Origin of the sequence: Brenneria populi (assembly GCF_036016195.1) — a bacterium.
Lineage (GTDB): Bacteria > Pseudomonadota > Gammaproteobacteria > Enterobacterales > Enterobacteriaceae > Brenneria > Brenneria populi.
The window spans coordinates 115344-206358 of sequence record NZ_JAYWTM010000015.1 but is presented as its reverse complement, the minus strand read 5'-3'; the positions used below and the strand labels follow the sequence as shown (position 1 = coordinate 206358).

At 55.3% G+C, this 91015-nt stretch carries 76 protein-coding genes, 1 tRNA gene, 1 pseudogene and 1 other annotated feature (1 of these 79 running past the window's edge); of the genes and pseudogenes, 49 read left to right on the top strand and 29 right to left on the bottom strand.

From position 1 onward, the window contains the following. Positions 1–351: 351 nt before the first annotated feature. The 3 genes and pseudogenes from VSX58_RS15745 to VSX58_RS15735 form a co-directional block, all read right to left on the bottom strand. Complete coding sequence (locus VSX58_RS15745; protein ID WP_327618908.1) at positions 352–666, bottom strand: type II toxin-antitoxin system RelE/ParE family toxin; 315 nt, start codon at positions 664–666, stop codon at positions 352–354. Positions 667–670: 4 nt separating this feature from the next. Beyond that, on the bottom strand, positions 671–925 hold the full coding sequence (locus VSX58_RS15740) for a ribbon-helix-helix domain-containing protein (RefSeq protein ID WP_048637357.1): 255 nt from the start codon (positions 923–925) through the stop codon (positions 671–673). Positions 926–1648: 723 nt separating this feature from the next. Continuing rightward, positions 1649–1810, bottom strand: a pseudogene (locus VSX58_RS15735) (aldehyde dehydrogenase family protein); the annotation flags it as partial. A 179-nt stretch (positions 1811–1989) separates the two neighbouring features. On the opposite strand from VSX58_RS15735, the gene VSX58_RS15730 reads away from it, so the two are divergent. Both VSX58_RS15730 and VSX58_RS15725 read left to right on the top strand, forming a co-directional pair. Continuing rightward, positions 1990–2358 (top strand): tautomerase family protein, encoded by a 369-nt coding sequence (locus tag VSX58_RS15730; protein ID WP_327618907.1) that lies wholly within the window; start codon positions 1990–1992, stop codon positions 2356–2358. Between the two features lie 396 nt (positions 2359–2754). After that, the gene (locus VSX58_RS15725) at positions 2755–4686 is read left to right on the top strand and encodes an oxidoreductase (protein ID WP_327618906.1); all 1932 of its coding nucleotides are present in this window, start codon (positions 2755–2757) and stop codon (positions 4684–4686) included. Positions 4687–4954: 268 nt separating this feature from the next. Here VSX58_RS15725 and VSX58_RS15720 read toward each other — a convergent pair whose 3' ends face one another. Both VSX58_RS15720 and VSX58_RS15715 read right to left on the bottom strand, forming a co-directional pair. Further along, positions 4955–8356, bottom strand: coding sequence for a TIM-barrel domain-containing protein (locus VSX58_RS15720; protein WP_327618905.1), 3402 nt, complete (start codon positions 8354–8356; stop codon positions 4955–4957). 24 nt (positions 8357–8380) lie between these two features. Beyond that, positions 8381–9604 (bottom strand): hypothetical protein, encoded by a 1224-nt coding sequence (locus tag VSX58_RS15715; RefSeq protein WP_327618904.1) that lies wholly within the window; start codon positions 9602–9604, stop codon positions 8381–8383. A gap of 758 nt (positions 9605–10362) precedes the next feature. On the opposite strand from VSX58_RS15715, the gene VSX58_RS15710 reads away from it, so the two are divergent. The 4 genes from VSX58_RS15710 (at position 10363) to VSX58_RS15695 (ending at position 14937) form a co-directional block, all read left to right on the top strand. Continuing rightward, positions 10363–12105, top strand: coding sequence for a glycoside hydrolase family 13 protein (locus VSX58_RS15710; protein WP_327618903.1), 1743 nt, complete (start codon positions 10363–10365; stop codon positions 12103–12105). A 325-nt stretch (positions 12106–12430) separates the two neighbouring features. Next, positions 12431–13357 (top strand): D-2-hydroxyacid dehydrogenase, encoded by a 927-nt coding sequence (locus VSX58_RS15705; protein WP_327618902.1) that lies wholly within the window; start codon positions 12431–12433, stop codon positions 13355–13357. Positions 13358–13692: 335 nt separating this feature from the next. Beyond that, positions 13693–13768: transfer RNA gene (locus VSX58_RS15700), tRNA-Gly, on the top strand. A gap of 224 nt (positions 13769–13992) precedes the next feature. Then, positions 13993–14937 (top strand): integrase arm-type DNA-binding domain-containing protein, encoded by a 945-nt coding sequence (locus VSX58_RS15695; RefSeq protein WP_433913812.1) that lies wholly within the window; start codon positions 13993–13995, stop codon positions 14935–14937. Positions 14938–15809: 872 nt separating this feature from the next. On the opposite strand, the gene VSX58_RS15690 is transcribed toward VSX58_RS15695, so the two are convergent. From VSX58_RS15690 to VSX58_RS15670, 5 genes are all read right to left on the bottom strand, one after another. Beyond that, positions 15810–16256 carry a GNAT family N-acetyltransferase gene (locus VSX58_RS15690; RefSeq protein ID WP_327618901.1) on the bottom strand — a complete coding sequence of 149 codons (447 nt, stop codon included), beginning with the start codon at positions 16254–16256 and terminating at the stop codon, positions 15810–15812. 340 nt (positions 16257–16596) lie between these two features. Then, positions 16597–17409: a DsbA family oxidoreductase gene (locus VSX58_RS15685; RefSeq protein ID WP_327618900.1), complete on the bottom strand. Its 813-nt coding sequence runs from the start codon at positions 17407–17409 to the stop codon at positions 16597–16599. 56 nt (positions 17410–17465) lie between these two features. Further along, positions 17466–18203, bottom strand: coding sequence for an SDR family NAD(P)-dependent oxidoreductase (locus VSX58_RS15680; protein WP_327618899.1), 738 nt, complete (start codon positions 18201–18203; stop codon positions 17466–17468). 65 nt (positions 18204–18268) lie between these two features. Continuing rightward, positions 18269–18607, bottom strand: coding sequence for a VOC family protein (locus tag VSX58_RS15675; protein WP_327618898.1), 339 nt, complete (start codon positions 18605–18607; stop codon positions 18269–18271). Positions 18608–18723: 116 nt separating this feature from the next. Further along, positions 18724–19119 (bottom strand): DoxX family protein, encoded by a 396-nt coding sequence (locus tag VSX58_RS15670; protein ID WP_327618897.1) that lies wholly within the window; start codon positions 19117–19119, stop codon positions 18724–18726. A 95-nt stretch (positions 19120–19214) separates the two neighbouring features. Here VSX58_RS15670 and VSX58_RS15665 point away from each other — a divergent pair, with 95 nt between their 5' ends. Together VSX58_RS15665 and VSX58_RS15660 are read left to right on the top strand one after the other, a co-directional pair. Then, positions 19215–19595 (top strand): winged helix-turn-helix transcriptional regulator, encoded by a 381-nt coding sequence (locus VSX58_RS15665; RefSeq protein WP_327618896.1) that lies wholly within the window; start codon positions 19215–19217, stop codon positions 19593–19595. 329 nt (positions 19596–19924) lie between these two features. After that, the gene (locus VSX58_RS15660; RefSeq protein WP_327618895.1) at positions 19925–20494 is read left to right on the top strand and encodes a hypothetical protein; all 570 of its coding nucleotides are present in this window, start codon (positions 19925–19927) and stop codon (positions 20492–20494) included. Between the two features lie 283 nt (positions 20495–20777). On the opposite strand, the gene VSX58_RS15655 is transcribed toward VSX58_RS15660, so the two are convergent. Then, a complete protein-coding gene (locus VSX58_RS15655; protein WP_327618894.1) occupies positions 20778–21617 on the bottom strand; it encodes a helix-turn-helix domain-containing protein in 840 nt (279 codons plus the stop codon). A gap of 200 nt (positions 21618–21817) precedes the next feature. Between VSX58_RS15655 and VSX58_RS15650 the strand changes: the two genes are divergently transcribed. Next, a complete protein-coding gene (locus tag VSX58_RS15650; protein WP_327618893.1) occupies positions 21818–23212 on the top strand; it encodes an MFS transporter in 1395 nt (464 codons plus the stop codon). A 139-nt stretch (positions 23213–23351) separates the two neighbouring features. Here the strand turns inward: VSX58_RS15650 and VSX58_RS15645 are convergent, their stop codons facing one another. Beyond that, a complete protein-coding gene (locus tag VSX58_RS15645; protein ID WP_327618892.1) occupies positions 23352–24275 on the bottom strand; it encodes a LysR family transcriptional regulator in 924 nt (307 codons plus the stop codon). A gap of 361 nt (positions 24276–24636) precedes the next feature. On the opposite strand from VSX58_RS15645, the gene VSX58_RS15640 reads away from it, so the two are divergent. The 3 genes from VSX58_RS15640 to ahpF all read left to right on the top strand — a co-directional run bounded on the left by VSX58_RS15640 (position 24637) and on the right by ahpF (position 27944). Further along, positions 24637–25533, top strand: coding sequence for a DMT family transporter (locus VSX58_RS15640; RefSeq protein WP_327618891.1), 897 nt, complete (start codon positions 24637–24639; stop codon positions 25531–25533). A 209-nt stretch (positions 25534–25742) separates the two neighbouring features. Beyond that, positions 25743–26306, top strand: coding sequence for an alkyl hydroperoxide reductase subunit C (gene ahpC / locus VSX58_RS15635; RefSeq protein ID WP_327612254.1), 564 nt, complete (start codon positions 25743–25745; stop codon positions 26304–26306). 69 nt (positions 26307–26375) lie between these two features. Further along, positions 26376–27944 (top strand): alkyl hydroperoxide reductase subunit F, encoded by a 1569-nt coding sequence (ahpF, locus tag VSX58_RS15630; protein WP_327618890.1) that lies wholly within the window; start codon positions 26376–26378, stop codon positions 27942–27944. Between the two features lie 623 nt (positions 27945–28567). Here the strand turns inward: ahpF and queG are convergent. Next, a complete protein-coding gene (queG, locus tag VSX58_RS15625; protein WP_327618889.1) occupies positions 28568–29707 on the bottom strand; it encodes a tRNA epoxyqueuosine(34) reductase QueG in 1140 nt (379 codons plus the stop codon). Between the two features lie 144 nt (positions 29708–29851). On the opposite strand from queG, the gene nnr reads away from it, so the two are divergent. The 11 genes from nnr to VSX58_RS15570 all read left to right on the top strand — a co-directional run bounded on the left by nnr (position 29852) and on the right by VSX58_RS15570 (position 42412). Continuing rightward, on the top strand, positions 29852–31381 hold the full coding sequence (nnr, locus tag VSX58_RS15620; RefSeq protein WP_407654878.1) for a bifunctional ADP-dependent NAD(P)H-hydrate dehydratase/NAD(P)H-hydrate epimerase: 1530 nt from the start codon (positions 29852–29854) through the stop codon (positions 31379–31381). Beyond that, positions 31378–31860 (top strand): tRNA (adenosine(37)-N6)-threonylcarbamoyltransferase complex ATPase subunit type 1 TsaE, encoded by a 483-nt coding sequence (gene tsaE, locus VSX58_RS15615; RefSeq protein ID WP_327618887.1) that lies wholly within the window; start codon positions 31378–31380, stop codon positions 31858–31860. Before nnr ends, tsaE begins: the two co-directional genes overlap by 4 nt. Then, positions 31857–33533 (top strand): N-acetylmuramoyl-L-alanine amidase AmiB, encoded by a 1677-nt coding sequence (amiB, locus tag VSX58_RS15610; protein WP_327618886.1) that lies wholly within the window; start codon positions 31857–31859, stop codon positions 33531–33533. Before tsaE ends, amiB begins: the two co-directional genes overlap by 4 nt. Positions 33534–33707: 174 nt before the next feature. Then, a complete protein-coding gene (gene mutL, locus VSX58_RS15605; RefSeq protein WP_327618885.1) occupies positions 33708–35624 on the top strand; it encodes a DNA mismatch repair endonuclease MutL in 1917 nt (638 codons plus the stop codon). Continuing rightward, positions 35617–36558 carry a tRNA (adenosine(37)-N6)-dimethylallyltransferase MiaA gene (gene miaA, locus VSX58_RS15600; protein WP_327618884.1) on the top strand — a complete coding sequence of 314 codons (942 nt, stop codon included), beginning with the start codon at positions 35617–35619 and terminating at the stop codon, positions 36556–36558. Before mutL ends, miaA begins: the two co-directional genes overlap by 8 nt. Positions 36559–36671: 113 nt before the next feature. After that, positions 36672–36968: an RNA chaperone Hfq gene (gene hfq / locus VSX58_RS15595; RefSeq protein WP_327612246.1), complete on the top strand. Its 297-nt coding sequence runs from the start codon at positions 36672–36674 to the stop codon at positions 36966–36968. Between the two features lie 92 nt (positions 36969–37060). Beyond that, positions 37061–38341, top strand: coding sequence for a ribosome rescue GTPase HflX (gene hflX, locus VSX58_RS15590; protein ID WP_327612245.1), 1281 nt, complete (start codon positions 37061–37063; stop codon positions 38339–38341). A 91-nt stretch (positions 38342–38432) separates the two neighbouring features. Then, a complete protein-coding gene (hflK, locus tag VSX58_RS15585; protein ID WP_327618883.1) occupies positions 38433–39686 on the top strand; it encodes an FtsH protease activity modulator HflK in 1254 nt (417 codons plus the stop codon). Positions 39687–39689: 3 nt separating this feature from the next. After that, the gene (gene hflC / locus VSX58_RS15580; protein ID WP_327618882.1) at positions 39690–40679 is read left to right on the top strand and encodes a protease modulator HflC; all 990 of its coding nucleotides are present in this window, start codon (positions 39690–39692) and stop codon (positions 40677–40679) included. Positions 40680–40812: 133 nt separating this feature from the next. Next, positions 40813–41013 carry a DUF2065 domain-containing protein gene (locus tag VSX58_RS15575; protein WP_327618881.1) on the top strand — a complete coding sequence of 67 codons (201 nt, stop codon included), beginning with the start codon at positions 40813–40815 and terminating at the stop codon, positions 41011–41013. A gap of 100 nt (positions 41014–41113) precedes the next feature. Continuing rightward, complete coding sequence (locus VSX58_RS15570; protein WP_327612241.1) at positions 41114–42412, top strand: adenylosuccinate synthase; 1299 nt, start codon at positions 41114–41116, stop codon at positions 42410–42412. A gap of 253 nt (positions 42413–42665) precedes the next feature. Here the strand turns inward: VSX58_RS15570 and mpl are convergent, their stop codons facing one another. Beyond that, positions 42666–44042, bottom strand: coding sequence for a UDP-N-acetylmuramate:L-alanyl-gamma-D-glutamyl-meso-diaminopimelate ligase (mpl, locus tag VSX58_RS15565; protein WP_327618880.1), 1377 nt, complete (start codon positions 44040–44042; stop codon positions 42666–42668). A gap of 169 nt (positions 44043–44211) precedes the next feature. Between mpl and fbp the strand changes: the two genes are divergently transcribed. Next, entirely contained in the window at positions 44212–45216 is a 1005-nt protein-coding gene (gene fbp / locus VSX58_RS15560) for a class 1 fructose-bisphosphatase (protein ID WP_327612239.1), read from the top strand. 57 nt (positions 45217–45273) lie between these two features. Here fbp and ruvX read toward each other — a convergent pair whose 3' ends face one another. The 7 genes from ruvX to metK all read right to left on the bottom strand — a co-directional run bounded on the left by ruvX (position 45274) and on the right by metK (position 50825). Further along, a complete protein-coding gene (gene ruvX / locus VSX58_RS15555; RefSeq protein ID WP_327612238.1) occupies positions 45274–45708 on the bottom strand; it encodes a Holliday junction resolvase RuvX in 435 nt (144 codons plus the stop codon). Beyond that, complete coding sequence (locus tag VSX58_RS15550) at positions 45708–46271, bottom strand: YqgE/AlgH family protein (RefSeq protein ID WP_327618879.1); 564 nt, start codon at positions 46269–46271, stop codon at positions 45708–45710. Before VSX58_RS15550 ends, ruvX begins: the two co-directional genes overlap by 1 nt. A gap of 102 nt (positions 46272–46373) precedes the next feature. Further along, positions 46374–47333 carry a glutathione synthase gene (gshB, locus tag VSX58_RS15545; RefSeq protein WP_327612236.1) on the bottom strand — a complete coding sequence of 320 codons (960 nt, stop codon included), beginning with the start codon at positions 47331–47333 and terminating at the stop codon, positions 46374–46376. A gap of 11 nt (positions 47334–47344) precedes the next feature. Continuing rightward, a complete protein-coding gene (gene rsmE / locus VSX58_RS15540) occupies positions 47345–48079 on the bottom strand; it encodes a 16S rRNA (uracil(1498)-N(3))-methyltransferase (protein WP_327618878.1) in 735 nt (244 codons plus the stop codon). A gap of 177 nt (positions 48080–48256) precedes the next feature. Next, positions 48257–48955, bottom strand: coding sequence for a deoxyribonuclease I (gene endA, locus VSX58_RS15535; protein ID WP_327612234.1), 699 nt, complete (start codon positions 48953–48955; stop codon positions 48257–48259). A gap of 98 nt (positions 48956–49053) precedes the next feature. Next, a complete protein-coding gene (locus tag VSX58_RS15530; protein ID WP_327612233.1) occupies positions 49054–49566 on the bottom strand; it encodes a SprT family zinc-dependent metalloprotease in 513 nt (170 codons plus the stop codon). A gap of 107 nt (positions 49567–49673) precedes the next feature. Then, positions 49674–50825 (bottom strand): methionine adenosyltransferase, encoded by a 1152-nt coding sequence (gene metK, locus VSX58_RS15525; protein WP_327612232.1) that lies wholly within the window; start codon positions 50823–50825, stop codon positions 49674–49676. Positions 50826–51539: 714 nt separating this feature from the next. On the opposite strand from metK, the gene speA reads away from it, so the two are divergent. Beyond that, a complete protein-coding gene (speA, locus tag VSX58_RS15520) occupies positions 51540–53519 on the top strand; it encodes a biosynthetic arginine decarboxylase (RefSeq protein WP_327618877.1) in 1980 nt (659 codons plus the stop codon). Between the two features lie 233 nt (positions 53520–53752). Here speA and loiP read toward each other — a convergent pair whose 3' ends face one another. Beyond that, a complete protein-coding gene (gene loiP / locus VSX58_RS15515) occupies positions 53753–54511 on the bottom strand; it encodes a metalloprotease LoiP (protein WP_327618876.1) in 759 nt (252 codons plus the stop codon). Between the two features lie 330 nt (positions 54512–54841). On the opposite strand from loiP, the gene tkt reads away from it, so the two are divergent. The 11 genes from tkt to VSX58_RS15460 all read left to right on the top strand — a co-directional run bounded on the left by tkt (position 54842) and on the right by VSX58_RS15460 (position 68582). Continuing rightward, a complete protein-coding gene (gene tkt / locus VSX58_RS15510) occupies positions 54842–56836 on the top strand; it encodes a transketolase (RefSeq protein ID WP_327618875.1) in 1995 nt (664 codons plus the stop codon). A 327-nt stretch (positions 56837–57163) separates the two neighbouring features. Beyond that, positions 57164–58243, top strand: a complete 1080-nt coding sequence (locus tag VSX58_RS15505) for an ABC transporter substrate-binding protein (protein ID WP_327618874.1) — start codon at positions 57164–57166, stop codon at positions 58241–58243. A gap of 44 nt (positions 58244–58287) precedes the next feature. Next, complete coding sequence (locus VSX58_RS15500; protein ID WP_327618873.1) at positions 58288–60057, top strand: ABC transporter permease; 1770 nt, start codon at positions 58288–58290, stop codon at positions 60055–60057. Further along, entirely contained in the window at positions 60050–61129 is a 1080-nt protein-coding gene (locus VSX58_RS15495) for an ABC transporter ATP-binding protein (RefSeq protein WP_327618872.1), read from the top strand. Before VSX58_RS15500 ends, VSX58_RS15495 begins: the two co-directional genes overlap by 8 nt. A 403-nt stretch (positions 61130–61532) precedes the next feature. Next, a complete protein-coding gene (gene epd / locus VSX58_RS15490; RefSeq protein WP_327612223.1) occupies positions 61533–62549 on the top strand; it encodes an erythrose-4-phosphate dehydrogenase in 1017 nt (338 codons plus the stop codon). Positions 62550–62621: 72 nt separating this feature from the next. Continuing rightward, positions 62622–63785 (top strand): phosphoglycerate kinase, encoded by a 1164-nt coding sequence (gene pgk / locus VSX58_RS15485; RefSeq protein WP_327612222.1) that lies wholly within the window; start codon positions 62622–62624, stop codon positions 63783–63785. Between the two features lie 119 nt (positions 63786–63904). Beyond that, positions 63905–64984, top strand: a complete 1080-nt coding sequence (gene fbaA, locus VSX58_RS15480) for a class II fructose-bisphosphate aldolase (protein ID WP_327612221.1) — start codon at positions 63905–63907, stop codon at positions 64982–64984. A 193-nt stretch (positions 64985–65177) separates the two neighbouring features. Then, positions 65178–66032: a small-conductance mechanosensitive channel MscS gene (gene mscS / locus VSX58_RS15475; protein ID WP_327618871.1), complete on the top strand. Its 855-nt coding sequence runs from the start codon at positions 65178–65180 to the stop codon at positions 66030–66032. Positions 66033–66196: 164 nt separating this feature from the next. Then, the gene (locus VSX58_RS15470; protein ID WP_327618870.1) at positions 66197–66817 is read left to right on the top strand and encodes a hypothetical protein; all 621 of its coding nucleotides are present in this window, start codon (positions 66197–66199) and stop codon (positions 66815–66817) included. A gap of 258 nt (positions 66818–67075) precedes the next feature. Then, the gene (gene argO, locus VSX58_RS15465) at positions 67076–67690 is read left to right on the top strand and encodes an arginine exporter ArgO (protein WP_327618869.1); all 615 of its coding nucleotides are present in this window, start codon (positions 67076–67078) and stop codon (positions 67688–67690) included. Positions 67691–67856: 166 nt separating this feature from the next. Next, complete coding sequence (locus tag VSX58_RS15460; RefSeq protein ID WP_327618868.1) at positions 67857–68582, top strand: oxidative stress defense protein; 726 nt, start codon at positions 67857–67859, stop codon at positions 68580–68582. Between the two features lie 10 nt (positions 68583–68592). Here VSX58_RS15460 and VSX58_RS15455 read toward each other — a convergent pair whose 3' ends face one another. Then, the gene (locus VSX58_RS15455; RefSeq protein ID WP_327618867.1) at positions 68593–69486 is read right to left on the bottom strand and encodes a LysR family transcriptional regulator ArgP; all 894 of its coding nucleotides are present in this window, start codon (positions 69484–69486) and stop codon (positions 68593–68595) included. Between the two features lie 361 nt (positions 69487–69847). Here VSX58_RS15455 and rpiA point away from each other — a divergent pair, with 361 nt between their 5' ends. Beyond that, a complete protein-coding gene (gene rpiA, locus VSX58_RS15450) occupies positions 69848–70504 on the top strand; it encodes a ribose-5-phosphate isomerase RpiA (RefSeq protein ID WP_327618866.1) in 657 nt (218 codons plus the stop codon). Positions 70505–70801: 297 nt separating this feature from the next. Next, entirely contained in the window at positions 70802–72034 is a 1233-nt protein-coding gene (gene serA, locus VSX58_RS15445; protein ID WP_327612215.1) for a phosphoglycerate dehydrogenase, read from the top strand. 70 nt (positions 72035–72104) lie between these two features. Here the strand turns inward: serA and ettA are convergent, their stop codons facing one another. Beyond that, positions 72105–73772, bottom strand: a complete 1668-nt coding sequence (ettA, locus tag VSX58_RS15440; RefSeq protein WP_327618865.1) for an energy-dependent translational throttle protein EttA — start codon at positions 73770–73772, stop codon at positions 72105–72107. 488 nt (positions 73773–74260) lie between these two features. Between ettA and sltY the strand changes: the two genes are divergently transcribed. Continuing rightward, positions 74261–76189 (top strand): murein transglycosylase, encoded by a 1929-nt coding sequence (sltY, locus tag VSX58_RS15435; protein ID WP_327618864.1) that lies wholly within the window; start codon positions 74261–74263, stop codon positions 76187–76189. A 69-nt stretch (positions 76190–76258) separates the two neighbouring features. Beyond that, positions 76259–76606: a trp operon repressor gene (gene trpR / locus VSX58_RS15430; RefSeq protein ID WP_327618863.1), complete on the top strand. Its 348-nt coding sequence runs from the start codon at positions 76259–76261 to the stop codon at positions 76604–76606. 4 nt (positions 76607–76610) lie between these two features. Here the strand turns inward: trpR and yjjX are convergent, their stop codons facing one another. Continuing rightward, a complete protein-coding gene (gene yjjX / locus VSX58_RS15425) occupies positions 76611–77138 on the bottom strand; it encodes an inosine/xanthosine triphosphatase (protein WP_327618862.1) in 528 nt (175 codons plus the stop codon). A 52-nt stretch (positions 77139–77190) separates the two neighbouring features. On the opposite strand from yjjX, the gene gpmB reads away from it, so the two are divergent. Then, positions 77191–77841: a 2,3-diphosphoglycerate-dependent phosphoglycerate mutase GpmB gene (gpmB, locus tag VSX58_RS15420; protein ID WP_327618861.1), complete on the top strand. Its 651-nt coding sequence runs from the start codon at positions 77191–77193 to the stop codon at positions 77839–77841. On the opposite strand, the gene robA is transcribed toward gpmB, so the two are convergent. Continuing rightward, positions 77838–78719 (bottom strand): MDR efflux pump AcrAB transcriptional activator RobA, encoded by an 882-nt coding sequence (robA, locus tag VSX58_RS15415; protein WP_327618860.1) that lies wholly within the window; start codon positions 78717–78719, stop codon positions 77838–77840. The genes gpmB and robA overlap by 4 nt on opposite strands. 555 nt (positions 78720–79274) lie before the next feature. On the opposite strand from robA, the gene creA reads away from it, so the two are divergent. Further along, entirely contained in the window at positions 79275–79745 is a 471-nt protein-coding gene (creA, locus tag VSX58_RS15410; protein WP_327618859.1) for a protein CreA, read from the top strand. Positions 79746–79836: 91 nt separating this feature from the next. On the opposite strand, the gene arcA is transcribed toward creA, so the two are convergent. Then, the gene (arcA, locus tag VSX58_RS15405) at positions 79837–80553 is read right to left on the bottom strand and encodes a two-component system response regulator ArcA (protein ID WP_048637421.1); all 717 of its coding nucleotides are present in this window, start codon (positions 80551–80553) and stop codon (positions 79837–79839) included. A gap of 718 nt (positions 80554–81271) precedes the next feature. Here arcA and VSX58_RS15400 point away from each other — a divergent pair. From VSX58_RS15400 to thrC, 5 genes are all read left to right on the top strand, one after another. Continuing rightward, entirely contained in the window at positions 81272–81958 is a 687-nt protein-coding gene (locus VSX58_RS15400) for a tRNA/rRNA methyltransferase (RefSeq protein WP_327618858.1), read from the top strand. 210 nt (positions 81959–82168) lie between these two features. Next, the gene (gene thrL / locus VSX58_RS22530; protein WP_349825810.1) at positions 82169–82240 is read left to right on the top strand and encodes a thr operon leader peptide; all 72 of its coding nucleotides are present in this window, start codon (positions 82169–82171) and stop codon (positions 82238–82240) included. Continuing rightward, positions 82176–82294 (top strand) — a sequence feature (Thr leader region). (Overlaps the previous gene by 65 nt.) Positions 82295–82351: 57 nt before the next feature. Continuing rightward, a complete protein-coding gene (thrA, locus tag VSX58_RS15395) occupies positions 82352–84811 on the top strand; it encodes a bifunctional aspartate kinase/homoserine dehydrogenase I (RefSeq protein WP_327618857.1) in 2460 nt (819 codons plus the stop codon). A 2-nt stretch (positions 84812–84813) separates the two neighbouring features. Next, positions 84814–85743, top strand: a complete 930-nt coding sequence (gene thrB / locus VSX58_RS15390) for a homoserine kinase (protein WP_327618856.1) — start codon at positions 84814–84816, stop codon at positions 85741–85743. Positions 85744–85746: 3 nt separating this feature from the next. Further along, a complete protein-coding gene (thrC, locus tag VSX58_RS15385) occupies positions 85747–87036 on the top strand; it encodes a threonine synthase (protein ID WP_327618855.1) in 1290 nt (429 codons plus the stop codon). A 140-nt stretch (positions 87037–87176) separates the two neighbouring features. Here thrC and yaaA read toward each other — a convergent pair whose 3' ends face one another. Beyond that, entirely contained in the window at positions 87177–87950 is a 774-nt protein-coding gene (yaaA, locus tag VSX58_RS15380) for a peroxide stress protein YaaA (protein ID WP_327618854.1), read from the bottom strand. Between the two features lie 367 nt (positions 87951–88317). On the opposite strand from yaaA, the gene tal reads away from it, so the two are divergent. Further along, positions 88318–89271, top strand: coding sequence for a transaldolase (gene tal, locus VSX58_RS15375; protein ID WP_327612203.1), 954 nt, complete (start codon positions 88318–88320; stop codon positions 89269–89271). Positions 89272–89354: 83 nt separating this feature from the next. On the opposite strand, the gene VSX58_RS15370 is transcribed toward tal, so the two are convergent. After that, positions 89355–90116 (bottom strand): GGDEF domain-containing protein, encoded by a 762-nt coding sequence (locus tag VSX58_RS15370; protein ID WP_327618853.1) that lies wholly within the window; start codon positions 90114–90116, stop codon positions 89355–89357. 717 nt (positions 90117–90833) lie between these two features. On the opposite strand from VSX58_RS15370, the gene mog reads away from it, so the two are divergent. Continuing rightward, positions 90834–91015, top strand: partial view of a molybdopterin adenylyltransferase gene (gene mog / locus VSX58_RS15365; protein WP_327618852.1) — the start only. It continues 406 nt past the right edge of the window; only the first 182 of its 588 coding nucleotides appear in the window; its start codon is at positions 90834–90836; its stop codon lies off the right edge, out of view.

Sequence of the window (91015 nt, the reverse complement as noted above, 5' to 3'; positions counted from 1 at the left end):
CTTGTTAAATCAGCCGATTGAGCGAGAAATATTTATCTCGTTTCCCGCTCCAATTCTTGTTCTATAGACAGCCACTAACGTCTGTAGCTCTCTGATTCAACAGGCTAATCGCTCTGTTGAGCATCCAGCGAAATCCACTGAAAACCACCGTCAACCACGCCGAAGTAGTACACAAATTAGTACACGAAAATCGGGTGCGTTACGGATGCGGATTGTTTGCTGAGTCGCTTTCCTGTGCGCGGTACACCCCCGTCTCTGGAAATTGCCTGAAACCTACAGACGCAATAAAAAAGCCGTCGCCAGCCTGTCTGCACCTTAACTCATGTAAAAAAAACCACGCTTAAGCCGCCATCAAATTCCAAAGTCTTCTCGAAACCGATCACTCTGATGCATCCGCTCATGCAGGACCGTCACGATACCTATATCGCCGTTTGATAGTCTGCGCCAGTAGACAACATGTCGCTCGTAGCGAAAGAAAAAACCTTCTACCTCAAATTCAGCAGGTACCGGCCGCGATACGACTTCATGGGTGTCTATCTTGCTAAATGCCTGAAACATGCCGGTAATGTAGCGATCCGCTTGCTCTGTACCCCATCGCTCGCGGGTGTAGCGGTAGATCTCGTCAAGACGATAAGAGGCGGCTTCCTGGATGCGAACATTAGCCATACGGTCAGGCCTTGTTGCGTGCAATGATATCGGCGGCAGTCAGGGATACGTATGAAGACTCTGGTGCAGCAAAGGCATTAGTCAGTTCGGCCTTGAGCCGTGCGAACGCTTCCGCTTCTACCCGCTCTTTGTCCCGGCGGATCAGGTCCCGGACGTACTCGCTGACGTTGTCGTAAGCGCCGTTTTCGCCTACGTTGGCGGCCACGAAGTCGCTCAGCGGCCCTTTGAGGCGAACGGTCATTGTCGTGGTTCGGGACATGGTGTGTTCCTCATTGATGTATCTCGTATTGAATATAACCAAAAAATAATACAGAAACAATGTCGACCATATACCCTAATGCATAGTTAAGATAAATAAAAATATTTATTTTCAATTGGTTATATGGCATTGACGCATTGTATCTGGCGTGGGGATAATATTAACCGAGAAGGGCGATTGAGCCTTAGTGGCTGGCTAAAGGCGCCGTTAATTCGTTTGCTTGGCGAACCCTCAAAAACAAGGCTAATTCAAGGCTCAACTGATACAGATAGTATCGAACTAACATTCATAAACTCAGAATTAGCAACTCGGCGCTTGTCTCGTTTTCCGCTCCAATTCTTGTTCTATAGACAGCCACCAAAGTCTGTAGCCTCTTGATTCAACGGGTAATATCCAGCGACATCCACTGACAACCATCGTCAACCACGCCGAAGTAGTACACAAATTAGTACACGAAAATCGGGTGCGTTACGGGTGCGGATTGTTTGCTGAGTCGCTTCCCTGTGCGCGGTACACCTCTCTTCAACCTTGAAGGAGGCATACCCTATGGCGTTAACCGATGCCGTCGCCCTCATGGCCGAGCACGATGGGAAAGGGCGCCGGCAGTTGTCCGTCGCGGGCGACGGCGGTAAGGATGTCGAACATGAGGCGTCTCCTCGGTGGGTAATCAGAACGGGTACGGCGGGATCTGATTCCTGATCGTCTGGGTGTGCAGGCGCTCGCTCAGCGCCAGCGATCGTCCGCTCCCCCTGGCAGCATGTGCAGCACCCCTTTGGGGAGGCCGGCCTGCTTCAGAGCCGCCGCTATCACGACGCCGCCGCTGAACGGCGTGCGCGGATCCGGCTTGAGAATCACCGCGTTGCCCGGCGGCCACGCTGGGGCTGACGATCGCCCCGATGCGCGATCTGGCGCGCAGCGCGTTGGCGGGTGGCGGGCGCGAACCTTGCCCGGGCGCTATCGGGGCCGCAGCGTCCCGCGCGGGCGGAAGATGCGGCACCGGCTTGCTCCAGACGCTAAGACGCACTGGGCATTCCCGACGTTTACGCGAAGCGCGAACGCAGCCAGTGGGTAAAGGCCGTTGCGCATCAGAATTGCGTACTTTGCTGGATGTCGCGCACCGCGTGGTGTTGGAGGCGTTTCAGGTTCCGGAAAGAGATCGCTACCAGATTGTTCAAGAAAACAAAAAATATCAAATGGTGTTTCTCGATACCGGATTGGGCTTCACGCGCTCCGATAAGCTGGTGATGGTGCGGGTTTTCACCAGTCCGCGCAGCAGTGAACAAAAGCAGCTTTTCATGAAACGCCTGGCCGAAGAGTTTAGCCGGCATTGCGGGATTGAGGGGCATGACCTGATGATTACTTTTATCAATAACGACCAGAGCGACTGGAGCTTTGGCTATGGCGAGGCCCAGTATGTGACCGGGAAGCTGTAGCGCCGTTAGCGCGTCACCTTCGGCGTTCGCGACCGTGATGCGTGCCGCCAGTGACGGATATATATTACGGTTATATATGCTTAATCCGTCATTATGTGGTTTTATTTTTTTTAGGGTAAATTATTTTTTAGGTAAGTAATGTTTTTCTGACTGTGAAATAGAATATCTATATGTGATCGCATTGTTATAATAAAATATACCGCTACGGCCGTTTACTCTATATATGTTGCGGATAGTTTATGAGAGATCATTGATTGGTGTATTTTCTTTTATAGGTGTTCGCCATGAATCTTGGCAATCACTATAATTCCCGTTGAGGATGGTATATCTGGAAGTATCACTAATATTTTATTCGGATGATATATTTTACATTCGTTATTAGGAAGCATGAAAAATATGTTTAAAAAATTATTTCAACCCGGAAAAATTAATCAATGCATTATTCCCAACCGGCTGGTCGTCCCCGCCATGGTTTCCGATCTGTGCAATGTCGACGGCACCGCGACCGACCGCTACATCGCTTATCACGAAGAGAAGGCAAAGGGCGGTTGGGGTCTGATTATTACGGAAAATTATGCGGTTAATGAACACGGCATGGGCTGTGAGCATATTGGCGGCCTTTGGCGGGATGAGCAAATCGCTGGCCATAAGAAATTAACCGATACCATTCATCAATACGACAGTAAAATTTTCGCGCAGATTTACCATGCGGGTCGGCAGACGTCCCATTTGGTGAATGGCGGCGTGCAGCCCGTTGCGCCTTCGGCCATTCCCTGTCCGGCATTACAGGAAATGCCCAAAGAGTTAACGGATGCGGAAATTCAACAACTGGTAAAAGATTTTGGCGATTGCGCCCGCCGGGTAAAACAAGCGGGTTTTGATGGCGTGGAAATACATGCCGGGCACGGTTATTTGATCGCGGAGTTCTTATCGCCTTACGCAAATAAAAGAACGGATAAATATGGCGGTAGCCTGGATGGGCGAATTCAGTTTTTAAAAGAAATTTATCAAACCGTTCGCCGCGAAGTGGGCGATGATTATCCCGTTACTATACGTATTTCCGCGGACGAAGGGTTTGTCGGCGGGCGAGATATCTCCGAAACCCGCGTACTGGCGCAAATTTTCGAAGATTGGGGCATCGATGCGCTGCACGTCACGATGGGCGTTTACGGCGAACACAATAAATCCTGCACCGTACCGCCCATGTATGTCGGCCACGCCTGGGCCGTGACGTTCTGCGAAGAGCTGAAAAAAATGGTGGATATTCCGGTTATCGCGGTCAATAGAATTAACGATCCGCGCATGGCGGACAATGTCCTGGCGATGGGAAAAGCGGATTTCATCGCGATGGGCCGCGGCTCGCTGGCCGATCCCCATCTTCCCAACAAAGCGAAAGAGGGAGATACGGCGTCGATCCGTTACTGCCTGGGCTGCATGCAGGGCTGTCTCGCCAGCCTGCCTCTCGGCGTTCCCTTCACCTGCCTGGTCAACCCCTCTCTGGGGCGCGAGGCTGAGCTGGACTATAGCAAAGTGGACGATCCCAAACGCGTCTACATCGCCGGCGGCGGTCCGGCTGGGCTGGAAGCGGCGCGGGTGGCCGCGCTGCGCGGCCATAAGGTCACGCTGTTTGAAAAAACCGGTCATTTGGGCGGGCAATTCCGTTCCGCCGCGTTTCCGCCGGGTAAAGGCGAACTGGCGACCTATACCGCCTGGCTGACCCGCGAGTTGGATAAACTTAACGTCGAGATTCGCTATAACACCGAACTGACGAAAGCGCTTGTGGAGAAAGACCGCCCGGACAGCGTGATTATCGCCACCGGCGGGACGCCGTCCGTACCGCCGATTAAAGGGATTAAGCAGTCCCATGTGGTGCTGGCCGAGGATGTTCTGCTGGGCAACGTGACGACCGGTAAGCGCGTCGTTATCGCCGGCGGCGGCGAGGTCGGCGGCGAAACGGCGGCGCACCTGGCTATGCAGCAAAAAGAGGTTGCCGTTATTGAAATGCGCGACCGTTTGCTTCAGGAGCTGGACGGCGTCAGCAAGCTGCACCTGAACGCCATCCTAGAGGAGTACGGGGTTAAACAATACGTTAATACCAAGCTGTGCGAGATCCGCGAAGATCGGGTGGATCTGGAAAACGCGCAGGGGCATTTCTCGCTGGATGCCGATACCGTGGTGATTGCGCTGGGTTATCGGCCGGTTAACGATCTGGTCGGTCAGTTGGATGACGTTATCGACAATACTGTTGTTATCGGCGGCGCGGTGAAAACCAGTAATGCGCTGGTTGCGGCCAGAGAGGGTTTTGACGCCGGAATGAGCATTGTTTAAAGAAATAAGCCGCTCTCGTGCGTCGGGCGGTTAAAGAAAAAACGCCCGCTTGTTAGCTAACACCGTTCACTTAAGCCGGCTTTTAGGGGAAACACCGGGGGAGGTTCCCGTAGGGACGCCTCACCCCGGTGGTCGCCCCGTGTATCTCGATGCTTAAACGATCGGCGTTAGCTTGTTAGCGGGCGTTTTTTTATTGCGCGGGGAAGGGCGGATCGCGCTTTTCCCTCCTACTTGTCTCTCTGCCGCTTCCCGCTCGGCGATTAATTGCTCACGCCGTAATGCTCACGATCAGCGGCTTATCAACAGATAACCGGTTGGTTCGGGCTTTTACCCAGATACTGCCGCGGTTATCAATATGCGCCGCCTCGCCCTGATGCAAAAACAGCTTATCCGTCGATGCCAGCCGCTCGGCGACGTTTGACGAGCCGATGACGATACGGCGCGCGGACGCGCGGCTCGATCTGATGCGCAAATAGATAAACTCATGCAGCGGATAGTCATATTTTCGCGGGACGAGGCTGATGACCCGAACGTCTTCGGCGCCGGCGGAACCGGTATGCTCCTGATGGATATCGATAACGGAAAAGACGCCGCCGCGCTCCGCCGAACGCGTTACGCCTCCGTCATCCCAATACAGCTGATAGTCAGACTCCGTCGCGTTTTCCAGCGGGTAGAGCGAGAGAACGAGCGGCTGCTGAAACTTATCCAGCACCTGAATATTTTTGAAGGGCGCTTGCAGATCCGACTGCGTATGCCGTTCGGGAATAATGGCGCCCTCGCGGATAAACAGCGGCAGCTCGGTAATATCGGCGGTTATTTTGACCTGCTTGCCGCCTGCGACGGGATGTTCGATATCCGCCGTATCTTCCAGCACGTTATACCGGAACCAGTGGGTCGTGCGACCCCGTCCGGCGGCGGGAAGGTAGATCGCTTTTTCGACGGTATAGGCGGCGGAAGCGCCGGCCATGCTGCGCGTCAGGATCGGCGCCACGATAACCGAGTTATCGATAAAGAACTGGGTGGCGAGAATCGCGCGATTGTCTTCGCTGAATACCGCTTCATCCCCCTCCCATAGGCTCATGGCTTTAACGACCGGCGCGCCGCTCTGGGTATTCTGATACATCGCGTCATAGAGCAGATGATGCCAGCGCACCCGAAAACGGATAAAGGCGGCCATGATATCGCTGAAGGTGCGCTCTCCTTGCGCCGTCGCCGTGTAGCGATAAATCTCCTGATACGGCTTCATCGCATCGTAGTGGTTGCGCATCCACGGCAGCAAGCACGCCGCCTGAACCCAGCGCGCCATTAACTCCTGTTCGCAAATCGCGCCGATATCGATGTCGTCCGCGCCCAGCACTAGCCTGTCGTAGACCATCGGGTTGTGATTCCGATTCCGGTCGCCGTTGAATAGCACGCTGCCGGGATCTTCCGGCGCCTCTCCGGGGGCGAAGCCGCCGACATCGGTTCCGGCGATGGGCAGCCCGGACATGCCGAGATTAAGCAGCATCGGCAGCGTCGCTTGCAGGTGGTGCCAGGTCGAGGCGTTGTCGCCGACCCAGTGTCCCGCATAGTGTTGCAGGCCGGGGTATCCGCTGCGGCAGATGATATAGCTGCGTTTATAGCCTTTTAGCAGATCCTCATGGGCCGCCAGCCCGTACTCATAGCTGGATTTCGCCAGCATATAGGCGTGAAAATTGCGCAACGCCACGAAGGGCGTTTTACGCCCGTCGCCGAAACGGGGATCGGTCAGGTGCAATTGTCCATGGTAGCCGCGCCAGTTGAAGGTATTGGTGCGCCTTCTATCGTCGTCCGGCGCTTTGCCGGTCAGCGACCAGCCGAACTGATTGCGCGGCGCCTCCGTATCGGCGAAGTTTTCGCCGTCTTCCACATGGGGCATCGCGTCGGGAACCGTCATGTCCTGCCAGACGAACCCAAGGCCGTTTTTCAGCAGATAGGCGTACTGATCGCCCCAAAAACGGGCGGCGTCCGGGTTACCGTAGTCCGTCACCACCGCGCCGATCATATCCCGCTCCGCCGTTTGCGCGTTGATGCCGTAGTCGAGAACCAGCACGTTTTGATCGGGATAGTTGATCTCGCCGATCCGGGTGTAGGTGAGGCCCGGATAGTCGCTTTCATTGCGCGGGCCGCGGAATTTGGGGATGTTGGCTTCCCCTTCGTTCTGAACGCAGTAACCGTTTTGGATAAGACCTTGCGCGGTTTCATACTGCTTTTTCGTCTTGTCGTCGGGGTGGTAGGCCACTTTATCCGCGCGGATAAACGGCGTGATATTGGTCTGGCACTGCAGGTTGAACTGCGCCGCCCAGTCGAAAACCGATATCCCGGCGCCGACTTTCCCGCCGGACCAAAAGCTATCCTTGATGGTAAAGACCTTTTTATCTTCCTGAATATCGATATCAATCCCCAATCCTTCTATCGGGATAGCCGCCTGGCGATGGCCCGCGACGATATCCTCGACATAGACTTTTAGCGGGTCGTTTTCCCCCTGCGGCCGCAGCAGGCCGGGAAAACCGTATTTAGCCTGAAAATAGCCGAAAATGTATTTGGGCGGCATGATCGCGCGGTCGTTAAGCGTCTGTCCGTGCGGCGATTCCGCATCGAGATCGCCGCGTCCCATCAGGTAGGTAAAAGCGTCCAGCACCCCGGCCGCCTGGTGCGCGAACATATAGTGGCAATCGAATTCTCCCTGCTGCACGCCGGCCTCAACGGCCGATTTGTCGCGGGCGGCGTTCTTGAAGGAGAAATAGCTCTGTCCGGTATTGTCGAGAAACACCCCCAGAAACTGCTGGCGTCCGTTAATGGCGGCCCGTTCGATATAAAACGGCGCGTTAAGGTATTGCGGGACGCCGGACGAGGCTTTGAACGCCTGCTGATAAGGGATGCTGCGCGGGAACACTTCGGGCTGGTTGTACCAAAGGTTATCGTAGTTGTAGCAGGTGACCTGCTCGCCGCTATGGTCGAGCCGCGAATAGCCGCGGTAGCCGTAGCACGTCTCTTTAGCCGCGCCGGTTTCGGGGTGGTGTCGGCCGGTCAGATTGTAATTAAGGAGTTCCCCCAGGCCGAAGTAGTGCGTCGCCGATTCCGCCTGGCGTTTCATGTTCGCCACGGTCCCGACGCCGGGCGCGGCGTGGAACAACGGGCCGGAAGAGATGTCGGTGATCGCGCCGTCCGACAGGCGCTTGACGCGTATCGAGAGCAGGCCGTCTTCGGCCCTGACGAACTGAATTTGTATCGCGCGTAATTGAATATTTACGCCGTTGCGGTTCCAGCGCAGGATAGGCCGGTAGCCCGCAGCCTGCTCGTGCCGACGGATATGGCTGAGGCGATCGGCCACGATCGGGCCGTAAACCTTATCCGGATAATCCGTTACCGCGGCGGAGGAAGGGGAAAAACGCACCCGGAAGGCGTCTTTCTCGCAGGAGGTCACCTGGAGAAGGAGGCAAACATCGCGCTCGGCGTTTGTGCCGCCGCAGCGGGCCTTGGCGTTGATGTAGATAGTCCAGTCCGTATCGAATCCGCTGGCGGAATGGGGCGTGCCGTCCCAGTGGATCGAAAACAGTTCGATATCGTCGCCGACGGACCACTCTTCAACCGGTACATAATCGTAGGTGTTATACGCCCGCCAGGCGTTCGGAAGTTTTCTGTCATTCATAACTACGCTGTCCTTGGTTGTCGATTAGCTTTTGTCCGCTGAGCGGTGAAATTCGAAGGCAATCCATACGCTATCGGTATCGGCGTAGTATTGATGCGGCGGGTAGTGAAAGCAGGGATCGTCCATACTGGCGTTTTTACAGATCGCGGACTCGCCTTTCCAGGCGTCATAGTCTTTGACCAGCGGCATCGGCAGGTGGGTATTGCCGGGAGCCAGTCTGAACTCTTCATACAGCTCCGGAAAGGCCTTTCCGCTATCAAAAGGCGAGAACATGCCGCCTTCCGGCTGGATAACGCGCTTATCGGCGACGGCCTCGCGGGCTTTGGCCATATCGGTGAATTTCTGCATGCGGCCAAGGCCGATCAGCTGCGTATGCACTTCCAGAAAATTACTGCCGTGCGCGGCATGGATCCCCGCATCCGAACCGGCCGGCAGCCACCACAGATTGGCGTAGAGTTCATAGGGCAAGGCTTTACTGCCCGCGGGGGCCGGCAGACCGACCAAACGCCATGGGTTGACCTCGATTGGATGCGCCAGATGGAGCTGGTTGGATATCCAGAGCGGCAGCGCGGGCGTGCCCGCCGGGAAGGCGTATTTGGCCCAGGTTGTCTCCTGGGAAAAAATATCCGTCTCAACATTGCGGGTTTGGCGTACCTGAATCAATGAGATCAGGCCGTTGGCCGAAGCGTCGGCGGCGGCAATCACCGCGCCGGTTCTGATAATAACGCTCTGCAGCGGCGCAATGGGGCGCCGTAGCGGGGTATCGTTCTGGAGGTCGCGGTCGATCTCGGCGTTGGCCGAGACGAAAACCGGCTGCGGGCCCAGATTGGTCAATATGACATCGGCGTTATCCTGATGCGCGAACAGCGTGCCGGTATCAAATTCATGCAGGTTGCTTACCATCGCCCCATGCAGCATGCCGCCGTTAAACGGGTATTCCGAAACGATGTTTTCTCCTTTGTCCGGCCTGATGGTAAAGGTCGCCGGCGCAGCCGGGTTCGCGCCCGGCGCCAGGGTTTTATCGACCGCGCCGCAGGATGCGCCGACAACGCCCGGCGGGCAAGCGGTCGGCGCCGGCTTATTCACGCCGCCGCCGGCCGCGGCCTGGCGCGCGCCGGTCAGCGCCACGGCGCCCGCGACGCATCCGCCGTAAAGAATGAATTTACGCCGGGACAGTGAGGATGGAACATCCTCTTTTTCCGCTAAAATAAGCGAATGTGCCTTTGGGTTTTTTAACCGATTTTTCATATTGGCCTCTAATTATTTCTTAGTTAACAATTCTTTTTATTTGCGCGGGAAATGACGGATGCCGAATTTTGTCGTCATGTTATTTATTCATTTTGCGTTTATCGGCACGGCAGATAACGGGACCGGTCAATTCTCATCAGGCGCGATTTATCCCGTAAACAATAATTACGTAATTTATTTACTGGCTAATTGTTTTATTGCGCCATTATTAATGGCGTCACGGAGCATTCATTCGCCAGGCGAGGTAACCCTGTGGAGACAGGTCAGGCGGCGGATAAAATGGATTCATATGATGGTGAGTAATCGACTTATTGATTGACCTGTTTCGGCGGTTTTTACTGCGCAACGACATTACTATTTTTGCATTGGGCTATTTTTGATTCTGTTCGGTATTTTTAGCTTTTAGACCGCATAATTCCCTGTCCTTGGTCAAAAACTTTTTGGATAACATTAAAAATTTTCTTTAGTTGAAAAAATATGATCTTATTTTTATCACTTATGTGCTATCTGCTTTTCGATAAACTCTTTTTAATCCTCCGTGAGGTGTTTATTTTTTTAAGGATTATCACCGATGGTAAAAAATATAATAAATAAGGTTACCTAATATAAACTATTATCATGCTAATCAAATAAAAAAACCTATCCTATCAGCTGTTAACTCGCTCACAGTTTTGCGCGTTTAATTTCCCTTAGAATGAGCTGGAACCATTCAGCTTAAACTTTACTGCACGAAACACTTTTACACACGAGGAACCAAGATGGCCAAATTGCACATCCGTAAGCTGGCGGCGATGGTATCATTAGCCAGCATCGCGCTGTCCGCCCAGGCAACTCCGACGGAAAATGACGCGAAATGGTGGAAGGAGGCGGTCGTTTATCAAATTTATCCGCGCTCTTTTAACGACAGCAATGGGGATGGTATTGGCGATCTCAACGGCATTACCGCGAAATTGGATTATCTGAAAAATCTTGGCGTCAATGTTATTTGGCTGAGCCCGCACTTTGATTCGCCCAATGCGGATAACGGCTACGACATCCGTGATTATCGTAAGGTAATGAATGAATTCGGTACGATGGACGATTTCGATCATATGCTGAGCGAAATTAAACATCGTAATATGCGCTTAATTATCGACCTGGTAGTGAATCATACCAGCGACGAGCATCAATGGTTTAAGGAAAGCAAAAAATCGAAGGACAATCCGTATCGCGATTACTATATTTGGCGCGACGGACATGATGGCAAAGCGCCGAATAATTATCCCTCTTTCTTCGGCGGCTCAGCCTGGAAAAAAGATGATGCGACGGGACAATATTACCTGCACTATTTCGCAGAGAAACAGCCGGATCTGAATTGGGAAAATAAGAAAGTACGGAATGAAGTGTACGACATCATGCGCTTCTGGCTGGATAAGGGCGTGTCGGGCTTCCGCATGGATGTGATCCCCTTTATCTCTAAACAGGACGGTCTGCCGGATTTGCGCCCTAGCGAAATGGAGCACCCGGAATTCGTCTTTGCCAACGGGCCGCGCATTCATGAGTATCTGCAGGAAATGAACCGGGAAGTGCTGTCGCGCTACGATACCATGACGGTGGGCGAAGCCTTCGGCGTGACGTTCGAGGATACGGCGAAATTTATCAACACCGACCGCAATGAACTTAATATGCTGTTCCATTTCGATGTCGTGCGTCTCGACCGCGACAACTGGCGTAAGACGCCGTGGACGCTGCCGGCGTTGAAAGAGACCTACCGGAAAATAGATCAATCCGGGGCGGCGGGGTGGAATACCAGTTTCCTGAGCAACCACGACAATCCGCGCGCGGTGTCGCACTTCGGCGACGACAGCGACCAGTGGCGCGTGGTGTCCGCCAAGGCGTTGGCGACCATGATGCTGACCCAGCGCGCGACGCCTTTCTTGTACCAGGGGGATGAATTAGGGATGACCAACTATCCTTTTAAAACGGTGAAGGATTTCGAAGATGTCGAAGTTCGGGGGCTGTGGAAGGTGCTGGTGGAAGGCGGGAAAGTGACGGCGGATGAGTTTTTGCAGCATATACGCCAGACCAGCCGCGATAACGCCAGAACCCCGATGCAATGGAGCGCGGCGAACAACGGCGGTTTTTCCACAGGTAAGCCGTGGCTGGCCGTTAATCCGAACTACGTTAAGATTAACGCCGCTTCTCAGGTTAACGAACAGGATTCGGTATACGGCTATCACCGCGAGCTGATTGCGTTAAGACACCAGACGCCCGCGTTGATCTATGGCGAATATAACGATCTTGATCCGCAAAATACGAAACTCTTTGCCTATACCCGCACGTTAGGGGATCGCCAGTATCTGGTGGTGATTAACTTCACCCATGATAATGTCGAATGGGATATACCTAATGGCAAAAAGGTGGTCAAAACGTTAATCAGCAACCGCGCCGAACAGGCGGCTGCGCCGGGCGAAAGTCATCTGAAGATGAGGCCCTGGCAGGCGGCTATTTTCCAAATGTAGTCGGTCGCAGTTTTGATAGAATCGCGTGCCGCCATTCTATCAGGCTGGTCAGATATTACTCGCCCTGCGGGCCGCCGCCAGCGGCGTTCAAAAACGCCCGCGTTTTTGTCGGGGAAACACGGGGGGAGGTTCCCGCAGGGATGCTTCCTCCCCGTGGTCGCCCCGAGTCTCTCGATCCGACGGACGGGTTTGTCAGTAAACGCATTCTCTTTCCGTCGCTCCTAACATAAAAGACGCGCTTCGCCATTCTCCATTGACCTTTTCTTCCTGCCGGTTACGCTGTTGTTTTTTCTCCTGTCTTGAATTGTGCGTAAGGAATAGGCGTATGACCTCCGTTCTTCTGCTGGATGCCCGGGCCGATGAGATAAGCGCGCTGTTGCGTGATGCAGCCCCGTCGATTGAGCTGGCGCCGTCGGACGGCACCGCGGAACAGGCGAATGCTTGTTCCATCTGGCTTGGCGAGCCTGATGCCGCCGCTGGGCTGCTGGCCCGGGGCGCCAAACCCGAGTGGCTGCAATCCACCTGGGCGGGATTTAAGCCGCTATTGGCCGCATCGCTGCCGCGGGACTACCGGCTAAGCCGGGCGGTCGGCGTATTTGGCCAGCCCATCGCCGAGTATATTATCGCTTACCTGCTCAGGCATGAATTACAGCTTGACGAGCGGCAGCATAGTCAGAGCGAGCGGCGCTGGAACCACCGTTTACCGGGGTCGCTTGCCGGTAAAAAAGCGCTGATTGTCGGCGCGGGCGAGATCGGCTGCCAGGTGGCGGAGTTCCTGCGCCCTTTCGGCGTAGAGCTTTACGGCATTGTGAATACGCCGCGGACGTTGTCTTGCTTTAAGCGCGTGGCGGGGATGGACGGGCTGCAAAGCGCGGCGCGGGAGGCCGACTACGTGATAAACCTCTTGCCCGATACCGCCGCAACGACGGATATCTACAATGCCGCGCTGTTTGCCGCGATGAAAACATCCGCTCTGTTCATTAACGTCGGGCGGGGAACCGCGGTGGTTGACGAGGACTTACTCGCGGCGCTGCGCGGCCGGCGGATTGCCGGGGCGGTGCTGGATGTTTTCCGACAGGAACCGCTGCCTGCGGCCCATCCGTTCTGGCGCGAACCCAATCTAACCATCACCGCGCATATCGCCGGTCCGATGGTTCCGGCGCTGTTGGTCCGCCTGTTTTTGGATAACCTGGCCCGCTTCCGCCGGGGCGGGGAATTACGCGGGGAGGTGGATTTTGCGCAAGGATACTGAGTCTCTTCCGGTTATCAGAACGGCTATTTCGCCGGGACGGCGATAAAGCGCATTGAGGCTTAAAAGGGCCTGTCAGCCCGCGGCGATATGGGACACCGTGTGGGTAGATACCCGTCATACTTCAAGCTGCCAATGCGCTGGCTTTGTTGCTCGCCCGTTGGAGCCAGCGCAAGCGAGGTGCGAAAACGCTTTTGGCGTTTCTATCCCGCAGCTCGGCTTATTTAGGATATGGTTATGATATTCATCACATTATGTCCATTTCTTGCACCATGTATCACTCTTGGCCCGGCAAGTTTGCTTTTCGGCGCAACTGAGAGATAATATGGCGCGTTAGTGCGGGAATAGCTCAGTTGGTAGAGCGCAACCTTGCCAAGGTTGAGGTCGCGAGTTCGAGCCTCGTTTCCCGCTCCAAATTATGATCTACAGACTTCCACTGTCGTCTGTAAGTATATGAAAAGAGGAGCTTTTGCTCCTTTTTTCATTCCAGCAAAAGCCACTGGAATCCATCGACAGCCAGCGTTTTTGAGGCCAAAAACAAGGACAAAGAATGTGGAGGATGCCGGTTCCGGATTGTTGCTGGGGTTGGATCGGAATGAGTAGCAGCATCGGGCCTAAGTCCAAGACTTAGGAGTTCAATGATGGCACTCTCTGATCTGACTGTGCGGCAAGCTAAAGTTGCTGACAAAACCTACAGCATCCCCGATACCGACGGCCTCGGACTGGTCGTTGCCCCAACTGGCGGCAAATCTTGGCACCTGCGCTATTACTGGCTCGGCAAGCAAAAACGCATGTCTCTGGGCAACTACCCCGAGATTGGCCTGCGCGAAGCTCGCCCCTTGCGTGACGAGGCCCGGGTACTTTTGGCCCAAGGCATCAATCCCCACACCGACCGGAAGCAGAAACTGCACGCGGTCAAACTGGCGTCGGACTTTACGTTCAAGGTTGTCTTCAATGCCTGGATCGAGCATCGTGCCAAGGAACTCAAGGAACTCAAGGAACTCAAGGAACTCAAGGAACTCAAGGAACTCAAGGAGGGCAGGAATAGCACGTTGTCGCAGATCAAACGGATCTTCGACAAGGACGTGCTCCCCAGCCTTGGAAAGATGCCAATCTACGACATTCGCCGTCCGCAGCTGCTAGGTGTCTTGGCTAGGATTGAAGCGCGCAAGTCCTTTACCATCGCGGAAAAAGTCCGTACATGGCTGGGACAGCTGTTCCGTTACGGCCTCGTCATCGTGGAGGGGCTGGAAACAAATCCTGCTTCTGATCTGGACGTGGTAGCCGAGCCTAAGCCTCCTGTGACCCACAACCCATATCTGCATCTGCCTAAGCTTCCTGAATTTCTCCATAAGCTTCGACTCTGTAGCCCCCGTGGCTGGCAGACCCAACTCGGCATACGGTTGCTACTCCTGACCGGGGTACGAACTGGCGAACTGCGATTGGCGATCCGAGACCAATTCGATTTGGATCGAGGCCTTTGGATCATCCCGCCACAAATCGTCAAGCAGCTTCAGGACGAAATGCGTAAGGCCGGCAAGCGCCCACAGGACGTGCCGCCCTGCCCCGGGCGGTTGAGATGATCTTCCAACCGTGCGTTGTTTGGCTTTTTTGAGGGTAGGTCATACATGTCAAACAGTGAAGGCCGGCGTTAGTGTGTGATTGAGGCAGTGGTTCGGTTAAGCCCAGCGCGACAAAACGGGTTTCGGTTCGCGCAGAAAGTCCCGTACCGATCTCCGCTCAGCGAGTGCTTTATGCGAAGCTTCTGTTCTTGACGATATCGGGGAACCAAAACTCTTCATGCATCGAACGCATTGATGTGGTGGACTGGCCTGAACATCGTATTTACCAGGCCGAAGCATTCCTGACGAACCGGAAGCCGTCAGCCTGCACCGCTCCGACCTGAGCCACCCCCGCAGGCAGTCCTTATGGAAGTGGTTATCGACCTTCTCCATACACGGGAAAGCGGCGGCACAACGCGACGACTTTCTCCGGCACCGCCAACGTGGTCTGGCCTGCACCTTGGATACATGGTGCTGCCGCCTCAACTTGCGGCACCAATGACCATGCTCTGCAAATTGCAGGACGGCTACAGCGCCTCCATCCCGCAATTGACTCTGGCCCGCTCTATGGAAGGGAGCGCTTTGGCTCGCATATGCGAACTATGCGTAGTGTCTATGTCTATGCTGAGCGGCGCTACGTACTGGAAGCTCGGGGTGTTACGTCGACCCCAAGGCGCCCAGAGGCGGTATGCAGATGCCCTGTGTGGTCATCCGGGATGCCGTTGAGAAAACCTGTCGTGCCGGTATCGATTTGCTGGGACTCACTGCACTCTCTGGACGAGCCTAAAGCTGGCTTTCTTATGGAGTTCGCTGCCGATTTTCCGAAAGAAATGGAAGACTCGGTGAAGAGGCATGCAAATATCCTTCGCGCCCTGGATGACTGAAACTGTCCTTCAGAATTGCAAACGATAGCGAACAAACCCATCCGCCATGGCAAATTCGTCGTAAAGTTTACGAGCCGGGTTGTCCTCCCTTGTGTGCCAGTAAAGCCGGGTCCAGTTGTTTTGCCTGGCCAGAGAAACCAGATCATCAATTAGCAAACGCCCGATACCTTGCCCCCGGCAAGAAGGATCCACGAACAGGTCTTCCAGGTAGCAACCCGGAGATGCCGTCCAGGTGCTGTCGTGCAGGATCCCGGTGCTGAAGCCAACTACCTTGTCTTTCTGTTCGGCGATGCGGCAAAACATTGTTGAGTTTGGGTCAAGTATGCGCTGCCAGGTCAGGGCCGTAATGTCGGAAGGTACTTCGCTCTCGTAAAATACGTTGTAACCAGCCCACAGCTTGAGCCAGTCATTCAGATCAGTTTCCAGTGCATAGCGTATTACTGTTTTTTCGGTCATCGGGTATCTCCTTGGCTCGTTAAATCATCGCTGCATAAACTGCAATCGCACTCTACCTATTACTAAAACGCTCCTGACCACAGGTGGCAATGCTCCCGCTCCGAGACCAGGACGGGTAGCTAAACTGCCCCAATCTATTCCCCGGTAAGGGTGTGGAGAGTGGCTCGTAACGCGTGTTTAAGGGTTCGGCCACTTCTTGAGTCTTATTTCGATCGGACCAGTCGGTTAATGGTAGAGCACTCGCGGCTTTCAAAAATCATTTCAGACGCGGCAGGGAGGGGCGTATCCCGGAGCCAACGTTGAGTGTATCGTTGCCTGGCGGCGACATAGCTGTATCAGTTCACTCTGCCGGCACATTAGCCAGCGCGGTAGTGATGGCCGACGCTATTTCAATCTCACTGCGCCCGCCGTTGATTTCCACTTTGTTGCCGAAGACAAAGTGCGGTACTGATCTTATTCCGGCCTCTGCAGAGGCGGCAGCGGCCTGCGTTGCCCGCGCGTGCCAGTGTTTATTGTCAGCAATGGCCAATGCCTCATCACGCGAGAAGCCGTTGGCTGCAGCCAGGGTAGCCAGTACTTTCGCATCGGCAATGTTCTTGCCTTCTAGAAAGTAAGCTTGGCTGAACGCCACAGCAAGTGAATGCTGTGTTCCTCGCTCCCGCGCCGCCATTATTAGGGCGTGAGCAGCCTGGGTTGGGTACGCATACGGTTGGCGTCTGAGATCCAAATCCAGTCCAGAAGCGCGCGCTTCCGCTTCGGGGCGTGCGAACGCTGATTTCGGGTCGGTGATTCCATACCGTTGCCTGAGCAAATCCGGAATATAAAGGCCGGAGGCTGGTGCGTTGGGCATCAGTAACACGGGATGATGTTCGATACGTACAGCCAGATCGGGGAATCGCTCGCGCAATAGTTTGTCGAGGCGGTGCTGGCCAATCAGACACCAGGGGCAGGTGATTTCGGTGTAGAGGTCGATTTGGAGCATGGTACTCACCTTCTGAAGTTTGCGATGCGGCGGCACACAGTTTGTGAATAGGGGATGAACAATCGTTTCTGTGTTCAGCGCTATGAGCGTGTTCCTTTCCCCATCCAGTTGTGCGGCTGCGCACGGATCAGGTGTTGCCGACGCCACTTCGTCCGGCATAATTATCTGCATGAAGCGCGCGCTTCAGCAAGTGACGTCGACACGTATTTCTCGTGTACCGTTGCGAATCAACGGGCGCTGTCGATGATCATGCCGCCGTCCGGCGTGAGGCTGTAGCCGGTAATGAACTGGGAATCCCTGCTGGCCAGGAACAGCGCCACCGGCGCGATGTCCTCTTCCGGCGAGCCGTTGCGGTCGAACACATTGGGTAGTGGCGGCCGATCGCTGCCGAAGGTGTCGGCGATAGGCATGATATTGTTGACGGTGATCCCGTCGGCACCCCATTCGCGCGCTGCCACGCGCGTGAGCGCACGCACCGCTTCTTTGGCCATGCCATAGGGGGCATAACCGACCATGCCTAGCAGGCCACCCGCCGAGCCGAAGTTAATGATTCTTCCAGCGCCGCTGGCCTTCAGGTAGGGGTAGGCGGCCTGCATGATGCGCAGATAAGCGACCGGCCCCATGTCGAAGTTGCGTTGCAGTTTCTCGACAGACAGTTCAAGCACTGAAGACTGGACTGCAGAGGGATCAAAAGCGTTGTTGACAAGGATGTCGATGCCACCCCAGGCAGCGACCACCTGATCGACAGCCGACTGGATCTGGGCGGCGTCGCTGACGTCGCAGCGCACGCCAAGGGCAGTGCCGCCTGCGGACTGGATGTCCGCGACAACGGCGTCGATGTTCTTCTGAGTCAGTGACAGGACAGCCACCTTTGCGCCTTCGGCAGCAAACAGCCTGGCTGTGGCGCGACCGATGCCCCGGCCAGCGCCGGTGACGATGGCGATTTTTTCTTCAAGACGATTCATATGTATTTCTCCTTTCGGGAGTTACGGTGGCCCGGAGCCCTCATGCGAGGGCACGCACGGGCGGATTATTCCTGGATGAGATCGAAGTTGTTACCATCGGGATCCGCCAAAGTTGTGAAGCGGATTTGCGGCAGTTCAACCTTTTTGATAACGCTTGCCCCCAGCGCGACCAGGCGCTCGGTTTCACCGTCAAGGTCGGGCGTCCTGAAATCGGGATGTACGCGATTCTGCCCCCTGGTGGTCGCGTCTGCTTTGAAGAACTGTAGAGGCAGCAGGTGAGGTGGCGTCGCCAGCGTGACGAGAACGCCATGATCGATGTCGATCGCAACGCCGAGAGCTTCGGCCCACCATGCCGCCAGGGCTTGCGGGTTGGTCGTGTCGATGGTGAGGGCATGAGTCTTCATGGTTCAGAGTCCTTCTTCAAAGGTTACAGGCGGATGGAGGGCGGTATGCATTTGTTTGCCCTAGGCTGAGTGAATCGCGCTGCAGTAGAGAGATGATCGTTTCATTAGGGCACTTCTTACTGCACGGTCGCCATTGGCGCATACGGTGACGGCACCTCTCGCGCCATGTTCTGGGTCAGGAACGAGCCAGCCAGCAACATCACTCCCATCGCCGCAGGAATGGCGCCCCTCGGCTTGCGGACGCCCAGGTGGGCGAGTCCTGAAAGGATCAGGTGGTAGAAGATGCCAGCGTAGGCCAGGTCGCTGAGTCCGGGATTGAAACGCGACAGGATCGCGATAGGCCCCAACACCTTAACTATGATCATGAACGGCACGAGATGAGAGGCTGAATACCCCATCTCTGATTGGGCTTTACGCACATCAGCGCTTCTGGTGATGTACAGCATGGCCGACGCGAAGTAGAGCAGCGACAGCAGCACGGTGCTGGTCCAATAGACATAATTTACGATCACGGGTAGCTCCTGTATGGGGATGTAAAATTCGACATATCGTTATCATGTAAGCTAATATTGATTATCGCAAGAAGGATGATTTACTGTTGGTAAGTATGAAAAAGAATACTATTGAGATGGACATAACGACAATGCAAGAGGAAATGCGGCGTGCATTCAATCTGCTGACGGGCAAATGGAAGCTGGAGATCATGTGGTTGCTCAACCAGCGGATATATCGTTTCGGCGAGTTGCGTAAGGCAATCCCGGGTATCACCCAGCATATGCTGACGGCGCAGCTGCGCGAGCTCGAGGCGGATGGGCTGATCTCACGCACTGTTTACGCTGAAGTGCCGCCGCGCGTCGAATATGCGATGACCGACAAGGCGCGCGGTCTTGGTCCCACGATGGAGGCGCTGGCTGCCTGGTGGAAGAAGTACGGCCGGACCGTATCAGTCAAAGCAAGCACGCGCGGTCGTAAACCCAAAGAGAGTTGAGTGCCCTCACCCTACATGGCACTGCCCGACTTGCCGACGGCAGAAAACCGGGGAAGAAGCCCCTAAGGGATCCCCAGAAAATTTAGTTGTATCATCGGAGTGTACACACCGGAATGTACCGACTCATACTCGATCCGACACTTTCGCCGATCTGAGCGCAATCTGATTTGGCAATAGGTTATGTGCCGCCAGCGGGCGTTAGCACGTTGCGCTTCAGTAAAGATGCGCCGGACAGATGCTATGGTAAATAGGGGGTGGATATTGTATGAGTCACGTCTTAAAGGAAAACTCCAGGTGCTACAGAGAAAATTGCGAAAAGGAAAGGTTGAATGTTGAAATACTTATCGCTGCTGGCAATGATGATGCTGGCAGGGTGTACAAGTGCGCCAAATTTGCCGCCCACCGATACGATTGTTGCCGTCAAGCCTATTGAGTCCGGCATTATCGCCAGCTCTGCTAAATACAGTTACCGCTTTTACCGCAACGGTGTGCCGCAGGAGTATCAGCGTTATAAGACATTTTATGAGCGCTTTCATCAACAGGCCTCCGGGGTGCGGGTTAACTTTGTGGTGGAAAAACATGACGTGACGGCGGAGTACCTGGTGGTGATTGATAAGCGTAAACTGGATGCCGGACAGCTTACCGCGCTGATCAATGATTATAAGGCGGTTCAAATCGATAATGATCGCCTCGGAGTTCTGTTTAAAGCCGCAGGATTTTGGTCCTCATCGTACGCGCCGGAGCTTGCCGCCCCTTACCAGTTGGAGCGGCCTGTGGTGGTATCAATCAATGATAAGACCAAAACCGTGAGCACCGTTGGAGCCATCGCTCTGATCCCCTTAGTACCATTGTTTCCGCTATTCATGATGTACGGATGCGCCACGGGACCCTGCGTATGAAACACTGATGTACTCATCAATGAGGGGCGGGGCGGAGATATCTTGCCAACGTCCCAGCTTAGTACGCAATATAGCCAGTCAACCGTTTCCGGCTTCGTGTCGGCCTGGGCGGGCTGGTTCTTCACTGGCTGTATGACGCCGAACGAAAAAGGCGATGGTTCTGATAAACAAGCGCTTGATCGGTTAACCGACGATAAGGCTGATGTCGATCTGCGTGCAACGCTGACGGAAGCGAAAAGCGTTTTATCATCGCCATCGTCCTTTTATTTTTTAATTCTGTACTCTATTGCGTTATTTTCAACAAACGTAGGCGATCGGCTTCGTTTTGAGGATGGTAAATATTTAATCTGCTACTGGAGTCGCCGCCAAAGTTCCACCACAGCTGTTTATCTAACGATATTTCTCCCAATTTCGCATGTTTATATATATATAGCAACTCCTCCGGCTGTAGTACGGTATTATCCGCCCAGGCCCGATCAAAAGTAGGCGATAAATCCCTAAAACCATCAATCTTTTGTCGCAGCATTTCGTCGTCGGGATGTTTAGCTAATGTCTTTCTAAGAAAACCCGCCATTCTCGCTATCTGCAGTTCTAATTTTTCGTCAGTATCGATACATAAGAACTTTTGCCAGGCGGGGTTTTTAATGGTTAGATAAAGGTAATTCTTTTCGGTAAAGGGAATATCATCAATATTGAAACCCACCATAAGACTAAATGCATAATTACATGTGATGATATCTAAATAATCGTTTTGTAATAATGAAGGGAGTGGATTGAGTTGTAGCAGCAGTTGAGCCGTGTGTTCGGAAATTGTACAGCAAGGATCTTTATAGGTTTTTGCCTGTGGAAAAAGTAAATTGTATAGATATTCATATTCCGCTTTGGTCAGCCGTAAGGTCTTTGAAATAGATATAAGAACTTGCGGCGAGATCCCTGTTGCCTGGCCGCGCTCGATTTTACTGTACCAAATCGTACTAATGCCCGAAGAGTCGGCCACATCATCTCTTCTCAATCCACGGGTTCTGGTTCGAATTGGCTTGGTCAATCCCAGCGTTTCAGGAGATATACTCTCTCTTTTAGCGCGTAAGAAATCGCCCGCCAGCTTTAGCTTATCTTGATTCATGAATTACCCTATACAAATTATACGTGTCTAACCTGTTTCTTGTTCGGTATAAAACCAAGGTCATAATATCCATGTCTAATTAAACATGAACGAGAGATGGCGTTCGAGAAACTGAGGATAATCAGCAGGACGCTGTTCTGGAATCTATACGCCAAATTTTACCATGGTTCATTTAAAATAACCAACATGGATATCACGTAATGTTAAGCAAGAATAAAACTAAAGAGCTCTCTGCGTTGGGAATACTGCTGCTTGTCGCGGGGCAGGTATTACCCCAGTTAGATTTTTCAATAGTTAACGTTGCACTTGACGTAATCGGTAAGACATTAAATACCGACGAGACCGGACTTGTTTTAATTGTCGCGCTCTATGGGTTAATTTTCGCCGCTTTAATTGCTACCGGAAGCCGGCTGGGAGATAAGTACGGAAGAAAACGTCTGTTTATGATCGGTATTGTCGGATTCTGTATTGCTTCGACGATTTGCGGATTCGCCGCTGATATTATCTTTATGCTTGTCGGGCGTGTACTTCAAGGTTTTTTTGCCGCGCTCCTGATGCCGCAAATTCTCGCGACGATACATACCACATTAGAAGGGGAGCGCCACCGCAACGCGGTAGGTATTTACACATCAATTGCGGGCCTCTCCGTCGTTATCGGCCAAGTGGCCGGCGGCTGGTTGGTTTCAGCGAACTTATGGGATTTAGGATGGCGCATCGCTTTTTTTATGAACGTGCCTGTTTGCATCGTTATATTTATATTCGGTTATTTTGTCATCCCTGAAACTAAGTCGCATGAATCCCGGCAGCATATGGACGTGGAGGGGATCGTTTTATTTATTCTGTGCCTGTTATTTGTAATGATACCGGTGTCTTTAGGCAAGCACTGGCCTAATCTCTGGTGGCTATTGTTAGGCTCGGCGCCTTGCGGAGCTCTATTGTGGAAGGCGGAAAGGTCCCATGAACTCGCCGGCCGCAGGCCGATCTTGCCTCCGTCTTTATTCAAAACACCGATGGTTATCAATGGATTTGTCAGTGAAATGACGGTGACATTTACTTATCCAGGATACCTGTTTGTCACGGCTTTATGTTTGCAAAGTGAAATAGGATTAACGCCGTTTGAATCAGGAAACTCATTTATTGCGCTAGGAATAATGTTTTTTATCGGTTCATTGATAAGTAAACCATTAGGCCAACGGATTGGGGATGCGAAATCTTTTGCTCTAGGATCGACGTTTTCGGTTATCGGATTTTTAGCAACCGTGTTTCTATTTTATAAATTCAATCATGACCTGCAGTTTTATGACCTATGGATAGCCACGGGCGCTGTAGGGTTAGGCGACGCGATAAGATTAACGTCCGCTTACAGGATTGCGTTATCGCGAGTGGGGAAACACCTTGCCAGTGAAGCAAGCAGCGCGCTGGCAACGGTACAGCAGGGGTGCGCTGCGTTAGGCACCGCATTTACTGGCGCAATCTATTCATTTGCGTTAGTTCAGGGGTATTTAACCGCGATGACGGTATCAATCAGCGCCGTGTCTTTGCTGGTGCTATTAGTCGGCCTTCCTGTTTATATAAAAACCGCTCGCGAGCAATAAGAAAGCTTGAGCGAATCATAATTAAATAATAAGCGATCCTATGAGGATGACGTATTCTATATATTATCGATTATGATGATTATCCGATTAGGCGTATTTTAGGTGCGGCGGTTTTATTTTTATTACAGCCGCGCTATTACTATTTTTTTACGCCGACGCGATTGTTGTTAAGGAGCACGGTACGTTCAAGAAATTGGGAAAACTGAAGAAAAAGATGATTTTCGTCATTCGCGGCTAAGATGAGTTCGACCTCCGGGAGGCTCGGGAAACCGAAAGCGTGATCCAGGATGATATGGTCGTCAGCAATAGCGCTTGCCGGAAGCACCGTAATTCCAAGACCGGCGGAAACAGCCTTTCGAATATTCTCGTCGGACGCGCTGGTATATACGATATCGACTGCTTTGCCGCTGTTTTCAAGCGTGCGCAGCGCTACTCTTCTATATGTGCAGCCTTCGGGAAACGTCACAAGCGACAGCCTCGTAATATCATTATAATGTACGGACGCGTTAGCGACCCAATGGAGCGGCTCACTACGCAGGGCGCGACAAAGCGCCAGGTGATTTGGCAATGGTTCGCCGCGCGCCATTTCCAATATGGCTACATCGAGAGCGTCTGAGAGCAACGATTTTAGAATATGTGCCGATAGGTCCGATGTTATTTGAATAGCAAGATGTTGATTGTTTCCCAAACACCGCGATAGCGCGCCATGAATATCGACAATATTGAAGTCGTCCGGCACGCCCAGGCGCACGCGGCCCGACATTGATAGCTGCTGTAAAGCGCTCGTGGCATCAGTGAGCCGCATTAAAATATCTTTGGCCGGAGCTAAAAATCGTTTTCCTTCCCGCGTAAGGCCGATCGCATGCCCTTTGCTTCGTTCTACGAGTTTACACCCAAGGATCTCTTCAAGCTTTTGTAAACTTTGCGTAATAGCTGACTGAGAACGGTTAAGAATAAAACTGGCGTCTACAAAGCCGTTTACTTCCGCAATCGATACAAAAGCGCGTAAATGTTCCAGAGTGATGCGTCGATCGCCCAGCCCCGTCGCTAAATTATACGTCATTTCAATGGGTTCTCTATTGGAATCAGCTCAGCTTATTATAATCATCAAAGAATTAATTTTTCAACCAATCGCGCCTTTGAGACTCTTTCCTTAGCCGCTCTGGAGAGATGACGCTGCTATGGCGGATGTATCCGAGGGAAGGTTGTCAGGCATAATTTTCTGAAACGTAAATATACGTGAATTAGTTTTTCTGTTTGGTTGTCGGTTATTAAAAGGGTTGTTTTTTGTGGCGCGAGTCTAAGTAAAAATATAGCGATAAGGCGATTTTACGTATTCATTAGGACGGATTAAGCACCGCCAACGCACATGAACTTTAAAGTATAACGGCTATATAAACTCTATTGTCTCTTTTGAGGTAATAATGACTAAATTTGCAAGCGTGTCTTGGGATCATCGTCGTTCTCATATTTTGGCGATTTTATTGGCCGTTATATCGAGTCTTTTATACGTTATTGGCTACTCGCTTTCTAAGACATTGGTAACTTCGTATGGGCTTTCAGCCATGCAAGTCACTTTTTTGCGCTGCGGGCTCGTTCTGGCTGGCGGCATCGCGCTGACCTGCATATCTTCTACGGACGTCACCTGGCGGCGTATCTGGCTTCCCGTTCGTCCGTTAGAACAAAGAGCGACAGCCGCCGCGCTAGTCGCATCGAATATTTTATCGATAGTCTCCTATAGCTTGATTCAGGTAACCGATGCGTCTGCTATCGGGTTTACGGCGCCCATACTGATTACGATTATGGGGGGCGCGTTTTTAGGCGAGCGTGTGCCGCTAATCGGCTGGTTGGGTATTGCGATGGGATTTGCCGGTATGCTGCTGATCGTAAAGCCGGGAGGCGCCGATGCTCTTTCGTTTGCCGGGGTCGTCGCCGGCGGCTGCGCCGCGTTGATGTATGCGCTTTATCAAATCATGATCCGCAGGCTGCGGAATGACGCAACGAGCGTTGATACGGCCCTGCAGGTCTCCGTTGTTGGGTTTTTTGTGCTTATCTTCACGTTACCCTGGATGTGGCATGCCTTATCTCCCGCAGGCTTATTGGTTGCGGCGGTTTTCACGATTGTACAGACTGCGGCGATGGTGAGCATAGCCGCCGCTCTCCGGTTGGGAGAGGCATCCCGCCTCGCGCCGTGGCAGTTTTGCGGGTTGGTGTGGGCGATGATTCTTGACACCTTAGTGTTCAATGCCATGCCCGCAATGACGTCGATAATCGGCGGGATCCTGATCCTGGGCGGCGGATTATTGGGGCAACGCCGCTAAAGCGCGCGTTAAAAGGTTGCTGAGCCGTTTACGATAACCGCGTTCCGCGGCGTGCCGTCTAAGGCGCGCCTTGCTGTCGCGCGGTAACGGAAGTTATGTCTATCGCTAAGTAAGGTATTACTTATTGATTCGATAATGACAATGGATTGGTGACGCCGATCACGTTTCTGTATCTTACCTCCCAAGCAAACACACATGAGGATACAGTGATGTCAGTAATTAATACTCAAGTTAAACCGTTTAAAAACATGGCCTTCAAAGACGGCAAGTTTATCGAAGTGACTGAAAAGGATATCGAAGGCAAATGGAGCGTGTTCTTCTTCTATCCTGCCGACTTTACTTTCGTCTGCCCGACCGAATTAGGCGACGTGGCCGATCACTATGACGAATTCCAGCAGCGCGGCGTGGAAATCTACTCCGTTTCCACCGACACCCACTTTACGCACAAAGCGTGGCACAGCAGCTCCGAAACCATCGGCAAGATCAAATACACCATGATCGGCGACCCGACCGGCCAGCTGTCGCGCAACTTTGAAAACCTGCGTGAAGCTGAAGGCCTGGCCGATCGCGGTACCTTCATCGTTGACCCTCAGGGCATCATCCAGGCTGTGGAGATCACCGCCGAAGGCATCGGCCGCGATGCGTCGGATCTGCTGCGCAAAGTGAAAGCCGCTCAGTATGTCGCTTCTCACCCGGGCGAAGTTTGCCCTGCTAAATGGAAAGAGGGCGAAGCGACGCTGGCTCCGTCTCTGGACCTGGTCGGTAAAATCTAAGCCACACCCCGCTGAGATCTGTTTTTTATCGGGTGCCTGGCACCCGATTTTTTGCACGGAGGATAACCAATGCTCGACAATACAATGAAAGTCCAGTTGAAAGCCTATCTGGAAAAATTAACCAAACCTGTTGAGTTAATTGCGACTCTGGATGACTCGGCGAAATCTTCTGAAGTAAGAGAGCTGCTGACTGAAATCGCCGGCTTATCCGAGCAGGTCAGTTTCTCTGAGAACAACGCTCTTCCCGCACGTAAACCCTCTTTTCTGATTACCAATCCGGGATCGCAGAGCGGCCCGCGTTTCGCCGGCGCGCCGATGGGGCATGAGTTTACCTCTCTGGTTCTGGCTCTGTTGCAGGTTGGCGGACATCCGTCAAAAGAAGCGAAAGAATTACTCGACCAAATCCGCAATCTTGACGGTAAGTTCCAGTTCGAAACCTACTATTCGCTCTCCTGCCACAACTGCCCGGACGTGGTGCAGGCGCTGAATTTAATGGCCGTTCTGAATCCGAATATTACCCATACCGCCATTGACGGCGGTGTGTTTCAGGATGAGATTCAAAGTCGTAACGTCATGGGCGTGCCGACCGTGTTCCTTAACGGCGAACACTTTAGCCAGGGCCGCATGACCCTGAACGAAATCGTCACCAAAATCGATACCGGCGCAGGCGCTAAGCAGGTTGAAAAGCTGAACCAGCGCGAAGTGTACGACGTGCTGATTATCGGCAGCGGCCCGGCAGGGGCGGCGGCGGCGGTTTACTCCGCGCGTAAGGGGATCCGCACCGGCCTGATGGGTGAACGCTTCGGCGGTCAGATCCTGGACACCGTGGACATTGAAAACTACATTTCCGTGCCGAAAACGGAAGGGGCCAAGCTGGCGACCGCGCTGAAGAGCCACGTTGACGACTATGATGTCGACGTGATCGACGCGCAGAGCGCCGAAGCGTTAATCCCGGGCGACAAACCGGGCGCGCCGCACCAGGTGATCACCGTTTCCGGCGCGGTGCTGAAATCCCGCAGCGTCATCATCGCCACCGGCGCGCGTTGGAGAAACATGAACGTGCCCGGCGAAGATCTGTACCGCACCCGCGGCGTGACTTACTGTCCGCACTGCGACGGCCCGCTGTTTAAAGGCAAACATGTCGCGGTGATCGGCGGCGGTAACTCCGGCGTGGAGGCGGCAATCGATCTGGCCGGGGTGGTAAAACACGTGACATTGCTGGAATTCGCGCCGGAACTGAAAGCCGACTCCGTATTGCAGGATAAAGTACGCAGCCTGCCGAATGTCGACATCATTCTTAACGCGCAGACCACGGAAGTGAAGGGCGACGGCCAGAAAGTCACCGGCCTGAGCTATAAAGATCGCGTTAGCGATACGCAGCACGAACTGCCGTTGGAAGGGATTTTCGTCCAGATCGGCCTGTTGCCCAACACCCACTGGCTGGAAGGCACCGTCGCCCGTAACCGCATCGGCGAAATCGAGATTGACGCCAAGTGTGAAACCAGCGTTAAAGGCGTATTTGCCGCCGGCGATTGCACGACGGTGCCCTATAAGCAGATTATTATCGCCACCGGCGAGGGGGCCAAAGCCTCTCTGAGCGCCTTTGATTATCTGATCAGAACGGACTCGGCCGTCTGATTAGCGACCGCGCCGCATCGCAGGTCAAAGCCGCCTCGGGCGCGATAACCCGTAAATTGATGTTCCTGTGTCTGGCCCATCAAGCAATGCTTGATGGGTTTTTTTTTGCGGCCATAATCCCCGGCTGCTATCCTTCGGGCCGCTGCAAGCGGCGTAAAAAGCGCTGCGGGAAGTTTTTTTTCCGCGCCGGACAAAAATAGCAGAATTGGGGGTTGCCAAAGGCGCGCAACCACTCCATAATGCCGGCCTTTCTTTGCTCGGACGCAAGGAAAACAATGTTGGCTAAGGCGTTAAATCTTCCATGCGCTGATGGCCCAACTCACCCCGTTTCGGCGTTTTCAGGGCGTTTTCCCATCCTGTTATTACGCATTTTTTTGATTAATCCATACAAAACATCATAATGTTTTAAACAGACTTATCCACAGAACGCCTGTTGATGTTTTTCTCTCCGCCTTATCTTGCTGATGCGACTCTGTTTTTTATTTCATTGATATATATAAATAAAAATTACTTATAAAACGTTATCGTAATCACTTGTACTTTTTGTGACAGTTGATTGCCAAAGACTTTTTATATTTATGCACAGGCTGGAGGGCGCTATTGATAACGCCGAATGCCATCATTCAGGCATCGCGCGGCAATCCTTTCTCTACCGCACGAATCAACCTTTTTTTTCGCGACGGCTGCACGTCGATCTGCTGCGCGGAACGGCGCGTCATCTGCTGCTCAATGGCCCACTGGATGTGTTCGTCCAGAAGTGCGCTTTCGCCCAGCCGGGTTTGCAGCGCCAGCACGATCTGGTCCTGATAGGGGGCGTTTCCCAGCGCCACCGCGATATTGCGCAGCCAGCGCTCATGGCCGATGCGGCGAATGGCGGAGCCTTCCGTAATCCGGAGAAACTTTTCTTCGCTCCAACGGAAAAGATCGAGCAATTCCGGGGTATGCAGCGCCGCGCGCGGGCTAAAATCGCTTTCATCCGTTAATTGAGAGAAACGGTTCCAGGGGCAAATGAGCTGGCAGTCATCGCAGCCGTAGATGCGATTCCCCATCAGGGGGCGGAACTCTTCGGGGATCGGGCCTTCAAGCTCTATCGTTAGATATGAAATACAGCGCCGGGCATCGACCGTATAGGGTTCGACGATGGCGCCGGTGGGGCAGGTCGTCATGCAGGCCACGCAACGGCCGCACTGCTCTTCCTGAGGCTTGTCGACCGGCAGCGGCAAATCGATCAGCAACTCGCCGAGAAAGAACCATGAGCCGGCTTCCCTATTTAATAGAAGTGAGTGCTTGCCAACCCATCCAAGCCCGGCTTTTGCGGCAAGCGGACGTTCCAGTATCGGCGCCGAGTCGACGAACGGGCGAAAATTCAGTTCGCCGCAGTATTCCTGGATGCGGTCGCCGAGCTTTTTCAAACGCTGGCGCAGCAGCTTGTGATAATCGCGTCCCAGCGCATAGCGGCTGACGTAGCCTTGCAAGGGATTTTTCAACGTACTGGCGAACGCCGCCTTCGCCGGCAGATAGTTCATCCGTACGCTGATGACGCGCAGTGTGCCGGGCAGCAGCTCATGCGGACGCGCGCGCAGCATGCCGTGGCGCGCCATCCAGGCCATTTCGCCGTGATATTGCTTGTCCAGCCAGGCCTGCAGTCGGGGCTCTTCGGCGGATAAATCCGTGTCGCAGATACCGACCTGCTGGAAGCCCAGTGCTAGCCCCCACTGCTTGATAAGTTGTGTTAATTCACTGAGATCGTAGGGGTATGCCATGACAAACCGTAAAGGGAATAGCGACCGGATTATTTTACCACATTACGCTTTACAGGCCGATAGCGCGGGAAATAGCGCCAACTCTGGCGGTTCCCCCCATTGCTTGCTAATTTGGAATCCTCTGCTGAACCATAAGGAGGCATGATGACTGACGGCATAAGCGGTGAAGCGGATTTTTCCCTTCCGCATACGGTATTTCAGGCCAGGTGGGTGCGTTGCGAAGAGGCCAACGCCGCCCGCGAGAGCGGGGTTTCCTTGTATGAGCTGATGCGGCGGGCGGGTCAGGCGACTTTTCAGATTGCCCGGCGCTATTATCCGTCCGCCCGACGCTGGCTGATACTGGCGGGGCACGGCAACAACGGCGGCGACGCCTATGTGGTCGCGGGGCTGGCGCAGGACGCGGGCATTACCCCTTATGTCGCCGCCTGCGCGGGAAACCGCGACTTGCCCGATGAAGCGCGCGCCGCGCGCCAGGCCTGGCTGGATCGGGGCGCAACGATCCAGCCCGCCGAGGCGCCCTGGCCTGAGGATATCGACCTGATTATTGACGGTTTGCTGGGAACCGGCTTGTCCGACGCGCCGCGCTCGCCCTATGCCGAGCTGATTGCCCGGGTGAATGCGCATCCCGCCGCCGTGGTCGCTATCGATGTGCCTTCCGGATTGAACGCTGAAACCGGGACGTGCGCGGGCGAGGCCATTAACGCCGATCGCACGGTTACGTTTATCGCCCTTAAGCCGGGATTGTTAACGGGCAGGGCGCGCGATTGCGTCGGCCGGTTGCACTATGACGATCTGGGGCTGTCCGCATGGCTGGCCGAAAAGGCCGCGCCGATACGGCGGCTATCGGCCGACTCGCTGACGGAATGGCTAAAGCCGCGGCGTCCGGGGGTACACAAAGGCGATAATGGACGCCTGCTGATCGTGGGCGGCGATTACGGCACGGGCGGCGCGGTGTTTATGGCGGGAGAGGCCGCGCTGCGCAGCGGCGCCGGTCTGGTGCGAGTGCTTACTCACAAGCACTATTTATCGGCGCTATTGGCCGTTCGTCCGGAGCTGATGGCGCAGGAACTGACGTCTGAAAGTATGCGCCAGGGATTGGCGTGGGCCGATGTCGTGGTGATTGGCCCCGGTCTGGGGCAGGATGAGTGGGGAAAAAATGCGCTGCGGCTGGCGGAAAATTGTAACAAACCGATGTTATGGGATGCAGACGCGCTTAACCTGCTGGCAATCGATCCGCATAAACGGCAGAATCGCGTGCTGACGCCGCACCCTGGCGAGGCGGCCCGCTTGTTGAACTGTCGGGTGTCTGATATTGAAAGCGATCGCTTACTTACGGCGCAAAAGCTGGTAAAACGTTATGGCGGCGTTATTGTATTAAAAGGCGCGGGTACGGTGATTGCCGATGAGCAGGGTCGATCGGCCATTGCCGACGTGGGCAATCCCGGCATGGCGACGGGCGGCATGGGCGATGTGCTGTCCGGGATTATCGGCGCGCTGCTGGCGCAAAAGCTGTCGCTGTATGACGCCGCCTGCGCGGGATGCGTTGTACACGGCGCATCGGCCGACCGGCTGGCCGCGCGGCGAGGAACCCGAGGTATGCTGGCGACCGATTTGATGCCCGTGTTGTCGCGCTATGTCAATCCCGAATCGATACCCTTAGAAAAGAGAGAATGAAAAAAATTGTGTTACCTCTGCCGGATGAGGCAGCAACCATCGCGTTAGGCGCGGCGCTGGCTAAAGCCTGTGAAAGCGCCTGTGTGGTGCATTTATATGGCGATCTTGGGGCAGGGAAGACTACCTTTAGCCGCGGCTTTTTACAGGCGTTGGGGCATCAGGGCAATGTGAAAAGCCCGACATACACCCTGGTTGAGCCTTATGCCCTGTCCCCGCTGGCGGTATACCATTTCGACCTTTACCGTCTGGCCGATCCTGAGGAGCTTGAGTTCATGGGGATCCGTGATTATCTGGATCAGGATGCCGTTTGCCTGATCGAATGGCCCCAGCAAGGCGCCGGCATCTTGCCGGCGGCCGATCTGGAATTGCATTTGCATTATCAGGAGCCGGGCAGGCAAGCCGAGCTGTCGGCGCTTTCCCCTCAGGGCGAAGCCATTCTGCAACGGGCGGCGAAGCGGTTGGGGATAACTGCACCATGATGAGCCGTATGATCAAACCGTTCGTCTGGATGTGGCTGATGTTGCTCGCCCATGCCGCGTGGGGCGCCAACTTGTCCGATATCAAAGTGGATAACGCTTCCGGCCAGGCGACCGTGAGCCTGAGCTTTAGCGGCCAGCCGGTCTACGCCTTCTTTCCGCTGAACAATCCTGCGAGAGTGGTGATCGATATTCGTCAGTCGGTGCTGATTCAGGGATTGCCGCTGGAGTTCAGCGGGCAAAATCTGATTAAGCGGGTGCGCACCAGCAATGCGCAGGACGCGCAAAGCATACGTTTGGTGCTGGATCTGACGCAATCCGCCAAAACCAGGGCGACGACGCGGAAGACGGCTAATGGATACGCCGTGGTTTTTACCCTGACCGGCAACAAACTCAAATCCGCGCAAAGCGCGCCGGCGGCGCGGCGGGAGCAGCCGGCGAAGTCCCAGCCGGCTAAAAACCCGTTCAATAACCAGCCCACTCTGGTGGTGAATAGCAATGCCTCGGCGAGGAAGCCCGCGCGTTCCGCCGCTAACGAACAGGTGGTGGTCGCCATCGACGCCGGACATGGCGGGCAGGATCCCGGCGCCATCGGCCTGAATGGCCTGCGCGAAAAGGATGTCACCATCGCCATTGCCCGTAAGCTGAAAGGTTTACTGGATAACGATCCCGCTTTCAAACCGGTACTGACGCGCAGCGGCGACTATTTCGTATCGGTGATGGGGCGTTCCGATGTGGCCCGTAAGCAGAACGCCAATATTCTGGTGTCGATTCATGCGGATGCCGCGCCGAATCGCAGAGCGACCGGGGCTTCGGTATGGGTGCTATCCAATCGCCGGGCGAACAGCGAAATGGCCGGCTGGCTGGAACAGCATGAGAAGCAGTCCGAACTGTTGGGCGGCGCCGGCGACCTGCTGGCCAATAACAGCGCCGATCCTTACCTCAGCCAGGCGGTGCTGGATCTGCAGTTCGGCCATTCCCAGCGCGTCGGTTATGACGTGGCCGCCAAAGTGTTGCGTGAACTGCAGCGCGTCGGGGGGCTGCATAAATCGCGGCCGGAACACGCCAGTCTCGGGGTGTTGCGTTCGCCGGATATTCCTTCCCTGCTGGTTGAAACCGGGTTTATCAGCAATGTGGCGGAAGAGCGTCTACTGGGCAGCAATGATTATCAGGAAAAAATCGCCGGCGCGATCTATCGGGGGGTGAAAAGCTACTTTCAGTCGCACCCTTTGCAATCCGCCCCAAAGCAGGAAAGTCGCGCGGCTCCGCCGGCGACAAATAGGGCGTCAGCCGCCGTTCCGGCCGCAGCGCCGGCGGGAAGCGCCGGCGGCAACGGCGTTACGCGCCATACGGTGGTCCGCGGCGAGACGCTGTCGGCTATCGCCGCGCGTTATGGCGTGAGTATGCCGGCGATCCGCGATCTGAATAAGCTGAATAAAGACGTCGTGTGGATAGGACAGCGTTTAAAAATTCCGGCGGGCGCGGTACAACCGAAGGGCGCGGCGGCCGGCGCCGAAAAAGCCGCTTCCGTCGTCAGACACAAGGTAGTGCGCGGCGATACGCTGAGCGCCATCGCCGACCGCTACGGCGTCAGCATGAAAGAGATTCAGCGGGCAAACGATATGCGTTCAGGAAACGTACAACTGGGTCAGACGTTGGTCATCCCTGCTGCCTGACGAATGCTGGTCACTTAAGCTGGATTTTAGGGGAAACACCGGGGGAGATTCCCGTAGGGACGCCTCACTCCGGTGGTCGCCCCGGGTATCTCGATGCTTAAACGATTGACATTATGCTGGCTGACGGCGTTTTTATCCTGAATGTTACATTCAGTTAATGTAAGAGGGGGTGCCATGTCGATCCAGATCCTGCCGCCGCAGTTGGCTAACCAGATCGCCGCCGGCGAAGTGGTGGAGCGGCCGGCCTCGGTGGTAAAAGAGCTGGTGGAAAACAGTCTGGACGCCGGCGCGACCCGTATTGATATCGACATTGAGCGCGGCGGCGCCAAGCTGATTCGCATCCGCGACAACGGCGCCGGCATCAGCAAGGAGGATTTGACGCTGGCGCTGGCGCGGCATGCCACCAGTAAAATTTCGACGCTCGACGATCTGGAGGCGATTGTCAGCATGGGCTTTCGCGGCGAAGCGCTGGCCAGTATCAGCTCGGTTTCCCGTTTGACGCTGACGTCGCGCACCGCGCAGCAGTCCGAAGCCTGGCAGGCCTATGCCGAAGGGCGGGATATGGCGGTGACGGTCAAGCCTGCCGCGCATCCCGTCGGCACCACGCTGGAAGTCCTCGATCTGTTTTACAACACGCCCGCCCGGCGTAAATTCATGCGCACGGAAAAAACCGAATTCACCCATATCGATGAGGTGGTGCGGCGCATCGCGCTGGCGCGTTTTGACATCGCCATTACGCTGCGCCACAACGGCAAGACGATCCGGCAATACCGGCCGGCGAGCGACGCCTCTCAGCATGAGCGCCGCCTGGGCAGCATCTGCGGCAGCGCGTTTTTACAGCATGCGCTGGCGGTGGCGTGGCGTCATGACGACCTGGTGATTCACGGCTGGGTGGCCGATCCTTGCGCGGCGCAGCAACTGCCCGAAATGCAATATTGCTACGTTAACCAGCGTATGATGCGCGACCGCTTGATCAACCATGCGATCCGCCAGGCCTATCAGGATCGGATCAAAGACGATCGGCAGCCGGCCTATGTCCTCTATCTGGAGGTCGATCCGCGCCAGGTTGACGTGAATGTGCACCCCGCCAAGCATGAAGTGCGTTTCCATCAGGCGCGTCTGGTGCATGATTTTATTTATCAGGCGGTCATGACGGTATTGCAGCAGGCGTCGGCGCCGGGGTTGGCGATGCCGGAGCCGGGCGCCGACCGGCCGATGGCGTGGCAGCAGGAGAACCGTATCGCGGCCGGGGAAAACCATTTTGCTCGGCCGGCCGCCTCTTCGACGGCGCAACGCGCCGGACAGCGATCGGGCGGCGCGCGCGAGACGCCGCATCCGGGCTACCCCGCCGGCGCAAGCTATGTGAAAAAACAGGGCGAGCTGTACCAAAAGCTGCTGCGACCGGACGAAGCGGCGGAAGAGGTCTCCCGGCCGGCGGAAACGGCCGCGGCTCCCGCGTCGGCGGACGCGCCGCGCCGCGGCGCCGACGCGTCTGCCGAAACCTCCGCCGCGCGGGAGTCGCCGCTGGAGAGCAATGTCAACGGGTTTGGCCGCGTGTTAACCGTCTATCCGCCCTGTTATGCCCTGCTGGAGTTCCGCAAGGGGCTGGCGTTGCTTTCATTGCCCGTCGCGGAGCGTTATCTGAAGCAGGCGCAGCTGACGCCTCCTGAAACCGGATTACGGCCGCAGCCGCTGCTGATCCCCCAGCGTCTGACGCTGAGTCAATCCGAACTCGCCGTGGTGGCGAGATTTCAGCCGCTGCTGGCGCTTTTTGGCATTGATATTCATGCCGAGCCGCAGCGTGCAACGTTACGAGCGGTACCTTTACCATTGCGACAACAAAATTTACAAAACTTGATCTCTGAACTGTTAGGCTATCTGGCCGATCGTAATTCGGTGGAGCCAGACGTTCTGGCCGCATGGATGGCGACCCGCCTGAGCGGCGAGCATGAAAACTGGAGCCATTCCCAGGCGATACAATTACTCACCGACGTGGAGCGGCTGTGCCCGCAGGTGGTAAAGGCGCCTCCGGTCGAACTTTTATATACGATGGATATCAATACCGCCATCAAGGCGCTGAAGCATGAGTGACTTTGACAAAACGCCGCATCCGCCCGCGATTTTTATCATGGGGCCGACGGCGTCGGGGAAAACGGCGCTGGCGATGGCGCTGCGTCGATATTTACCGGTGGAGTTGATTAGCGTTGACTCCGCCCTTATCTATAAGGGTATGGATATCGGCACCGCCAAGCCGAGCGCGGATGAATTGGCCCAGGCGCCGCATCGCCTGATCGATATTCTCGACCCGGCGGAGTCCTATTCCGCGGCCGATTTCCGCCGGGACGCATTGGCGGAGATGGCGCAAATCAGCGCCGCCGGACGTATCCCCCTGCTGGTGGGGGGGACGATGCTTTACTTCAAGGCTCTGCTTGAAGGGCTATCGCCGCTGCCGTCCGCCGATGAGGCGGTGCGGCGGCGTATAGAAGCGCAGGCGCGGGAAGTCGGCTGGGAGGCTATGCACCGGCGGCTGTGCGAGATAGATCCGGTCGCCGCGGCTCGGATTCATCCAAATGATCCGCAGAGACTCTCGCGGGCACTGGAAGTTTTTTTCGTTTCAGGTAACACTTTAACTGAACTGACAAAAACGGCTGGAGAGGCGCTGCCTTATAACGTTCATCAGTTTGCTATTGCTCCGGCAACGCGCGAATTGCTGCATCAGCGCATTGCGCTGCGTTTCCAGCAGATGTTGACGGCGGGTTTTGAGGCGGAAGCGCGGGTTCTTTTCGCCCGCGGCGATTTACATAACGAGCTGCCCTCTATTCGTTGCGTCGGTTATCGCCAGATGTGGTCATATTTATCAGGCGAAATTGATTACGATGAAATGGTTTATCGCGGGATTTGCGCTACGCGTCAGTTGGCCAAACGGCAAATGACCTGGTTGCGGGGTTGGAACGATGTCTGCTGGCTGGACAGTGAGAAGCCGCAGGAAGCGTTAGACAAGGTAATACAGGTTGTTAGTGCATAGGTTGGGTGATTGTGTACAATTGGTGAGTCTCAGCGCATAGATTTTTTACATCGTTATTTTAGGGCCTTCGGGGTTCTTGGTTACAAACAACAAACAAATAAGGAAAATATAGAATGGCTAAGGGGCAATCTTTGCAAGATCCGTTCCTGAACGCACTGCGTCGCGAACGTGTTCCGGTTTCGATTTACTTGGTGAATGGTATTAAGTTGCAGGGCCAGATCGAATCTTTCGATCAGTTTGTCATTTTGTTAAAAAATACGGTTAGCCAAATGGTGTACAAGCACGCCATTTCTACGGTAGTTCCATCTCGGCCGGTGTCTCATCACAGCAACAATCCAGGCGCCGGCAGCTATCACGGCAGTAATCCGGCTGGACAGCCGCAGCCCCAGGAAAGTGATGACGCTGAGTAAGGCGCGTCGTCAATTCACCATGGCGGGGGGGAAGAAAAAATCATACCCATCCCCCGCCCTGGTGTTTTTTGATCGTTTGAGAGGTTACTCGCTTGTTTGACCGTTATGAAGCCGGTGAACGGGCCATACTTGTTCATATTTACTTCTCGCAAGATAAAGATACAGAAGATCTGCTGGAGTTCGAGTCTCTGGTCTCTTCTGCCGGAATTGAATCGTTGCAGGTAATTACCGGCAGCCGTAAGGCACCTCATCCCAAATATTTTGTTGGCGAAGGCAAAGCCGAAGAAATTGCCCAGGCGGTAAAAGAAACCGATGCTTTCGTGGTGCTGTTCGATCACGCGCTGACCCCTGCCCAGGAACGCAATCTGGAGCGCCTGTGCGAATGCCGGGTGATTGACCGTACCGGGTTGATCCTGGATATTTTTGCGCAGCGCGCGCGCACCCATGAAGGTAAATTACAGGTAGAGCTGGCGCAGCTGCGCCACCTTGCCACCCGGTTAGTCCGCGGCTGGACTCACCTTGAGCGGCAAAAAGGGGGGATCGGTTTGCGCGGCCCGGGAGAAACCCAGCTGGAAACCGACCGCCGTTTGCTGCGTAATCGCATCAGCCAGATCCTGTCCCGTCTAGAACGGGTGGAGAAACAGCGGGAGCAGGGGCGCAGGTCGCGCGTGCGCGCGGATGTGCCGACGGTTTCCCTGGTGGGGTATACCAACGCCGGGAAATCCACGCTGTTTAATAAGATAACGTCGGCGGACGTGTACGCCGCCGACCAACTATTTGCCACATTGGATCCAACATTACGCCGGATTGAGGTTGATGATGTCGGTGATACGGTGTTGGCGGATACCGTAGGTTTTATCCGGCAGCTACCGCACGATCTGGTGGCTGCGTTTAAGGCTACATTACAGGAAACGCGTCAGGCTTCCCTGCTATTGCACGTCGTGGACGCCGCGGATCCTCGTCTTGACGAGAATATCGAGGCGGTAGACAGCGTGCTGGCGGAAATTGAAGCCGATGAAGTTCCCGTGCTGTTAGTAATGAACAAAATCGATATGCTGGAGGGGTTCACGCCGCGTATCGATCGCAACGAAGAAAATTTACCGGTCAGAGTATGGGTTTCTGCACAAACCGGTGAAGGCATTCCGTTGTTATTTCAAGCGCTTACCGAACGGCTTTCCGGGGAAATCGCCCAATACTCATTGAGCCTTCCCCCTCAGGCAGGACGTCTGCGCAGCCGTTTTTACCAGCTTCAGGCAATAGAAAAAGAATGGATTGAAGATGACGGACATATCGGTTTGACGGTGCGCTTGCCGATTGCCGATTGGCGCCGTCTCTGTAAACAAGAGCAGGAACTGACGGACTATATTGTCTGACTGGCGGAAACTGTCCGAACGGCGAAATAGTCTGATGGACTCTGGGATATTGAACCTGAAGAACACCTATCATAAAGAATGGAGCTAAAACATGGCGTGGAATCAGCCCGGTAATAACGGACAGGACCGCGACCCGTGGGGGAGCAGCAATAACAATAGCGGCAACTCTGGCGGAAATAGCAATAAAGGTGGCCGAGATCAGGGGCCGCCTGATTTGGATGATATTTTCCGGAAGCTGAGTAAAAAACTCAGCGATCTGGGAGGAGGAAAAGGCTCGGGCTCCAGCAGCGGCGGAACCTCCGGCGGTTCCGGCCTGGGCGGCCGGGTTGTCGGTATCGTCGCGGTCGCGGCCGTCGTCATCTGGGCCGCCAGCGGCTTCTATACCATCAAAGAAGCGGAGCGTGGCGTGGTGACGCGTTTCGGCAAGTTCAGCCATCAGGTTGAGCCCGGTCTGAACTGGAAGCCGACGTTTATCGATTCCGTCAGAGCCGTGAACGTGGAGTCGGTGCGCGAACTGGCGACGTCCGGCGTTATGCTGACCTCGGACGAGAACGTGGTGCGCGTCGAGATGAACGTCCAGTACCGCGTGACGGAGCCGGAGCGTTATTTGTTCAGCGTAACCAACGCGGATGACAGCCTGCGCCAGGCGACGGACAGCGCGCTGCGCGGCGTGATCGGCAAATACACGATGGATAAGATCCTGACGGAAGGCCGCACCATAGTGCGTACCGATACCCAGCGCGTACTGGAGGAAACGGTGCGTCCGTACAACATGGGGATAACCCTGCTGGACGTAAACTTCCAGACGGCGCGTCCGCCGGAAGAGGTGAAGGCGGCGTTTGATGACGCCATCGCCGCCCGTGAAAACGAGCAGCAGTACATTCGTGAAGCCGAAGCCTATACGAACGAAGTCCAGCCGCGCGCCAATGGCCAGGCTCAGCGTATTCTGGAAGAGTCGCGCGCGTATAAAACGCGTACCGTCCTGGAAGCGCAGGGTGAAGTCGCGCGTTTCGCCAGAGTGCTGCCGGAATATAAGGCCGCGCCGGAGATCACCCGCGAGCGTCTGTATATCGAGACGATGGAGCGCGTACTCAGCCATACCCGTAAAGTGCTGGTTAACGACAAGGGCGGCAACCTGATGGTGCTGCCGTTGGATCAGATGCTGCGCGGACAAGGGGCCGAGAATACGTCGGGCAACGGCGGCGCCAATACGCTGCGTTTGCCGGCGACCCAGAGCAGCGGCGCGAACGCCAATCAGACGCGAAGCGGCAATAACGGAAATATCATGGATCAGCGCAGAGCGAATGCGCAGCGTGACGACATCACTCGAGTAGGGAGAGAATAATCGATGCGTAAACCCTTACTAATTATCCTGATCCTGGTGCTGATGGCGATCTACGCGTCGCTGTTTGTGGTGCAGGAAGGCCAGCGCGGCATTGTGATGCGCTTCGGCAAGGTATTGCGTGATGATGAGAACAAGCCGCTGATCTATGCGCCGGGATTGCAGTTTAAGATTCCGTTCATTGATTCAGTGAAGATGCTGGATGCGCGTATCCAAACCATGGAAAATCAGGCCGATCGCTTTATTACCAAAGAGCAGAAAGACCTGATTATTGACTCCTACATCAAATGGCGCATCAGCGATTTCAGCCGCTACTATCTGGCGACGGGCGGCGGAGACGTCTCTCAGGCTGAAGTCTTGCTTAAACGTAAATTCAGCGACCGACTGCGTTCGGAGATAGGCCGTCTGGACTTGAAAGGCATCGTTACCGACTCTCGGGGTCAACTGATGACGGACGTGCGCGACGCATTGAATACCGGGACGGGCGAGACCACCGAAGCGGATAACGCCATCGCATCGGCCGCGGCTCGCGTCGAGCAGGAGACGAGCGGCATTCAACCGCATGTCAACCCGAACAGTATGGCGGCGTTGGGTATCGAAGTCATTGACGTGCGGATTAAGCAGATTAACCTGCCGACCGAAGTGTCTGACGCGATCTATCAGCGTATGCGCGCGGAACGTGAAGCGGTAGCGCGTCGCCATCGCTCCCAGGGGCAGGAAGAGGCTGAAAAGCTAAAAGCGGCGGCGGATTATGAAGTTACCCGCACTCTGGCCGAAGCGGAGCGTCAGGGACGGATTACCCGCGGTGAAGGCGATGCGGAAGCGGCGAAGCTGTTTGCCAACGCGTTCAGCGAAGATCCTGACTTCTACTCTTTCATCCGTAGCCTTCGCGCCTATGAAAGCAGCTTCGGCTCTAATCAGGATGTGATGGTGTTGAGCCCGGACAGCGATTTCTTCCGCTATATGAAATCGCCGGATACCACGCTCCGCCGTTAAGCCTCTGCTGAGTTAAATCCCTTAAGCCCGTGAATACGGGCTTTTTTATGACGGGATATCCTGCCCGTCACCCTTCGGGCCGTCGTAAGCGACGTTTAAAATCGCTCCCGGCGATTTTTTATTTGGAGTCTGTATGAATGCAACCGTTTGGATGGCTTTGGGCCTGGTGTTGATTATTGAAGGGCTGGGTCCCTTGCTGTTTCCCCGGATGTGGCGGCGTATGATTTTGGCGATGGCGCAGTTGCCGGATAATACATTGCGCCGCTTCGGCGGTGGAATAGTGGTTGCCGGATGCGTGGTCTACTATATGTTGCGTAGCCGTACGGGCGGCTAGTATTGATGTTAAAAATGTGCGCAGACCGGTGCTAAAAAGTACTGAAAGCGAGCAAATGAGATGTTAGAATCTTTTTTTAAGCAACCTGGTGATTCTTGAGATGGGTAAGAACGTCGTCGTACTGGGCACCCAATGGGGTGACGAAGGTAAAGGCAAGGTCGTCGACTTGCTGACTGAACGGGCTAAATACGTTGTGCGCTACCAAGGTGGCCACAATGCCGGTCATACTCTGGTTATTAACGGTGAAAAAACCGTTCTTCATTTAATTCCCTCGGGTATTTTGCGTGAGAATGTCGTTAGCATCATCGGCAACGGCGTGGTGCTGGCGCCTGATGCCTTGATGAAGGAAATGACGGATCTTGAAGCGCGCGGCGTCCCGGTACGCGAACGTCTGCTGTTGTCCGAAGCTTGTCCACTGATTCTTCCTTATCATGTCGCGTTGGACAACGCGCGCGAAAAAGCGCGCGGCGCCAAAGCGATCGGCACGACGGGGCGCGGCATCGGCCCGGCTTACGAAGATAAAGTCGCCCGTCGCGGGCTGCGTGTCGGCGATCTGTTCGATAAACAAGCGTTTGCCGTTAAGTTGCAAGAGATCGTCGAGTACCATAACTTCCAGCTGGTTAACTACTACAAGGTCGAAGCGGTTGACTATCAGAAAGTGTTGGACGAAGTATTGGCGATCGCCGATGTCCTGACCAGCATGGTGGTCGACGTATCCGATCTGCTGTACAAGGCCCATCAGCGCGGCGAGTTCGTCATGTTTGAAGGCGCCCAGGGGACGCTGCTGGACATTGACCACGGCACCTATCCCTACGTGACCTCGTCGAATACCACCGCCGGCGGCGTGGCGACGGGTTCCGGCCTGGGTCCCCGCTATGTGGATTATGTCCTGGGTATTGTCAAAGCCTACTCTACCCGCGTCGGCGCCGGCCCGTTCCCGACGGAGCTGTTTGACGATGTCGGCGATTACCTTACCGAAAAAGGCAACGAATTCGGCGCGACTACCGGCCGCCGCCGCCGCACCGGCTGGCTTGACGCCGTTGCGGTTCGCCGCGCGGTGCAGATTAACTCCCTGTCCGGTTTCTGTATGACCAAGCTGGACGTGCTGGATGGTCTGAAAGAAGTCAAGATTTGCGTCGGCTACCGCATGCCCGATGGCAGCGAAGTGGATACCACTCCGCTGGCCGCCGACGGCTGGGAAGGCATCGAACCGATTTATGAAACCCTGCCGGGCTGGTCTGAAAGCACCTTCGGCGTGAAAGATCACAGTAAACTGCCGCAGGCGGCGCTGAACTACATTAAACGTGTGGAAGAAGTGACCGGCGTTCCGGTGGATATTATTTCCACTGGCCCGGATCGCGATGAAACGATGATCCTGCGCGATCCGTTTGATGCGTGATTTTCCGGCGAAAGGCCTATTCGATATCCCCGCGAAAGCGTAACACCGTTCACTTAAGCCGGTTTTTAGGGGAAACACCGGGGGAGGTTCCCGTAGGGACGCCTCACCCCGGTGGTCGCCCCGTGTATCTCGATGCTTAAACGATCGGCGTTAGCGAAAGCGGGGATTTTTTTGCTAAAAAACAGATTCTGGCTCCGTCTGGAAAAGCGGATTCCCGCCTTCGCGGGAATGACGGGGTATTGAATAATCGGCGTCAGGCGGATTGCGCCCGCGCTTTTTTATTCAATGCATCCAGTAGCTTATTATGGATATTGCTGAACCCGCCGTTGCTCATCACCAGTATGTGATCGCCCGGCTGCGCGGCTTTTACGATCATCTCGACCAGCGTATCAATGTCAGCGCTCCAGTGCGCGGGCTGCACGCAGGATTCGGCGACTTCGGAAACCTGCCAGGGAATATGCTGCGGCTGGAATAGAAACACTTCGTCGGCGCGACCGAGCGACGGCGCCAGTTCATTTTTACATACGCCCATCTTCATGGTATTGGAACGCGGTTCAAGCACCGCCAGAATTCGGGCCGTGCCGCCCACCTTGCCGCGCAGCGCGGCCAATGTCGCCAGTATCGCCGTAGGGTGGTGGGCGAAATCGTCATAAATACTCACGCCCTGCGCCGTACCGCGCAGCTCAAGACGGCGGCGGGCATTAATAAAGCCGCCCAGTGCGCGGCAGGCGTCGGCAGGCAGTACGCCGACGTGATGCGCCGCGGCGATCGCCATCACTCCGTTATGCATATTGTGTTCGCCCACCAGGTTCCAACGCACGTCGCCAACGACTTCGCCGTTCAGGTAAACCTGATATTCGCTGGCGTCTGTCGAGATTTTCTTCGCGCTCCAGACCCCCTCTTCGCCAACCAGTTCCTGTTCGCTCCAGCATCCCATCGCCATCGTCTGCTTGAGATGAATATCATTGGCGGGCAGGATGATTTTTCCGCTTCCGGGAACCAGGCGAACGAGGTGATGGAACTGTTTCTGGATAGCTTTCAGGTCGTCAAAGATATCGGCGTGATCGAATTCAAGATTGTTGAGAATCAGCGTGCGCGGGCAATAGTGAACGAATTTCGAACGCTTATCAAAAAAGGCGCAGTCGTATTCATCGGCTTCAATCACCATAAACGGGCTATCGCCCAACCGCGCCGAGACGGTAAAGTTGCCCGGTACGCCGCCGATCACGAACCCGGGCTGGTAGCCGCAATCCTCCAGGATCCAGGCGACCATGCCCGACGTCGTGGTTTTGCCGTGGGTGCCGGCGACGGCAATAACCCAGCGGTCGCGCAACACATAATCGTGCAGCCATTGCGGACCGGAGACATAGGGAAGCCCTTGTTCCAGCATGGCCTCAACGCAAGGATTGCCGCGCGTCATCGCGTTGCCCACGATGACCAAATCGGGAGCAGGCGCCAACTGAGCGGGATCGTACCCCTGAATCAGCGTAATTCCTTGTTCTTCCAGTAAGGTACTCATGGGAGGGTAAACGTTTGCATCCGAACCGGTGACCTGATGCCCCAATGAACGAGCCAGCAACGCCAGCCCCCCCATAAAGGTACCGCAGATGCCTAAAATGTGAATACGCATACAGTTTCCATCTATACAGTGAGTCTGCGCACATTCTAACCCTATGAAACCATCATAAGAAATGGATTTGACTAGGTACTCACTTTCTCTTTGGGCTACACTGCATGCGCAAACGTTGGCGGTGAATAAAACAAAACCGCTTTTCATCCGTAGACTCTGGAATAGTGTTATGAAAACGTTAGGCGAATTTATCGTCGAAAAACAGCACGATTTCTCTCATGCCACCGGCGAACTTACCGCGCTGTTATCTGCGATTAAACTGGGTGCTAAAATTATCCATCGCGATATTAACAAGGCGGGCCTGGTTGATATTTTAGGTACCAGCGGTATTTCCAATATTCAGGGCGAAGTGCAGATGAAGCTCGATCTGTACGCCAATGAAAAATTGAAAGCCGCGTTAAAAGCGCGTGGCGAAGTTGCCGGGATTGCCTCTGAAGAAGAGGATGAAATAGTTATTTTTGACGGCGAACGGGGCGAAAACGCGAAATATGTGGTGTTGATGGATCCGCTGGACGGCTCTTCCAACATTGACGTGAACGTCTCCGTCGGCACGATATTCTCCATTTACCGACGTATTACGCCGCTGGGAATCCCGGTAACGGAAGAGGATTTTCTGCAGCCGGGCAACAAGCAGGTTGCCGCCGGCTATATTGTGTATGGCTCCTCCACCATGCTGGTTTATACCACGGGCCACGGCGTACACGCCTTTACCTACGATCCGTCCCTCGGCGTATTCTGTCTGTCCCATGAACGGGTGCACTTCCCGGAAAAAGGGAATATGTATTCCATCAACGAAGGAAACTACATCAAGTTTCCTCTGGGGGTGAAGAAATACATTAAGTACTGTCAGGAGCAGGACGAAGCGACGCAGCGTCCTTATACCTCGCGCTACATCGGTTCGCTGGTGGCGGATTTTCACCGCAACCTGTTGAAAGGCGGTATTTATCTCTACCCGAGCACGGCCAGTTATCCGCAGGGAAAACTGCGTCTGCTGTATGAATGCAACCCGATGGCGTTTTTGGCGGAGCAGGCGGGCGGGAAAGCCAGCGATGGTAAAAACCGCATTCTGGATATTCCCCCGGAGAAACTGCACCAGCGTTCGCCCTTTTTTGTCGGGACGGAATCGATGGTCAACGACGTTGAGCGTTTTATCCGCGAATACCCGGATGAGTAACCGTTAATCCGACCGCCCGGCAATACCGCAGCGCGCCCTAAGCGGAGGCGCGCTGCTTTAGGCGTTTTCTCCGCGGCTTTGTCCCGCAAACCAGCTTTCCAGAATAATCACCGCCGACGCCGCGTCGACGCTGCCTTTATCCAGCGCCCGAAAGCCGCCGCGCTCAAAGAGATCTGCGCGGGCTTCCACGGTGCTCAGACGTTCGTCATGCAGCGCGATCGGCACGCCAAAGCGGCCGTGCAGGCGATTGGCGAATTTCCGCGCCCTGGCGGTGAGCGGCTGTTCCGTGCCGTCCATATTCAGCGGCAGCCCCACCACGACCAGCGACGGCTGCCACTCGCGGAGCACCTTCTCCACTTTTTGCCAGTCGGGAATGCCGTCTTGCGCCTTGAATGACGTCAGCGGACGCGCCGTACGGGTGATTTCCTGGCCGATAGCGACGCCGATGCTTTTGGTTCCGAAATCAAAGGCCAGAATGGTTCGGTTGCTCATTAGGCGTGGCCCGCCTCTGCGGCGATATTATGGATATCCACGCCCAGTTTTTTGGCCGCCGCCCGCCAGCGCTCGGCGATCGGCGTGTGAAACAGAATCTCTTTGTCCGCCGGCGAAGTCAGCCAGGCGTTCTCCAGCAGTTCGTTTTCGAGCTGGCCCTCTTCCCAAGCGGAATAGCCCAGCGCCACCAGCATGTTTTGCGGTTGATCCGCGGTGCCCAACGTCTCCAGCACGTCTTTCGACGTGGTGATCATGGTGTCCTCCGAAATGCTGATGCTGGATCCGAAGCCGGCGCGCGGGGTATGCAGGATAAATCCGCGATCGTCGGCCAGCGGGCCGCCGGAAAAAACCGGTTTATCCAGACTGATTGCAGGGTCGCGCGGCGTTGGATGTATCTTTAGCTTCTTCAACACATTTTCCACCGTAAACTGTTCCATGGGCTTATTGACGATCAGCCCCATAGCGCCTTCTTCATTATGTTCGCAGATATAGACCACCGAGCGCTTAAATACCGGATCCTGGAGTGCGGGCATGGCGATGAGAAAGTGATGCTGTAAATTCATTATGTGTTCTATCGATCTTTGTCGGCGTTTGATGATCGGCCCGTGACAAAAGTACGGGCCGGGCGTTCATGCGTTCCGGCTGAAAGTATCGCCTGGAACGCATTAGCTGTTGCGCGCAGCCAGACGTTTTTTAATCGCATCCATCAGCATGCCGGTGATGGAGATATCCGGATAAGCCGCTTCAATTTCACGTACGCAGGTTGGGCTGGTAACGTTAATTTCGGTCAAACGATCGCCGATGATATCCAGGCCGACAAAAATCAGCCCCTTCTGCTTCAGCGTAGGCGCGACTTCATTGGCGATCTGCCAGTCGCTATCGCTCAGCGGACGGGCTTCTCCGCGTCCGCCCGCCGCTAGGTTTCCGCGCGTTTCCCCGCTTTTGGGAATCCGGGCCAGGCAGTAGGGAACGGGTTCGCCGTCAATCACCAGTACGCGTTTATCCCCTTCCTTAATCGCCGGCAGATAGTTTTGCGCCATGCAGTAGCGGCTGGCATGCTCGGTCAGCGTTTCAATGATAACCGAGACATTGGCGTCATCCTGTTTCAGGCGGAAAATCGAGGCGCCCCCCATGCCGTCCAGCGGTTTCAGGATGACATCGCCATGCTTCTGGTGGAACTGGCGCAGCTTATCCGCGCTGCGCGTGACCAGGGTATCCGGCGTCAGGTGCGCGAACCAGGCGGTGAAGAGTTTTTCGTTGCAATCGCGCAGGCTCTGCGGCTTATTGACGATCAGTACGCCTTTCTCTTCCGCGCGCTCCAGGATGTATGTGGCATAAATGAATTCCGTATCGAACGGCGGATCCTTACGCATCAAAATGACATCCAGCTCGTCCAGCGCGATATCCTGTTCGCCGGAGAAATCATACCAGCCGTCATAGTCATACTGCACGTTCAGGCGGCGGGTGGTGGCGCGAGCCTCGCCCGCATGAAGATAGAGATCGTTCATCTCCATATAATGCAGTTCCCAACCGCGGCGCTGCGCTTCCAGCAGCATGGCAAAGCTGGTGTCTTTCTTGATATTGATGGCGTCGATCGGATCCATCACGATACCGAGTTTGATCATTATTTTCTCCTTTACCCCAGATCGCCGAAACGTACCTGCAAGGCGGTAATAGCGGTGAGCGCTGTGGTTTCTGTACGCAATACGCGCGGCCCCAGGAGGATATCGGTGAATCCGTACTCTGAGGTCATCGAAATTTCACTGGAGGAGAGCCCTCCCTCCGGACCAATCAACAATCGAACCTGTTTTACCGGCAGCGGCAGGGTATTAATGCTCTGCGCGGCCCGCGGATGCAAATTGAGTTTTAACGCCGCATCCTGTTCGGCGCACCAGCTTTCCAGCGTCATGGCCGGACGCACCTGCGGCAGACGGTTGCGGCCGCACTGTTCGCAGGCGGCTATGGCGATTTTTCGCCACTGCCCGATCTTCTTTTCCAGACGTTCCGCGTCCAGCTTTACGCCGCAGCGCTCGGAAAACAGGGGCGTGATGATATTCACGCCCAGCTCAATGGACTTCTGAATGGTGAACTCCATTTTTTCGCCGCGCGACATCACTTGCCCAAGGTGCAGATGCAGCGGCGATTCTTTGTCTTCCAGCGTGCCCGCGGTAAAATGGACCCGCACGCTTTTTTTACCCGACTGCACAATTTCGGCGGCGAATACATGATTGCTGCCGTCGAATAATTGCAGCGGCTGGCCGTTGCTCATACGCAAAACGCGCCCGACATGGTTGGCTGCCTCTTCGCTCAATTCAACTTCGCCACCGGCGAGCGGCAGGGTTTCGGGATGAAAAATGCGCGGTATTCGCATACTGATGTTCTGACCTTAATCGTGTGTGTAACCTGAACCGGGCCCGTTGCGTCCAATCAAGGTCGACCGCCGTCCGGCGGCTTAACGGGCGGCCATCCCTTCGTTTTTTTCAGACTACGGGCATTGAAAACTGAAAGCCGCCGGGCGCGGCGATACTCGCTATAGTAGGTAGACTGGCTATGGCTGGCAAGCCTGTTGAATATAAGGGTTGTGATTCCCCTGCTTCTCGGCGATGCGACGGTCGCGGGTGCATTCCCATTGCGTCACCGGGAATTGCTTGTCCCAGGCTTCAAACAGCTGGGTTTGCTGTTTGGACAGACGCAACTGGTAGCGGTCCCGCATGTAAAAATAGGTGCGGGCGATGGCGCCGCGGGCGCGCGCCGGCGGCTCCGCCAGCTTGTTTTTAAAGTCGATTTTCATGTCGCACCGGCCGTATTCGGATTGGCCGCCGTTCCATTGGCCATACATGAAATTACCGCGATCGCCGTTTACTTCGCCGACGGCGGGCTGCAGGTTATGCAAGTCGGTTTCCATTTCTCGGTACACCGGATCTTTGCTGCAGTTCTTTCTTCCGCCGTTTTGCCAGCACTGGCGCTGATGGCCGAACTGCCAGGCGGGGACGACGTGCTCCCATTCGATGCGGTTGGCGCGCAGTTCGCTTTTTCTTACCTGATAGCCGCAGGAGGCGAGGTCGGGAATCCCTTTTTTCCCCTGCCAGCTGATTTTGCAGCCGCAATAAAAGGTTCCCGGCGCGTCCTGGTTGACCTGCGCCGCGGCGGCTTTCGCCTGGGTGAAGTTATTAATGTTTTGACTAAAGGCGGCGGCGGAAACCAGACCAAGACCAACGGATGCGATGGCGAGCGTTTTGCGTAGCATATTCCAAAAAATTCCACGAGCGATAAATCAGGCAGACTACCGGATGTTACTGCGGCAGGCAAAGCTAAAAGTTGGTTTTTTTAACTGATAATTTTCTTTTAAATAGAATTTGTTACAAGGAAACGTAATATTCCGCCGCAATGTCGACAGCGATATTCTGTTTCGCCGCGCAGTACGCGATTATGGCGCCGCACGGTTAACTGGTGCAGCCGGCAGCCGCACTGGTAGGGGAACGTTTTCCCCTGAACGGACGCCACTTCGAAACGGTGCGTGCGTCTGGCCGGCGTCTGTAGCACGCTCTCCATCATCCAACGCCACTCTTTGCCGTGCGGCGCCACTTTGCCGAAACGCGCGAAAACCAGCAGGTGAGCCAACTCGTGGGGGACGACCTCATCGATAAAGGCCTGCCGATTTTCCTGCAATAGCACCGGGTTTAGCCGGATTTCCCAGTGCTGTAGCCAGGCTGTGCCGGCCGTCGACCCGCGCAGTTGATAGCTAACGGTGGGTTCGGAGTAGTCGCTGTTCAGAGTCAGGTTGGCCTGACGCAGCTTTTCTCTCAGGCAACGCATGACCGCCTGATGGTGGGCGATGGGGATTCTCGGCGTATTCATGCGAGGAAGCATAAAGCGGGGCGCAATGGCGCGCAAGAGGCGGAAGATACGGGATTAAAAGACGGCGAACCTGGGTTCGCCGTTGCAGACTCTCTTGAACGTGGTGATTATAACCCGGCGGCCTCACGCAGCAGCGCGGCTTTATCGGTTTTTTCCCACGGGAAGTGTTCGCGGCCGAAGTGGCCGTAAGCCGCGGTATCCTGATAGATCGGATGTAGCAGATCCAGCATCTGGATCAGGCCGTACGGGCGCAGATCGAAGAACTCGCGCGCCAGCAGGATCAGTTTTTCGGTCGGCACTTTTTCCGTGCCGAAGGTCTCGATCATAATAGAGGTCGGTTCCGCGACGCCGATAGCGTAAGAAACCTGGATCTCGCAGCGATCCGCCAGACCCGCGGCGACGATGTTTTTCGCCACATAGCGGGCGGCGTAAGCGGCGGAGCGGTCCACTTTTGACGGATCTTTGCCGGAGAATGCGCCGCCGCCGTGACGGGCGGCGCCGCCGTAGGTATCGACGATAATTTTACGTCCGGTCAGGCCGCAGTCGCCCATCGGGCCGCCGATAACGAAACGTCCGGTCGGGTTGATGAAGAATTTGCTGCTGGCGGAGAGCCATTCGGCAGGCAACACCGGCTTGATGATCTCTTCCATCACCGCCTCATGCAGATCTTTCTGGGCGATATCTTCCGCGTGTTGGGTCGACAGCACCACGGTATCGATGCCGGCGACTTTGCCGTCGTCATACAGGAACGTCACCTGACTTTTCGCATCGGGACGCAGCCATGGCAGCGTGCCGTTTTTACGTACTTCCGCCTGACGCTGAACCAGGCGATGCGCGTAGGTGATCGGCGCCGGCATCAGCACGTCGGTTTCGTTGGTGGCATAGCCGAACATCAGCCCCTGGTCGCCCGCGCCTTGCTCCAGCGGATCGCTGCGGTCCACGCCCTGGTTGATGTCGGGAGATTGTTTGCCGATGGCGCTCAATACGGCGCAGGAGTTGGCATCAAAACCCATTTCGGAATTAACGTAACCAATGTCGCGCACGGTGCGGCGGGTGACTTCTTCGATATCTACCCAGGCGCTGGTCGTGATTTCACCACCGACTAACACCATTCCGGTTTTTACGTAAGTCTCACAGGCGACGCGCGCCTTAGGATCTTGCTCCAGAATAGCGTCAAGGACGGCATCGGAGATCTGGTCCGCAATTTTATCCGGGTGTCCCTCAGAGACAGACTCGGACGTAAAAAGGTGTTTAGCCATGAGTTTTTTTTACCTTCAAATCAAAGCCGTTAAGCAGTTTACCCGTTAATCGGTATAGATGGATTAACATCTGGACGTCTATTTTAGGTCACATTTTATTCTCATTACCAGCAGTTTTTGGTTTTTAACCGAACCTCGCTTTTTGTTCTCCGCCATTTTTTTCGGCGCGGTGGCCGGCGGCGGCGCTATTTTCATTTTGCTTTTCCGGCATCATACCGGTATAAACGCGCAAGCGGTTTGCCGATCGTGATTAGGTATATCGACCGTTTTTATTGATAGCTTAACCGTATGCTCTGCTGCATGCGTGGAGGTGATAGGATTAATGACCCGTTGTTTACTGAGTGCGTTGCGTTCACAACGCTTTTCTTTTGACGCCATCGCGTCATGCGCTCGCCCCTTCCCTTTGTTTGCCCGAAGTTGCCTCTCTATGAATTCGACGCAGGATTCCAGGGCCGGCTAATCCGCCGCTGTTTCCTGGGCCGGAAACGGGCCGCGCGCCTCCGGCAATGGTGTCCTGTTTTTTTCGCCATGAGTTTTCACTGACCCGCACCACGGAGTCTGACAACGTGTTTTACACTAACAAGAGTAATAAAACGGCGACATACTGTATTCAGTCTGATTTTTTACTGTCGATGCAGAGTGTTGCCAGCCTACTTACGCAGGCTGTTTATTTAGCCCCCGGGGCGATCGGCAGTATGGAAGAAGGGGGTCGTTATGTCTGACGACATGATCTATCAGGGCTCGTCAGCGACGGGTAAACGTGAAAATTTGCGCTCCATGCAGGAGGTTGCCATGAATGACCAAAATGCCAGCGAAATGCTTCGTACCTACAATATTGCCTGGTGGGGTAATAACTATTACGACGTCAACGAGTTAGGGCATATCAGCGTTTGTCCCGATCCCGATGTGCCGGAAGCGCGCGTCGATCTGGCTAAATTGGTCAAAGAGCTGCAGGAAGAGAATCACCAGCGCTTGCCGGCGCTGTTCTGTTTTCCACAGATTCTCCAGCACCGTCTGCGCTCCATTAATGCGGCGTTTAAACGGGCGCGCGACTCTTTCGGCTATCAGGGAGGCTACTTTCTGGTTTATCCGATCAAAGTCAACCAGCATCGCCGGGTTATCGAATCGCTGGTTAATTCCGGCGAGCCGATGGGTCTGGAGGCCGGATCGAAGGCGGAGCTGATGGCGGTGCTGGGCCACGCCGGCATGACGCGTACGGTGATCGTCTGCAACGGCTATAAAGACCGCGAGTACATTCGGCTGGCGCTGGTGGGCGAAAAGCTGGGACACAAGGTGTATCTGGTCATCGAGAAAATGTCCGAGATTAAGCTGGTGCTGGAGGAAGCGGAGCGGCTGAACGTGGTGCCTCGTCTCGGCGTCCGCGCCCGGCTGGCTTCCCAGGGCTCCGGCAAGTGGCAATCCAGCGGCGGCGAAAAATCCAAATTCGGCCTGGCGGCGGCGCAGGTACTGCAACTGGTTGAAATGCTGCGCGACGCGGGGCGGTTGGATAGTCTGCAACTGCTGCATTTCCATCTGGGCTCCCAACTGGCGAATATCCGCGATATCGCCACCGGGGTGCGCGAGTCCGCCCGCTTTTACGTCGAATTGCATAAGCTTGGCGTCAACATCCAGTGTTTCGACGTCGGCGGCGGTTTAGGGGTGGATTATGAGGGGACGCGTTCCCAGTCGGATTGTTCGGTAAACTACGGTTTGAACGAATATGCCAATAATGTGATTTGGGGCATCGGCGACGCCTGCAACGAATATGGGTTGCCGCACCCGACGGTAATCACCGAATCGGGACGGGCGGTGACGGCGCATCACACCGTATTGGTTTCCAATATCATCGGGGTGGAACGCAACGAGTTCAGCGAACCTGCGGTGCCGGAAGAGGATGCGCCGCGCGCGTTGGAAAGCCTGTGGTCGACCTGGCAGGAGATCAAACAGCCGGGAAATCGGCGTTCGCTGCGCGAATGGCTGCACGACAGCCAGATGGATCTGCACGATGTGCATACGCAATACACGCACGGCATACTGGATCTAACCCAGCGGGCGAAAGCGGAGCAGCTTTATCTGAGCATCTGTCAGAAAATTCAGCAGCAGCTGGATCCCAGCAACCGCGCGCACCGGCCGATTATCGACGAGCTGCAGGAGCGCATGGCCGATAAGCTGTACGTCAACTTTTCGCTGTTCCAGTCGATGCCGGACGCATGGGGAATCGATCAGCTGTTTCCGGTGATGCCGCTGGAAGGGTTGAATAAGCAGCCCGATCGCCGCGCGGTATTGCTGGATATTACCTGTGACTCCGATGGATCCATCGATCACTACATTGACGGCGACGGTATCGCGACAACGATGCCGATGCCGCCGTATGATCCCGAGAATCCGCCGCTGCTGGGCTTTTTCATGGTAGGGGCCTATCAGGAAATTCTGGGGAATATGCATAACCTGTTTGGCGACACCGCGACCGTCGACGTCTTCGTTTTCCAGGATGGTTCTATTGAGATCGACGAATCGGACGAGGGGAATACCGTTGCGGACATGCTGGAGTACGTTCAGCTCGATCCCGAGGTGTTGATGGCGCGTTTCCGCGATCAGGTAAAAGGCGCCGATCTGGATACGGCGCTTCAGGATCAATTCCTGGAAGAGTTTGAAAGCGGTCTTTACGGGTACACGTATTTAGAGGACGAATAACATCCTGATACCCAAAGAGAAATTGCAGCAGAGGGATGTGCCGGCGCACATCCCTGGCCTGATGATAAGGGTTTACGCATCTTTATTTAATGGCCTTATACGCCTTTTGCAGCGCGGGTATGGCGAGAGGCGGAATGATGCCCATATTTTATGGCGACTCATAAGGGCGGGGGAGAATGGGTCGCGGCACCTGACGGTATCAGGCGCCGGATGGATATCAAACGTCTAAACGATTACTTGCCGGCGGCAATACGTTCGCGGATATGTTTGGCCCGTTCCTCGGATGAGGGGTGGGAATCAAACATGCTGCTTTCACGTCCGGCATCCAGCTTGGCCAGTTTCTCAAAGCTGGTCGCCAGGCCTTCAGTCTTGATGCCGCGTTTTTTCAGCAGATCAAACGAGTAATCATCAGCCTGCGACTCTTGCGACTGGGAGAACTGGGCGTTAACCAGTTTTTCCCCCAGATCGGCAAGCTGGGACTGCGATAGAGAAGCGGCGACGCCGCCCGCGGAAGCCGCGGCGGAGCGCGCCGCGGTGGCGGCGTAAGCGACCTGCATGGCCTTGCGGGTGTGGCCCAGCGCAACGTGGCCCATTTCATGACCCAGAACGCCTTCGATCTCATTATCCGTCATCATGTCCATCAAACCGCTGTAAACCCGGATGCAGCCATTCGCCATCGCCCAGGCGTTGACATCTTTGGTCAGATAAACCTTATAGTTGGCCGGCGTGCCGTTAATATCATGGCCCAAAGCATTCGAAATTTTATTCAGACGTTTTGTGTACACACTGTTGGCGGGAGCTATTTGGGCTTCTTTATCCATCTGTTCGCAGGATTGGTTGCTCAGCGTTTTCACCTGGTCGTCACTGAGGGTGGCGGCCTGAAAAGCCTGGGCGCCGGATTGCATCAACGCGCTGGAATCAAGGTTTTGGCAGCCGCTGAGTAAAGCGCCGATACTCAGCGCCAGCAGAGGTAAAGAATTTCGCAATGTCATCGCATTATCTCCTTACGATAAGTGATGTGTAAAAATAAAAGCGTGGGAAAGATAACGGAAAATATTGTCAGTGAGTAGAAAATAATTCTGATTTATATCCGATAGTTATTTATTTATAAGCGATGAGCCGGCGATGCTCTGCGATCCGGAAAAATCGCGCGGGGTAAATCAGCGATCGAATCCTCCGTTTTTGCTCGCTGTTCCATGTGCATTCGCCCTGATTTTCATGTACATTTGTAAACATCTTTTCTGTGCCTTTCTTGGCTAACGTGTTGATTAATATATCCTATGTCTGATAAGACATCTGTTCAATCCGATCTGGAGTAAAGCATGTCCTCTCGTAAAGAACTTGCCAATGCTATTCGTGCGCTGAGTATGGATGGTGTGCAAAAAGCCAAATCCGGTCACCCGGGCGCCCCGATGGGGATGGCGGATATCGCCGAAGTTCTGTGGCGTGATTACCTGAACCATAACCCCGCCAACCCGCACTGGGCCAACCGCGACCGTTTCGTGCTGTCCAACGGCCACGCTTCAATGTTGATATATAGCCTGCTTCACCTTACCGGCTATGACCTGCCTATCGAAGAGCTGAAAAATTTCCGCCAGCTGCACTCCAAGACTCCCGGCCATCCCGAGTACGGCTATACGCCCGGCGTGGAAACCACGACGGGACCGCTGGGGCAGGGTATCGCCAATGCGGTGGGGATGGCGATTGCGGAGCGTACGCTGGCCGCGCAGTTTAACCGTCCGGGCCATGAGATCGTCGACCATTACACCTATGCTTTCCTGGGCGACGGCTGCATGATGGAAGGCATTTCTCATGAGGTCTGCTCGCTGGCCGGCACCATGAAACTTGGCAAGCTGACGGCGTTTTATGATGACAACGGCATCTCCATCGACGGCCACGTAGAAGGCTGGTTCACCGATGACACCGCCGCCCGTTTTGAAGCTTACGGTTGGCACGTGGTGCGCGGCGTGGACGGTCACGATGCGGATGCGATTAAGCGCGCCATCAACGAAGCCAAGCTGGTGGCCGACAAGCCTTCGTTGCTGATGTGTAAAACGGTGATCGGCTTCGGTTCGCCGAACAAAGCCGGCACGCACGACTCCCACGGCGCGCCGCTGGGCGATAGCGAAGTGGCGGCATCCCGCGAACAGCTGGGCTGGAAATATCCGCCGTTTGAGATCCCGGCGGAAATTTACGCCGAGTGGGATGCGAAAGCAGCCGGCAAACGTAAAGAAGCCGCCTGGGATGAAGCCTTTGCCGCTTACGCCAGCGCCTATCCCGATCTGGCAGCCGAATTTAAACGCCGTACCAACGGTGAATTGCCGGCCGACTGGCAGGCCGACGCGCAGAAGTTCATTGAGCAACTGCAGGCCAATCCGGCGAAAATCGCCAGCCGTAAAGCCTCGCAGAATGCGCTGGAAGCCTACGGCAAGCTGCTGCCGGAATTCCTGGGCGGTTCCGCCGATCTGGCGCCAAGCAACCTGACGATGTGGTCCGGCTCGACGTCGCTGGATAAGGATGCCGGCGGGAACTATATCCACTACGGCGTGCGCGAATTCGGTATGACGGCGATTGCCAACGGCATCTCGCTGCACGGCGGCTTTATCCCTTATACCGCCACGTTCCTGATGTTCGTGGAATACGCCCGCAATGCGGTGCGCATGGCGGCGCTGATGAAAATTCGCAGCATTTACGTCTATACCCACGACTCCATCGGCCTGGGCGAAGACGGCCCGACCCACCAACCGGTTGAGCAACTGGCCAGCCTGCGCGTTACGCCGAATATGAGCACCTGGCGCCCGGCCGATCAGGTGGAAACCGCGGTGGCGTGGAAATATGCCATTGAGCGTCAGGACGGACCGACGGCGTTGATTCTGTCGCGCCAGAACCTGGCTCAGCAGGAGCGCAGCGCGCAGCAATTGGCCGATGTGGCGAAAGGCGCGTATGTGCTGAAAGATAGCAAGGGTCAACCGGAGGTGATCCTGATCGCCACCGGTTCTGAAGTCGAACTGGCCGTGGGCGCCTATGACAAGCTGACGGCGCAAGGGCATAAGGTTCGCGTGGTGTCGATGCCCTCAACCGATGCGTTCGATAAACAGGATGCGGCCTATCGCGAGGCGGTATTGCCGCCGGCGGTATCGGCGCGCGTGGCGATTGAAGCGGGTATCGCGGACTACTGGTACAAGTATGTCGGCCTGAACGGCGCGATCGTCGGAATGGAAACCTTCGGTGAATCCGCGCCGGCAGAGCTGCTGTTTGAAGAGTTCGGCTTCACGGTCGATAACGTGGTGGCGAAGGCCAAAGCGTTGTTGAAGTAAGGCCCATCCCCTCAGTGGCCGCGGGCGGACGTTGCCCGCCCGCGGCCATCGTCCGCCACTCCTCTCTTCGCGAGACGGCGCCTCCATGACGCCCGCATTCAAACATTGTTCGCTATCGTGACGCGTTGACGAAATCGTTCCCTTCCGACGCGGCGTCGCCCCAACCAACCCGCCTTAATCTGACGCCGCCGTCGTATCGCGCCGCGTTTTTTGGTTAAAAAACGCCCAGCTTCACAAAACCGAAAAATAACAAAGCGGCCGCATTGATTAAAAACGGTTATTAACTATACGTTAATTTTGTTCTAATTATGTAATCAGGGGGTTGGTATGCTGATAAAAATCGGCGCGACGCTCGCCATACTGGGCTCGGTTACCGCCTATGCGGCACTGCCGGCGGGATACCCGTCCGAGTATCAGTCCATCGTTGAGGGCGCCAGGAAAGAAGGCAAGGTGGTGGTGTACTCCACTACCGATACCAAAGCGGCCGGCCCGCTGATTCAGGGGTTTGAGGCGCAGTATCCGGGCGTGAAGGTCGAATACAACGACATGAACAGCACGGAGTTATATAACCGTTTTATTAGTGAACAGGCGGCGGGCGGCGCCAGCGGCGATGTGTTGTGGAGCTCGTCCATGGATACCGTACTGAAGCTGGCGACCGATTATGCGCTGGAATACGTTTCTCCGGAGCTGAACCAACTGCCTAAGTGGGCCGTTTGGCAAGAGAAAGCCTACGGCACCACCTATGAGCCGGTGGTCTTTATCTATAACAAGCGCCTGATTCCGCAGGGCGACGTGCCGGGTTCGCACGCCGAACTGGCGAAACTTATCGCCGGGCAGAGCGAAAAATTCAGCAAGAAGGTCACCACCTACGATATTGAAAAGTCTGGGCTGGGCTTTATGTTGTCGGTACAGGACGCCAAGGCGGATCCGCACTATTTCACCACGCTGGCTGATGTCGCCAAGGGCGGTCTGGCGGTGCAGTCTTCCACCGGCACCATGATGGAAAGGGTGTCGTCAGGCGAAAATCTGATTGGCTTCAATATCCTGGGGTCTTATGCCGAAGCGCGCGCCAAAACGGATCCGTCGTTGGGCATCGCCTATCCGCAGGATTACACCCTGGTATTGTCGCGCGTCTCCTTTATCAGCAGAGAGGCGCCCCATCCCAACGCGGCAAAGCTGTGGTTTAACTATGTGCTGTCCGAAAAGGGGCAGAGCATTCTTGCCAATCAGGCCGATATTCCTTCCATCCGCAACGATATCGCAGGCAAGAATGATATTGACGGCATGACGCAAATGCTGGGCCGCGCCTTAAAGCCGATTCCGGTGGATGAAAGCCTGCTGGAGTATCTGCAACCGGCGAAGCGTCTGAATTACATTAAACAGTGGCGCGCCGCGGTGGCGAAATAAGCGCCGGACCGGGCTATCGTGGCTTATCATCATCGGGATTTTCTATGAAAGCATGGCGCGGAAAGCGGCAGAGCCTGCCGCGCGGCGTAGTGGTGCTGATAACCGCGCTGGTTATCTATGCGCCGCTGTCGTTTATCATCATTCAGAGTTTTCTCTCCGCGCCGTTTTTCTCCCCGGTCAAAACGCTCAGCCTGGAGGCGTTCCAGTTTATTTTTACCGATGAGGATTTTTACAAGGCGCTGAAAAGCGGCTTTATTTTGGCTTTTGGCCTGATCGCCATCGCCATACCGCTGGGGGGCATTCTGGCCTTTCTGATGGTCAGAACCGATTTGCCCGGCCGCAGACTGATTGAACCGCTGATTTTGGTGCCTATTTTTGTTTCGCCGATGGTGCTGGGCTTTGGTTATGTGGTGGCGGCCGGGCCGGCGGGGTTCTTTTCCCTGTGGGCGCAAGGGGTGCTGGGCTTTGTGCCGTGGAATATCTACTCAATGGCGAGCATCGTGGCGATCGCCGGGCTGACCCATGTGCCCCATGCCTATCTTTATATTTCTTCGGCGCTGCGCAGCGTGGGCTCCGACGTGGAGGAAGCGGCGCGCACCGCGGGCGCGTCTCCGCTGCAGATCATGACCGCCGTCAGTTTGCCGATGGTGCGTCCGTCGATTCTATACGCCGGCGTGCTGCTGTTTTTTCTCGGGCTGGAGGTGTTCGGCCTGATGCTGGTGCTGGGCGACCCCGAGGGCAATCTGGTGCTGGCGACCTACCTTTACCAGCTCACCAACAAACTGGGCACCCCCTCTTATCATTTGATGGCGGCGGTGGCGGTGGTGCTTATCTGCATTACCATCCCGCTGGTTATGCTGCAGCGCCGCCTGATGCGCACCGCCAATCGTTTCGTCACCGTCAAGGGCAAGGCGGCGCAGGCCCATGCGCTGCCGTTGGGAAAGTGGCGTTGGGTCGCCGGCGCCGTTGTGGTGCTCTGGCTGACCGTGACGATAGGCGTGCCGCTGCTGGGGGTGATGCTGCGCGCCTTCATCGCCAACTGGGGCGTCGGCGTTTCTCTTTGGGACGGGCTGTCGCTGAATGCCTTTCGGACGATTTGGCAGCAGCCCAACCTGATGCGGGCCATCGTCAATTCGATGGCGATAGGGACGATCGGCGGGGCGCTGGCCGTGATCTGCTACCTGTTTATCGGCATCGCCATGCACCGCAAGCCCGACGGCGTGACCCGTTTTCTCGACTATAGCGTACTGGTGCCGCGCGCCGTACCGGGGCTGCTGGCGGGGCTGGCGTTCCTGTGGGTATTTCTGTTTTTGCCCATGTGGCTGGATAACGCGCTGAAAGAGGGCTGGCTGTCGGGGTTGCCGATGGCGGAATGGCTGAGGGCGCACTGGATAGTCTGGCTGCGCTCATTGCGCAGCACGATTTTCAGCGTCTGGCTGGCCTATACCGTGGTATGGATGGCATACGGGCTGCGGCTGATCTCCTCGACGCTGCTGCAGGTCGGCCCGGAGCTGGAAGAGGCGGCGCGCAGCGCCGGCGCCAGCCGCGGCCAGATAACCCGCCACGTCACCATTCCGCTGTCGCGTTACGGCCTGATCGGCTCATGGCTGCTGATGTTCCTGATTTTCGAGCGTGAATACTCCACCGGAGTTTATTTGCTGTCTCCAGGAACCGAAACCATCGGTTCCATGCTGGTCTCTCTGTGGGCGGCCGGCGCGATTGATATCGTCGCCGCGCTCTCCTTTATCAATATTCTGTTGGTCGTGCTGGGTCTGGGCGTCGCCCTGCGTTTCGGAGTGAAATTACATGATTGAGCTTTCCGTCGAGAACCTCCATTTGACCTATGGCGATAACCCGGTGTTAAAAGGGGTATCCATGCAGCTGACGCGGGGAGAGGTGGTTTCGCTGCTGGGCCCTTCGGGCAGCGGGAAAACCACTCTGCTGCGCGCGGTGGCCGGTTTGGAAAAACCCACGCGCGGCCGCATTATCATCGGCCGCAATACGGTTTTCGACGGCGGCGCGCGCGGTGAAATTATTCCCGCCGAAGAGCGCAACCTGGGGCTGGTGTTCCAGTCTTACGCGCTGTGGCCGCATAAAACCGTGTTTGAGAATGTCGCCTACTCGCTGAGATTGCGCAAGGTAGCGGCGGCGGAGATCGTCCGGCGCGTGCAAACCGCGCTTGACCAGCTTGGGCTAGGGCATTTAAGCAAACGCCATCCGCATCAGCTTTCCGGCGGCCAGCAGCAGCGCGTGGCGATCGGCCGCGCGCTGGTGTACAACCCGCCGGTGATCCTGCTGGATGAGCCGTTGTCGAACCTTGATGCCAAGCTGCGCGAAGAGGCGCGGGTATTTCTGCGCGAACTGATCGTCAAACTGGGCCTGTCGGCGCTGCTGGTTACGCACGATCAGAATGAGGCGATGGCGATCTCCGATCGTATCCTGCTGCTCAATAATGGGGTCATTGAACAGCAAGGCTCGCCGCAGGCCATGTACGGCTCGCCGACGACCCTGTTTAGCGCCGAATTTATGGGCAGCAACAACCGCCTGCATGGCAAAATCAGCGAAATACGCGACGGCAGGGCGAAAATTGAAGGTAAGGATTGGGCGCTCTGGGGGCTGGCGGGAGAGGGCGTGGCGATCGGCCGGCAGGCGACGGCGGTGATTCGCGTAGAGCGCGTCCGCCTGGACGAGGCGCCCGCCGGGAACCAACTGACGCTGCCGCTGTTGACCTGCATGTATCTCGGCGATCGCTGGGAGTATCTATTCCGCACGGTAGCCGAAGATTTCGCCGTGCGAGCCTATGGCGCCGAGGCGCGGGAACCCGCGTCGTACCGGCTCTCTTTGCCGCAGGCGCATCTGTGGATTTTCCCTGCGGCAGAGCAATAAGGGCGGCGGTCGGGTTTAAAACGCCCGACGTCACGGCGGATCGCCGACGGCGAAGGGCGGCGCGCCGCTGACGCAGACGCCTCACCCCGTGGTCGCCCCGGGTATCTCAATCTGACAGACAGGTTTGTCAGCAAGCGCAAACGATCTCGGTGTTTTTTATGACGTGGGTCACTCTTCTGGCGAGAGTCGAGTGAGAATATTTCTTTTGCAGGTTAATTCGTTTATGCTAGCTGAAGCGTTTCAGTTGTGATGTTGGCGGCATTTATTCCGCAATCCGGCTTGCCGGAGACGGTTTTTCGCAGAAATGGCCGAGCGATGGGAAAAATGCCGACACCACTGCCGCTTCGAGCAAGAAGCATATATTCTATGAGGGTGGTTTTATCATCGTTACACAGGGAATTGCATGACAATCCGTATTGCGATAAACGGTTTTGGCCGCATTGGCCGCAATGTCTTACGCTCGCTGTATGAGTCGGGCCGTCGGGCCGAGATCGCGGTAGTGGCGATCAACGAACTGGCAAGCGCCGAAGGCATGGCCCATTTGCTGAAGTACGACTCCAGTCACGGCCGTTTCCCCTGGGATGTGCGTCAAGAGTGCGATCGGCTGTATGTCGGGGATGATTGTATCCGGTTGTTGCATGAGACGGCGATCCCGCCGTTGCCCTGGCGCGAGCTGGGCATTGACGTGGTGCTGGACTGTAGCGGCGTTTACGGCAGCCGGGAAGATGGCGAAGCGCACCTGGCGGCCGGCGCCAAAAAAGTGCTTTTTTCGCATCCGGGAACGCCCGATCTGGACGCCACCGTGGTGTTTGGCGTCAACCATCAAAATTTAATCGCCGAACACCGCATCGTGTCTAACGCCTCCTGCACCACCAACTGCATTATTCCGATCATTAAACTGTTGGATGACGCGTTCAGCATCGAAAACGGCACGGTGACGACGATCCACTCATCGATGAACGATCAGCCGGTGATCGACGCCTATCACCGCGACCTGCGCCGTACCCGCGCGGCCGGTCAGTCCATCATTCCGGTGGATACGAAATTGGCGGTCGGCATCACCCGGATCTTCCCGCAGTTTCTCGACCGTTTCGAAGCGATATCGGTTCGGGTGCCTACCATCAACGTGACGGCGATCGATCTGAGCGTCAGCGTGAGGAACGCGGTAAACGTCAATGAAATTAATGCGCTTTTTCAAAAATCAGCGCATGGGGCATTTCGTGGTATAGTTGATTACACCGAATTGCCGTTGGTTTCGGCCGATTTTAACCACGATCCGCATAGTGCTATTGTTGATGGCACGCAAACCCGGGTTAGCGGTCAGCATCTGATTAAAACACTGGTCTGGTGCGATAATGAATGGGGGTTCGCCAACCGAATGTTGGATACCACTCGGGCGATGGCGGCCTGCGGTTTCTAGTACGACGGTATTGATCGCGGATCAATATCTCGCTCAAGCAACTTTAAAAGAGAATCAACAAGAGGATTCACCATGTCTGTAATTAAGATGACCGATCTGGATCTGGCTGGCAAACGTGTATTGATCCGTTCGGATCTGAACGTGCCGGTAAAAGAAGGTAAAGTGACGTCTGATGCGCGTATCCGCGCTTCTCTGCCGACCATCGAAGCCGCCCTGAAACAGGGGGCGCGCGTGATGGTGACTTCCCACCTGGGCCGTCCGACCGAAGGAGAATACAACGAAGAGTTTTCTCTGCTGCCGGTTGTCAATTACCTGAAAGATAAGCTCTCTTCTCCGGTGCGTCTGGCAAAAGATTATCTGGACGGCGTGGACGTTGCCGAAGGCGAACTGGTTGTGCTGGAAAACGTGCGCTTCAACAAAGGCGAGAAGAAAGACGACGAAGTGCTGGCTAAAAAATATGCCGCGCTGTGCGACGTCTATGTCATGGACGCATTCGGTACCGCTCACCGCGCCCAGGCTTCGACTCACGGCGTAGGTAAATTCGCGCCTATCGCCTGCGCCGGCCCGCTGCTGTCCGCCGAACTGGAAGCCTTGGGCAAAGCGCTGGGCAACCCGGCTCGTCCGATGGTCGCCATCGTCGGCGGCTCCAAAGTTTCAACCAAGCTGACCGTACTTGATTCGCTGTCCAAAATCGCCGATCAACTGATCGTCGGCGGCGGCATCGCCAATACTTTCGTCGCGGCTCAAGGCCATAACGTCGGTAAATCGCTGTACGAAGCGGACCTGATCCCCGAAGCGAAAAAACTGCTGGAAACCTGCGATATTCCGGTTCCGACCGATGTGCGCGTCGCGACCGAATTCTCCGAAACCGCCGCTGCCACCCTGAAATCCGTCACCGAGATTAAAGATGACGAGCAGATTCTGGATCTGGGCGACGTTTCCGCGGAACGTCTGGCGGACATTCTGAAAAACGCCAAAACCATCCTGTGGAATGGTCCGGTCGGCGTATTTGAATTCCCGAACTTCCGTAAAGGCACTGAAATCGTCGCCAACGCGATTGCCGACAGCGCCGCGTTCTCCATCGCCGGCGGCGGCGACACGCTGGCGGCGATCGACCTGTTTGGTATCGCTGATAAAATTTCCTATATTTCTACCGGCGGCGGCGCTTTCCTTGAGTTCGTCGAAGGGAAAAAGCTGCCGGCGGTCGTTATGCTGGAAGAGCGCGCCAAGCAGTAATGTTTTAAGCGGGGCGTCATGAGCGCCCCCGCGTTGGTTGTTCCGGCCGGGCGCCGGAGCAGCCGCTGATGAAAAAACAGATTTTTTAACCCCACGGCCAACGAAACAGGACACGTAACATGTCTAAAATTTTTGATTTCGTAAAACCTGGTGTCATCACCGGTGATGATGTTCAGAAAGTTTTTGCAGTAGCAAAAGAAAACAAATTCGCTTTGCCGGCAGTAAACTGCGTCGGTACCGATTCTATTAACTCCGTACTGGAAGCCGCGGCTAAAGTACGTTCGCCGGTGATTGTACAGTTCTCTAACGGCGGCGCCGCATTTATCGCCGGCAAAGGTTTGAAATCCGACGTGCCGCAACAGGCCGCAATCCAGGGCGCTATTTCCGGCGCGCATCACGTTCACCAGATGGCCGAACTCTATGGCGTTCCGGTTATCCTGCATACCGACCACTGCGCCAAGAAACTGCTGCCGTGGCTGGACGGGCTGCTGGATGCGGGCGAAAAATATTTCGCCGCGCATGGTAAACCGCTGTTCTCTTCCCACATGATCGATCTTTCTGAAGAGTCTCTGGAAGAAAACATTGAAATTTGTAGCAAATACCTGACTCGCATGGCGAAACTGGGTATGACGCTGGAGATTGAACTGGGCTGCACCGGCGGCGAAGAAGACGGCGTGGACAACAGCCACCTGGACAACTCCGCGCTGTACACTCAGCCGGAAGACGTGGCTTACGCCTACGAAAAACTGAATGCCATCAGCCCGCGTTTCACCATCGCGGCTTCTTTCGGTAACGTTCACGGCGTTTACAAACCGGGCAACGTACAGCTGACGCCGAAAATCCTGCGCAACTCTCAGGATTACGTCTCTGAAAAATACAACCTGCCGCACAATAGCCTGAACTTCGTATTCCACGGCGGTTCCGGTTCCACCGCCGCTGAAATTGAAGAAGCGGTCGGCTACGGCGTTATCAAGATGAACATCGATACCGATACCCAATGGGCGACCTGGGAAGGTATTCTGCAGTACTACAAGAAAAACGAAGGGTATCTGCAGGCTCAGCTGGGCAACCCGGAAGGCGCCGACAAGCCGAACAAGAAATACTACGATCCGCGCGCATGGCTGCGTGCCGCTCAGGGCACCATGATCGCACGTTTGGAAAAAGCCTTTAAAGAACTGAACGCGGTCGACGTTCTTTAACTAAGATTCTTAAAGGTTTATTCCCTAAATAATTCGAGTTGCAGAAAAGCCGACGCGCATGCAGCTTGAAGTATGGCGGAAATATCGTAAGGCTCCCTCGGGAGCCTTAGTTTTATATTGATTTCGCCGCAGATTGCGGTTTTTGGTGTGAAGGTTATGCTCTGACAAAGGGCATAAAAATCAGGAGTGTTATATGGAAGAACTGAATGTTGGTGTAGAACAGGCGACAGGCTGGTTTGTCAGCCATCAGGATATCTTGTTGCAGTACGCGGTGAATATCGTCGCCGCGCTGGTGATTCTGGTCGTCGGGCTGCTTGTCGCCCGCGTGGTGGCGGGAACGCTGAATAAAGTTTTGGTGAGCCGCGCCATTGATTCGACGGTGGCGGATTTCCTCTCCGCCCTGGTGCGCTACGGCATTATCGCTTTTACGCTGATTGCGGTATTGAGCCGGGTCGGCGTGCAAACGGCGTCGGTAATCGCGGTTTTGGGGGCTGCGGGTTTGGCTGTCGGTTTGGCTCTGCAAGGCTCGCTGGCGAACTTTGCGGCCGGCGTGCTGCTGGTAACCTTCCGGCCTTTCCGCATCGGCGAATCGGTGGATTTGGGCGGAATTGCCGGCACGGTCACGCAGGTGCAGATTTTTTCTACCACGCTGCTGACGACCGACGGCAAGGTTATCGTGGTGCCGAATGGTAAAATCATCGCGGGAAATATCATCAATAGCTCGCGTGAGCCCAATCGTCGCACCGAAATTATCGTCGGCGTGGCGTACGATGCGGATATCGATGTGGTTAAAAAGCTGCTGGGCGATATCGTGGCGGCCGATAAGCGTATTCAGCATGATAAAGGCGTGACTATCCGCTTGAATGAAATGGCGGCGTCGTCCCTGAACTTTGTGGTATGGGTCTGGACCACCAACGGCGATGCCCAGGCGGTCTACTGGGATCTGATGGAAAGCTTTAAACGGGCGCTGGACGAAAACCGTATCGGTATCCCTTACCCGCAGATGGACGTGCACCTGTACAATACCGAACGACAGGAAGCGCGCTGATTCTATTCTGACTTATCCGGGGACGCGCGATTCCCGGATAAGGCGCGATGCTCTGGCTCCCTATCATCACGGAAATCGCCGGCCGCCGCCTGAAAGGTAAAATTTTTCCTCTCCGTTTGTTCTATCTTGCTCCCTACCTTATTTTCTTTTTTCCGATCGTGACAATGAAACCAGATCGCACGCTGTATCCGCATACGGTGGTTATTTTTATTTTTGCGTTTTTCTTGCCTTACGCCGGGCCGCATTTCTTGACATTCAGCCAGCATACGGTGGATATCGTCGAGTCGTTTCAATCTTTTTTTCTGCTGTTCGGCGCCATTTTCACCTGGCTCTATATCAAACCGTTCTGCTGCGAGAGGGAGCGGTGCATATTTTGGCTATGGAGCATCAGCTGGTGGATATTGCTCTTCGGGCGCGGAATTAGCTGGGGACGCAACTATCTGCCGGAGGCGCCGAGGGGCTATTTCCGCGCGATATCCGTCGTGTTGATAGGTATCACCCTACTGATGCCGCTGCTTCCGTCCCTCCGGCGCGACATTGTCCGGCGCTTTAGAACGGAGAGGTTTCCCGTTTGGGATATGGGGCTGACGGCGGCCTATTTTCTGATTTCCGACGCCATCGAACATCATCGCCTGCTGGGGTTTCTGTTTGTCTATGACGTGCGATATAAGGATTTGATGGAAGAGCTCTATGAGCTGCCGTTTATGTTTTCGCTGTTTTTTATCGCTTTCTATCTCCAGCAACAGGAGAAGCGGGTCTCCTCCGTCTGCTATTCCCGATCGTAACGCCGGCCCTTGCGATGACGCTGGTTGGTATTAGCGCGGCTAATATACAATTAGAAACTTCAATTTCCATTAATGAAGCCGTCTCCCTACACTGCCGTTCATTTCAACGGAATGCTGGTCGCTTAAGCCGATTTTTAGGGGACACGCCGGGGGAGGCTCCCGCTTACGACGCCTCACCCCGGCGGCCGCCCCGCGAATCTCGATGCTTAAACGATCGGCATTAGCGCATTTCAACAGCGGTTATCCCGGGGGACGGTTATGCTGGCGGTGTATTTACAGGGCTTTATTCTTGGCGCGGCGTTAATTTTGCCCTTGGGGCCGCAAAATGCGTTTGTGATGAATCAGGGCATTCGGCGTCAGTATCACCTGAGCGTCGCGCTGCTGTGTTCGCTGAGCGACGTGGCGCTGATTTGCGCCGGGATCTTCGGCGGCAGTACGCTGCTTAGTCAGTCTTCATTGCTGCTGGAGGTGGTGACCTGGGGCGGCGTCGCTTTTCTGCTGTGGTACGGCTGGGGGGCATTCAGAATGGCGTTCAGTAAAGATGCGCCCATGACCGACGCCGCGGTAATGCAACAGAGCCGTTGGCGTATTATTGCGACTCTGCTGGCCGTGACCTGGCTTAATCCGCATGTCTATCTGGATACCTTCGTCGTGTTAGGCAGCCTGGGGAGCCAGTTTGCCGATCGCGGCCGCGGCTGGTTTGCGCTGGGTTCGATCACCGCATCGTTTTTATGGTTCTTCGCTCTGGCTCTGCTGGCGTCCTGGCTGTCGCCGTGGCTGACCAGGCCGCGCGCGCAGCGGGCGATTAACCTGTTTGTCGGCCTGGTGATGTGGAGTATCGCAATCCAGCTGGCTCGTCATGGCTGGCAATAAATGACGCCGTTCTACACGGGTTTCGGAAATTCACCTATATTTTGTTGTATTGGCAATACGTTATGTTATCCGGCAGAGGAAAACCTACCGTCATACGGGTAACGAAGCGGCTGTAGGGCGGCCTGGCGGCCGTCCCGGCGGCAAAAACATAAATAGGGGAGTTATTGTGAAGCTAAGAGTCCTGACATTAGCGGCTATGGTCGGTTTTAGCGCTTTACCGACGCTCGGACAGGCGGCGGAATTACCGGACGGCCCGCATATCGTGACCTCGGGAACGGCCAGCGTTGATGCGACGCCTGATATCGCGCGGTTGGCGATTGAAGTCAGCGTGTCGTCCAAAGACGCGGCCGATGCGAAAAAACAGGTTGATGCCAGAGTAGCCCAATATTTTGATTTTCTGGGTAAAAATGGGATTGAGAAAAAAGATATCAATGCGGCTAACCTACGCACCCAGCCAGAATATGACTATCTGAAAACCGGCGGGTCGGTATTGAAAGGGTACCGCGCCGTGCGTCAGGTGGAAGTTACGCTCCGCCAGTTGGACAAACTGAACGAGCTGCTGGACGGGGCGCTGAAGTCAGGGCTGAATGAGATTCGCACCGTCGATCTGGGCGTCGCCAATCCTGAGGTTTACCGCGAGAAGGTGCGCCAAAAAGCGATTGAGCAGGCGACCAGTCAGGCTCAATCTCTGGCCAAGGGGTTCAACTCCACGCTGGGCGCGGTTTACAGCATTCGCTATCACGTTACCAATTACCAGCCGGTGCCTATGGCGCGGATGTTTAAAACGGCCGATGTGGCGGTGCAAAGCGAAGCCGCCCAGACCTACGAGCAGCAAACCATTCATTTCGACGACCAGGTCGACGTGGTGTTTGAACTTCAGCGCAATCCTTGAAAAACGGCGCTTAGGACTGCCGCAGCACCTGATGCCCGTAAGCTAACAGGGCATCAGTCACTTTTCTCATCATCCTGCTTTCCGGCGCGAAGCGGTGCCAGTAGAGCATCCGGCGCTGAAGCAGCCCCGGCGTCAGATCGATCAGCTCGTTGTCGGCCAACTCCCTTTCGATTTGCAAATGCGGGATCATGCAACAGGTCGTTCCCTGCCGGGCGAGCTGCACGAAGGCTTCCGACGAGTTCACTATATGGCACGGCACGCTGCCGGGCGATAAATCGAAGTTCTGCTGCAGAAAAGCCTGATGCATATCGTCAAGGTGATCGAACGCCACGGCGGGCGCGCGCAGCAGCGCGGAACGCGTCACGCCGTTGGGGAAATAGCGGTCCGCAAAACTCGGCGAGGCGACGAACAGATAGTCCAGCGCGCCCAGCTTATCGACCAGACAGCTCGGCAGCGGCTGCGGCTGGATACTTACGGCCCCCACGACTTCGCCGCGGCGTAATCTTTCCTGCGTGCGGGTTTCATCTTCCACCTGCAGATTCAGACGGATGGGGGAATCCGCCAGAACGGGTTGCAGAGCCGGCAGCAGCCAGGTCGCCAGGCTGTCGGCGTTAACCGCTAATGAGAGCAGCAGCGGAATGTCGCTGTTGCTTTCATTGCCCAGCCACTCCTCTTCCAGCAGCTCAACCTGGTGCAACAGCGCCAGGAGTTTTTGCCCCTGCTCGGTAGGCCGGGGCGGAATCGTTCTGACTAATAACGGCTGACCGAACAGGTTCTCCAACTGCTTAATACGCTGGGATACGGCTGATTGAGTAATGCATAATTTTTGAGCTGCGCGTTCAAAGCCCCGCTCGCGAATTACGGCATCCAGAGCCTGAAGCGTTCGATAGTCCGGGCGTTTCATGAAAGTAAAAATCCCCTGAATGAAGTTAATGCCGATCGTTTAAGCATCGAGTTACACGGGGAGTGAGGCGTCCCTACGGGAACCTCACCCGGCGTTTCCCTCAAAAACCGGCTTAAGTGAACGGCATTACTGAATGAAGTCGGTTTTTTTCACTATGCCACATTTTGTTGTTTTACCATGCAGAAATCTTATCCCGCCGTTTTTTGTTTACGGCATGGATCCGCAGCCGGCCGCCGGCAAATCTCTCCGCGCGCCGGGCGAAACGCGCGGGGGGGAGCAGTCCGGCTGCATCTTGACGGCTATTGGGTATATAATGCCCCCACGTTTTCGTACTTTCGTATTTACGGGCCTGAAACAGACTATGACACAAGATGAACTGAAGAAAGCAGTTGGCTGGGCGGCGCTTGATTATGTTCGCCCTGATACCATTGTTGGCGTTGGGACGGGCTCGACGGCCGCGCATTTTATCGATGCGCTGGGGTCGATCAAACATCAGATTCAGGGCGCGGTCTCCAGCTCCGACGCCTCGACGGCGAAATTAAAAAGCCTGGGCATCCCGGTTTTCGACTGCAACGAAGTGGATTCTCTAGATGTTTACGTCGACGGCGCCGATGAAATAAACGGGCAGATGCAAATGATAAAAGGCGGCGGCGCCGCGCTGACCCGTGAGAAAATCGTCGCGGCCATCGCCCGTCGCTTCATCTGTATTGTCGATGAGTCAAAACAGGTCGATATCCTGGGGCGGTTTCCCTTGCCGGTTGAGGTCATCCCCATGGCCAGATCTTACGTCGCCCGCGAGCTGGCGAAAATGGGGGGGCAACCGGAGTATCGTCAGGGCGTGGTGACGGATAACGGCAACATTATTCTTGACGTTCACAACCTGAATATTATGGATGCGATAGCGATGGAGAATACCATCAATGGTATCGCCGGCGTCGTGACCGTGGGCCTGTTCGCCAATCGCGGGGCGGATGTCGCGCTGGTCGGCACGTCGCAAGGCGTGAAGACGATTAAGTAATCTTGTACTATTGTCCGGCGCGGCCCGGTTGCCGCGTCGGAAAAATTTTTATATAAAAAAGCTTTCGCCGTTAACGGCTGGTTTTTGGCACTTAATATCATTTTTTCTTATTTTATTCGTCGCCGATATGGCGATGATTCTCTTTAGCAAAATTTTTCGCCAGAAATGTTAAGCGCAGCGCCGATATGCGATGTAGACGAAGCAATCGTTTGTATTGCCGACTGCGTAATTTTTGTTATGTTGACAGAGGCCGTTTAACAAACTGCCGCATCTGAAGTCTGAAAATAAGGTCGGGAAATGGCAAAGGTATCATTAGAAAAAGATAAAATTAAGTTTCTGTTGGTCGAGGGTGTGCATCAGCGCGCGCTGGATAGTCTGCGCGCCGCCGGGTACACCAATATCGAATACCATAAAGGGGCGTTGGATCCGGAAGCGTTAAAAGAATCCATCCGCGACGCGCACTTCGTCGGCATTCGTTCTCGCACTCACCTGACGGAAGAGGTTTTTGCCGCCGCGGAAAAATTGATTGCGGTCGGCTGTTTTTGTATCGGTACGAATCAGGTTGAATTGCCGTCCGCGACGAAACGCGGTATTCCGGTATTCAATGCGCCGTTTTCCAATACTCGCTCCGTAGCCGAAATGGTGCTCGGTGAAATGCTGCTTATGCTGCGCGGTATTCCGGCTGCGAATGCCAAAGCGCACCGCGGCGTCTGGAACAAACTGGCGGTCGGCTCCTTTGAAGCCCGCGGCAAAAAGCTGGGCATCATCGGGTATGGTCATATCGGCACCCAGTTGGGGATCCTGGCTGAAAGCGTGGGCATGCATGTTTATTTCTACGATATCGAAAGTAAGCTTCCGCTGGGCAACGCGCAGCAGGTTCGCCATCTTTCCGAACTGTTGAATATGAGCGACGTGGTCAGCCTGCATGTGCCGGAAACCGACAGCACCCAGAATATGATGGGCGCCGAGGAGATCGCGCTGATGAAGCCGGGCTCGATTCTGATTAATGCCTCGCGCGGTACGGTGGTCGATATTCCCGCGCTGTGCGACGCGCTGTCCAGCAAGCATATCGTCGGCGCGGCGATTGACGTTTTCCCCAAAGAACCGGCATCCAACAGCGAGCCTTTCCAGTCGCCGCTGTGCGAATTCGATAATGTGCTGTTGACGCCGCATATCGGCGGTTCGACGCAGGAAGCGCAGGAAAATATCGGCGATGAAGTCGCCGGGAAACTGGCTAAATACTCGGATAACGGCTCTACGCTGTCGGCGGTCAACTTCCCTGAAGTTTCTCTGCCAACGCACAGCGAACGCGCCAGCCGCCTGCTGCACATTCACGAAAACCGTCCGGGCGTTATCACCAAGATTAACCAGATCTTTGCCGAGCAGGGAATTAACATCGCCGCGCAGTATCTGCAAACGACGCCTGAAATCGGCTATGTGGTGATCGACGTTGAAACCGATGGCGCGCAAACCGCGCTACAGCTGATGAAGGCGATCCCCGGCACGATCCGCGCCCGTCTGCTGTACTAAGTCCGCTGTTGACCGGTTCCTTTTTTCGGCGCCGGATGAAAAAAGGCCCGCATCTGCGGGCCTTTCTGCATTACTTGGACATCTTCTTGTATTTGATGCGATGCGGTTCGAGGGCGTCAGCGCCGAGCGTGCGTTTTTTGTACTCTTCGTATTCGCTGAAGTTCCCCTCGAAGAACTCCACTTTGCCCTCATCCTGGTAGTCCAGAATATGGGTGGCGATACGGTCCAGGAACCAGCGGTCGTGGGAAATGACCATGGCGCAGCCGGGGAACTCCAGCAGGGCGTTTTCCAGCGCGCGCAGCGTTTCGATATCCAGGTCGTTGGTCGGTTCGTCGAGCAGCAGGACGTTGCCGCCGACCTGCAGCAGCTTGGCCAGATGCAGACGGCCGCGCTCGCCGCCGGACAACTCGCCCACGCGTTTGCCCTGATCGACCCCCTTAAAGTTAAAGCGTCCCACGTAGGCGCGGCTCGGCATCTCGGTGTTGCCGACGCGCATGATATCCAGTCCGCCGGACACCTCTTCCCATACCGTCTTGCTGTTGTCCATGGCGTCGCGGAACTGGTCGACGGAGGCCAGCTTCACGGTATCCCCCAGCGTGATGGTGCCGGCATCCGGCTGTTCCTGCCCGGACATCATGCGGAACAGGGTTGATTTGCCCGCGCCGTTCGGGCCGATGATCCCGACAATCGCGCCTTTCGGTACCGAGAAGGAGAGATTGTCGATCAGCTGGCGATCGCCATAGGATTTGCTCAGACCGGCGACCTCAACCACTTTATCGCCAAGGCGCGGACCGGGCGGAATAAACAGTTCGTTGGTTTCGTTGCGTTTCTGGTATTCCGTGTTGTTAAGCTCTTCAAAGCGCGCCAGACGCGCCTTGCCTTTGGACTGGCGTCCTTTGGTGCCTTGGCGCACCCATTCCAGCTCTTTCTCAATGGATTTGCGGCGCGCGGCTTCGGCGGAGGCTTCCTGCGCCAGACGCTGATCTTTCTGCTCCAGCCAGGAAGAGTAGTTTCCTTCCCAGGGAATGCCTTCGCCGCGGTCCAGCTCCAGAATCCAGCCCGCGACATTGTCCAGGAAGTAACGGTCGTGGGTAATGGCGACCACCGTGCCCTCGAAGTCGTGCAGGAAGCGTTCCAGCCAGGCAACGGACTCCGCATCCAGGTGGTTGGTCGGTTCATCCAGCAGCAGCATGTCCGGTTTTTCCAGCAGCAGGCGGCACAGCGCGACGCGGCGGCGTTCGCCGCCGGAGAGATTGGCGATTTTGGCGTCCCACTCCGGCAGGCGCAGGGCATCCGCCGCGCGCTCCAGCTGGTTGTTCAGATTGTGGCCGTCGTGGGCCTGAATGATCTCTTCCAGTCTGCCCTGTTCGGCGGCCAGCTTATCGAAATCGGCGTCCGGATCGGCATAGAGCGCGTACACTTCGTCGAGCCGTTTCAGCGCGCCGACCACTTCGGCAACGGCTTCTTCCACCGATTCGCGCACGGTGTGATCCGGATTTAACTGCGGCTCCTGCGGGAGATAGCCGATCTTGATGTCCGGCTGCGGCCGGGCTTCGCCTTCAATATCTTTGTCTATGCCGGCCATAATGCGCAGCAGGGTGGATTTACCGGCTCCGTTCAGGCCCAGTACGCCGATTTTAGCGCCGGGAAAAAAACTGAGGGAGATGTTTTTCAGAATATGACGCTTCGGCGGAACGATTTTGCCGACGCGATGCATGGTATAAACATATTGAGCCACGTTGCGACTTCGCCTCTTTCAGTCTGGGTTGTTGTCGATATAGGGTATATGCGCCACGCGGGGGTAGGCACGCTGGGCTTTTTGCCGCGCAGGATAACGCATCCTTTCGCGGATCGATCATTCTGACCCCGGAGTGTAACCGGTTTCCGCGTTCGATCCCAGCTATCCGGCGATGCGCAACCCTCGGTAATAACGACGATATCGCCCAATTGGCGTGTCGCACTCTCGCGTGATGTGCCACACTAAACGAATGCGAACGGGCTCGTGATGAGCTTATATACTTGTCATACTTCAAGTTGCATGCGCGTTGGTCTTGTTATTCGCCCCGGCGGGGCCGGCGCAGGCGCGTTTAAACATGCGTCCGGCGTTTTTGTCCGGCAGCTCGAATTATTTAGGATATCGCATGTGTGGCATGAACGTTTTTTGGCGATCGATATTGTAGATCGCGTCGATATCAGCATTGATAACGGATGAGGTTAACGTAGGTTATGGTCAAAGCGGGTCATTGGCGGTACGTTATTGCGGCAGTCTGTTTGGCGGGGGCGTCCTGCCATGTATGGGCGGATTCTCTGGATGAGCAGCGCCAGCGCTATCAGCAGGTGAAACAGGCATGGGACGGTAATCGGTTGGACGCCGTGGCGCAGATTATGCCGACGCTGCGCGACTACCCGCTTTACCCTTACCTTGAGTACCGCTCACTGACGCAGGATCTGAGTCGGGTCAGCGTTTCACATGTTAAACAGTTTATTGCTACGCATCCCACGCTGCCGCCGGCGCAAAATCTGAATAGCAGTTTTGTTAACGAGCTGGCGCGCCGTCAGGACTGGCCGGGGCTCCTGGCTTTTAGCCCGCAGCCGCCGAAACCGGTCGCGGCGCGCTGTAATTTTTATTACGCGCAGTGGGCCACCGGGCAGCGTCAAGGCGTCTGGGACGCGACGCGGAATATTTGGCTGACCGGGCGTTCGCTGCCGGCGGCCTGCGACAAGCTCTTCGCCGTTTGGCAGCAGGCGGGCGAACAGACGCCGTTGACGACGTTGGAACGCATCCGCCTGGCGATAAACGAAGGCAATAGCGGATTGGTGGCTTATCTGGCCAAACAGCTGCCCGACGATTATCAAACCATCAGCGATGCGTTGGTTAAGCTGCAAAGCGATCCTGAAACCCTTGAAAGCTTCGCCCGCTCCATCGGGCCGACCGATTTTACCCGCAAAGTGACGCTGTCGGCATTTAGCCGGGTGGCGCGTCAGGATGTCGATAACGCCCGCTCCATGCTGCCGGTGATCGCGCGTCTGCAAAAAATGAGCGCGGCGGAACGCCAGTCGATGGAAGAAGTCGTCGCCTGGCGCCTGATGGGCAATGACGCCACGCCGGAACAGGCGGTCTGGCGCGATAGCGTGACGCAGCGCAGCGCCGCCACGACGCTGTTGGAGCGTCGGGTGAGAATGGCGCTGGGCAACGGGAACCGGCAAGAGCTGTCGACCTGGATGGCGCGATTGCCGGCGGACGTTCAGCAGAAAGATGAGTGGCGCTATTGGCGCGCCGTTTTGCTGCAGGAACAGGGAAAACGGCAGGAAGGGGAGGCGTTGCTGCGCGAACTGATGACCGCGCGCGGTTTTTATCCGATGGTGGCGGCGCAAAAGCTGAATGAAGCCTACCCGATAATGATCCAGAGCGCCGTCAGGCCGGATCGCGCATTATCGCAACTGCCTGAAATCGCGCGCATTCGGGAACTGATGTTCTGGCAGATGGACAATTTGGCGCTTAAGGAGTGGGTCGGCCTGGTGGCCGGCAGCAGCGCGCCGCGCCAGGAGGCCCTCGCCCGCTATGCGTTTGAACAGCGCTGGCCGGACCTGAGCGTTCAGGCGACCATTGTCGCCAAGCTGTGGGATCACCTGGAGGAGCGCTTCCCGCTGGCCTGGAACGACGAATTCCTGCGCGTCACGCAGGACAAAGGGATTAGTCAGAGCTATGCGATGGCGATAGCCCGGCAGGAAAGCGCCTGGAATCCGCTGGCGCGCTCCCCGGTCGGCGCTTCGGGGCTGATGCAGATCATGCCGGCGACGGCGCAGCATACCGCACGGATGAGCAATATCCCGGGTTACAGCAACAGCAGCCAGCTTTTTGATCCGCAAACCAATATTCTGCTGGGCACCAGCTATCTGGAGTACGTTTATCAGACGTTCGGCCGTAACCGTATTTTGGCCTCCGCGGCGTATAATGCCGGCCCGGCCCGGGTCAATACCTGGCTGAGAAACAGCGCCGGACGTATTGACGCGGTTGCGTTTATCGAGAGCATTCCCTTTTCCGAAACGCGCGGGTATGTGAAGAATGTTCTGGCTTATGACGTTTTTTATCGTCACTTTTTGCGTCAGCCCGGCAAGGTGCTGAGCGATGAGGAGTGGCAGCGGCGCTATTAAGCGTCGGAGCGATCATTGGCGTAACTTGTGCTATGCTGCCGTACTAGTTCAATAGTATGGCAGCCCGTTATGAATCCGTTATCCCTTACCGATCCCGCGCTCTCCGAGCAGGAAGATAATGACTGGTTACGCTTTGTGGCTTTGCTGCGGCAGTCAATGAATGAAGGCCTTCACCAACCGTTGCTGCAACTGTTGTTGACTGCGGATGAGCGTGCCGCATTAGGCACGCGGGTGCGCATTATTCAGGAACTGCTGCGCGGCGAAATGAGCCAGCGTGAATTGAAAAATGAGCTGGGCGTGGGGATAGCAACCATCACTCGCGGCTCCAACAGCCTGAAGTCCGCGCCTCCCGCGCTGAATAAATGGCTGGAAACGCAGCTATTGTCCGCAGAGAATATCCGCGGAGAAGACGATTGAGCCATCACTGCTCCGGCGTCTGATAGATGGCATTATGGAAAGGGACGAGCGCCAATAGCAGCGCCTGATGATAAACGCTGGCGCGCGACAATTTGCCATTGGTGAAAATGCCTATCGCGCCGCCCTGATGTTTAATATTCTGAATTCCGGTTAATCGAGCCATCTCATCGCCCAATTCTCTTCCTTCACGGATGCCTTGTAATATACTTTCCGGCAGAATCAGACTGGCGGAACGCGACTCTCCGCGCTGGTGAGGGTTTTCAATCACCATCCAGGCGAAGGTCATCTGTTCTTCTATTCCTGCTTCAACGCCGACCCAGAAATCGGCCTCCGGGCGCACCTGGCGCGCCATCATTACCCGGTTTCTGGCTCCGGTTCGGGTTTGCTGCGAACCGAGCGGCTGGCGCGGAACGCCGCTGTCGACATCAACGCCCTCGATGCGGCAATTGTCCGCGCCAAAGACATCGGTGAAGGCTAACGTTATCGCTTCAATTTTGGCCGGGTTGGTGGTTGCAGCTACAACGTAATACATAACGGTTTTATACTCTTTTAGTTAATTTGACGCAGTATAACGGAAAATAACCATGTTACAGGTATATCTTGTTCGCCACGGCGAAACAGAGTGGAATGTGGCGCGGCGTATTCAGGGGCACTCCGACAGCGCCCTGACGCCGATGGGTGAACACCAGGCGCATCAGGTTGCGCGGCGCATGAAAGCATCGGGTATTACGCATATCTTTACCAGCGATTTGGGACGGACGCGCCAAACCGCCGATATCATCGCCCAGGCGTGCGACGGCTGTCAGGTCATCATTGAGCCGGGTTTGCGCGAGTTGAACATGGGCGTGCTGGAAACGCGTTACATTGATTCGCTGAGCGCGGAAGAAGAGGGGTGGCGCAAACAAATGGTGGACGGTACGCCGGACGGACGGATCCCGCAGGGCGAGTCGATGGCGGAAATGGCCAGACGCATGCATGCGGTGCTGGAGCGCTGCCTGGCGCTGCCCGAAGGCAGCCGTCCGCTGTTGGTCAGTCACGGCATGGCGCTGGGATGCCTGCTCGGCACGATACTGGGGTTGCCCGCCTCGGCCGAGCGCCGGCTGCGGCTGCGCAACTGTTCCCTGTCGCGCATCGATTATCAGCAGAGCCCTTGGCTGGCTTCCGGATGGGTGGTGGAAACCGCCGGGGATGTGTCGCATCTGGATGCCGTGGCGCTGGATGAGTTGCAGCGTTAACTCTCCGCCCCGCGTTGGATAGGGATAAGATATTCACAGCGGATCGTTTCAGGCAGGTTTTCTTTGTCCCGGGTTCTATCCGGTTCAAAACGCTCCGCGTCGCATCCCTTGCGGCGAATGAGCCGCAGTTTGGGCAGGCAGGTGTCATACAGCGTGATGATGAAATCCTGCAGTCCGTCCGGCGGTCCGCTGTAAATAAACAGCGCGTAGTCGCCGCCCTGCAGGGTGAGCGGCTCCCCCGGATAGATTCCCGCGGGAACATGCCGTGGCTCCAGCGCGGTGGTATACAGGACGTGGTGCTCATCATCCTTGTCTTTGCTGGGTTGCGCGTGATGCAGGCCGTACAATAGCGGCGGAATGTCGTCGATGTCGCCAAGGTATTGACGCCAGTAGTGAACGCGGATTTCCATGCGGAAATTACCAATCTGCTCCAGGCTGCATGTGTACTCTTGCGTCACGCCGACCAGCGGCGTATCGGGCAGGGTGATAAATTGCGGCTGCGGCAGCGTAAATTCACCCAGACGGATCGGCGGGTGGATGCCGAAGGTGTTCCAGTTATCCGAGCGACGATAGGATGCCGGCGTTTGCGCAAACTGTTTTTTAAACGCTCGGGTGAAGGTTTGCTGAGAATCGAATCGATATTGCAAGGCGATATCCAGGATAGGTCTGCCGGTCAGACAGAGCGCCACTGCGGCCTTGGTCAACCGGCGGGCGCGAATGTATGATCCGATGGCATGTCCGGTGACCTCTTTGAACATCCGCTGTAAATGCCATTTTGAATAGCCTGCTTTTGCCGCTACGTTATCAAGTGATAAAGGCTGGTCGAGATGACTTTCCAGCCAGTTAAGCAAGTCACGAATTATACTGGCTTGATCCATAGATCTTCCTTATAAAACACACTGAGCGCCAAGCGTAAAAGAGATGTACTGCATCATAGCAATTTTTTTACATTGGCACTGCCTAAGATTTTTGCCGCTCCTGGTTTGCTCGCCGGATAATACAATACCGTCGATTGCGGCGCGCAACGCGCGCTGATTCTGCTGGTTACAAACTCTTACGACTCTATGGCGTTGCGCCCTGCCGCAGCCTTGCCGTATCTTAAAATCCATCGAGTATATCCGTCATACTTCAAGTTGCATGTGCGTTGGCTTTATTACTCGCCCCATCCGTGGGGCTCGCCCCGTTGGGGCCGCCGCAAGCGGCGTTCAAATCTGCTCCCGGCAGATTTGTCAGTCACCCGAATCACTTACTTGAGTAAGCTCATCGGGATTAAATGAGAGACATCCTGTCTCTCACCGCAGGCCAGCCGTTGGCTGGTCAAATTCGTTCCCGACGAATTTGTCCTTCGCTTGCCGCCTTCCTGCAACTCGAATTATTTAGGGTATATAATGGATGGCGGTAATGGGATGATGAACAATCTGAGAAGCGGAAATATGAATAAAAAGTGCGTAGTAATAGGCGCCGGTTTGCTGATGTTGTCCTGGGGGACCGCCCAGGCTGAACAGGTGGGATCCGTCGATACCACGTTTAAACTGTTGGGCCCGGACCACAAGATCGTGGTGGAAGCGTTTGACGACCCGGATGTCAATAACGTGACCTGTTACCTCAGCCGGGCGAAAACCGGCGGCATCAAAGGGGGATTGGGGCTGGCTGAAGATACGGCGGATGCGGCGATTTCCTGCCAGCAGGTCGGACCGATAGCGCTGACCGATAAAATAAAGAATGCCGGCGATAAAGGAGAGGTCGTCTTCCAGAAACGGACATCGCTGGTGTTTAAAAAGCTGCAGGTGGTGCGCTTTTACGACAGCAAACGCAATGCGCTGATCTACTTGACCTATTCCGATCGGCTGGTCGAGGGATCGCCGAAAAACGCGCTAAGCGCGGTTCCCGTGATGCCATGGTAGGGAACTAGGGCGGAAAGTGAGGAAAGCGCGCCGGCGGCAGGCGTGAAAGATGAGCGGCCGAGGCGGAGATTTTCGCTTCGGCCGGGGAGAATCACTCTTCCAGATCGCCGCAGAAACGGTAGCCTTCGCCATGGATGGTGGCGATGATTTCAGGGGTGTCCGCCGTGGATTCAAAGTGTTTACGGATACGACGAATGGTGACGTCAACCGTACGGTCATGAGGCTTCAGCTCGCGTCCGGTCATTTTTTTCAATAGCTCCGCGCGGGATTGAATCTTGCCCGGGTTTTCGCAGAAATGCAGCATGGCGCGGAATTCGCTGCGCGGCAGCTTGTACTGCTCGCCGGCGGGGCTGATCAGCGAACGGCTGTTGATATCCAGCTCCCAACCATTAAACCGATAGCTCTCGACCAGACGGCGCTCTTCGGTGCCGCCGCCAAGATTCATGGTGCGGGACAGCAGGTTGCGGGCGCGGATAGTCAATTCACGGGGATTGAACGGCTTGGTGATGTAGTCGTCGGCGCCGATCTCCAGACCGAGAATTTTATCGACTTCGTTGTCGCGGCCGGTGAGGAACATCAGGGCGACGCTGGCTTGTTCACGCAATTCGCGCGCCAGCAGCAACCCGTTTTTGCCCGGCAGGTTAATGTCCATGATCACCAGGTTAATGTCGTTCTCAGACAAAATATGGTGCATTTCTGCGCCGTCGGTGGCTTCGTGAACGATGTATCCTTCAGCCTCAAAAATACTTTTAAGGGTATTGCGAGTTACCAACTCGTCTTCAACAATAAGAATGTGCGGCGTCTGCATGTTTGCTACCTAAAATTGCCAACTGAAATTATAAATATCGGAAGTACAGAAGTCGCTGTTATCATTGGAGTTCTAGAGGCAATCATCGCCATCTTACTCAACATAGGACTAAAGTACGTAAATGCGTTCCTGATGCACGTTTCACCTGCCGGAAGATACGGCGAACAGATGATAGTGGCGCCGGTCTAAGCTGCGCTCAAAGTGGCGTACAGTTTAACCTTATTAACAGCAACATAACAGCAAGCACTGATTTTGCTCACTGATAAATATACAGTTATGTTGACATATATCAAATTTCATTGTAGCACGTTAACTCTTTTGTGAAAAAGACTTACGGGATTGCCAGTTTGCGTCACAATTTAGCATTTTTTGTGAACGATTCAGCATAGTAAATGCTGATAGCAACGGCGAAACGCCCGGTATAAAATATTTTTATTTAATTCATTGAAATTAAAGTGATTTAATGACTGTTGTCGGTGATTATCGGCGCCTGCCGGCGATCCTGGCGCCAAGCCGTTTTTCTTTTCGGAGACGGCGTTTTATTTAATTCTTTGTTGTTTTATTGTTAATTCTTAGCGGGATTGATGATGGTTTTTTCTACTGCCGGGCATTCCGCACGTCGCTCTCCGGGCCGCGGTAAGCGGCGTTAAAAACGGAACCCGACAACTTTGACAACGGGGCGCTCGCCGCGTGACGCGGACCGCCGCCGAGGAGAGATATGCGCTTTCATATTATTTTGGTTGAGCCGGCGCGGGCTGAAAATGTCGGCGCCGCCGCGCGGGCCATGAAGACCATGGGGTTTTGCGGGTTAAGAATCGTCGGCAGCCGCGTTCATCAAGAGCCGCCCGCGCGCTGGGTCGCGCATGGCTCCGGGGATATCCTGGACGGGGCGGAAACCTTCTCGACGCTGGCGGAAGCGTTGGCGGATATCGATTTTACCATTGCGACCACGGCGCGCAGCCGCGCCAGGTTTCGTTATTATTGCTCTCCCGCCGAATTGCTCGGGGTGATGCGGGAAAAACAGCGCTGGATAGCGTCCGCCGCATTGGTTTTCGGGCGTGAGGATTCCGGCTTGACGAACGAAGAGCTTGCATTGGCGGATGTGCTGACCGGCGTACCGATGAAGGCGGACTATCCGTCGCTGAATCTTGGCCAGGCGGTGATGGTGTATTGCTATCAACTGGCGGAATTAATGCAGATAACCCCCGATGCCGCAGTTTTGCCGGCGTCAGGACAGCTATCGGCGTTACGTCAGCGGGCGGAGCGGCTGCTGAACAATCTGGCGGTGGAAGAAGATGAAAAGCTACGGGATTGGATCCATCAACGGCTGGGTCGCCTGGAGCAACGGGATACCGCGATGCTGCATATGCTGTTGCATGATATCGAAAAAGCGATATCGAAATAAAAAGTTTATAAACGATTCTATTTTAGATGAATAAATGGATTTTTTATTTTTTATAAAAAAAAATTTTACGGTTATGTTGGGTTGTGGGGTATTCTCCTGTTCCCTCGCCCCGTTCGATAGCGGAAAAAAACAGAAATCCGTTGACTTCAAGGCGTAATTGCCCTAACTAATAGGGCCGTTGAAACTAAATTTATTAAGATAAATTTTACAATGCGCCATATCAGCCCGATCGCCACCATTATTATTACCATCACCGGTACGACCAGTAACGGTGCGGGCTGACGCATACAGAAGAATCGAAAAAAGCCCGCACTTGATAGTGCGGGCTTTTTTTATGGCGGACAGAGACTGTCCGCCGCCTTTGTCGGCAGAAATTCAGGAGAAAAGATAAAAATGCGAGTGTTGAAATTTGGCGGGACTTCAGTGGCAAATGCGCAACGTTTTATGCACGTTGCCGATATTATGGAAAACAATACGCGCCAGGGACAGGTTGCCGCCGTCCTGTCGGCTCCGGCAAAAATTACTAACCATTTGGTTGCAATGATTGAAAAAACCGTTGCCGGACAGGATATTCTGCCTCACCTTAACGACGCGGAAGCTATCTTCTCCTCTCTGCTCAAGGGTCTTGAACAGACTCAGCCCGGTTTTGACGGCGTTCGTCTTAAAGCGCTGGTGGATCAGGAGTTCGCGCAGTTAAAACAGGTATTGCACGGCATCTCTTTGCTGGGCCAATGCCCCGACAGCGTGAATGCGTCCATCATCTGCCGCGGCGAAAAACTGTCGATCGCCATAATGGAAGCGGTCTTTCAGGCTCGCGGCTACTCCGTTACCGTTATTAACCCGGTGGAAAAACTGCTGGCTCAGGGGCATTACCTTGAATCGACCGTAGATATCGCCGAGTCTACCCGCCGTATTGCCGAAAGCGCGATCCCCGCCGATCATGTGATCCTGATGGCAGGCTTCACGGCGGGCAACGATAAAGGCGAACTGGTGGTCTTGGGCCGTAATGGTTCGGATTACTCGGCCGCCGTGCTGGCCGCCTGTTTGCGTGCGGATTGTTGCGAGATCTGGACGGATGTCGACGGGGTTTATACCTGCGATCCGCGTCAGGTTCCGGATGCGAGGTTGCTTAAATCGATGTCCTATCAGGAGGCGATGGAGCTATCCTACTTCGGCGCCAAAGTCCTCCACCCTCGCACCATCGCTCCCATCGCCCAGTTCCAGATTCCCTGCCTTATCAAAAACACCGAAAATCCCCAGGCTCCCGGCACGCTTATCGGAATGGATAGCACCGATACCCAATATCCGGTTAAGGGCATCACCAACCTGAATAATATGGCGATGTTCAATATTTCCGGTCCGGGAATGAAAGGGATGGTCGGCATGGCGGCCCGCGTGTTTGCGGCCATGTCGCGGGCGGGAATCTCTGTCGTTCTGATTACGCAGTCATCGTCCGAATACAGCATCAGCTTCTGCGTTTCGCAGAGCGAGCTGGCCCGCGCTAAAAAGACGCTGGAAGATGAATTCTACCTGGAATTGAAAGAGGGCGTGCTGGATCCGCTGGACGTGATGCAGCGCCTGGCCATCATTTCCGTGGTGGGCGACGGGATGCGCACGCTGCGCGGCCTCTCCGCCCGCCTGTTTACGGCGCTGGCCAGCGCCAATATCAATATCGTGGCCATTGCCCAGGGCTCGTCCGAACGCTCGATTTCGGTTGTGGTGAATAACGATATGGCGACGACCGGCGTGCGCGTCGCGCATCAGATGCTGTTCAACACCGATCAGGTCATCGATGTTTTCGTCATCGGCGTCGGCGGGGTAGGCGGCGCGCTGCTGGAGCAGATCCACCGTCAGCAGCCGTGGCTTCGCCAGAAGCACATCGACCTGCGGGTGTGCGGCATCGCCAACTCCAAGGCGCTATTGACTAATATTAACGGCATCCCGATGGATAACTGGCGCGAAGAGCTGGGGAAAGCGCGCGAGCCCTTTAATCTGGGGCTCTTGATCCGTTTGGTCAAAGAGTATCATTTGCTGAACCCGGTGATCGTGGACTGTACCTCAAGCCAGGCGGTGGCCGACCAGTACGCCGATTTCCTGGCGGATGGTTTCCATGTCGTTACGCCGAACAAGAAAGCCAACACCGGATCGATGAATTATTACCAGCAGATACGTAACGCGGCCGCCAAGTCCCGCCGCCGGTTCCTGTATGACACCAACGTCGGCGCCGGTCTGCCGGTTATCGAGAACCTGCAGAATCTCTTGAACGCGGGCGATGAACTGATCCGTTTTACTGGTATCCTATCCGGCTCGCTGTCCTTTATTTTCGGTAAGCTGGACGAAGGCATGTCGCTGTCTGAAGCCACGCGGCAGGCGAAGGAGAAAGGCTATACCGAACCCGATCCGCGCGACGATCTGTCGGGGATGGATGTGGCGCGCAAGCTGCTGATTCTGGCCCGTGAAGCCGGCTATCAGCTGGAGCTGGAGGATATTGAGGTCGAATCCGTGCTGCCGGCCGGTTTTGACGCTTCCGGCGACGTGGCCGCCTTTATGAGCCGTTTGCCGTCGGTGGATGATGTCTTCGCCAGCCGTATCGCGCAGGCGCGCGATGAAGATAAGGTGCTGCGTTATGTCGGCGTGATCGAAGAGGGGCGCTGTAAAGTTCACATCAGCGCGGTGGGAAGCAACGACCCGCTGTTCAAAGTCAAAGATGGCGAGAATGCGCTGGCTTTCTATAGCCGCTACTATCAGCCATTGCCGTTGGTATTAAGAGGGTACGGAGCGGGGAACGACGTCACCGCCGCCGGTGTGTTTGCAGATTTACTGCGTACCCTGTCATGGAAGTTGGGAGTTTAATTATGGTTAAGGTGTATGCACCCGCGTCGATCGGCAATGTCAGCGTCGGATTCGACGTGCTCGGCGCCGCCGTTTCGCCGCTGGACGGCTCGCTGCTGGGCGACTGCGTCTCCGTCGTTGCGGCGGATCGCTTCAGTCTGCGCTGCGAAGGGCGTTTTGTCGGCAAGCTGCCGGACGATCCGCAGCAAAACATTGTGTATCAATGCTGGGAGCGTTTCTGTCAGGAGATCGGTAAAACCATTCCGGTCGCCATGACGCTTGAAAAAAACATGCCGATAGGCTCGGGGTTAGGGTCCAGCGCCTGTTCCGTGGTGGCGGGGCTGATGGCGATGAATGAATTCAGCGGCAAGCCGCTGGACGATACCCGGCTGCTGACGTTAATGGGCGAGCTGGAAGGGCGGATTTCAGGCAGCGTGCATTATGATAATGTGGCGCCCTGTTTCCTCGGCGGCATCCAACTGATGCTGGAAGAAGAAGGGATTATCAGCCAGCCGGTCCCCGCCTTCGATGATTGGCTGTGGGTCATGGCCTACCCGGGGATAAAAGTTTCGACGGCCGAAGCGCGGGCCATTTTGCCGGCGCAGTACCGCCGTCAGGATTGCATCAGCCACGGCCGCTATCTGGCCGGTTTTATTCACGCCTGCCATACCGGCCAGGCGGCGCTGGCCGCCAAGCTGATGAAGGATGTCATCGCCGAGCCTTACCGGACGAAACTGCTGCCCGGCTTCGCCGAAGCGCGCAAAGCCGCACAGGATATCGGGGCGCTGGCCTGCGGCATCTCCGGATCAGGGCCGACGCTATTTTCCGTATGCAATGAAATGGATAGCGCGCAGCGCCTGGCTGATTGGCTGCGGGATAACTATTTGCAGAACGATGAAGGTTTTGTTCATATTTGCCGCCTGGATACGGCCGGCGCAAGACAACTGGGATAATGCATGAAACTCTATAACCTTAAAGATCATAACGAGCAGGTCAGCTTCGCTCAGGCTATCAAGCAAGGGCTGGGCAGTCGGCAGGGCCTGTTCTTTCCTCTGGATTTGCCCGAATTCAGCCTGGAGCAGATCGACGAACTGCTGCAAATGGATTTTGTTACCCGCAGCAGCCGCATTTTGTCCGCCTATATCGGGGATGAAATGTCCGAGGAGACGGTATATCAACGCGTTAAGGCGGCCTTCGCCTTTCCCGCGCCGGTTGCTTCCGTTACGGAGGATATTGCCTCGCTGGAGCTATTCCATGGGCCGACGCTGGCTTTCAAGGATTTCGGCGGCCGTTTTATGGCGCAGATGCTGACGGAAGTCGCGGGCGATAACAAGATCACCATTCTTACCGCGACGTCCGGCGATACCGGCGCGGCGGTCGCGCACGCGTTTTACGGCCTGGAGAATATCCGAGTGGTGATCCTCTACCCGCGCGGGAAAATCAGTCCGTTACAGGAAAAATTGTTCTGTACGCTGGGCGGCAATATTCACACTATCGCGGTAGACAGCGATTTTGACGCCTGCCAGTCGCTGGTGAAACAGGCGTTTGACGACCAGGCGCTGAAGCAAGCCATCGGCCTGAACTCGGCCAACTCGATTAATATCAGCCGGCTGTTGGCGCAAATCTGTTACTACTTCGAGGCGGTGTCCCAGCTGTCGCAGGAAGCGCGCGATCAACTGGTGGTTTCTGTTCCGAGCGGCAACTTCGGCGATCTGACCGCCGGTCTGCTGGCCAAATCCCTCGGCCTGCCGATTAAGCGTTTTATCGCCGCGACCAACGCCAACGACACCGTGCCGCGTTTCCTGAGCGACGGCGTATGGGCGCCGCATAAGACCGTCGCCACTTTGTCCAATGCGATGGACGTGAGCCAGCCGAACAACTGGCCGCGGGTGGAAGAGCTGTTCCGCCGTAAAAACTGGCAGTTGAATACTCTGGGCTTTGGCGCGGTAAGCGATGAAACCACCAAAGCGGCGATGCATGAGCTCGACTCGCTGGGCTACACCTCGGAGCCGCATGCGGCGATCGCCTACCGTTTGCTGCGCGACCAGCTACAGCCCGGCGAGTTCGGTCTATTCCTAGGCACCGCGCACCCGGCGAAATTTAAGGAAAGCGTGGAAGAAATTCTGGGTAAAAAGCTGGAACTGCCCGAAGCGCTGGCGCAGCGCGCCGATCTGGATTTGCTGTCGCACAACTTTCCGGACGACTTCGCTAAGCTGCGCCAGTTCCTGATGACGCTGCCGCAATAATCCGGCATCTACATCAGTGGCCGCCGGCGTCGCCGCCGCTAATCACCCCTTATCCCCGCGTCGGTAGGCGGGGAGCCGCGGCTGACGTTATGCGCGGTGGGTGAGGGGGGCGGAAAGGTTGCGCCGACGGCGTCGAGGCATCATTGCTCGCGGCGTTTGAATACCAGCTCGTCGACGGAGGATTCCGCTTCAGAGAAGCGATAGCCCTCCAGATTGAAGTCTTTCAGCTGCTCGGGCTGCGTGAGTCGATGTTGAATAATAAAACGGCTCATCAGCCCGCGCGCTTTTTTGGCGTAAAAGCTGATGACTTTAAACCTGCCGTTTTTCTCGTCGAGAAATACCGGTTTGATGATGCGCGCGTTTAATTTCTGCGGATGAACCGATTTAAAGTATTCGTCGGAGGCCAGGTTGATCAGAATATCGTCGCCCTGCTGGCTCAGCGCCTGATTCAGTTTATCGGTGATGATATCTCCCCAGAAACTATAGAGATCCTTGCCCGCCTTGTTGCCGAGCTTGATCCCCATTTCCAACCGGTAGGGCTGCATTAAATCCAGCGGTCTCAGCACGCCGTATAAACCGGACAGCATGCGCAGGTGTTGCTGCGCGAAATCAAAGTCGTCTTCGCTGAAATCTTCCGCGGCCAGGCCCGTATAGACATCGCCTTTAAAGGCCAGCAACGCCTGGCGCGCATTATCCGGGGTAAAGTCGGGATGCCAGTCGTTAAAGCGGCCGGCATTCAGGCTGCCCAGCTTGTCGCTGATCCCCATCAGCGATGAAATCTGCGCCGGCGTCAGTTTCTTACAGATGGCAATCAACCGGCCGGCGTAATCCAGCAGCTCCGGCCGGGTATAGCGGGTTGTCGCTAAAGGACTGGTGTAATCAAGGGTTTTCGCGGGTGAAAGGGTTATTAACATGCGCCATGTCCTATCGGGCTGATTTCAATGTTTTTACTGTAGCAAAAATCCCGCAAGAAAGCGGCTATGGCTATAACAGGATGCGGTAATCATACGGCGGAAATTCTATAGCGGCGGAATAATTAACTGGCGACAGGGTCTCGGGCGGGCCTTTTATCGTCCGCCCGCCATAGCGGCGGGAAAAACGGCGATATATACGTTTCCCCGCGCCGCAATTCGGACGAAAAGGCTGTCTTGCGCCGTCTTGAGCGCGTGTTATTATCAGATTCAGGCGACAACGTAATGTCATCAGTTCATGTACTAATCATGCATGCTCGAGTAATCCACGCATAAACTAGTCCACATATAAACAATGAGAAATGCCAACATGACGGATAAACTGACTTCCCTACGCCAATTTACAACGGTTGTGGCTGATACCGGTGATATTGCGGCAATGAAATTGTATCAACCGCAAGACGCCACCACCAACCCCTCGCTGATTCTTAATGCCGCCCAGATACCCGAATATCGTAAGCTGATCGACGAGGCGATTGTTTGGGCGCGCGCCCAGAGCGACAGCCATGAGCAGCAGATTATTGACGCGACCGACAAGCTGGCCGTTAACATCGGCCTTGAGATCCTGAAACTGATCCCCGGACGCATCTCTACGGAAGTCGACGCCCGCCTGTCTTATGATACCGAAGCCAGCGTCGCCAAGGCCAAACGCCTGATTAAGCTTTATAACGACGCCGGTATCGGCAACGATCGTATTTTGATCAAGCTGGCCTCCACCTGGCAGGGCATTCGCGCCGCGGAGCGTCTGGAAAAAGAGGGCATCAACTGTAACCTGACGCTGCTGTTCTCCTTTGCGCAGGCTCGCGCATGCGCCGAAGCCGGCGTATTCCTGATTTCGCCGTTCGTCGGCCGCATTCTGGACTGGTACAAAGCCAACGGCGATAAGAAAGAGTTCGCCCCTAGCGAAGATCCGGGCGTGGTATCCGTCAGCGAGATCTACAATTACTACAAAGAGCACGGCTATGAAACGGTCGTTATGGGCGCCAGCTTCCGTAATCTGGGAGAAATTCTCGAGCTGGCGGGATGCGACCGTCTTACTATCGCGCCGGCTCTGCTGAAAGAGCTGTCCGAAAGCGCAGGCGAAGTGGCCCGTAAACTTTCTTATACCGGCGAGATTAAGGCGCGCCCGGATAAAATGACCGAAGCGCAGTTCTACTGGCAGCATAATCAGGATCCGATGGCCGTAGATAAGCTGGCCGAGGGGATTCGTAAGTTTGCCGTCGATCAGGAAAAACTGGAAAAAATGATTTCTGAATCGCTGTAAAAACGGCACGGGAGCATAGCCGGGTTGGTGCCCGGCTGTTTTCTATCGTGATACGCCTTTGCTGACATCAGTTCGAGGCGTCGCTATTTGGCCACGGTATTGCGCATTTCTTTGGCGACATAAAGTTTTTCATCCGCCCGGTTCATCACCTCTGTTAAGTCTTCTGATTCGATATGGTATTCAACCAGCCCGATGCTGACCGTTAGGCTGACATCCTTTCCCAACATGTCGCTGCGCGCTTCGCCGATCCGCAATCTGGCGCGTTCCGCGACCATATAGGCCTCATTCAGGGAGATGTTAGGTAAAACAATGGAAAATTCATCGCCGCCGATCCGGCCGAAAATATCTTCCCGCCGGAATGATTTTTTAAAGATATCCGCCACCATCCTTAGCGCGTCGTCCCCGGCGCCGTGGCCGAAGGTATCATTTACGCTCTTAAAGTGATCGATATCGATAAGAATGACGCAGAGAGGGCGCTTGGAAAAATTGGCGATGCTCAGCGCCTTGTTTGCGGCCATAAAAAACGCGTCCCGCCGCAGGCATCCGGTCAAATCGTCATATTTTGCCGTTAAAGGCAGCTCTATCAGGTATTTTCTGGCGAGGATGGAAAGCAGGCTGCCCAGTATGGCGGTAAGCAGTACGATACTGACGATGGCAATAACGGAGGGGGCGGCCGATAGCGTGTCAAATAGCGAAGGATGAGGATCGTATGACGTTGTTCTGATGCGAATGCCCAGCAGGTCGTCCTGCGCCGACAGAATAGGAAAAATGACGGTGAGGGTACCTCGTCCCGCGAAATCTCCGATTGAAGGCAGTTTATTCTGACACACGCGAATAATTGTCATGTCATTAAATTTAAGCTCCGAGACGGATAATCTATTGATGCATTCGCTGCGAACGTCGCGGGTATTAAATGCAAGCGTCCTCATCCGCGCGGAAAGATAGCGCCCTGTTCTTTCCGTTATATCTGTATCGGTTACTTCGCCCGAATTATATGATGCATAAGTTTTAATTATTGAATCCAGGTCATGTTTCTCTACTCTCCAGGTTCTTTTGTTTGATTCATGCATGGCGATGACAGAGACGGAAAAAGAAATAAAACCAAAAATAATAAAAGCGGATATTGGATGGGAAAAAAGTTCTAATATCTTATACTTGGCGCTGTTCATGAATATTTCCTTGGTGTGACTTTTTTACTTATTATCTTTTATATGAAAATACGTGCTAACTTTACCATATTATCCAAACGCTGGTGAGTTTAATGATGATAGCTACCTTCTTTTTATCTGCTTAAAATACGCGATGTTTGAGAAAAATCTGATGCGTGTTTGATTAGCCATGCTAATTACTGCGGCGCTATTGCGTTTTTAGCTTCGGCATAGGTGAAAAACTGATTAAAATGAAGCTGTTTCATTTTAAAAACGGTATTTAATAATTATTATCATAAGCCGCTGCGGCCGATATTCCATGTTTTGACGCTGGCGGATAACATTTCTCATTATTGGTGCTCAAATCGGACAATATCCTGATAAAATTGGTTTTTATTTTATTAGAGGGCGGTTATGAACGTATTGCATGTTGGTTTGGTCTCCATTTCCGATCGGGCGTCCAGCGGTGTTTATCAGGATAAGGGCATTCCCGCGCTGGAAGCCTGGCTGACGTCCGCCTTGACGACGCCTTTTGAGGTTGAAACCCGTCTGGTTCCCGATGAACAGCTGCTGATTGAACAGACATTGTGTGAGCT

Coding starts and splice junctions, on each gene's coding strand:
- VSX58_RS15745 (WP_327618908.1), bottom strand. CDS start 666: ATGGCTAATGTTCGCATCCAGGAAGCCGCCTCTTATCGTCTTGACGAG.
- VSX58_RS15740 (WP_048637357.1), bottom strand. CDS start 925: ATGTCCCGAACCACGACAATGACCGTTCGCCTCAAAGGGCCGCTGAGC.
- VSX58_RS15725 (WP_327618906.1), top strand. CDS start 2,755: ATGTTTAAAAAATTATTTCAACCCGGAAAAATTAATCAATGCATTATT.
- VSX58_RS15720 (WP_327618905.1), bottom strand. CDS start 8,356: ATGAATGACAGAAAACTTCCGAACGCCTGGCGGGCGTATAACACCTAC.
- VSX58_RS15715 (WP_327618904.1), bottom strand. CDS start 9,604: ATGAAAAATCGGTTAAAAAACCCAAAGGCACATTCGCTTATTTTAGCG.
- VSX58_RS15710 (WP_327618903.1), top strand. CDS start 10,363: ATGGCCAAATTGCACATCCGTAAGCTGGCGGCGATGGTATCATTAGCC.
- VSX58_RS15705 (WP_327618902.1), top strand. CDS start 12,431: ATGACCTCCGTTCTTCTGCTGGATGCCCGGGCCGATGAGATAAGCGCG.
- VSX58_RS15695 (WP_433913812.1), top strand. CDS start 13,993: ATGATGGCACTCTCTGATCTGACTGTGCGGCAAGCTAAAGTTGCTGAC.
- VSX58_RS15690 (WP_327618901.1), bottom strand. CDS start 16,256: ATGACCGAAAAAACAGTAATACGCTATGCACTGGAAACTGATCTGAAT.
- VSX58_RS15685 (WP_327618900.1), bottom strand. CDS start 17,409: ATGCAGATAATTATGCCGGACGAAGTGGCGTCGGCAACACCTGATCCG.
- VSX58_RS15680 (WP_327618899.1), bottom strand. CDS start 18,203: ATGAATCGTCTTGAAGAAAAAATCGCCATCGTCACCGGCGCTGGCCGG.
- VSX58_RS15675 (WP_327618898.1), bottom strand. CDS start 18,607: ATGAAGACTCATGCCCTCACCATCGACACGACCAACCCGCAAGCCCTG.
- VSX58_RS15665 (WP_327618896.1), top strand. CDS start 19,215: ATGAAAAAGAATACTATTGAGATGGACATAACGACAATGCAAGAGGAA.
- VSX58_RS15660 (WP_327618895.1), top strand. CDS start 19,925: ATGTTGAAATACTTATCGCTGCTGGCAATGATGATGCTGGCAGGGTGT.
- VSX58_RS15655 (WP_327618894.1), bottom strand. CDS start 21,617: ATGAATCAAGATAAGCTAAAGCTGGCGGGCGATTTCTTACGCGCTAAA.
- VSX58_RS15650 (WP_327618893.1), top strand. CDS start 21,818: ATGTTAAGCAAGAATAAAACTAAAGAGCTCTCTGCGTTGGGAATACTG.
- VSX58_RS15645 (WP_327618892.1), bottom strand. CDS start 24,275: ATGACGTATAATTTAGCGACGGGGCTGGGCGATCGACGCATCACTCTG.
- VSX58_RS15640 (WP_327618891.1), top strand. CDS start 24,637: ATGACTAAATTTGCAAGCGTGTCTTGGGATCATCGTCGTTCTCATATT.
- ahpC (WP_327612254.1), top strand. CDS start 25,743: ATGTCAGTAATTAATACTCAAGTTAAACCGTTTAAAAACATGGCCTTC.
- ahpF (WP_327618890.1), top strand. CDS start 26,376: ATGCTCGACAATACAATGAAAGTCCAGTTGAAAGCCTATCTGGAAAAA.
- queG (WP_327618889.1), bottom strand. CDS start 29,707: ATGGCATACCCCTACGATCTCAGTGAATTAACACAACTTATCAAGCAG.
- nnr (WP_407654878.1), top strand. CDS start 29,852: ATGACTGACGGCATAAGCGGTGAAGCGGATTTTTCCCTTCCGCATACG.
- tsaE (WP_327618887.1), top strand. CDS start 31,378: ATGAAAAAAATTGTGTTACCTCTGCCGGATGAGGCAGCAACCATCGCG.
- amiB (WP_327618886.1), top strand. CDS start 31,857: ATGATGAGCCGTATGATCAAACCGTTCGTCTGGATGTGGCTGATGTTG.
- mutL (WP_327618885.1), top strand. CDS start 33,708: ATGTCGATCCAGATCCTGCCGCCGCAGTTGGCTAACCAGATCGCCGCC.
- miaA (WP_327618884.1), top strand. CDS start 35,617: ATGAGTGACTTTGACAAAACGCCGCATCCGCCCGCGATTTTTATCATG.
- hfq (WP_327612246.1), top strand. CDS start 36,672: ATGGCTAAGGGGCAATCTTTGCAAGATCCGTTCCTGAACGCACTGCGT.
- hflK (WP_327618883.1), top strand. CDS start 38,433: ATGGCGTGGAATCAGCCCGGTAATAACGGACAGGACCGCGACCCGTGG.
- hflC (WP_327618882.1), top strand. CDS start 39,690: ATGCGTAAACCCTTACTAATTATCCTGATCCTGGTGCTGATGGCGATC.
- VSX58_RS15575 (WP_327618881.1), top strand. CDS start 40,813: ATGAATGCAACCGTTTGGATGGCTTTGGGCCTGGTGTTGATTATTGAA.
- VSX58_RS15570 (WP_327612241.1), top strand. CDS start 41,114: ATGGGTAAGAACGTCGTCGTACTGGGCACCCAATGGGGTGACGAAGGT.
- mpl (WP_327618880.1), bottom strand. CDS start 44,042: ATGCGTATTCACATTTTAGGCATCTGCGGTACCTTTATGGGGGGGCTG.
- fbp (WP_327612239.1), top strand. CDS start 44,212: ATGAAAACGTTAGGCGAATTTATCGTCGAAAAACAGCACGATTTCTCT.
- ruvX (WP_327612238.1), bottom strand. CDS start 45,708: ATGAGCAACCGAACCATTCTGGCCTTTGATTTCGGAACCAAAAGCATC.
- VSX58_RS15550 (WP_327618879.1), bottom strand. CDS start 46,271: ATGAATTTACAGCATCACTTTCTCATCGCCATGCCCGCACTCCAGGAT.
- gshB (WP_327612236.1), bottom strand. CDS start 47,333: ATGATCAAACTCGGTATCGTGATGGATCCGATCGACGCCATCAATATC.
- rsmE (WP_327618878.1), bottom strand. CDS start 48,079: ATGCGAATACCGCGCATTTTTCATCCCGAAACCCTGCCGCTCGCCGGT.
- endA (WP_327612234.1), bottom strand. CDS start 48,955: ATGCTACGCAAAACGCTCGCCATCGCATCCGTTGGTCTTGGTCTGGTT.
- VSX58_RS15530 (WP_327612233.1), bottom strand. CDS start 49,566: ATGAATACGCCGAGAATCCCCATCGCCCACCATCAGGCGGTCATGCGT.
- metK (WP_327612232.1), bottom strand. CDS start 50,825: ATGGCTAAACACCTTTTTACGTCCGAGTCTGTCTCTGAGGGACACCCG.
- speA (WP_327618877.1), top strand. CDS start 51,540: ATGTCTGACGACATGATCTATCAGGGCTCGTCAGCGACGGGTAAACGT.
- loiP (WP_327618876.1), bottom strand. CDS start 54,511: ATGACATTGCGAAATTCTTTACCTCTGCTGGCGCTGAGTATCGGCGCT.
- tkt (WP_327618875.1), top strand. CDS start 54,842: ATGTCCTCTCGTAAAGAACTTGCCAATGCTATTCGTGCGCTGAGTATG.
- VSX58_RS15505 (WP_327618874.1), top strand. CDS start 57,164: ATGCTGATAAAAATCGGCGCGACGCTCGCCATACTGGGCTCGGTTACC.
- VSX58_RS15500 (WP_327618873.1), top strand. CDS start 58,288: ATGAAAGCATGGCGCGGAAAGCGGCAGAGCCTGCCGCGCGGCGTAGTG.
- VSX58_RS15495 (WP_327618872.1), top strand. CDS start 60,050: ATGATTGAGCTTTCCGTCGAGAACCTCCATTTGACCTATGGCGATAAC.
- epd (WP_327612223.1), top strand. CDS start 61,533: ATGACAATCCGTATTGCGATAAACGGTTTTGGCCGCATTGGCCGCAAT.
- pgk (WP_327612222.1), top strand. CDS start 62,622: ATGTCTGTAATTAAGATGACCGATCTGGATCTGGCTGGCAAACGTGTA.
- fbaA (WP_327612221.1), top strand. CDS start 63,905: ATGTCTAAAATTTTTGATTTCGTAAAACCTGGTGTCATCACCGGTGAT.
- mscS (WP_327618871.1), top strand. CDS start 65,178: ATGGAAGAACTGAATGTTGGTGTAGAACAGGCGACAGGCTGGTTTGTC.
- VSX58_RS15470 (WP_327618870.1), top strand. CDS start 66,197: ATGAAACCAGATCGCACGCTGTATCCGCATACGGTGGTTATTTTTATT.
- argO (WP_327618869.1), top strand. CDS start 67,076: ATGCTGGCGGTGTATTTACAGGGCTTTATTCTTGGCGCGGCGTTAATT.
- VSX58_RS15455 (WP_327618867.1), bottom strand. CDS start 69,486: ATGAAACGCCCGGACTATCGAACGCTTCAGGCTCTGGATGCCGTAATT.
- rpiA (WP_327618866.1), top strand. CDS start 69,848: ATGACACAAGATGAACTGAAGAAAGCAGTTGGCTGGGCGGCGCTTGAT.
- serA (WP_327612215.1), top strand. CDS start 70,802: ATGGCAAAGGTATCATTAGAAAAAGATAAAATTAAGTTTCTGTTGGTC.
- sltY (WP_327618864.1), top strand. CDS start 74,261: ATGGTCAAAGCGGGTCATTGGCGGTACGTTATTGCGGCAGTCTGTTTG.
- trpR (WP_327618863.1), top strand. CDS start 76,259: ATGAATCCGTTATCCCTTACCGATCCCGCGCTCTCCGAGCAGGAAGAT.
- yjjX (WP_327618862.1), bottom strand. CDS start 77,138: ATGTATTACGTTGTAGCTGCAACCACCAACCCGGCCAAAATTGAAGCG.
- gpmB (WP_327618861.1), top strand. CDS start 77,191: ATGTTACAGGTATATCTTGTTCGCCACGGCGAAACAGAGTGGAATGTG.
- robA (WP_327618860.1), bottom strand. CDS start 78,719: ATGGATCAAGCCAGTATAATTCGTGACTTGCTTAACTGGCTGGAAAGT.
- creA (WP_327618859.1), top strand. CDS start 79,275: ATGAATAAAAAGTGCGTAGTAATAGGCGCCGGTTTGCTGATGTTGTCC.
- arcA (WP_048637421.1), bottom strand. CDS start 80,553: ATGCAGACGCCGCACATTCTTATTGTTGAAGACGAGTTGGTAACTCGC.
- VSX58_RS15400 (WP_327618858.1), top strand. CDS start 81,272: ATGCGCTTTCATATTATTTTGGTTGAGCCGGCGCGGGCTGAAAATGTC.
- thrA (WP_327618857.1), top strand. CDS start 82,352: ATGCGAGTGTTGAAATTTGGCGGGACTTCAGTGGCAAATGCGCAACGT.
- thrB (WP_327618856.1), top strand. CDS start 84,814: ATGGTTAAGGTGTATGCACCCGCGTCGATCGGCAATGTCAGCGTCGGA.
- thrC (WP_327618855.1), top strand. CDS start 85,747: ATGAAACTCTATAACCTTAAAGATCATAACGAGCAGGTCAGCTTCGCT.
- yaaA (WP_327618854.1), bottom strand. CDS start 87,950: ATGTTAATAACCCTTTCACCCGCGAAAACCCTTGATTACACCAGTCCT.
- tal (WP_327612203.1), top strand. CDS start 88,318: ATGACGGATAAACTGACTTCCCTACGCCAATTTACAACGGTTGTGGCT.
- VSX58_RS15370 (WP_327618853.1), bottom strand. CDS start 90,116: ATGACAATTATTCGCGTGTGTCAGAATAAACTGCCTTCAATCGGAGAT.